The sequence below is a fragment of the Pseudomonas chlororaphis genome (genome assembly GCF_001921865.1).
Classification (GTDB): domain Bacteria; phylum Pseudomonadota; class Gammaproteobacteria; order Pseudomonadales; family Pseudomonadaceae; genus Aquipseudomonas; species Aquipseudomonas chlororaphis_D.
Genome location: NZ_MSCT01000009.1, coordinates 396,703 through 508,807 on the forward strand (window position 1 = coordinate 396,703; position 112,105 = coordinate 508,807).

At 66.5% G+C, this 112,105-nt stretch carries 101 protein-coding genes and 4 pseudogenes (2 of these 105 running past the window's edge); 63 read left to right on the top strand and 42 right to left on the bottom strand.

Features of this window, described 5'->3' with window-relative positions; genetic code table 11:
• Both BTN82_RS11810 and BTN82_RS11815 read left to right on the top strand, forming a co-directional pair.
• A protein-coding gene (locus tag BTN82_RS11810; RefSeq protein WP_410002807.1) for a methyl-accepting chemotaxis protein crosses the window boundary here: on the top strand, positions 1-825 show its 3' portion. Its footprint begins 282 nt before the window's first position; only the last 825 of its 1,107 coding nucleotides appear in the window; its start codon lies off the left edge, out of view; it ends in the stop codon at positions 823-825.
• Between the two features lie 159 nt (positions 826-984).
• Positions 985-1,203, top strand: a complete 219-nt coding sequence (locus BTN82_RS11815; protein ID WP_075119297.1) for a hypothetical protein — start codon at positions 985-987, stop codon at positions 1,201-1,203.
• Positions 1,204-1,228: 25 nt separating this feature from the next.
• On the opposite strand, the gene BTN82_RS11820 is transcribed toward BTN82_RS11815, so the two are convergent.
• Both BTN82_RS11820 and BTN82_RS11825 read right to left on the bottom strand, forming a co-directional pair.
• A complete protein-coding gene (locus BTN82_RS11820) occupies positions 1,229-1,624 on the bottom strand; it encodes a hypothetical protein (RefSeq protein ID WP_081375446.1) in 396 nt (131 codons plus the stop codon).
• Positions 1,625-1,690: 66 nt separating this feature from the next.
• Positions 1,691-1,921, bottom strand: a complete 231-nt coding sequence (locus tag BTN82_RS11825; RefSeq protein WP_075119299.1) for a hypothetical protein — start codon at positions 1,919-1,921, stop codon at positions 1,691-1,693.
• A 554-nt stretch (positions 1,922-2,475) separates the two neighbouring features.
• Here BTN82_RS11825 and BTN82_RS11830 point away from each other — a divergent pair.
• The 3 genes from BTN82_RS11830 (at position 2,476) to BTN82_RS11840 (ending at position 4,254) form a co-directional block, all read left to right on the top strand.
• Complete coding sequence (locus BTN82_RS11830) at positions 2,476-2,925, top strand: hypothetical protein (protein WP_075119300.1); 450 nt, start codon at positions 2,476-2,478, stop codon at positions 2,923-2,925.
• Positions 2,922-3,119, top strand: a complete 198-nt coding sequence (locus BTN82_RS11835) for a hypothetical protein (RefSeq protein WP_075119301.1) — start codon at positions 2,922-2,924, stop codon at positions 3,117-3,119. The genes BTN82_RS11830 and BTN82_RS11835 overlap by 4 nt, the downstream gene beginning before the upstream one ends.
• Before the next feature lie 118 nt (positions 3,120-3,237).
• The gene (locus tag BTN82_RS11840) at positions 3,238-4,254 is read left to right on the top strand and encodes an ABC transporter substrate-binding protein (protein ID WP_075119302.1); all 1,017 of its coding nucleotides are present in this window, start codon (positions 3,238-3,240) and stop codon (positions 4,252-4,254) included.
• 168 nt (positions 4,255-4,422) lie between these two features.
• Here BTN82_RS11840 and BTN82_RS11845 read toward each other — a convergent pair whose 3' ends face one another.
• Entirely contained in the window at positions 4,423-6,558 is a 2,136-nt protein-coding gene (locus tag BTN82_RS11845) for a TonB-dependent receptor (RefSeq protein ID WP_075119303.1), read from the bottom strand.
• A 229-nt stretch (positions 6,559-6,787) separates the two neighbouring features.
• Positions 6,788-7,174, bottom strand: a complete 387-nt coding sequence (locus BTN82_RS11850; protein ID WP_075119304.1) for a DUF2946 domain-containing protein — start codon at positions 7,172-7,174, stop codon at positions 6,788-6,790.
• 97 nt (positions 7,175-7,271) lie between these two features.
• Between BTN82_RS11850 and BTN82_RS11855 the strand changes: the two genes are divergently transcribed.
• Positions 7,272-7,709, top strand: coding sequence for a DUF3995 domain-containing protein (locus BTN82_RS11855; RefSeq protein ID WP_075119412.1), 438 nt, complete (start codon positions 7,272-7,274; stop codon positions 7,707-7,709).
• Between the two features lie 127 nt (positions 7,710-7,836).
• On the opposite strand, the gene BTN82_RS11860 is transcribed toward BTN82_RS11855, so the two are convergent.
• Genes BTN82_RS11860 through BTN82_RS11885 form a run of 6 tightly spaced genes read right to left on the bottom strand, consistent with a single transcriptional unit; the run spans position 7,837 to position 13,891 of the window.
• Complete coding sequence (locus BTN82_RS11860; protein WP_075119305.1) at positions 7,837-8,205, bottom strand: Na+/H+ antiporter subunit G; 369 nt, start codon at positions 8,203-8,205, stop codon at positions 7,837-7,839.
• Positions 8,202-8,480 carry a K+/H+ antiporter subunit F gene (locus BTN82_RS11865; RefSeq protein WP_075119306.1) on the bottom strand — a complete coding sequence of 93 codons (279 nt, stop codon included), beginning with the start codon at positions 8,478-8,480 and terminating at the stop codon, positions 8,202-8,204. The genes BTN82_RS11860 and BTN82_RS11865 overlap by 4 nt, the downstream gene beginning before the upstream one ends.
• On the bottom strand, positions 8,477-8,965 hold the full coding sequence (locus BTN82_RS11870; protein WP_075119307.1) for a Na+/H+ antiporter subunit E: 489 nt from the start codon (positions 8,963-8,965) through the stop codon (positions 8,477-8,479). The genes BTN82_RS11865 and BTN82_RS11870 overlap by 4 nt, the downstream gene beginning before the upstream one ends.
• Positions 8,962-10,647: a monovalent cation/H+ antiporter subunit D gene (locus BTN82_RS11875; RefSeq protein ID WP_075119308.1), complete on the bottom strand. Its 1,686-nt coding sequence runs from the start codon at positions 10,645-10,647 to the stop codon at positions 8,962-8,964. Before BTN82_RS11875 ends, BTN82_RS11870 begins: the two co-directional genes overlap by 4 nt.
• Positions 10,644-10,988: a Na+/H+ antiporter subunit C gene (locus BTN82_RS11880; protein WP_075119309.1), complete on the bottom strand. Its 345-nt coding sequence runs from the start codon at positions 10,986-10,988 to the stop codon at positions 10,644-10,646. The genes BTN82_RS11875 and BTN82_RS11880 overlap by 4 nt, the downstream gene beginning before the upstream one ends.
• On the bottom strand, positions 10,988-13,891 hold the full coding sequence (locus BTN82_RS11885) for a monovalent cation/H+ antiporter subunit A (protein ID WP_075119310.1): 2,904 nt from the start codon (positions 13,889-13,891) through the stop codon (positions 10,988-10,990). Before BTN82_RS11885 ends, BTN82_RS11880 begins: the two co-directional genes overlap by 1 nt.
• 128 nt (positions 13,892-14,019) lie before the next feature.
• Here BTN82_RS11885 and BTN82_RS11890 point away from each other — a divergent pair, with 128 nt between their 5' ends.
• The gene (locus BTN82_RS11890; RefSeq protein ID WP_261792953.1) at positions 14,020-14,589 is read left to right on the top strand and encodes a hypothetical protein; all 570 of its coding nucleotides are present in this window, start codon (positions 14,020-14,022) and stop codon (positions 14,587-14,589) included.
• A gap of 56 nt (positions 14,590-14,645) precedes the next feature.
• On the opposite strand, the pseudogene BTN82_RS11895 reads toward BTN82_RS11890, so the two are convergent.
• Positions 14,646-15,684: pseudogene (locus tag BTN82_RS11895) on the bottom strand (DMT family transporter).
• Between BTN82_RS11895 and BTN82_RS11900 the strand changes: the two are divergent.
• From BTN82_RS11900 to BTN82_RS11950, 11 genes and pseudogenes are all read left to right on the top strand, one after another.
• The gene (locus BTN82_RS11900; protein ID WP_075119414.1) at positions 15,679-16,242 is read left to right on the top strand and encodes a helix-turn-helix domain-containing protein; all 564 of its coding nucleotides are present in this window, start codon (positions 15,679-15,681) and stop codon (positions 16,240-16,242) included. The pseudogene BTN82_RS11895 and the gene BTN82_RS11900 sit on opposite strands and share 6 nt — an antisense overlap.
• Before the next feature lie 172 nt (positions 16,243-16,414).
• A pseudogene (locus BTN82_RS11905) lies at positions 16,415-17,303 on the top strand (acyl-CoA dehydrogenase family protein).
• 10 nt (positions 17,304-17,313) lie between these two features.
• Entirely contained in the window at positions 17,314-17,817 is a 504-nt protein-coding gene (locus BTN82_RS11910; RefSeq protein ID WP_075119311.1) for an acyl-CoA dehydrogenase, read from the top strand.
• Complete coding sequence (locus BTN82_RS11915; protein WP_075119312.1) at positions 17,817-19,235, top strand: LLM class flavin-dependent oxidoreductase; 1,419 nt, start codon at positions 17,817-17,819, stop codon at positions 19,233-19,235. The genes BTN82_RS11910 and BTN82_RS11915 overlap by 1 nt, the downstream gene beginning before the upstream one ends.
• A gap of 172 nt (positions 19,236-19,407) precedes the next feature.
• Positions 19,408-20,394, top strand: coding sequence for an AMP-binding protein (locus BTN82_RS11920; RefSeq protein ID WP_075119313.1), 987 nt, complete (start codon positions 19,408-19,410; stop codon positions 20,392-20,394).
• Positions 20,391-21,170, top strand: a complete 780-nt coding sequence (locus tag BTN82_RS11925; RefSeq protein ID WP_075119314.1) for an ABC transporter ATP-binding protein — start codon at positions 20,391-20,393, stop codon at positions 21,168-21,170. Before BTN82_RS11920 ends, BTN82_RS11925 begins: the two co-directional genes overlap by 4 nt.
• Positions 21,167-22,048 carry a branched-chain amino acid ABC transporter permease gene (locus tag BTN82_RS11930; RefSeq protein WP_075119315.1) on the top strand — a complete coding sequence of 294 codons (882 nt, stop codon included), beginning with the start codon at positions 21,167-21,169 and terminating at the stop codon, positions 22,046-22,048. Before BTN82_RS11925 ends, BTN82_RS11930 begins: the two co-directional genes overlap by 4 nt.
• A 4-nt stretch (positions 22,049-22,052) precedes the next feature.
• Complete coding sequence (locus BTN82_RS11935; protein WP_075119316.1) at positions 22,053-23,102, top strand: branched-chain amino acid ABC transporter permease; 1,050 nt, start codon at positions 22,053-22,055, stop codon at positions 23,100-23,102.
• A gap of 26 nt (positions 23,103-23,128) precedes the next feature.
• A complete protein-coding gene (locus BTN82_RS11940; RefSeq protein ID WP_075119317.1) occupies positions 23,129-24,469 on the top strand; it encodes an ABC transporter substrate-binding protein in 1,341 nt (446 codons plus the stop codon).
• Positions 24,470-24,472: 3 nt separating this feature from the next.
• Positions 24,473-25,237, top strand: a complete 765-nt coding sequence (locus BTN82_RS11945; protein ID WP_075119318.1) for an ABC transporter ATP-binding protein — start codon at positions 24,473-24,475, stop codon at positions 25,235-25,237.
• A gap of 14 nt (positions 25,238-25,251) precedes the next feature.
• Positions 25,252-26,685, top strand: coding sequence for an FAD/NAD(P)-binding protein (locus tag BTN82_RS11950; protein ID WP_075119319.1), 1,434 nt, complete (start codon positions 25,252-25,254; stop codon positions 26,683-26,685).
• A 91-nt stretch (positions 26,686-26,776) separates the two neighbouring features.
• Here the strand turns inward: BTN82_RS11950 and BTN82_RS11955 are convergent, their stop codons facing one another.
• From BTN82_RS11955 to BTN82_RS11980, 6 genes are all read right to left on the bottom strand, one after another.
• Positions 26,777-27,892, bottom strand: a complete 1,116-nt coding sequence (locus tag BTN82_RS11955) for a Gfo/Idh/MocA family protein (protein WP_075119320.1) — start codon at positions 27,890-27,892, stop codon at positions 26,777-26,779.
• 176 nt (positions 27,893-28,068) lie between these two features.
• Complete coding sequence (locus tag BTN82_RS11960; RefSeq protein ID WP_075119321.1) at positions 28,069-31,803, bottom strand: autotransporter domain-containing protein; 3,735 nt, start codon at positions 31,801-31,803, stop codon at positions 28,069-28,071.
• Positions 31,804-32,285: 482 nt separating this feature from the next.
• Positions 32,286-33,053 carry an SDR family oxidoreductase gene (locus BTN82_RS11965; RefSeq protein WP_075119322.1) on the bottom strand — a complete coding sequence of 256 codons (768 nt, stop codon included), beginning with the start codon at positions 33,051-33,053 and terminating at the stop codon, positions 32,286-32,288.
• 26 nt (positions 33,054-33,079) lie between these two features.
• Positions 33,080-34,147 (bottom strand): phosphotransferase family protein, encoded by a 1,068-nt coding sequence (locus BTN82_RS11970; protein ID WP_075119323.1) that lies wholly within the window; start codon positions 34,145-34,147, stop codon positions 33,080-33,082.
• Between the two features lie 302 nt (positions 34,148-34,449).
• Complete coding sequence (locus BTN82_RS11975) at positions 34,450-35,400, bottom strand: 2-hydroxyacid dehydrogenase (RefSeq protein WP_075119324.1); 951 nt, start codon at positions 35,398-35,400, stop codon at positions 34,450-34,452.
• Positions 35,401-35,711: 311 nt separating this feature from the next.
• A complete protein-coding gene (locus BTN82_RS11980; RefSeq protein WP_075119325.1) occupies positions 35,712-36,251 on the bottom strand; it encodes a cysteine hydrolase family protein in 540 nt (179 codons plus the stop codon).
• Positions 36,252-36,731: 480 nt separating this feature from the next.
• Between BTN82_RS11980 and BTN82_RS11985 the strand changes: the two genes are divergently transcribed.
• A complete protein-coding gene (locus BTN82_RS11985) occupies positions 36,732-38,012 on the top strand; it encodes a serine/threonine transporter (protein WP_075119326.1) in 1,281 nt (426 codons plus the stop codon).
• A gap of 414 nt (positions 38,013-38,426) precedes the next feature.
• Here the strand turns inward: BTN82_RS11985 and acnB are convergent, their stop codons facing one another.
• Entirely contained in the window at positions 38,427-41,036 is a 2,610-nt protein-coding gene (gene acnB / locus BTN82_RS11990; protein ID WP_075119327.1) for a bifunctional aconitate hydratase 2/2-methylisocitrate dehydratase, read from the bottom strand.
• A 510-nt stretch (positions 41,037-41,546) separates the two neighbouring features.
• On the opposite strand from acnB, the gene BTN82_RS11995 reads away from it, so the two are divergent.
• On the top strand, positions 41,547-42,017 hold the full coding sequence (locus BTN82_RS11995) for a DUF1289 domain-containing protein (protein WP_075119328.1): 471 nt from the start codon (positions 41,547-41,549) through the stop codon (positions 42,015-42,017).
• Between the two features lie 100 nt (positions 42,018-42,117).
• On the opposite strand, the gene BTN82_RS12000 is transcribed toward BTN82_RS11995, so the two are convergent.
• Entirely contained in the window at positions 42,118-42,981 is an 864-nt protein-coding gene (locus BTN82_RS12000; protein WP_075119329.1) for a universal stress protein, read from the bottom strand.
• 227 nt (positions 42,982-43,208) lie between these two features.
• On the opposite strand from BTN82_RS12000, the gene BTN82_RS12005 reads away from it, so the two are divergent.
• The 3 genes from BTN82_RS12005 to BTN82_RS12015 all read left to right on the top strand — a co-directional run bounded on the left by BTN82_RS12005 (position 43,209) and on the right by BTN82_RS12015 (position 45,977).
• Positions 43,209-43,814 carry a tRNA-(ms[2]io[6]A)-hydroxylase gene (locus tag BTN82_RS12005; protein WP_075119330.1) on the top strand — a complete coding sequence of 202 codons (606 nt, stop codon included), beginning with the start codon at positions 43,209-43,211 and terminating at the stop codon, positions 43,812-43,814.
• Between the two features lie 171 nt (positions 43,815-43,985).
• Positions 43,986-44,693, top strand: coding sequence for a winged helix-turn-helix domain-containing protein (locus BTN82_RS12010; protein WP_075119331.1), 708 nt, complete (start codon positions 43,986-43,988; stop codon positions 44,691-44,693).
• A complete protein-coding gene (locus BTN82_RS12015; protein ID WP_075119332.1) occupies positions 44,694-45,977 on the top strand; it encodes an ATP-binding protein in 1,284 nt (427 codons plus the stop codon). It begins immediately after the preceding gene.
• 393 nt (positions 45,978-46,370) lie between these two features.
• Here the strand turns inward: BTN82_RS12015 and BTN82_RS12025 are convergent, their stop codons facing one another.
• Positions 46,371-46,856, bottom strand: a complete 486-nt coding sequence (locus tag BTN82_RS12025; protein WP_075119333.1) for a GFA family protein — start codon at positions 46,854-46,856, stop codon at positions 46,371-46,373.
• A gap of 249 nt (positions 46,857-47,105) precedes the next feature.
• On the opposite strand from BTN82_RS12025, the gene BTN82_RS12030 reads away from it, so the two are divergent.
• Positions 47,106-47,681, top strand: a complete 576-nt coding sequence (locus BTN82_RS12030) for a manganese efflux pump MntP family protein (RefSeq protein ID WP_075119334.1) — start codon at positions 47,106-47,108, stop codon at positions 47,679-47,681.
• Between the two features lie 56 nt (positions 47,682-47,737).
• Complete coding sequence (locus tag BTN82_RS12035; RefSeq protein WP_075119335.1) at positions 47,738-48,058, top strand: double zinc ribbon domain-containing protein; 321 nt, start codon at positions 47,738-47,740, stop codon at positions 48,056-48,058.
• Positions 48,059-48,063: 5 nt separating this feature from the next.
• Here BTN82_RS12035 and BTN82_RS12040 read toward each other — a convergent pair whose 3' ends face one another.
• Entirely contained in the window at positions 48,064-48,624 is a 561-nt protein-coding gene (locus tag BTN82_RS12040; RefSeq protein ID WP_075119336.1) for a GNAT family N-acetyltransferase, read from the bottom strand.
• Positions 48,625-48,750: 126 nt separating this feature from the next.
• On the bottom strand, positions 48,751-49,635 hold the full coding sequence (locus tag BTN82_RS12045; RefSeq protein ID WP_075119337.1) for a LysR family transcriptional regulator: 885 nt from the start codon (positions 49,633-49,635) through the stop codon (positions 48,751-48,753).
• A 162-nt stretch (positions 49,636-49,797) separates the two neighbouring features.
• Between BTN82_RS12045 and BTN82_RS12050 the strand changes: the two genes are divergently transcribed.
• The 11 genes from BTN82_RS12050 (at position 49,798) to BTN82_RS12100 (ending at position 61,978) form a co-directional block, all read left to right on the top strand.
• Positions 49,798-50,637, top strand: a complete 840-nt coding sequence (locus tag BTN82_RS12050; RefSeq protein ID WP_075119338.1) for a MaoC family dehydratase N-terminal domain-containing protein — start codon at positions 49,798-49,800, stop codon at positions 50,635-50,637.
• Positions 50,638-50,658: 21 nt separating this feature from the next.
• On the top strand, positions 50,659-51,822 hold the full coding sequence (locus BTN82_RS12055) for an acyl-CoA dehydrogenase family protein (protein ID WP_075119339.1): 1,164 nt from the start codon (positions 50,659-50,661) through the stop codon (positions 51,820-51,822).
• A 10-nt stretch (positions 51,823-51,832) separates the two neighbouring features.
• Positions 51,833-53,182, top strand: a complete 1,350-nt coding sequence (locus BTN82_RS12060; protein WP_075119340.1) for an MmgE/PrpD family protein — start codon at positions 51,833-51,835, stop codon at positions 53,180-53,182.
• Between the two features lie 19 nt (positions 53,183-53,201).
• Positions 53,202-54,407, top strand: a complete 1,206-nt coding sequence (locus BTN82_RS12065) for a CaiB/BaiF CoA transferase family protein (RefSeq protein ID WP_075119341.1) — start codon at positions 53,202-53,204, stop codon at positions 54,405-54,407.
• Between the two features lie 175 nt (positions 54,408-54,582).
• Positions 54,583-55,398, top strand: coding sequence for an HpcH/HpaI aldolase/citrate lyase family protein (locus tag BTN82_RS12070; RefSeq protein WP_075119342.1), 816 nt, complete (start codon positions 54,583-54,585; stop codon positions 55,396-55,398).
• A 210-nt stretch (positions 55,399-55,608) separates the two neighbouring features.
• Positions 55,609-56,598: a C4-dicarboxylate TRAP substrate-binding protein DctP gene (gene dctP, locus BTN82_RS12075; protein ID WP_075119416.1), complete on the top strand. Its 990-nt coding sequence runs from the start codon at positions 55,609-55,611 to the stop codon at positions 56,596-56,598.
• Between the two features lie 90 nt (positions 56,599-56,688).
• Positions 56,689-57,321, top strand: coding sequence for a TRAP transporter small permease (locus BTN82_RS12080; RefSeq protein ID WP_075119343.1), 633 nt, complete (start codon positions 56,689-56,691; stop codon positions 57,319-57,321).
• Positions 57,321-58,604 carry a C4-dicarboxylate TRAP transporter large permease protein DctM gene (gene dctM, locus BTN82_RS12085; RefSeq protein WP_075119344.1) on the top strand — a complete coding sequence of 428 codons (1,284 nt, stop codon included), beginning with the start codon at positions 57,321-57,323 and terminating at the stop codon, positions 58,602-58,604. Before BTN82_RS12080 ends, dctM begins: the two co-directional genes overlap by 1 nt.
• A gap of 160 nt (positions 58,605-58,764) precedes the next feature.
• Complete coding sequence (locus tag BTN82_RS12090; protein WP_075119417.1) at positions 58,765-59,655, top strand: LysR substrate-binding domain-containing protein; 891 nt, start codon at positions 58,765-58,767, stop codon at positions 59,653-59,655.
• Positions 59,656-59,752: 97 nt separating this feature from the next.
• Positions 59,753-60,877 (top strand): agmatine deiminase, encoded by a 1,125-nt coding sequence (gene aguA, locus BTN82_RS12095; protein WP_075119345.1) that lies wholly within the window; start codon positions 59,753-59,755, stop codon positions 60,875-60,877.
• Between the two features lie 3 nt (positions 60,878-60,880).
• Positions 60,881-61,978, top strand: a complete 1,098-nt coding sequence (locus BTN82_RS12100; RefSeq protein ID WP_075119346.1) for an extracellular solute-binding protein — start codon at positions 60,881-60,883, stop codon at positions 61,976-61,978.
• Here the strand turns inward: BTN82_RS12100 and BTN82_RS12105 are convergent.
• The 7 genes from BTN82_RS12105 to BTN82_RS12135 all read right to left on the bottom strand — a co-directional run bounded on the left by BTN82_RS12105 (position 61,962) and on the right by BTN82_RS12135 (position 68,765).
• A complete protein-coding gene (locus BTN82_RS12105; RefSeq protein WP_075119347.1) occupies positions 61,962-62,234 on the bottom strand; it encodes an Ada metal-binding domain-containing protein in 273 nt (90 codons plus the stop codon). The two genes, BTN82_RS12100 and BTN82_RS12105, sit on opposite strands and share 17 nt — an antisense overlap.
• Positions 62,235-62,683: 449 nt before the next feature.
• Positions 62,684-63,301 (bottom strand): DNA-3-methyladenine glycosylase family protein, encoded by a 618-nt coding sequence (locus tag BTN82_RS12110; protein ID WP_075119348.1) that lies wholly within the window; start codon positions 63,299-63,301, stop codon positions 62,684-62,686.
• Between the two features lie 149 nt (positions 63,302-63,450).
• On the bottom strand, positions 63,451-63,786 hold the full coding sequence (locus tag BTN82_RS12115; RefSeq protein WP_075119349.1) for a hypothetical protein: 336 nt from the start codon (positions 63,784-63,786) through the stop codon (positions 63,451-63,453).
• A gap of 58 nt (positions 63,787-63,844) precedes the next feature.
• Positions 63,845-65,944 carry a hypothetical protein gene (locus BTN82_RS12120; RefSeq protein ID WP_075119350.1) on the bottom strand — a complete coding sequence of 700 codons (2,100 nt, stop codon included), beginning with the start codon at positions 65,942-65,944 and terminating at the stop codon, positions 63,845-63,847.
• Positions 65,937-66,710, bottom strand: a complete 774-nt coding sequence (locus tag BTN82_RS12125) for a DUF2182 domain-containing protein (RefSeq protein WP_075119351.1) — start codon at positions 66,708-66,710, stop codon at positions 65,937-65,939. The genes BTN82_RS12120 and BTN82_RS12125 overlap by 8 nt, the downstream gene beginning before the upstream one ends.
• A 10-nt stretch (positions 66,711-66,720) precedes the next feature.
• Positions 66,721-68,199, bottom strand: coding sequence for a tyrosinase family protein (locus BTN82_RS12130; protein WP_075119352.1), 1,479 nt, complete (start codon positions 68,197-68,199; stop codon positions 66,721-66,723).
• A 248-nt stretch (positions 68,200-68,447) separates the two neighbouring features.
• Entirely contained in the window at positions 68,448-68,765 is a 318-nt protein-coding gene (locus BTN82_RS12135; RefSeq protein WP_075119353.1) for a hypothetical protein, read from the bottom strand.
• 172 nt (positions 68,766-68,937) lie between these two features.
• Between BTN82_RS12135 and BTN82_RS12140 the strand changes: the two genes are divergently transcribed.
• The 3 genes from BTN82_RS12140 (at position 68,938) to BTN82_RS12150 (ending at position 72,904) form a co-directional block, all read left to right on the top strand.
• Entirely contained in the window at positions 68,938-69,435 is a 498-nt protein-coding gene (locus tag BTN82_RS12140) for an RNA polymerase sigma factor (RefSeq protein ID WP_081375455.1), read from the top strand.
• 5 nt (positions 69,436-69,440) lie between these two features.
• Entirely contained in the window at positions 69,441-70,370 is a 930-nt protein-coding gene (locus BTN82_RS12145; RefSeq protein WP_081375456.1) for a FecR family protein, read from the top strand.
• A gap of 83 nt (positions 70,371-70,453) precedes the next feature.
• Positions 70,454-72,904 (top strand): TonB-dependent siderophore receptor, encoded by a 2,451-nt coding sequence (locus tag BTN82_RS12150; protein WP_075119356.1) that lies wholly within the window; start codon positions 70,454-70,456, stop codon positions 72,902-72,904.
• Between the two features lie 102 nt (positions 72,905-73,006).
• On the opposite strand, the gene BTN82_RS31500 is transcribed toward BTN82_RS12150, so the two are convergent.
• The 3 genes from BTN82_RS31500 to BTN82_RS12160 form a co-directional block, all read right to left on the bottom strand.
• A complete protein-coding gene (locus BTN82_RS31500) occupies positions 73,007-73,141 on the bottom strand; it encodes a hypothetical protein (RefSeq protein WP_261792955.1) in 135 nt (44 codons plus the stop codon).
• A gap of 147 nt (positions 73,142-73,288) precedes the next feature.
• On the bottom strand, positions 73,289-74,230 hold the full coding sequence (locus BTN82_RS12155; protein ID WP_075119357.1) for an alpha/beta hydrolase: 942 nt from the start codon (positions 74,228-74,230) through the stop codon (positions 73,289-73,291).
• Positions 74,231-74,343: 113 nt separating this feature from the next.
• Positions 74,344-75,240 (bottom strand): LysR family transcriptional regulator, encoded by an 897-nt coding sequence (locus tag BTN82_RS12160; RefSeq protein WP_075119358.1) that lies wholly within the window; start codon positions 75,238-75,240, stop codon positions 74,344-74,346.
• Positions 75,241-75,348: 108 nt separating this feature from the next.
• Here BTN82_RS12160 and mdlC point away from each other — a divergent pair, with 108 nt between their 5' ends.
• The 4 genes from mdlC (at position 75,349) to BTN82_RS12180 (ending at position 80,970) form a co-directional block, all read left to right on the top strand.
• The gene (gene mdlC / locus BTN82_RS12165) at positions 75,349-76,935 is read left to right on the top strand and encodes a benzoylformate decarboxylase (protein WP_075119359.1); all 1,587 of its coding nucleotides are present in this window, start codon (positions 75,349-75,351) and stop codon (positions 76,933-76,935) included.
• A gap of 78 nt (positions 76,936-77,013) precedes the next feature.
• Positions 77,014-78,405, top strand: a complete 1,392-nt coding sequence (locus BTN82_RS12170) for an MFS transporter (protein WP_075119360.1) — start codon at positions 77,014-77,016, stop codon at positions 78,403-78,405.
• Positions 78,406-78,431: 26 nt separating this feature from the next.
• Entirely contained in the window at positions 78,432-79,367 is a 936-nt protein-coding gene (locus tag BTN82_RS12175; RefSeq protein ID WP_075119361.1) for a ketopantoate reductase family protein, read from the top strand.
• 127 nt (positions 79,368-79,494) lie between these two features.
• On the top strand, positions 79,495-80,970 hold the full coding sequence (locus BTN82_RS12180; RefSeq protein WP_075119362.1) for an aldehyde dehydrogenase family protein: 1,476 nt from the start codon (positions 79,495-79,497) through the stop codon (positions 80,968-80,970).
• An 829-nt stretch (positions 80,971-81,799) separates the two neighbouring features.
• On the opposite strand, the gene BTN82_RS12190 is transcribed toward BTN82_RS12180, so the two are convergent.
• Positions 81,800-82,099, bottom strand: coding sequence for a hypothetical protein (locus BTN82_RS12190; RefSeq protein ID WP_075119363.1), 300 nt, complete (start codon positions 82,097-82,099; stop codon positions 81,800-81,802).
• A 94-nt stretch (positions 82,100-82,193) separates the two neighbouring features.
• Entirely contained in the window at positions 82,194-82,586 is a 393-nt protein-coding gene (locus BTN82_RS12195) for a GFA family protein (RefSeq protein ID WP_075119364.1), read from the bottom strand.
• A gap of 169 nt (positions 82,587-82,755) precedes the next feature.
• On the opposite strand from BTN82_RS12195, the gene BTN82_RS12200 reads away from it, so the two are divergent.
• The 7 genes from BTN82_RS12200 to BTN82_RS12230 all read left to right on the top strand — a co-directional run bounded on the left by BTN82_RS12200 (position 82,756) and on the right by BTN82_RS12230 (position 90,335).
• Positions 82,756-83,172 carry a VOC family protein gene (locus BTN82_RS12200; protein ID WP_075119365.1) on the top strand — a complete coding sequence of 139 codons (417 nt, stop codon included), beginning with the start codon at positions 82,756-82,758 and terminating at the stop codon, positions 83,170-83,172.
• A gap of 143 nt (positions 83,173-83,315) precedes the next feature.
• The gene (locus BTN82_RS12205) at positions 83,316-83,657 is read left to right on the top strand and encodes a hypothetical protein (RefSeq protein WP_075119366.1); all 342 of its coding nucleotides are present in this window, start codon (positions 83,316-83,318) and stop codon (positions 83,655-83,657) included.
• A gap of 100 nt (positions 83,658-83,757) precedes the next feature.
• On the top strand, positions 83,758-85,014 hold the full coding sequence (locus tag BTN82_RS12210; protein ID WP_075119367.1) for a TolC family protein: 1,257 nt from the start codon (positions 83,758-83,760) through the stop codon (positions 85,012-85,014).
• Positions 85,011-86,252: an efflux RND transporter periplasmic adaptor subunit gene (locus tag BTN82_RS12215; protein WP_081375447.1), complete on the top strand. Its 1,242-nt coding sequence runs from the start codon at positions 85,011-85,013 to the stop codon at positions 86,250-86,252. Before BTN82_RS12210 ends, BTN82_RS12215 begins: the two co-directional genes overlap by 4 nt.
• A complete protein-coding gene (locus tag BTN82_RS12220; protein WP_075119368.1) occupies positions 86,249-89,404 on the top strand; it encodes an efflux RND transporter permease subunit in 3,156 nt (1,051 codons plus the stop codon). The genes BTN82_RS12215 and BTN82_RS12220 overlap by 4 nt, the downstream gene beginning before the upstream one ends.
• A complete protein-coding gene (locus BTN82_RS12225) occupies positions 89,401-89,766 on the top strand; it encodes a copper-binding protein (RefSeq protein ID WP_075119369.1) in 366 nt (121 codons plus the stop codon). Before BTN82_RS12220 ends, BTN82_RS12225 begins: the two co-directional genes overlap by 4 nt.
• Positions 89,767-89,882: 116 nt before the next feature.
• The gene (locus BTN82_RS12230; protein ID WP_075119370.1) at positions 89,883-90,335 is read left to right on the top strand and encodes a hypothetical protein; all 453 of its coding nucleotides are present in this window, start codon (positions 89,883-89,885) and stop codon (positions 90,333-90,335) included.
• Positions 90,336-90,400: 65 nt separating this feature from the next.
• Here BTN82_RS12230 and BTN82_RS12235 read toward each other — a convergent pair whose 3' ends face one another.
• Positions 90,401-92,152, bottom strand: coding sequence for a phospholipase D-like domain-containing protein (locus BTN82_RS12235; protein ID WP_075119371.1), 1,752 nt, complete (start codon positions 92,150-92,152; stop codon positions 90,401-90,403).
• Between the two features lie 129 nt (positions 92,153-92,281).
• Between BTN82_RS12235 and BTN82_RS12240 the strand changes: the two are divergent.
• Positions 92,282-92,440: pseudogene (locus BTN82_RS12240) on the top strand (LysE family translocator); the annotation flags it as partial.
• Between the two features lie 94 nt (positions 92,441-92,534).
• Here BTN82_RS12240 and BTN82_RS12245 read toward each other — a convergent pair.
• The gene (locus BTN82_RS12245) at positions 92,535-93,575 is read right to left on the bottom strand and encodes an alpha/beta fold hydrolase (protein ID WP_075119372.1); all 1,041 of its coding nucleotides are present in this window, start codon (positions 93,573-93,575) and stop codon (positions 92,535-92,537) included.
• A gap of 329 nt (positions 93,576-93,904) precedes the next feature.
• Here BTN82_RS12245 and BTN82_RS12250 point away from each other — a divergent pair, with 329 nt between their 5' ends.
• From BTN82_RS12250 to BTN82_RS12260, 3 genes are all read left to right on the top strand, one after another.
• A complete protein-coding gene (locus BTN82_RS12250) occupies positions 93,905-95,917 on the top strand; it encodes a TonB-dependent siderophore receptor (protein ID WP_081375448.1) in 2,013 nt (670 codons plus the stop codon).
• A gap of 15 nt (positions 95,918-95,932) precedes the next feature.
• Positions 95,933-96,655, top strand: coding sequence for a DUF4198 domain-containing protein (locus BTN82_RS12255; protein WP_075119373.1), 723 nt, complete (start codon positions 95,933-95,935; stop codon positions 96,653-96,655).
• A 238-nt stretch (positions 96,656-96,893) separates the two neighbouring features.
• A complete protein-coding gene (locus tag BTN82_RS12260; protein WP_075119374.1) occupies positions 96,894-97,358 on the top strand; it encodes a GNAT family N-acetyltransferase in 465 nt (154 codons plus the stop codon).
• An 18-nt stretch (positions 97,359-97,376) separates the two neighbouring features.
• Here the strand turns inward: BTN82_RS12260 and BTN82_RS12265 are convergent, their stop codons facing one another.
• Positions 97,377-98,603 (bottom strand): MFS transporter, encoded by a 1,227-nt coding sequence (locus tag BTN82_RS12265; protein ID WP_075119375.1) that lies wholly within the window; start codon positions 98,601-98,603, stop codon positions 97,377-97,379.
• A 255-nt stretch (positions 98,604-98,858) separates the two neighbouring features.
• A complete protein-coding gene (locus BTN82_RS12270) occupies positions 98,859-100,979 on the bottom strand; it encodes a TonB-dependent receptor family protein (protein ID WP_075119376.1) in 2,121 nt (706 codons plus the stop codon).
• Positions 100,980-101,258: 279 nt separating this feature from the next.
• Between BTN82_RS12270 and BTN82_RS12275 the strand changes: the two genes are divergently transcribed.
• The 4 genes and pseudogenes from BTN82_RS12275 (at position 101,259) to BTN82_RS12290 (ending at position 105,474) form a co-directional block, all read left to right on the top strand.
• Positions 101,259-102,992 carry a SulP family inorganic anion transporter gene (locus BTN82_RS12275; protein ID WP_075119377.1) on the top strand — a complete coding sequence of 578 codons (1,734 nt, stop codon included), beginning with the start codon at positions 101,259-101,261 and terminating at the stop codon, positions 102,990-102,992.
• A gap of 36 nt (positions 102,993-103,028) precedes the next feature.
• A complete protein-coding gene (locus tag BTN82_RS12280) occupies positions 103,029-103,421 on the top strand; it encodes a GFA family protein (RefSeq protein WP_075119378.1) in 393 nt (130 codons plus the stop codon).
• 115 nt (positions 103,422-103,536) lie between these two features.
• Complete coding sequence (locus BTN82_RS12285) at positions 103,537-104,157, top strand: LysE family translocator (RefSeq protein ID WP_075119379.1); 621 nt, start codon at positions 103,537-103,539, stop codon at positions 104,155-104,157.
• A 115-nt stretch (positions 104,158-104,272) separates the two neighbouring features.
• Positions 104,273-105,474, top strand: a pseudogene (locus BTN82_RS12290) (PrpF domain-containing protein).
• Between the two features lie 13 nt (positions 105,475-105,487).
• Here the strand turns inward: BTN82_RS12290 and BTN82_RS12295 are convergent.
• Positions 105,488-106,432: a helix-turn-helix transcriptional regulator gene (locus BTN82_RS12295; protein WP_075119380.1), complete on the bottom strand. Its 945-nt coding sequence runs from the start codon at positions 106,430-106,432 to the stop codon at positions 105,488-105,490.
• Positions 106,433-106,597: 165 nt separating this feature from the next.
• On the opposite strand from BTN82_RS12295, the gene BTN82_RS12300 reads away from it, so the two are divergent.
• Entirely contained in the window at positions 106,598-107,296 is a 699-nt protein-coding gene (locus BTN82_RS12300; RefSeq protein ID WP_075119381.1) for an alpha/beta hydrolase, read from the top strand.
• A gap of 42 nt (positions 107,297-107,338) precedes the next feature.
• On the opposite strand, the gene BTN82_RS12305 is transcribed toward BTN82_RS12300, so the two are convergent.
• The gene (locus tag BTN82_RS12305) at positions 107,339-108,451 is read right to left on the bottom strand and encodes an endonuclease/exonuclease/phosphatase family protein (RefSeq protein ID WP_075119382.1); all 1,113 of its coding nucleotides are present in this window, start codon (positions 108,449-108,451) and stop codon (positions 107,339-107,341) included.
• A 176-nt stretch (positions 108,452-108,627) separates the two neighbouring features.
• On the opposite strand from BTN82_RS12305, the gene BTN82_RS12310 reads away from it, so the two are divergent.
• From BTN82_RS12310 to BTN82_RS12325, 4 genes are all read left to right on the top strand, one after another.
• Complete coding sequence (locus BTN82_RS12310; RefSeq protein WP_075119383.1) at positions 108,628-109,206, top strand: helix-turn-helix domain-containing protein; 579 nt, start codon at positions 108,628-108,630, stop codon at positions 109,204-109,206.
• A gap of 114 nt (positions 109,207-109,320) precedes the next feature.
• On the top strand, positions 109,321-109,902 hold the full coding sequence (locus tag BTN82_RS12315) for an HD domain-containing protein (RefSeq protein ID WP_075119384.1): 582 nt from the start codon (positions 109,321-109,323) through the stop codon (positions 109,900-109,902).
• Between the two features lie 42 nt (positions 109,903-109,944).
• The gene (locus BTN82_RS12320) at positions 109,945-110,451 is read left to right on the top strand and encodes a GNAT family N-acetyltransferase (RefSeq protein ID WP_075119385.1); all 507 of its coding nucleotides are present in this window, start codon (positions 109,945-109,947) and stop codon (positions 110,449-110,451) included.
• A gap of 126 nt (positions 110,452-110,577) precedes the next feature.
• Complete coding sequence (locus BTN82_RS12325) at positions 110,578-110,772, top strand: hypothetical protein (RefSeq protein WP_075119386.1); 195 nt, start codon at positions 110,578-110,580, stop codon at positions 110,770-110,772.
• 10 nt (positions 110,773-110,782) lie between these two features.
• Here BTN82_RS12325 and BTN82_RS12330 read toward each other — a convergent pair whose 3' ends face one another.
• Both BTN82_RS12330 and BTN82_RS12335 read right to left on the bottom strand, forming a co-directional pair.
• Entirely contained in the window at positions 110,783-111,400 is a 618-nt protein-coding gene (locus BTN82_RS12330) for a cupin domain-containing protein (RefSeq protein ID WP_075119387.1), read from the bottom strand.
• Between the two features lie 76 nt (positions 111,401-111,476).
• Positions 111,477-112,105 carry the 3' portion of an FAD-dependent oxidoreductase gene (locus BTN82_RS12335; RefSeq protein ID WP_075119388.1) on the bottom strand. Its footprint extends 1,333 nt past the window's final position, so the window shows 629 of its 1,962 coding nt (coding positions 1,334-1,962); its start codon lies beyond the right edge, outside the window; it ends in the stop codon at positions 111,477-111,479.

Consider the following 112,105-nt stretch of genomic DNA (forward strand, 5'->3'; position numbering starts at 1 on the left):
GTGGTGGAGCAGATCCGCCAGCTGTCCGACGAGCTGGGCACCGGGGTGGAGCAGGTCGAGCACACCGGCGAGCATTTGCAGAACATTGCCCGGCTGGCGGCCGGCGTCGAAAGCCAGGTCGGCGAGATCGCCCGCGGCGCCGAGACCAATCGCCAGCAACTGGACAGCCTGTTCCACGCCGTGGAGCAGGTACGCGGCGACCTGGCGGTCAGCGAGCAGCAGACCCGCCGTCTGGCCGAGGCGGCGGTGCAGATGGAAGGGCAGGCGGAAATCATCAGCGAACGCCTGGCCGAGGTTGGCCTGGACGACTATCACCAGCGCATCTACGAACTGGCCCAGGACGGCGCGCGGCGTATCGCCGAGCAGTTCGAGGCGGACCTGGATGCCAACCGCGTCAGCCCCGACGATCTGTTCGACCGCAGCTACCAGCCGATCGCCAATACCCATCCGGTGAAATACCAGACCCGCTTCGACCGTTACGCCGATCAGGTGCTGCCGGCAATCCAGGAGCCCCTGCTGGCGCGCCACGAAGGCCTGGTGTTCGCCATCGCCTGCACGCCCCAGGGCTATGTGCCGACCCACAACAAGGCGTTCTCGCAGCCGCTGACCGGCGATCCGCAGGTGGACACCCTGCACAACCGCACCAAGCGCAAGTTCGAGGACCGCACCGGAATCCGCTGCGGCAGCCATCAGCAGGCGCTGTTGCTGCAGACCTACACCCGCGATACCGGCGAGCTGATGCACGACCTGTCGGTGCCGATCATCGTCAAGGGCCGGCATTGGGGCGGCCTGCGCCTGGGCTACAAGCCGCAGCAGGCCTCGTGATAACCCGCGCTTAACCTTGGGGTCGCTAAGTTATGGCCGGTGGCCATTGTTACCGACCCTGCAATTGAGCTGTGCAAGGGATGGCTTTTTCCCAGCAAGGGAACTGATTAACATGGCCAACATTGTTAGCTAGCTAACTAGTTTTCTGGAGAAGTCCTCATGCAAAGCAAAGTCGATGTCGCAGTGATGATTGGCAGCGGTGTACCGGCCACCTTTCGCGCGGTCGGGCTGAATGTGTGCTGGGTGGTGCTGGTCAACGGCGAGTGCCGCGGCGCGCCGTTCGCCAGCCGCGACGAAGCCCTGGAATGCCAGGCGTCGTGGGTCGCGCAACTGGAGCGGGACAAGGTCGGCCACCCGGTTTTCAGCCGTTCGGCCTGAGGCGTTCTTGTCGCTGGCCGAGCCGTCAGACGGCGCTGCCGATCAGGGCGCTTTCCGCCTGGAACAACGCCACCTGGGCCATCGACAGCGCGCTGCTGGCGGCCTGGGCCTGGGCCCTGGCGGCGGACAGCGCTTGCTGGTGGGCCTGTGTGCCGCGGTGCCGGGCGGCGCTTTGCACCATGCCCAGGCGCTCGTTGGCCTTGCGCACCCGTTGTTGCAGTTGCTCGATCTGTTTGCGCAGCATTTTGACGCGTTTCTTTTTCGCTTCCAGCACGCCGTCGGGAGCGGCGTTGGTCGCGCGGGTGATGGCCGTGGGCAGGTCGAACGGGTCGCTCACGGTACTGTCGCTGCCCGCCGCGCCCGGCAGGGCGAACTCGGCCAGGGAAGACAGGCGGGCAGGGGGATTGAGGTCGATCATCATGGCGCTCTTTAAATGAAGGCTCGCCAATATGTCGGTCGGGCGCGGCAATCCTTTACCGTCCGCTTGTCAGGCGTTCAGGGCGCCCTGGTCGACGGCCTGCTTGAGGGCGCGAGCGGCCTCCCGGGCGGCGGTTTCGGCCTGCTCCACGGTCTTGAACCAGCGGTCTTTTTCCACTTGGTGGCAGCTCACGCTGCGCAGCGGCGGCTTGGCGCGCATCACGATCACGGCCTGGAACTCGCCTTCGACGTCCCGGGCTTCGCCATAAATGAAAAACTCGCCGATATCGAATTCCGTCACGTCGGGCCGTCCTCTGCAGGTGCTGGGTGGTTGAAGCATCGGCCGCCGGCCGGGGCTTCGAGGGTCGCGGCAGTATGGCAGCAATCGCTTGTCGACGGCTGAGCCAGGTCATATTGGCGGCCGATTGGGCCCACGGCGCGGTTTTTTTCCGCAATTTGCCCGTGCATGGGTTGGTCTGAATACATAAAGTTGCTCTAGAATTGCCCCGGCAGTCAGAGATTGATGTTTACCTGTAGCACTCCCGTCCCATGAAAGGTGACGACAGGATCGCGCAATGTCCCGATCGACAGAGAGTGCGCAGCGTTCTCGGCGGCTTGGAACCACTTTCTTCAGCGCTTGATGCGGGCCAAACGGTCCGGTAGCTCTTCCCGTCTTCATGGGGGAGGCACACCGGTGTTTGCGTCTACGTGTCGGCGGGTGGGGCTTTTTTCGAATGGTTTTTATGTGGAGTGACGGCGCCGTTGTCCGGCCGCCTTTTTCTGCTGTCCGTCGTTTATGCGGGCAGAGTCATTTTCAGCTTCGGGGACTTTTCCTTGGCAGTAAGTAATCTTGATATGCATGCTTTGTTCGTCCTGGGCGATTTGCGCGCAAAGCTGGTGAAACAGTTTCAGTCCCGTTTCGTCTATATCGCCGAACAGTCGCCGGAAGGCATCTACATCGCTGAAATCGATACCGAGACGGCGCTGGTCGTCGACGACAAGCCGCGCCTGGAACTCAAGGTCGGCGATCATTTCCGCGCGGCGGTGCTGCCCAGCCGCGAAGGCGGCAAGTTCGAAATCCGTTTTCGCGAGATCAAGCTGACGGTCTACGGCCTGGGGGAATACGCCTTCGTCACGACCGCCGACGGCCACGCCATCCTGTTCAAGGAAGGCCATAGCGTGGTGACGGTGTTCGCCGCCCACCAACAGTTGCAGGAAGGCCTGACCAAGACCCTGAAATCAGTGACCGGCAAGGCCGCCAAATGGCGCAAGGGCGAGCTGGTGAGCTTCAAGGCCAGCGAGTGAGCCGCGCCGCATTCCATCGGCAGCATCTCGAGCGCGCCCGCGCCGAGGCCCAGCGCCTGTTCGCGCGCAAGGCCGTGCTGCAAGGGGCCTGGCTGGCCTGGGTGGCTTCGCAGTTGTATGAGTTGAAGCCGGCGGAATTCGCCAGCATGGTGCGCCGCGAGTTGCAGCACCTGCAGGAGCAGGGCGAAAACTGAAGTCCCCGTCGAAAGCAGGAACCTCTACTACAGTCAGATGACTTAAATAGACAGAGGCTTGCGGTCCCAGGCCGCGAGACCATCCTGCAACGCTGTGAACAGCCAGAGGGGCACAGGCATGAAAGGACTGCGGACACTGCTGGGCGGCGCGCTGCTCGGCCTGGGTATTGTGCTGGCGCCCGCCGGCGCTTCGGCGGCGCAGGCGCCGATCCACTTCGCCGACCTGAACTGGGAAAGCGGCAGCCTGATCACCGATATCCTGCGGATCATCGTCGAGCAGGGTTACGGCCTGCCGACCGACACCTTGCCCGGCACCACCATCACCCTGGAAACCGCCCTGGCCAACAACGACATCCAGGTCATCGGCGAAGAGTGGGCCGGGCGCAGCCCGGTGTGGATCAAGGCCGAAGCCGAAGGCAAGGTCGTGGCCCTGGGCGATACGGTCAAGGGCGCCACCGAAGGCTGGTGGGTGCCGGAATACGTGATCAAGGGCGACCCGGCCAAGGGCATCGAGCCGCTGGCGCCGGGCCTGCGCAGCGTCACCGACCTGGCGCGTTACAAGAACGTGTTCAAGGACCCAGAAAGCCCGGGCAAGGGGCGCTTTCTCAACAGCCCCATCGGCTGGACCTCGGAAGTGGTGAACAAGCAGAAGCTCAAGGCCTACGGCCTGAGCGACAGCTACGTGAATTTTCGCAGCGGTTCCGGCGCGGCGCTGGACGCGGAGATCACTTCGGCGATCCGTCGCGGCCAGCCGATCCTCTTCTACTACTGGTCGCCGACCCCGTTGCTCGGCCGCTTCAAGCTGATCCAGCTGCAAGAGCCACCGTTCGACGCCGACGCCTGGAAGACCCTGACCGACGCCGACAACCCCAACCCGCGGCCCACGCGCTCGCTGGCTTCGAAGCTGTCCATCGGCGTGTCCGCGCCGTTCCAGCAGCAGTACCCGCAGATCGCCGGGTTCTTCGCCAAGGTGGATTTGCCGATCGAGCCGCTGAACCAGGCGCTGGCCGAGATGAGCGAGAAGCACACGCCGCCGCGGCAGGCGGCGCAGGCGTTCCTCAAGGCCTATCCGCAGGTGTGGCGGGCGTGGCTGCCCGAGGATGTGGCCGACAAGGTGAGCGCCGGCCTGGAGTGAGGTTGTGTGTGGTCGGGAGGACGTCATCGCGGGCAAGCCTCGCTCCTACAGGCCCGTGTCGTTTCGCCCATTTCTGTAGGAGCGAGCTTGCTCGCGATGGCGGTGCATCTGTCACACCCTGGTGTCCGGATCGCCAGCAAGCTGGCTCCTACAGGTTTTGTGGCGTTTTCAGAAGCGGCTCTGCACCGCCAGCTCGAAGGTCCGCGGCGTGCCCAGGTAGTAGGCCGGGGACACATGGGCGAACTCGGCGTAGACCTCGTTGGTCAGGTTGCGCACCCGTCCGGTGATTGAGGTGTGGCTGTCGAGCTTGTAGGTCAGGAAGCTGCCGTACAGGGTGTAGGAGGGCACGGTCATGGTGTTGGCCGTGTCGGCGTACACCGAGGCCACATAACGCGCGTCCACCCCGGCCTGCCACTGCGGCGCCAGGTCATAGGTCAGCCACAGGTTGCCGACCCGGTCCGGCACGTTGGTCGGGGTGTTGCCCTTGCGCGACACCACCACGCCCGCCGCATTCTTCTCGGTGAACTCGTCGTACTGCGCATCGACCCAGGCGAAGTTGCCCTCGAGCAGCAGCTTGGGCGTGACCCGCAAGGAGCTCGCCACTTCGATGCCCTTGGAGGTCTGCTGGCCCACCGGGATGCTCAGGGTCGGGTCCAGCGGGTCGGTCACCGCGAAGTCCTTGCGCTCGATACGGTAGGCCGCGAGGGTCGCCGAGCCGCGACCGTCCAGGTAGTCGAACTTGCTGCCCACTTCCCATTGCTTGCCCGTGGAAACGTCGAAGTCCTGGGTGGTGCTGCCGGGCTGCTCGGCGGCCGTGCTGTATTGCACGTAGACATTGGCGCTGGGCAGGAACTGGTAGGTCAGGCCGACCCGCCCGGTCACCGGCTCCCAGCTGCGCTTGACGTGGCGTGGGTTGCTTGCCGTCACCTCGCGGTGGTTGGTCACGTCCAGGTCGATGTCGTCGTAGCGCAGGCCGGTGAGCAGCGCCAATTGGTCGGTCAGGGCCAGGCGGTTTTCGACGAACAGCGCCTTGGTGGTGACCTCGTTGGTCTTGTCGGCGACGAAGCCCTGGCGCGTGCCGGGCAGGTCGTAGAAGTGACCCGGCCGGTAGTCGTTCGGGTCGACGCTGTTGGCCGCCTTGACGTTGAGCGGCGAGTTGGTGGTGCGGTTGACCTTGTACTCGAAACCGCCGGACCAGGTGGTGTCGAGGCCGAAGATCGAGCTGTCGTGGCGCAGTTCGAACTGGTTGCCGTTCTGCTCGCCCTGATGCCGTACCTGATAGGCCGTGGAGCGGTTCACCAGGCTGTTGTCGGCGTTGTACTGGTAGGTTTCCAGGTTGCGGTAGTCGCGCTGGCTGTCCAGGTGGTAGAGGGTGTTGCGCAGGCTGGTGCTGTCGTTGATCCGGTAGTCGACGATCGAGCGCACCCAGACCGTGCGCTGCTCGTAGCGGCCGTCCTCGACGTTGTAGTTGTTGAAGCGGTTGTGCTTGTCGATCTTCAACTCGCCGGCCTTGGGGTTGAGCACCGGGGTGCCCCAGTACGGGCTGTCCTCGTGCTCGTCCTGGTATTCCACGGCCAGGGTGTGGGACAGGTCCGGGGTCAGGTCGCTGAGCAGGGAAAACGCCAGGCTCCAGGCGTCGCGTTCCTGGCGGTCGATGTAGCCGTTGCTGGTGTTGTGGCTGACGTCGAGGCGGGCGTAGTGCTGCACGTCGTCGCCGGCCTCGCTGAGGGCGTGGTTGAGGCCGAAGGCGGTTTCGGTGGTGTCGTAGGTGCCGTAGCTGACGCGGCCCTCGATCGCTCGTTCCTGGCGGTCGGCGAGCTTGGTCACGTAGTTCAGCGAGCCGCCCACGGAGCCGGCGCCGTTGACCAGCGACGAAGGGCCGCCGAGCAGTTCGACACGGTCGTAGATCCATGCATCCACCGGCCGCGCCAGGCCGCTGGAGACGTTGATGCCGTTGAACATCTGGGTGATCTGGCTGCTGGTGAAGCCACGGTACGAGACAAAGCCGCCGAACCCCGGCGGGGCGCTGGCGTTGACCCCGGGCAGGGCGTTGGCCGCGTCCTGGAAGTTCTGCGCGCCGCGCCGCTCGATATCGTTGCGGTTGGCCACGGCCACCGAGGCCGGGGTCTCGCGCACGCTCAAGCCCAGGCGCGAGGCCATGCCGCTGGACTGGTCGAGGGCCAGGCCAGGATCGGTCGGCTGGTCGCCGTCGATGGTGATCGGCGCCAGGTCGACGCTCGATTGCGCCCAGGCGGAAACGGACAGGCAGCCGCACAGGCTGGCCAGCAGGGGGATGTGTTTCATCGGTACGTCCTGAATTCTTGGCTAGGAAGCAGCCCACGGCAGGGTCTGTACGACAAGTGGCTGCGCTCGGCCATGCTGCGTTAAAAACAGGCTCGGAATGCTCATGTAGGCCCCTACACTCCGCTTCCTCGCCTGTTTTTGCCTTGCCTGACCTTCGCTCGCCGACTTTTCGTACAGACCCTGATGCCGTGCATGGGCACGGGGTGGGCTGATGACAAGGGCAAAAGACTCAGGCGAAAGGCGGCGCGCGCGGATGGGCCGCGGGCCAGATGAAGCGGGCGGGAATGTCGGCGTTGGAGCGCGGCGCCAGCGGCGGGCCGTGGTGCTGCGGCAGCACCGCCAGGGTCAGGCTGGAGTTGAACGCCGGGCCCATGCCGCCGGTGGAGCACAGCGGGCAGCCGAAGGCCTTGGACAGGGTCGGCAGCGATTCGTCGACAGGGTTGGAGGAGACCGGTGCCTGGGTGCGCGGGTCCACCGTACAGAACTGGCCGCCGATGCCGTTGAGCTGCTGGCCGACCATCTGCCCGTGCCCGATGCTGCAGGCGAACACGTTGAACAGGACGCAGCAATAGAGCATCCAGGCAACGAGCGAGCGGTCGGTTCGGGCGAATTTCATGGGGCGGCACTTTAGCATTGCAGGCGACGAACGTACTTACAAAAACGCGCGAGTGGGTCCATTCTTCAGCAACATTTTTTGCCAGGGACGTTTGCAGATGAATGTCTTGATCGCGCAAGGGATGGCGGGAGCCTTCCTGTTGATCAGCCTGATGCACCTGTACTGGGCCGCCGGCGGCAAGCGCGGCAGCGAGGCGGTGATTCCCCAGGTGCCGGGCAGGACGCCGGGCGAACTGCAACCGGCCTTCACGCCTTCGGGCTTCGTCACCCTGCTGGTGGCGGTGGGCTTGCTGTTGATCGCCATGCTGGTGTGCCTGCGGGTCGGGCTGTACCTGCCGACGGTCAGCCACCCGTCGCTGCAATGGGCGATCAGCGCAATCGCCGTGCTGATGTTCGCCCGGGCCATCGGCGACTCCAACCTGGTGGGGTTCTTCAAGGAAGTCAGCAGCTCACAGTTCGCCCGCCTGGACACCTTGTTCTATTCGCCGCTGTGCGTGGTGCTGGGGGCGGGTTTGCTGGTAGTGGCCTGGAACTGAGCGAAGCGGCGCCTGCGGCTCCCTGTAGGCGCGAGCTTGCTCGCGATGGTGTCCAGCCTGACCCACGGCGAGATCCGCATCGCCAGCAAGCTGGCTCCTACAGGTTTTGCGGTGTGTGCGGGATGCCTCAGCTGCCGCTTTCGCTGCGCCGGCTGCTGACTTCCGCCGGCACATCGTCGCCGTTCATGCGCTTGCGGAACAGCGCCGCCCGCGCCAGCAGCAGGGTGGTCACCGGCACGGTGATCGACAGCAGGATCGGGATCAGCCAAGCGTGCAGCACCGGCGTCGATTTCAGCCCCGAGAAATACAGGATCGAGGCCAGGGCCACGCACCACGCGCCCAGGGTCGAGGCCAGGGCCGGCGGGTGCATGCGCTGGAAGTAGTCCTTCATGCGCAGCAGGCCCAGGGCGCCGATCAGCGCGAAGGCGCTGCTGAGCACCAGCAGGATCGCCACCGGTATCTCGACCCACAACGACAGTTCGCTGACGGCATTCATTCGATCACCTCGCCACGCAGGAGGAATTTGGCCAGGGCGAAGGAGCCGACGAAGCCGAACAGGGCGATCAGCAGCGCCGCCTCGAAGTAGGTGTCGCTGGCGTAGCGGATGCCCAGCACCAGCATCATCAACATCGCCAGGATGTACAGGTAGTCCAGCGCCAGGACCCGGTCCTGGGCCGAAGGACCCTTGAACAGCCGGACCAGGGTCAGGACCATGGCCACGGAAAACAGGAACAGGCTGAGCAGGATCGCATTGGCGAGCAGGGGACTCATTCGAAGATCTCCATCAACGGACGCTCGTAGGTCGCCTTGAAGTGCTGGATGAAGGCGGCCTCGTCGTCCAGGTCGAATACGTGCAGCAAGAGGATGCTGCGGTCCAGGGCCAGCTCGGACCACACCGTGCCTGGCACCACCGTGGTGATGGTCGAGAGTGCGGCCAGGCCGTTGGCGTCGCGCAGGTCCAGGGGGATCTTGACGAAGCCCGAGCGCGGCGGCCGGCGCTTGGCGTTGAGCACGCCCCAGGCCACGGCGAGGTTCGACAGCAGCACGTCGCGGCCCACCACCAGCAACAGGCGCAGGATGGTCGCCGGGCGGCGGATGCGGATCGGCAGCGGGCGCAGCGGCCGCATCATCAGCGGCGCGCAGAAGCCCAGGAGCGCACCGAGCAGCAGGTTGCCGGGGCTCACGGAGAGGTTCAGCACCAGCCACAGCAACCACAGCGCCAGCGACAGCCAGGGGGCGGGGAACAGACGTTTCATGGCTGCACCTCCTGCAACGCGGCCTGGGCCTCGGGGTTCGGTATCGCCCGGGTGCCGAGCACGGCCATCACATACTGTTGCGGGTCGTTGAGGCTGTCGGCGGCGGCCTGGGTGAAGCGCAGCAGCGGCTCGGCCTTGAGGGTCAGCAGCAGGCACAGGCCCAGCAGGGCGATGATCGGCACGCACTCGAAGCGCCGCAGCAGCGGCGACGGCCGCTCTTCCGGGCTCCAGAAACGCTGGATGCCCAGGCGCGAGAAGGCGATCAGCGACGCCAGGCCGGAGAGGATCAGCAGCGCCAGCAGGCCCCAGGCCGCGCCGGACAACGGCGCATCGTTGGCCTGGCCCAGGCCGTCGGGGTTGAGCAGGGCGCCGATCAGGCTCAGCTTGCCGATGAAGCCCGATAATGGCGGCATGCCGATGATCAGCAGCGCGCAGGCGATGAAACTCAGGCCGAGGAAGGCCATGGTCCAGGGAATCACCTGGCCGACCACGACTTTCTGTTCGTCGTCGAGGTTGCTGCCCCGCGGCGGTTGCAGCGGCTCCATGGGCCGGGGCAGGGCCTCGGCCTCATCGTCCAGGGGGATTTCGTTGACCGAGCGCGAGCGCTCGATCAGTTCCGCCAGGAGGAACAGCGCGCTCATCGCCAGGGTCGAGCTGACCAGGTAGAACAGCGCGCCGGCGATCAGCTTGGGCTGGGCGAAACCGATCGCCGCCAGGAGGATCCCGGCCGAGACCAGGATGCTCAGGCTGGCCATGCGCTCCAGGCGCTGCGCGGCGAGGATCGCCAGGGCCGCGCAGACGATGGTCGCCATGCCGCCGTAGATCAGCCAGTCGCCGCCGAAGTAGGTCGAGGCCCCGGCCTGGCCGGAGAACAGCAGGGTCCACAGGCGCAGCAGGGTATAGATGCCGACCTTGGTCATGATCGCGAAGATCGCCGCCACCGGCGCGCTGGCCGAGGAGTAGGCCGGCACCAGCCAGAAGTTCAGCGGCCAGATGCCGGCCTTGGCCAGGAACGCGGTGGCCAGGATCGCCGCGCCGGCGTGCAGCAGGCCGCGGTCGGCCTCCGGCACCAGCGGGATCTTCAGCGCCAGGTCGGCCATGTTCAAGGTGCCGGTGACGCCGTAGATCATCGCCGCGCCGATCAGGAACAGCGAGGACGCCAGCAGGTTGATCGCCACGTAGTGCAGCCCGGCGGACACCCGCGCCCGCCCCGAGCCGTGGAGCAGCAGGCCGTAGGAGGCGGCCAGCAGCACCTCGAAGAACACGAACAGGTTGAACAGGTCGGCGGTCAGGAAGGCGCCGTACAGGCCCATCAGCTGAATCTGGAACAGCGCGTGGAAGCTGGCGCCGGCACGGTCCCAGCGGGCCATGGCGAACAGCAGGGCGCTGACGCCGATGATCCCGGTGAGTACCAGCATCAGCGCCGACAGGCGATCGACCACCAGCACGATGCCGAACGGCACCTGCCAGTTGCCCGGCAGGTACACGCCGACGGAGCCGGGCACGCCGCTCTGCTGGGTCCAGTACAGCAACAGCGAGGAGATGCCCAGGCCGAGCAGGCTGGAGAACAGGTTGATCCGGGCCTTGAGCGGGCGGTGTTTCTCGCCGAGCATCAGCATCGTCGCGGCGGTCAGCAGCGGCAGCAGGATGGGCGCGACGATCAGGTGCGGCATCAGGCTCATTCTCTAGGCTCCCGGCCGTCCACATGGTCGGTGCCGGTCAGGCCCCGGGAGGCCAGCAGCACCACCAGGAACAGCGCGGTCATGGCAAAGCTGATGACGATGGCGGTGAGCACCAGTGCCTGGGGCAGCGGGTCGGTGTAGTTCAGCAGGTCCTGGGGCACGCCGTCCTTGATGATCGGTTCCTTGCCGATGAACAGGCTGCCCATGCTGAAGATGAACAGGTTGACCCCGTAGGACAGCAGGCACAGGCCCATCACCACCTGGAAGGTCCGCGGGCGCAGCACCAGCCAGACGCCGGAGGCTGCCAGTACACCAATGGCGATTGCAATGACTTCTTCCATCAGGCGGCTCCTGGCTTGGCTTGGGGTTTGACTTGGGCCCGCACCGACTGGTGCGCCAGCGCGGTGAGGATCAACAGGGTCGAGCCGACCACCACGGCATACACGCCGACGTCGAAGAACAGCGCGCTGGCGATATGGATATCACCGAGCAGCGGCAGCTCCAGGTGCAGGGTATGGGTGGTCAGGAACGGATAGCCGAACGCCAGGGCGCCGAGCCCGGTCAGGGTGGCGCACAGCAGGCCGGTGCCCATCCAGCGCAACGGCCGCAGGCTCATCTGGGCCTCGACCCACTGGGTGCCGGCGACCATGTACTGGAGGATGAACGCCACCGACATCACCAGCCCGGCGACGAAACCGCCGCCCGGCTGGTTGTGGCCGCGCATGAACAGGTAGAACGACACCACCAGGGCGATCGGCAGCAGCAGGCGCACCAGCACCGCCGGCACCATCATGAAGCCCAGGGCGGTGTCGCTGGCCTGGCGCGGGTTGACCAGGTCGGTGACCACGTCGGGGGCCAGCAGGCGCTGCTGGGCCGGCAACTGCATGCTTTCCTTGGGCGGGCGGAAGCGGCGCAGCAGGGCGAACACGGTCAGGGCCACGGCGGCCAGCACGGTGATCTCGCCCAGGGTGTCGAAGCCGCGGAAGTCCACCAGCATCACGTTCACCACGTTGCTGCCGCCGCCTTCGGGCAGGGCGCGGCTCAGGTAGAACGAGGAAATATCGTTGGGGGTCTGGCGGGTCAGCATGGCGTAGGACAGCACGGCCATGCCCAGGCCGACCGCGACCGACAGCAACAGGTCGCGCAAACGGCGGATGCGCGCCTTGGGCACGCTGCTCGGCAGCGGCGAGACGTCTTCGATCCGCCGCGGCAGCCAGCGCAGGCCGAGGAGGATCAGCACCGTGGTCACCACCTCGACCACCAGCTGGGTCAGGGCCAGGTCCGGCGCGGAGAACCAGACGAAGGTCACGCAGGTCATCAGGCCGCAGACGCTGACCATGGTCAGGGCCGCCAGGCGGTGGTACTTGGCTTGCCAGGCGGCGCCCAGGGCGCAGACGATGGCCAGCAGCCAGAGGGTGACGAAGACGATGGAGCCGGGGATCTTCGGCCGGTCGCCCCAGCTCAGGCTGCTGTAGAGCATCGGGATCAGGCCGGTCAGCACGGCCACCAGCACCAGCAGGAACAGCTGGGTCTGCAGGCGCTTGGTACTGATCCGCCGCTCCAGGCGCCGGGCCAGGCGCATCATGCTCACCAGGCTGCGCTCGAACAGGCGCTTGCCGTTGAAACGGCCAATGAGCGGCGGATAGGCAAAGCGGCCGGCCACCAGCGGCTTGCGCAGCAGCAGGTAGAGCACGATGCCGGCGGACATGGCGATCAGGCTCATGATCATCGGTGCGTTGAGGCCGTGCCAGATCGCCAGGCTGTATTCGGGCAGGGTGCCGCCGACCACCGGCAACGCCGCGGCGGCCAGCAGCGGGCCGACCATCTGCGCGGGGAAGATCCCCACCAGCAGGCAGGTGAACACCAGCAGCTCCACCGGCGCGCGCATCCAGCGCGGCGGCTCGTGGGGCGTATGCGGCAGGTCGGTGGCCGGTTCGCCGAAGAACACGTCCACGGTGAAACGCAGGGCATAGGCGACGCTGAAGGTCCCGGCGACGGTGGCGATCACCGGCAGGGCGGCCTCGACCCAGGCGGTGGAATTGATGAACACCGTTTCGGCGAAGAACATTTCCTTGGACAGGAAGCCGTTGAGCAGCGGCACGCCGGCCATGGAGGCGCTGGCGACCATGGCCAGGGTGGCGGTGAACGGCATGAGCTTGACCAGGCCGTTGAGCTTGCGGATGTCGCGGGTGCCGCTTTCGTGGTCGATGATGCCGGCGGCCATGAACAGCGAGGCCTTGAAGGTGGCGTGGTTGAGAATGTGGAACACCGCGGCCACCGCGGCCAGCGGGCTGTTCAGGCCCAGCAGCAGGGTGATCAGGCCCAGGTGGCTGATGGTCGAGTAGGCCAGCAGGCCCTTGAGGTCGTTCTGGAACATCGCGCAGTAGGCGCCGAGCACCAGGGTTGCGGCCCCGGCGCCGCCGACGATCCAGAACCATTCTTCGCTGCCGGACAGCGACGGCCAGAGGCGGGCGAGCAGGAAGACTCCGGCCTTGACCATGGTCGCCGAGTGCAGGTAGGCCGAGACCGGCGTCGGCGCGGCCATGGCGTGGGGCAGCCAGAAATGGAAGGGGAACTGAGCGCTTTTACTGAGGGCGCCGATCAGGATCAGCGGGAGCAGGATGGGGTAGAGGGCGTGGGCGCGGATGGTCTCTCCGGCAGCCAGGACCTGATCCAGGTCGTAGCTGCCGACCACATGGCCGAGCAGCATGACCCCCGCCAGCAGGCATAAGCCGCCGGCGCCCGTGACCATCAGCGCCATGTAGGCGCCGCGCCGGGCGTCGGAGCGGTGGTGCCAGTAACCGATCAGCAGGAAGGAGAACAGGCTGGTCAGTTCCCAGAAGAACACGATCTGGATCAGGTTGCCGGAAATCACCAGGCCGAGCATGGCGCCCATGAACGCCAGGAAAAACGCGAAGAAGCGCGGTACCGGGTCTTGCGGCGACATGTAGTAGCGCGCGTACAGCGACACCAGGGTGCCGATGCCCAGCACCAGGATCGAGAACAGCCAGGCGAAACCGTCCATGCGCAGGACGAAGTTCAACCCCAGGCTGGGCAACCAGTTGAATTCTTCACGAATGACCCCGCCATGGGCGATCTGCGGGTACATCAGGGCCACGGCCACGGTGCCGGCCAAAGCGACCAGGCCTGCCAGCAGGGACTCGGTATTACGTGCGTTGTGCGGCAGCAATGCCGCCAGACAGCTGCCGATGAAAGGCAGAAGCAGTAGAACTATCAGGGACATAGGCTTCTAATCTGCGGGAATTTGTGATGCATCATACGTGCCGACTCGGTGATCACCAACCTTGAAGCTGTGGCAGGATCCTACAAAATTTCCTCGACCCGCATTCAAGGTAGGGGAAAAAACCGAGCTTGCCCGACAGTCTTTGCTATTCGCCGGGTACGCAGGAGCGCAAACAGGCAGGAGCAATGTTATCGTCGCGCCCGATCTGGAATGGCCTGCTCGAAGAGGATGCAGACAGGTTGGTTATGACGCTCGGAACATTTGTCTATAAAACTGCCCGCAAAACCCTGATCGGCCTGTTGCTGATGGCGCTGGGCGGCTGGATGGCCTGGCTGTGGCTGACGCTTGCCGGGCCTGCTGCCTGGATGCCGAGCTTCAAGATCCTGGAGCCTTTGTCCATCGAGGGGCAGGGGACGGGGTTGCCCGCCGGGGCGGTGCTTTTTTACGACACGAGCTTTGCCGAGGGGCACAGCCGCTACCTGGCCTACTTCTATCACAAGGGCCGGATCGCCCAGGAAGCGCTGCCCAATGCGTTGTGGCCGGGGCAAGCGCGGATCAGCCCGCTGTGGCTGGAGAATATTGATCCCGGAAATGCCCCAGGTTCTTCCGTGACACGGGAGGACGTCATTGCCGCGGTGCAGGCCGGCCAGCTCTCGCGGCAGGAGCTGGCGGCCATTGTCGAATCCTTGCCACGCTAGCTCCCTTTGTCGGGGCAACCGGTCGCTCGCGATCCACCGCGCAGTGCCGGCTGCGCTTATTTCCCCGAGTCGACGGCTTCTGACTCAACCTCGGCGTCGAGCGCTTCGCCGCCCTTGCCCTTGGTTTTCAGCTCGCTGACGATCACCGCCGCGACGATCAGCGCGCCGCCCAGCAGGGCCAGGGCTGGCAGGCGTTCGCCGGCGATGCGTCCGACCAGCCCGGCCCACACCGGTTCGCCGGCGTAGATCAGGGTGGCGCGGGTTGGCGAGACGCTTTTCTGCGCCCAGTTCATCGCCACCTGGATAGCCGCGCTGGCGGCGCCCAGGCCCAGGGCGCTGGCCAGCAGCAGCCAGGAAAAGTCCGGGATGGCTTCCTGGGTCGGCACCACCATCAGGAACGACAGCACCGAGGTTGCGGCCAGTTGCACCACGGTGACCCGGCGCACGTCGACCTGGCCGGCGTAAGTGCTGATCAGGATGATTTCCGCGGCGATGGCCACGGTGCTGATCAGGGTGGCGATTTCGCCCGGGCTGAAATCCAGCGCGGCGCCGCTGGGCCCGGAGAGCAGCATCAGCCCGGTGAAGGCCAGCATGATGCCGATGCTCGGCATCAGCCCCGGGCGCTTGCCCATGAACAGCCATTGCAGCAGCGGCACGAAGGGCACGTAGAGCGCGGTGATAAAGGCCGACTGGCTGCTCGGAATGGTTTGCAGGCCCACGGTTTGCAAGCCGTAGCCGAGCATGATGGCGGTGCCGATAAAGACCCCGGCCTTGAGTTCGAACAGGGTCAGCCCGCGCAGGCTGCGCAGGGAGAACAGGCCGACGATGCACGCCGCGGCGGCAAAGCGCAGGCCGACGAAGAACATCGGGCCACTGACGGTCATGGCGTGTTGCACGGTGAGGAAGGTGCCGCCCCAGACCATGGTGATCAGCACCAGCACGCACTCGGCTTTGCTCAGTTTGAGGAAGAAGGGGGAGGATTTGCTGGAGTTCACCGACGTCATACCCTTGCGTGCGACTTGAGGCGGACGCACAATGCGCCGCGAAGTTGGGCAGTATACTGCGCAAACCTACACAGTGAGCAATATAGTGCACAAAGATTCCGGGCAGCGCGCTTCCGTGCTGCAGCATGTCAGTCAGAACGTCCGCCGCCTGCGCCACGCCGCCGAACTGAGCCAGAGCGCCCTGGCGGAAAAGTCCGGGGTCAGCCGGCGCATGCTGGTGGCCATCGAGGCCGGCGAGAAGAATGTCAGCCTCAGCACCCTGGACCGGGTGGCCGAGGCCCTGGACGTGGCCTTCAGCGACCTGATCCAGGCCCCCGATGCCCGCGACCCGAGCCGCATCAACGAATTGGCCTGGGCCGGGCTGTTCCCCGGGAGCAAGGCGATGTTGCTGGCCAAGACCAGCGCCAGCCGCGAAGTGGAGTTGTGGGAGTGGCGCCTGGAGCCAGGCGAGCAGTACCTGGCCGAGCCGGACGCCGAAGGCTGGAGCGAGCAGCTGTATGTCTGCGAGGGGTGCCTGACCCTGGTCCTGGGCGACCGGGAGCGGCGCCTGGACCCCGGCGAGTTCTTCGCGTTCGCCAGCAACCTGCCGCACGCCTATCGCAACGACGGCACCACGGCGCTGCGCTTCGTGCGCAATGTGGTGATCTGAGCACTGTTGCCTGGGCAACAGCGCTTGAACATTTTGTCGCTTTGAAATTGAAGCGGTTTATCGATAAATAATCGTATCTGGTTGATTTTTATAGATTATTTATTTCGGCATGACTCCTGCAATCTTCCTGTCATAGCGGACCTTCCGCATTCGACAGGACCTGGAGTCGGCCATGACAGCCTCTGCCCAACCCACCCGTACCGCCCACATCATCCGTTCCGACGCCGAGGCGATCGCCGTCGCCAGGGCCCTGGCCGAACGTTTCGCCGTCGAGGCCAGCGTGCGCGACCGCGAGCGGCGTTTGCCGGTGGCCGAGCTGGACGAGTTCTCCGCCAGCGGCCTGTGGGGCATCACCATTCCCAAGGCCTACGGCGGTGGCGGTCGACGAAGAGAACCGCGCGTTCATCGCCTTTATCGAGCGCGACAACCCGGGCCTGACGGTGATCGACAGCTGGGACGGTTTCGGTCAGCGCACCACCGCCAGCGGCGGGGTCACCCTGGAGGCGGTGCAGGTGCCGCACAGCGCAGTGATCCCGGCCCATCGCGCGTTCGACGAGCCCACCGCCGACGGGCCGATTTCGCAGATCATCCAGGCCGCGGTGGACACCGGCCTGGCCGTGGGCGCCCTGGAAGAGGCCAAGCGCCACGCCCGGCAGTCGCGGCCGTGGATCGACAGCGGCCAGGACCACGGCTGGCAGGACCCGTTCACTATCGCCGCTATCGGCGACCTGGAATGGCGGGTGCACGGCACCGAGGCGATCCTGGAAAAAGCCGGCCATGCCGTCGACCGCGCCCTGCGCGAACCCAACGAAGACACGGTGGCCCAGGCCTCGGTGGTGGTGGCGCAGGCCAAGGTGCTCTCAGCGGAAAGCGCCTTGCTCGCCAGCAGCAAGCTGTTCGAGCTGGCCGGCACCCGCTCGGTGCTGGGCAAGCACAACCTCGACCGCTACTGGCGCAATGCGCGAACCCACACCCTGCATGACCCGGCGCGCTGGAAATACCACCTGGTCGGCAACTTCCTGCTCAACGGCGTCAAGCCGGCTCGCCACGCCTGGAACTGAGGAATCGCCCATGAACGCATTGACCCATCCCGCCCAGTCGACCGCGGCGCATAGCGCTGATGAGCAGGGCACTGATGAACATAGCCCTGAAAAATCCAGCGCCGAAGACCTGCGCCGCGCCCGCGAACTGCTGCAGACGACCCTGGCATTCGTCCGCGAGCAGGCCCGACCCTGGCCCGCCAGCGGGCTGGCCAGGGCTGTCGACGACCCTTATGTGATCAGCCGCTTCGGCGACCTGCTGATCCGTGTCGAGGTCGCCGCGGCCTTGCAGGAACGTGCCCACGCCCTGCGCGCCGGCACGCACGATATCGCCGAAATCGGCGTGGCCCGGGCCGAGGCGGCCATCGCCAGCCGCGAAGCCTTGCTGGCGGTGAGCACCGCCGAATTCGAATTGACCGGCCAGCGCAGCCCGCTGCCCGCCGCGCTGGGCGAACCGTTGCGCTGGACATACCAGGTGATCGGCAACTACCGCCTCAACGGCGTGGTGCCGCCCCGTTTCAGGAGTGCTGTCTGATGTCCCGTGAAATCCGTCTCAACGCGTTCGACATGAACTGTGTCGGCCACCAGTCGCCGGGCCTGTGGGCCCACCCGCGGGACCGTTCCTGGCAGTACAAGGACCTCGAGTACTGGACCGACCTGGCGCGCATCCTCGAGCGCGGCAAGTTCGACGGCCTGTTTATCGCCGACGTGCTGGGCATCTACGACGTCTACCAGGGCAACGGCGAAGCGGCGATCCGCCAGGCGGCGCAGGTGCCGGTCAACGACCCGCTGCAACTGATCCCGCCGATGGCCCTGGTCACCGAACACCTGGGCTTCGGCCTGACCGCCTCGCTGTCGTTCGAGCATCCCTATCCCTTCGCTCGGCGGCTGTCGACCCTCGATCACCTGACCCGCGGTCGGGCCGGTTGGAACATCGTTACCTCCTACCTCGAAAGCGGGGCGAAGAATATCGGCCAGAAGACCCAGACCGAGCATGACGCCCGCTACGACTACGCCGAGGAGTACCTGGAGGTTTGCTACAAGCTCTGGGAGGGCAGTTGGGAGGACGGCGCGATCCTGCGCGACCGCGAGCGGCGGATCTTCAGCGACCCGAGCAAGATCCACGAGATCCGGCACTTCGGCCAACACTTCCAGGTGCCGGGCATTCACCTGTGCGAGCCGTCGCCGCAGCGCACCCCGGTGCTCTACCAGGCCGGCGCGTCGAGCCGCGGCAAGCAGTTCGCCGCCGAGCAGGCCGAGTGCGTGTTCGTCGCCGCGCCGTCCAAGGTGCTGCTGAAAAAGACCGTGGCCGATATCCGCCGCCGGGCGGCCGAGGCCGGGCGCGACCCGGCGACGATCCTGATCTTCAATTTGCAGACGGTGATCCTCGGCGAGGCCGACGCCAAGGCCAAGGCCAAGTTCGAGGAGTACAAGTCCTGGGTCAGCTACGAGGGCGCCATGGCGCTGATTTCCGGCTGGACCGGCATCGACTTCAGCCAGTTCCGGCCCGACGAGCCGCTCAAGCATGTGCACACCAACGCCATCCAGTCGGCGGTGGAAGCCTTCTCCACGGCCGACCCGAACAAGGTCTGGACGCCCCATGAGCTGGCCGACTGGGTCGGCATCGGCGGCTTCGGCCCGCTGTTCGTCGGCAGCCCGGAAACCGTTGCCGACCTGCTTCAGGAATGGGTCGAGGACACCGACGTGGATGGCTTCAACCTGGCCTATGCGCTGACCCACGAAACCTTCGTCGACGCCGTGGAACTGCTGGTGCCGGAGTTGCAGAAGCGCGGCGTGTACAAGACCGAATACGCCCCCGGCACCCTGCGCGAAAAACTCTTCGGCGCCGGGCCGCGCCTGCCGGCGAATCACCCGGGCAGCGCCTATCGCGACCTGGCGGCCTTGCAGCGGCAGGAGAAGAAAGTCGCGTCCGTGCGGGTGCCGTCCCTGTAGCCGCTGCCGCAGGCTGCGTTCGGCCCGCAGGGTCGTTGCGGTCTGCCGGACGCTGAAGGCCTTCGGCCTTATCGCAGCCTGCGGCTGCGGCTACAAGGACCGCGTTTCGATCAAACACCCCCCCAGCCAGCGGACCACCGCACGCTTTTGCCCAAGGAACCGAGGACGATCCATGAGCGTGCATGAACTCAAACGTCCGGCGGCGGATGCCCGATCGCCGGAACAGACTCCGCTGCTGCCCGATGTCCTGGCGCGGCTACAGCACTGGGCCCAGGTAAGCCCGTTGCGCAACGCCTTGCGCCACAAGCGTCACGGCCATTGGTACAACTGGCGCTGGATCGACGCCTTGCGCGCGGTCGAACGCCTGGCCGACGGCCTGCGCCTGCAAGGTTTCGACGAGCATTCGCGACTGGTCGTCAGCGGTCCGTTCGAGCCCGACCTGTTGCTGCTGGCCCTGGCGGCCCACAGCATCGGCGCCCAGGTCGTGGCGGTCGACGACGAACTCGACGCCGAGGCGCTGCGCCAGGCGCTGTGGCGCCTGCAACCGAGCCATGCCTTCGTGCACTCGCGCCAGCAGTTGCTGCGCTGGGTCGCGGCCGGGGAAAACAGCGTGGCGCCGCAGCTGTTGATCGCCCATCAGCCGCTGCCGCGTTTGCCCCAGGGCGCGCGCCAGCCGGTGCAGGCCTTCGGCGAACTGCTGGGCGCCGGCGAAACGCCGCGCCGCCAGAGCTACTGGCGCCATCCGGCCCACGAGTCGCAGCTGTGGAGCGAGGAGGGCACGGAGTGGCCGGAGGGTCTGGGCGTGCTGCTCGCCCAATGGCTGGGCAGCGGCCACAGCCTGGCGTTCCCGGAACACCGCGGCTCGGCCAGCCGCGACCGGCGCGAAGCCGTGCCCAGCGGCCTGTTGCTGTCCGCCGCGCGCCTGCAACGCCTGGCCGACGAGATCGAAAGCCGCCTGGCGCCCCCGGGCAGTTGGCGGCGCCGGCTCTGCGAATGGGCGCTCGCCCAGCCGCAGCGGCCGCTGCAACGCCTGATCAAGCAGCGCGTGCGCCGGCTCCTGGGCTTCCAGCGCCTGGATTACATCTGGCAGGCCCCGAGCGCCCCGGCGAAAGCCGCGGCGCCGGTGTGGCTGACCGAATTCAAGCGGAACATCGCATGAGCGCCGCCGAAGCCATCCTCCATGTCCAGGATATTTGCCTGTCGTTCAAGGGGGTGAAGGCCATCGACCGGCTGTCCTTCGCCGTGCGCCGCGGCGAGATCTGCGCGCTGATCGGGCCTAACGGCGCCGGCAAGAGCTCGCTGCTCAACATCCTCAACGGGGTCTATCGCTTCGAGGCCGGGGCGATCGTTTTCGAGGGCGAGGCGTTGGTGCATATCGACCCGTTGCAGGCCGCGCGCCGGGGCATCGGCCGCACGTTCCAGAACAATGCGCTGTTCAAGAAGATGAGCGTGATCGACAACATTCTGACCGGGCTGTCGCGGCACACCCGCGCCGGTTTTCTCGAACAGGCCCTGGGGCTGCCGCGGGCACGGCGCGAGGCCCAGGCCTATCGGCGGCGCGCCGAGGGCATCTTGCAGTTCCTCGACTTGCAGGCCCAGCGCGAGGTGCCGGTGGGCAACCTGTCCTACGGCCTGCAAAAACGCGTCGAGCTGGGCCGCGCGCTGATCGCCGGGCCGAGCCTGTTGCTCTTGGACGAGCCCATGGCCGGGATGAACGCCGAGGAAAAACAGGACATGGCGCGTTTCATCGCTGACATCAACCGCGACCTCGGCACCACCGTGGTGTTGATCGAACACGACATGGGCGTGGTCATGGACCTGTCCGACCATGTGGTGGTGCTCGACTACGGGCGCAAGATCGGCGACGGCAGCCCGGCCCAGGTGCAGGCCGACCCCGAGGTGATCGCCGCCTACCTGGGAGTGCCGCAGCCATGAGTTTCTTCTTCGAGACCCTGCTCGGCGGCTTGCTGGCCGGCACCCTGTATTCCCTGGTGGCCATCGGTTTCGTGCTGATCTACAAGGCCAGCGGAGTGTTCAACTTCGCCCAGGGCGCGATGCTGCTGTTCGCCGCGCTGACTTTCGTCAGCCTGCACGAACAGGGCTGGCCGTTCGCCCTGGCGCTGCTGGCGACGGTGCTGGTGATGGTCGCCGGCGCCTGGCTGATCGAGCGGCTGGTGCTGCGCCCGCTGGTCAACCGCTCGCAGATCACCCTGTTCATGGCCACCCTCGGCCTGTCGTTCGTCATCGAGGGCCTGGCCCAGGGCCTGATGGGCTCCCAGGTGCGCGCGCTGGACCTGGGCATCGCCGACGTGCCGCTGTTCCTCGGACCGTTGATGGTCAGCCAGTTCGACCTGGTCGCCGCGGCCGCTGCCATCGTCCTGGTGACGGTGCTGGCGCTGCTGTTCAACAAGACCCGCATCGGCATTTCGCTGCGCGCGGTGGCCGACGACACCACGGCGGCGTTGTCGATCGGCATCGACCTCAACCGCATCTGGCAGATCGTCTGGGCCGTGGCCGGGGTGGTCGGGCTGGTGGCCGGGCTGCTTTGGGGCGCGCGCCAGGGCGTGCAGTTCTCGCTGTCGCTGGTGGTGCTCAAGGCCTTGCCGGTGCTGATCATCGGCGGCTTCACCTCGATCGGCGGGGCGATTGCCGGCGGCTTGATCGTCGGCGCGGCGGAGAACCTGGCCGAGGTCTATGTCGGCCCGCTGATCGGCGGCGGCATCACCCCATGGTTCGCCTATGCGCTGGCCCTGGCTTTCCTTTACATCCGTCCCGCCGGCCTGTTCGGCGAGCGCGCCATCGAGCGAGTCTGAGCCCATGTCCATTCCCCTGACCCAAGAAACGGCGCCGCTGCTGCAGGTCCGGCGACACCTGCCCTGGGGCCTGGCCGGCCTGTCGCTGCTGGCCTTCGTCGGCGTGCCCCTGGTGGGCAACGACTATTGGCTCAATGCGATCCTGATCCCGTTCCTGGTGCTGTCCCTGGCCGGGCTCGGCCTCAACCTGCTGACCGGCTACACCGGCCAGACCTCGGTCGGCGCCGCCGGCTTCATGGCGGTCGGGGCGTTTGCCACCTACGGCTTCCTGCTGCGCCTGCCGGAGCTGGGCCTGCCTGTGGCGCTGCTCGGCGGCGGGCTGATCAGCGCCGCGGTGGGCTGGCTGTTCGGCCTGCCCAGTTCGCGGATCAAGGGCTTCTACCTGATGGTCACCACCCTGGCGGCGCAGTTCTTCCTGGAGTGGCTGTTCGTCAAGTTTCCCTGGTTCTACAACTACGGCTCCTCGGGCACCATCTCGGCGCCGCGCCTGAGCCTGTTCGGCCATGACCTGAACACCCCGGTCGGGCGTTACCTGCTGACCCTGGCCTGCGTGTGGCTGCTGACCTGGGTGGCGCTGAACCTGGTGCGCAGCCAGGTCGGGCGCAACTGGATGGCGATCCGCGACATGGACACCGCCGCCGCGGTGATCGGCATCCCCGTGGCGGGCTACAAGCGCCTGGCGTTCGCCGTCAGCTCCTTCTACCTGGGCATCGCCGGGGCGTTGTGGGCCTTCGCCTACCTGGGCACCGCCAGCGCCGGCAGCTTCGATATCAATCGTTCGTTCCAGATCCTGTTCATCATCATTATCGGCGGCATGGGCAGCGTGGCCGGCAACTTCGTCGGCGCGGCCTTTATCAGCCTGCTGCCGATTTTCCTCAGTCACGCCGGGCAAGCGCTGTTCGGCGGCGCGGTGGATGCCGGGCAGTTGCAGAACCTGCAGAAAATCATCTTCGGCGTGCTGATCATCCTGTTCCTGATCAAGGAACCCGAAGGGCTGATCCGCCTCTTGCACAACCTGCGGCAACGGCTGGGCTACTGGCCGCTGCGCTTCTGAATCCCACCCCTGACTAGAGAGACGACATGCGTGCATCCCTGAAACGTTCCCTGGCCGGCGCCGCGGCGGCGCTGGCGCTCCTCGGCGGCGCGGCGCCCGCGCTACAGGCCGCGCCGGACCAGCAGTTCTTCCCCCTGGCCACCTACCGGGTCGGCGCCTACGCTTCCAGCGGCGTACAGGTGTGGGCCGGGATGATCGACTACCTGAACTACATCAACCAGGTCGAAGGCGGGATCAACGGGGTCAAGCTGGTGTGGCAGGAATGCGAGACCGAGTGGACGGCGGAGAAGGGCATCGAGTGCTACGAGCGCTTCAAGAACGGCCTGGACGGCGCGCCCGTGGCGATCTACTCGCCCAACGGCGCCCCGGCGGCCTACGCCCTGAGCGAGCGCGCCGAAGTCGACAAGATCCCCTTGATCACCCTCGGCTACGGCCGCACCGAAGCCACCGACGGCACGGTGTTTCCCTATAACTTCCCGGTGATGCTGACCTTCTACAGCGAGGCCTCGACCCTGGTGAACTACATCGCCGAGCGCGAGGGCGGCTTCGACAAGCTCAAGGGCAAGAAGATCGCCACGGTCTACCACGACTCGGCCTATGGCCGCGAAACCCTCGGCCCGCTGAAGCTGCTGGCAGAGAAATACGGCTTCGAGAATATCCAGATCCCGGTGGCCGACCCGGGCAACGAGCAGTCGGCGCAGTGGCGCCAGGTGCGCCAGCAGAACCCGGACTGGGTGTTCCTGCGCACCTGGGGCGTGTCGACCCCGGTGGCGGTGAAGACCGCCGCGCGCTTTGGCTTCCCGGTGGAGCGGATCATCGGCGATATCTGGGCCAGTTCCAGCGAGGACGTGTTGCCGGCGGGCGCGGCGGCCAAGGGCTACCTGGCGCTGACGCCGTACCCGGCGGGCAGCGACTTCGAGATCCACAAGCGCCTCAAGCAGTACATCCTCGATACGGGCAAGAGCGACCTTGCGGACCTGAAGAATTTCGGCAGCGTCTACTACAACTCCGGGTTGGTGAACGCGGCGGTGGCGGTCGAGGCGATCCGCACCGCCCAGGGCAAGTTCGGCAAGCGCCCGCTCAACGGCGAGGAAGGGCGCTGGGGCCTGGAACACCTGAACATCGACGACGCGCGGCTCAAGGACATCGGCTACCTGGGCCTGATGCAGAACCTCAAGCTGTCGTGCCGCGACCACGAAGGCGGCGGTTCGGCGCGGGTGCAGCAGTGGGACGGGGCCAACTGGACCCTGATCAGCGACTGGATCGCCGCCGACCGGGCCACGCTGCGGCCGTTGATCGACGCGAAGTCGGCGGCCTTCGCCAAGGAGAAAAACCTCACGCCGCGCACCTGCGCCGGACAGGAGTGAGTCATGGGCCAGACCGCCACGGCCGCCGCCGAACCGCTGTTGCAGGTGCGCGATATCGAAGTGATCTACGACGGCGCGATCCTCGCGGTGGCCGGGGTGTCGCTGGAGGTGCCCAAGGGCGCGATCGTCGCCTTGCTCGGCGCCAACGGCGCCGGCAAGAGCACCACGCTCAAGGCGATTTCCGGGTTGCTGCGGGCCGAGCGCGCGGAGGTCAGCCGCGGCTCGATCGCCTTTCTCGGCCAGGACACGGCCGGCGTCGACCCCAGCCAGCGAGTGCGCCAGGGCATGGTCCACGTGCTGGAGGGGCGCCATGTGTTCCCCCAATTGAGCGTGGAAGACAACCTGCGCAGCGGCGGTTTCGTCCGCGGCCTGGGCCGTCGCGAGCTGGCCGCCGACCTGGAGCGGATCTACGCCTGGTTTCCGCGTTTGCAGGCCAAGCGCAAGACCCGCGCCGGGCTGACCTCGGGCGGCGAACAGCAGATGGTCGCCATCGGCCGGGCGCTGATGACCCGGCCCGGCCTGGTGCTGCTCGACGAGCCGTCCATGGGGCTGGCGCCGATCATCGTCCAGGAGATCTTCGAGATCGTCGCGCAACTGAACCGCGAGGCGCAGGTGAGCTTCCTGATCGCCGAACAAAATATTAATGTGGCGCTCAAGTACGCGACCCGCGCCTACGTGCTCGACACCGGACGCGTGGCCTTGTCCGGAACGGCCGAGAGCCTGCTGGCCCGTGGCGACCTGCATGACTTCTACCTAGGCAAACACTGACCCGTGAGAACCCCATGAACCAACCCTCCAACGGACAGGCGACCCGCGCCACCCGTGACGCCGATGTGCTGATCGTCGGCGGCGGCCTCAGTGGCGCCTTGCTCGCCGCGCAACTGCTGCGCCTGCCGGGCCGGCGCCGGCTGCTGGTGATCGAGCCGCGCAGCGAGCTGGGCCGCGGCGAGGCCTACAGCGCGGTCGAACTGGGCCACACCCTGAACGGCAACGCCGCGCGCATGAGCGTCGACCCGGACCATGCCGACGACCTGAGCCGCTGGCTGGGCGACTATATTGCCGCGGGCGGCTGGCCCGAGTCGGACCAGCAGCACGTGCCGGTCAGCGAACTGTTTCCACCGCGCGGGATCTTCGGCCTGTACGTGCAGCAGCGGCTGGCCGAGGCCCAGGCGCTCGGTGCCGTGCAGGGTTCGACGGTGGACCATGTGCGCGCCGAGGCGGTGGATCTGCAGACGAACGCCGACGCCGCCGTGCTGACCCTCGACGACGGCCGCCAACTGCGTGGCGCCCGGGCCGTGCTGGCCACCGGCATGTTCCCCGCGGCGCGCACCCCGCAGACCGAATCCAGCGGCCTCAACGCCGCCGCCCTCGACCCCTGGGACGTCGCGGCCATGGCCCGGCTCGACCCGCGGGCGACGGTGCTGATCATCGGTTCCGGGCTGACCATGGTCGATGCCGTGGTGTCCCTGGAGCAGGCCGGGCATCGCGGGCCGATCGAGGTGTTCTCACGCCACGGCCTGTTGCCCCATGTGCGCCGCCAGCCGCCGACCTGGGCGGATTTCCTGGCCGAAGATCACAGCCTGCGCAGCCCGCGCCAGTTGCTGCGCGAGTTGCGGCGTCAGTGCCACGAGGCGTTGGCGGCCGGGGTCGACTGGCAGGCGCCGCTGGACACCGTGCGCGCCCATATCGGCCGCTTGTGGAGCCAGGCCACGGACGCGCAGCGTCGGCAGTTCGTGCGCCATGTGCGGCCGTGGTGGGAGAGCCATCACCACCGTTCGCCGCCGTTGAGCGCCGAGCTGGTGGCGCGCCTGCATGCAGAGGGCCGGCTGCGGATTCACGCGGCGTCGTTCAAGGGCCTGGAGCCGGCGGCGGACGGGGGGCTGGCGATCAGCATCCGCCGTCGCGGCGAGACGCAGGCGACGCAGGTCGCGGGGGCCGCGCTGATCAATTCCAGCGGCATCGAATACGACTGGCGCCGGGTCGCCCGGCCGTTGCCGCGACAACTGCTGGCCCGCGGGCTGATCCAGCCGGGGCCGCTGGCCCTGGGCATCCGCGCCGACGCCGGCGGCGCCGTGCTCGACGCCCAGGGGCGGGTCGCCGAGCGGTTGTTCGCCATGGGCCCGCCGCTGCGCGGCATGTGGTGGGAAAGCACCGCCGTCACCGACGTGGCCAGCCAGGCCAAGGCGCTGGCCGCGCGCTTGGCGGCGCTGGGGTAAATCGCCGCTTTGCGGCTTTCGCGGGCAAGCCTCGCTCCTACAGGAACGCCTTGAACTGTAGGAGCGAGGCTTGCCCGCGATGCTCTTGGGGTCAAACCGCGTTGACGCTGACCCAGCGCTGTTCGGCGGCCGCCAGGCGGATCGCCGCCGCCAGCCGTTCCACCTGCAGGGCCTCCTGGAAGTCGGTGCCGCCTTGCCCCTGGCCGTTCAGGGCCAGGATCAGTTCGTGCACCTCCAGGGTCTTCAATTCGTTGTAGCCCAGCTGATGCCCCGGCGCCGGGCTGAAGGCGGCGTAGCCGGGCAGGGCGGGGCCGGCCAGCAGGCGCTGGAAGCCCGAGTCGCCGGCCCGGTACAGGCGCAGCTCGTTGAGGCGTTCCTGGTCGAAGGCCAGGGTGCCGCGGGTGCCGCTGATCTCGAAGCTCAGGTGGTTCTTGTAACCGTGCTTGAGCCAACTGCTGCTGAAGGTGCCGCGGGCGCCGCTGGCGAAGCGCAGCAGGGCATGGGCCTGGTCGTCGATGGCGATGGGGCGGCGTTCTTGGCTGCCGGCGCTGGCCGGACGCTGGCGGTGCACGGTCTGGGTGTCGGCGCAGACCGCCTCGACCTCGCCCAGCAGGTAGCGGGCCATGGCCAGCAGGTGACTGCCCAGGTCGGCCAGGGCACCGCCCGCGTGCTGCGGCTCGCAGCGCCAGGAGAAGGGCGAGTCCGGGTCGGCCATGAAGTCTTCGCTGAACTCGCCCTGGAAGCTGACGATGTCCCCCAGTTCGCCGCTGTCGATCAAGGCCTTGGCCTGCACGATCATCGGGTTGTGCTGGTAGTTGTAGCCGACCCGGGTCACCACCCCGGCAGCCTGGGCCGCGCGTTGCATCTGCTGCGCCTGTTCGACGCTGACCGCCAGCGGCTTTTCGCAGTACACCGCCTTGCCGGCCTGCAAGGCGGCCATGGCCATGGGGAAGTGCAGGTGGTTGGGGGTGGTGATCGCCACCAGATCGACCTTGGGATCGTCGATCAGCTGTTGCCAGTCGCCGTGGGCCCGGGCAAAACCCCAGGCCGCGGCGCACTGTTCGGCGCGCTGGCGGTCGGCATCCGCCAGGGCCGCCAGGCGCAGGCGCACCGGCAACTCGAACACCGCGCTGACATTGCGGAACGCCAACGCATGGGCCCGCCCCATGAAGCCGGTGCCGATCAAACCTATTCCAAGTTCACCCATAACCGGACCTTTCAGAATTGTTGTTGTAAGGAGGGGTATTTATGGAATAAATATTCTCTAATTTCAATCTGTAGAATAATTTTTCTTTCGTGCGCCTCCGATGGGTGAACCAAGCGCAAAAAAATGGGTGCAATGACTGTTCATTGCACCCATCCGTCTACCACGCGCCGTCGGGGTCAGAAGCGGAAGCTGAACCCCAGGTTGACCGCGCTGCCGCCACCCTGGCTGGACACCAGCCCGGTGTAGTTCAGCGACACCAGGGTGTCGCGGGTCATGGCCATTTCCGCGCCGGCCTTGACCACGGCGCCGTCACGCGACACCGGGGCACTGTTCACGGCAAAGGCCGCCTCGCTGCCGGCGAACCGCAGCGAGCTCTCGCGATCCAGTTCGCCGTACTGGTGCTCCCAGCCCAGCTCGCCACGCAGGGTCAGCGAACGGGTGGCGCTGACTGGCAGTTGCGTATGGCCGCGCAGGCCGAGGGTCGAGAGCGTCGCGTCCTGGCTTTGCTTGCTGGCGTGCAGGGCCGCCGCGCTGCCGTGTTCCTTGAACGAGTCGCTCTGGAAGTTGATGTAGGCGAGGTTGGCGAACGGCTCGAAGGCTGCCCAGCCGGCGTAGCCGATCTCGCCGAACAGCTGGTCGGTGCGCGCGTTGTAGCTGGCCTTTTCATGGGCCGACTGGTTGCCGTACACCAGGTCGCGGGACGTGTCGAAGCGGTGCCAGGTCGTTCCTCCTCCCAGGCGCAAGGCGATGCTGTCGAAGCGTTTGCCGCCATAGAGCGACAGGTGATAGTTGTCGCTGTCCGCCGAGGTTCTCGATGAGCCGTTCAGATCGGTCTTGGTATAACCGGTAGCGGCCCCGACGCGCCAGCCGTCGCCGACCTCGGTGTCCAGGCCCAGCAGCACGCCACTGGTGGAGGTGCTGTAGCGGCTGGCGTTGTGATCGGCGTCGACCTGCTGGTGGCCGCCGAGCAATTGCACCCAGCCGCCGTTGCTGCTGGCCTGGATAGCCTTGGCGGTGTCCAGGGCCTGGGCCTGTTGCAGCCGACCGTTGACCGCGTCCCGCAGGTAACGGCTGTCGGCAATCTGCGCGGCCGCGAGGTCGGCGTGCACCTGGCCGTCGAGCTGGTCGAAGGCCTGGCGGGCCTGTTCCGCCGAGTCGGAGGCCAGGATGCTCTCATACACCGGATTGCCGGCGGCCAGGGTATCGGCCGCGGTGGCCACGGCCCGCTGGTTGCGGGTCAGGGCGACGCTGGCGAAGCGCGTCTGATTGCGCTCGATGCCCAGGCTCAGCTGGTTCGGCTGGTAGTCCAGGCCGAGGTCGAGGAACAGAAAGCCGGGTGCGACCGAGGCGAACCGCCCGTTGATCCCCTGGCTGGCGCTGAGGATGTTGAACTGCTGGCCCAGGAAGCTGCTGGCCTGGGCCGCGGACAACAGATTGGGGCTGTTCTCCAGGGACAGGGTGACCTGCCCGCCGTTGAGGGTGGCGACCCCGGTGCTCTGGATCATGTCGGTCTGTCCGTTGGGCGCCACTTCGACCGCGTAGACCGAGCCTGGATTGAAGGTCACATCGCCGGTGTGCAAGGTGCCGACCGAATGCCCGGGCGCCACGCTACCGCCGTTGTTCACCACCAGGGTGCCTATGCTGCCGTTGCCGGCCAGGGTGCCGCCGGTGCGGGTGAGCACCCGATTGTTGGGGTCGACGGTGCCCACCGCGCTGCCGTCGACGGTCACGGTCGAGGTCAGCGAGCCGTCCACCGAGAGCTTGCCGCCGCGCAGCCAGGTGCTGCCCGAATAGCTGCTCTGGCCGTCGAGTACCAGCTCGCCGTCCCCCGACTTGGTCAGGCTGCCGACATAGGTCTGGCCGGTGAGCGGGTCCAGGCCGCGGGTCAGCGCCGCCTGCTCGCGGGCCGTGCCGATTGCATACTGGAAGCGATCGTCCGCCGAGGCGTCGGCCGGCAGGCCGTTGACCCAGCCTTTCTGCTGCTTGATCGCGCTCCAGGCGGCCTGCTCGCTGGCGTCTTCGGCGCGGCGGGCGCGGATGGCCTGGTCGGAGATGTCGTTGGCCCAGATATCCCGGGTGCCGCCGGGCAACGCCACGGACAGCGCGCCGACGAACTGCCCCGGGCCCTGCATGGCTTTCTTCAGGTTGGGCAGGCCCCAGCCGTTGACTGCACCCGGAACCTGCGGGGTTCCCGGGGCGGCGTCATGCACCGGTTGCAGGTTGTCGTAGGTGCGTCCGCCGGTACGCTCGCCGACCGGGGTGTCCGGGCTGTCCGGTGCCTGCAGGGTGGCGGTGGTCAGCAAGACGTCGCGGGCCTGGCTCGCCGTCAGGTAGGGGAAGCGCTGGATCACCAGGGCCAGGGCCCCGGAAACGCTTGGCGCGGCGGCCGAGGTGCCGTTGGCGTTGGGGATGATCTCGCCTTCCGGACCGGCGGACGGAGTCCCGGAAACGCCCATCACGCACCACCATTTCGAGGTGCCGCAGCGGTTGTAGACCTGGGCGCTGGTTTCGTCGTAGCCGGTGATGGACAGCCACTTGGACTCCAGGTCCGGCTTGAAGTAGGGCAGGTTGGCGTTGGTGTCCGGGTTGGCGCCGTGGCTGTCGTTGCCGGCGGAAATGATCTGGATGAACGAGTACCGCCGGCCGGCGTCGGCCATGGCGTCCATCCAGGTCTTCTGGCCGGCCTGGGCCTTGTCCCAGAAGGGGCGGTAGGCGGCGCTCATGTCCCGGAGGATGTCAGCCGGGCTGTCGCCGACAGTGCCGAAGTGATTCTCCACGTCGTTGCGCGAGTTCTGTCCCCAGCTCTGGTTGACGATCGACACCTGCTTCTGCGCCAGCGCGTCGTAGCTGGCCATGAAGGCGTTGTAGTCGAGGTCGTTGGAGCCCTGGTAACGGTCGTTGTCGCTGCCGCCGGTGTTGGCGATGAACAGGTTCGCGTCAAACGCGATACCGTGCATGCCGGTGCCGTTGCGACTGGCTCCCAGCACACCGGACATTTCCGTGCCGTGGCCGTCGTTGAAGCTTGGGTCGTATTCACCGGAAATGCTGAAATGCTCGCCTTTCTGGAACTCGCCGGCCGGTACTTCGAGCCGGTAGCGCGGGTGGGTGGCGTAGTACTCGCCGCTGGAGGTGACCGCCTGTACGCGCCTCTCGCCCTGGGCATTCTGGCCCTGGAATTCCGAGTGCGCGCTGAGAATGCCCGAGTCCAGCACCCCGACGTTCACGCCCTTGCCGGTAATGCCCAGGGCATAGGCGTAATACGCGTTGGTGCGGTCGAGGCCGGCATTGACCTGGGCCTCCGGGGTCTTCCAGGTTTGGGCGTTGTCGCTCCAGTTGCGGGTCGCCGTGGACCATGACTGACCGGCGTTCAATTGTGGGTGCAAGTCTGTCGCCACGCCCGGTTCTATATAGGTATAGGGCTGGGCACTGGGCAGGTTGGCAATAATGGCGTTGGCGAACTCGAAGATGTTTTCGGTGTAGCGACCCGAGTTGCTGAACAGGCGGCTTTTATAGCGATCCAGATTGTTGCTGTAATCCAGCGGCTTGCTGGTATCGCCAAGCATTGCACTGATCGACAGGTTCTCGGCCTGAAGTTCGTAATGCTGCTTAAGCAATGAATCGAACTTTGCAGACTGTGCGGCAAACTCTTTGGCTGCGAGGTCCAGGGTATTACCGACGCCGAAACGCAAGTTGGTGTAAACCGCCGTGCCAGGGGCAAATGAGGCCGCGGCGTTTCTGAAGGCCGCCTCCAGGACTTGTGGCGTGTAAGGCGTATTGGGCGCCGAGGTGTCGGCCAACGCCACCTGGCCCTGGCCCAGCCACAGGCCGATCGCCAGGGCGATCGGGGCCGGGGAGGGTGATTTGAAGCGCTTGCCTGCGGTGTTGCCTGAATCAATACCTGCTACGTCCATTTCCTTTCCCTTTGAGGATGTCCTTGGTTGAAACTGCTGTTTCGGTTTTTGTAATAGGCAGGGTTTTACAGCGGACAGAAACAGTGGCGCTGTTTCCGACCGAGGGGGTGTTCTTATTGTTTGTGCGGGGCAGTTGTCCTTACTGGCCGCTTGATACTCACTAGGTGGTACATATAAAGAAATCGATAATCGGCGAATCGTTCTTTATGGCGTGGCGTGGTTGTTTTTCTTTAGGGCACTCCTATACAGCCACTTGTTTTTAAACAAGGGTCTTTCAAGTGAGTGGTGTTTGAAAGTTACAGCGAGAAGGGTTATAGCATGGTGAAAGGCGATGTAACAAAATATTTATAAATTGCTACACACTCGATACCTGAACTGTGACGGACTTGGTTTTCCATTTAAACGGGCCAGGGGGCGATGTCCTGGCGCGCTAATGAAAAAGGCAGCCCGCAGGCTGCCTGGGGGGGGACGGCGAGGGTCGGTCAGGAAAGGAAACCGCCGTCCACGTTCAGCGACACGCCGGTGGTGTAGCTGGACGCGTCGCTGGCCAGGTAGAGCACGGCGCCGGCCATTTCGCTCGGGTCGGCCACGCGCTTGAGCGGGATCTGCGCCAGGGCGGTCTTGAGGATGGCGTCGTTCTTCACCAGCGCCGAGGCGAACTTGGTGTCGGTCAGGCCCGGCAGCAGGGCGTTGCAGCGGATGCCGAACGGCGCGCATTCCTTGGCGAAGACCTTGGTCATGTTGATCACCGCGGCCTTGGTCACCGAGTAGATGCCCTGGAAGACCCCCGGCGACACGCCGTTGATCGAGGCCACGTTGATGATGCTGCCGCCGCCGTTGTCGCGCATCAGCTTGCCGGCTTCCACCGACATGAAGAAGTAGCCGCGGATGTTCACGTCGACGGTTTTCTGGAAGGCGCCCAGGTCAGTGTCCAGCACGTTGCAGAACTGCGGGTTGGTGGCGGCGTTGTTGACCAGGATGTCCAGGCGCCCGAACTGTTCGCGGATGCCGGCGAACACCTGGCTGATCTGCTCCATCTCGCCGATGTGGCAGGCGATGGCGGTGGCCTTGCCGCCGGCGGCGACGATGGCGTCGGCCACATGCTGGCAGCCGTCGAGCTTGCGGCTCGAGACGATCACATGGGCGCCTTGCTGGGCCAGCAGCTTGGCGATGGCTTCACCGATACCGCGGCTGGCGCCGGAGACGAAAGCGATCTTGCCGTCGAGGTCGAACAACTGAGTCTTGGACATGGGGTTTCCTTGTTATGGAGCCGCGATCAGAGGCTGGATTTATCGATGACTTGCAGGCTCATGTGCTCCAGCAGCTTGTTCATGTGGATGAACTGCGCGAAGCGCTTGTCCTGGGTCTGGCCATGGAAGAAGCGGTAGTAGATCTGCTGCACGATGCCGGCCAGGCGGAACAGGCCGTAGGTGTAGTAGAAGTCGAAATTGTCGATCTTGATCCCCGAGCGTTCGGCGTAATAGTCGACGAACTGCTGGCGGGTCAGCATGCCCGGGGCGTGGCTCGGCTGGCGGCGCATCAGTTGCACCGGGGCCGGGTCGCCGGCTTCGATCCAGTAGGCCAGGGTGTTGCCCAGGTCCATCAGCGGGTCGCCCAGGGTGGTCAGCTCCCAGTCCAGCACGCCGATGATCTGCATCGGGTTGTCCGGGTCGAGGATCACGTTGTCGAAGCGGTAGTCGTTGTGCACGATGCTCGAGGTCGGGTGGTCGGCCGGCATCTTGTCGTTGAGCCAGGCCTTGACCGCTTCCCACTTGGGCGCGTCGGGGGTCAGGGCTTTTTCGTAGCGGTCGCTCCAGCCGCCGATCTGGCGCTTCACGTAGCCTTCGGGCTTGCCCAGGTCGCTGAGGCCGCAGGCCTGGTAGTCGACGCGGTGCAGTTCGACCAGTTTGTCGATGAAGCTCTTGCACAGGGTTTCGGTGCGGGCGGCGTCGAAACCCAGTTCCGGCGGCAGGTCGGAGCGCAGGATGATGCCCTTGACCCGTTCCATCACATAGAACTCGGCGCCGATCACCGACTCGTCGGTGCAGTGCACATAGGCTTTCGGGCAATACGGAAAGCCGTCCTTGAGCTGGTTGAGGATGCGGTACTCGCGACCCATGTCGTGGGCCGACTTGGCCTTGTGGCCGAAGGGCGGGCGGCGCAGGACGAATTCCTGGCCCGGGTATTCCAGCAGGTAGGTCAGGTTCGACGCGCCGCCCGGAAACTGGCTGATCTGCGGGGTGCCGGTCAGGCCCGGAATATGTGCCTTGAGGTACGGATCGATCAGGTTGGCATCGAGTTCCTCGCCGGAGCGAGTACGGGTGGACTGGTCAGTAAGCGTCATGCTTATCCCTTCTGCTTATTCTGGAGGCCAGAGATTATTGGCTAATCTAATGCGCCCACCGGAGCGTCACAATCGCCGGGGCCCTTTATAGGTGAGCGTGTTGCCGGGCAATCATTGCTTTTGATACAAGCGTTTGAAAGTCCCCGGCTTCACTCTAGGCTCTAGTGCGAAAAGTCGGCGAGCGAAAGTCAGGCAAGGCAAAAACAGGCGAGGAAGCGGAGTGTAGGAGCCTACATGAGCATTCCGAGCCTGTTTTTAACGCAGCATGGCTGAGCGTAGCCACTTTTCGGACAGAGCCCGGTTCAGTTGGCTTCGGGCAGCGCGACGGGGGTCAGCAGCGGCTGGCCGGCGAAGTGCGCCAGCAGGTTCTTGCCCACCAGTTCCACCGTGTCTCGGGTGGCTTCCGGCGACAGCCCGGCGACATGGGGTGTCAGCACTACGTTGTTCAGGGTCTTCAAGGCATCCGGCACGCGCGGCTCGTCGTCGAACACGTCCAGGGCCGCGCCGGCGATGCTGCGCTGTTCCAGGGCCTGCAACAGATCGGCGCTGTCGACCACGCTGGCGCGCGCGATATTCACCAGGAAACCCTCCGGGCCCAGGGCCTGCAACACGGCCTGGTCGATCAGTTGGCGGGTGCCGACGCCGCCGGGCGTGGCGACCACCAGGAAGTCCGAGTGCCGCGCCAGTTCGGTCGGGGTCGAACAGAAGCAGTAGGGCACGTCGTTACGGATCTGCCGGTTGTGGTAGCTCACGCTCATGTCGAAACCGTTGGCGCAGCGCTTGGCGATGGCCAGGCCGACCGCGCCCAGGCCGAGAATGCCCAGGCGCTTGCCGGCCAGGGACGGGCGCATGACTTTCGGCCACTCGCCGCGGCGCACGGCGGCATCGGCCCGGGGAATGTCGCGCACCAGTGACAACAGCAGCGCCAGGGCATGGTCGGCCACCGACGAGGCGTTGACCCCGGCGCCGTTGGTCACCGGGATCCCGCGGTTACTCGCGGCTTGCAGGTCGACCTGTTCGTAGCCGGCGCCGATTACGCAGATGATCTGCAAGCGCGGCAGGGCGGCGATTTCTTCGGCGGTCAGGCCCAGGGGGCCGCGGGTGAGCACCACGTCGATCTGCCCGGCATGGGCCTTGATGGCCGCCGCCCGTTCGCCGGGGGTTGGCGCGAGGATCAGGTGGAACCCCTGGTGTTCGAGAATCGGCAGGTAGTCGTTGATGGTTTCGACCAGGACCAGAACGGTGGCGGGCATGCGTGACTCCTGAAGGACTGAAGAGGGAGGGGCAGCGTACGGCGCATCGCCAGCACCCGATGCGTTGCGCAAGGGCTCAAGATTGCGGGTTGCAGAGGGCTTTTGGCAAGGCGCCGCCAGCGCCGTCCGACACCCGATGATGACCGCAAGATGACTGGTGCCTTCAAGGGTCCATCGCCAGCAAGCTGGCTCCTACAGGAGTGCGCTCGGTCGCGACATTGCGCCTGCTCCGATTCTATAGGCGCGAGCTTGCTGGCGATGAAGGCCGAGAGAGCAGCGATGCTTTCAAAGGCCAATCGCCAGCAAGGACCTCAGAAGCGGATATCGGCGCTCTTGAGGCATTGGGCGAAAGCACCGTTGAGGGTCGCATTGTGGTGGTCGATGATCGCCCGAGCCGGGAGCAGGGGCGTGTCCATGCAGGTATGGGCGTCTTCCGCCAGCACGGCGGCGAAGCCCAGGTCCATGGCAGCGCGGCAGGTGGCGTCGATGCAGTACTGGGTTTTCATGCCCACGATCACCAGCCCGTCGATCCCCTGGGCCCTCAGGTGTTCGGCCAGCTCAGTGCCGGCAAAGCAATTGGGCCGGGTCTTGTCCAGCCGGCGGTCGTCGCGATCGAGCCGCAGTTCCGGCACCAACTGCCATGGCGCGCTGCCGGCGGCGATGGGCGAGCCTTGCGGACCGGTATGGCGCACGGCGATGACCGGCGCACCCGCTTGCCGGGCACGCTGGATCAACTGGTTGATGTTATCGAGTACGCGCTGTGCCTCGAAGGGCTGCTCCGGTCCGTGAAACAGGCCGACCTGCATATCGATAATCAACAGGGCAGGGCGCTGGGCGAGGGATGAGGACATGGTGTTTCTCCTTGTGAGCCGCAAGGACGGAGAAACAAAAGGCCCCGTCCATCGCTGGCGGGGCCTTGGGTTTTACTGCGCTGTTGTCAGCTCATGCAGCGACCCCACGACCCGCCGGAAGCAGTCGTGGTGGTAGTGCGGGCGAGGCGGCGCGGGAAAAGAGTCATGGCGCCGATCATGAGGCCCGGGTTCAGGCGCTGTCAATGCGCGCCATGAGCCTTGTCTGTGCTGGGCAGCACGTATGTTCGCAGGGCCGGCGAGCCTGCCGCGGGCCCGGTTTACGGACGCCGGCGGCGGTGCAGGGGCCGCAAAGTACCGGTCCAGGCACCTGCACCGCTAAACCGTTCCTCAGCTAAGTCTTTGCTTCTGCTGAGTAATCCCGGACAATCGCGCCCCTGTTTCGGCGAGGGCTCTGTCTGTCGGGTATTCCGACGCGTCCTGGCCGGGTGGCAAATGACCGGAATGTGGAGATCCCACCGGATGAATGATCAGGCCAACAGCGTTGATCAACGCTTTGAAGCGGCAGCACCAGCGACCCTCGCCAGCTGGAACCGCCATGACACTACTTGGATGCTGGGCCTGTTCGGCACCGCCATCGGTGCGGGAACCCTGTTCTTGCCGATCAACGCGGGCCTTGGCGGTTTCTGGCCGCTGCTGGTGCTGGCGCTGCTGGCCTTCCCGATGACCTTCTTCGCCCACCGCGGCCTGACCCGTTTCGTGCTCTCCGGACGCGAAGGCGCGGACATCACCGACGTGGTGGAAGAACACTTCGGGATCAAGGCCGGGGCCCTGATCACCTTGCTGTACTTCTTCGCCATCTTCCCGATCCTGCTGATCTACAGCGTGGCCCTGACCAACACCGTGGGCAGCTTCATGGAGCACCAACTGCACATCATGCCGCCGCCGCGCGCCGTGCTGTCGCTGGTGCTGATCCTCGGCCTGCTGGCCGTGGTGCGCTGCGGCGAGCAGGTGATCGTCAAGGCCATGAGCCTGATGGTCTATCCGTTCATCGTCGCCCTGGCGTTCCTCGCGGTGTTCCTGATCCCGCACTGGAACGGCGGTATCCTCGCCACCGCGAGCGACGTCCCCGCGCCTTCGGCGTTCCTGCACACCCTGTGGCTGGCGATCCCGGTCATGGTGTTCTCGTTCAACCATTCGCCGATCATCTCGGCCTTTGCCGTGGACCAGAAGCGTCGTTACGGCCAGCACGCCGAGGAACGCAGTTCGCAGATCCTGTCCCGCGCCCACCTGCTGATGGTGGCGATGGTGCTGTTCTTCGTCTTCAGCTGTGTGCTGACCTTGTCGCCGGCGCAACTGGCCGAAGCCAAGGCGCAGAACCTGTCGATCCTGTCGTACCTGGCCAACCACTTCAGCAACCCGACCATCGCCTTCGCCGCGCCGCTGATCGCTTTCGTGGCCATCGCCAAGTCGTTCCTGGGGCACTACATCGGCGCCAGCGAAGGCCTCAAGGGGCTGATCGTGAAGAGCGGCCGCCGTCCGGGCGCCAAGGCCCTGGACCGCATGACCGCGGCCTTCATGTTGGTGGTGTGCTGGATCGTCGCCACGCTCAACCCGAGCATCCTCGGCATGATCGAGACCCTGGGCGGCCCGGTCATCGCGGCCATCCTGTTCCTGATGCCGATGTACGCCATCCGCAAGGTGCCGGCCATGGCCCGCTACCGCGGCCAGGCGTCCAACGTGTTCGTCACCCTGGTAGGCCTGGTGGCGATCTCGGCGCTGGTCTATTCCCTGAGCGCTTGACCCGCCGGCGGCTCGTCGCCCCTCGGCGGCGGGCCAATGCTTGAGCGAACCCAAGCACGGCCATGACTGCGCATCGAGCGCGGCATGGCCGTTTTTTTGCCTGGAAGAAAGCGTCGGGCGGGGGCACGCCGTTACGGAGCGCAGGCTTCGATCGGGCAATGACGTATTGGCCAGGACGAAACAGGCCGTGGCAGCCTGGCGGGCGCAGGGGGCTTTAGCGTTGGATGTCGGGTCGCCATTGTCGTGGCGGGAGAGGCTGTTCCACCGCCGTGGGGCAGGGCGCCAGCCAGGGGATCAGGCCGGTGATGGGGCCTGGCATTTGGCACCCGGGCGGCCGGCGGCAACAAACACCGGGCATAAAAAAACGCCGCGTATCGTCGTGGGATACGCGGCGTTCTTCAGTGCCTTGCAGCCTTAGGCTTGAACCACCGGAATCTTGGCGTTCGCAGCAGCCTCACGGAACTCGGCGATCTGGTCGAAGCTCAGGTAGCGGTACACGTCCGCTGCCATGCTGTCGATCTTGCCGGCGTATTCCATGTACTCCTCGACGGTCGGCAGGCGACCCAGGATGGACGCCACGGACGCCAGCTCGGCCGAGGCCAGGTAGACGTTCGCGCCGTCGCCCAGACGGTTCGGGAAGTTACGGGTCGACGTCGACACCACGGTGGAGTTCGGTTCGACGCGTGCCTGGTTACCCATGCACAGCGAGCAGCCCGGCATTTCCATGCGCGCGCCAGCCTTGCCGTAGATGCCGTAGTAGCCTTCTTCGGTCAGCTGGTGAGCGTCCATCTTGGTCGGCGGCGACAGCCACAGGCGAGTCGGCAGTTGGCCCTTGACCTGGTCCAGCAGTTTGCCGGCCGCGCGGAAGTGACCGATGTTGGTCATGCAGGAACCGATGAACACTTCGTCGATCTTCTCGCCAGCGACGCTGGAGAGCAGGCGAGCGTCGTCCGGGTCGTTCGGCGCGCAGAGCACAGGCTCGCTGATGTCGGCCAGATCGATTTCGATGACTTCGGCGTATTCGGCGTCGGCATCGGCTTCCATCAGCTCAGGGTTGGCGATCCAGGCTTCCATCGCGCGTGCACGACGTTCCAGGGTCCGGGCATCGCCGTAACCTTCGCCGATCATCCAGCGCAGCAGGGTGATGTTGGACTGCAGGTACTCGGTGATCGACTCTTTCGACAGCTTGATGGTGCAACCGGCAGCCGAACGTTCGGCCGAGGCGTCGGACAGCTCGAAAGCCTGTTCCAGCGTCAGGCCTTCCAGGCCTTCGATTTCCAGGATGCGGCCGGAGAAGGCGTTTTTCTTGCCTTTCTTCTCGACGGTCAGCAGGCCGTTCTGGATGGCGAAGTAAGGAATGGCATGAACCAGGTCACGCAGGGTGATGCCAGGTTTCATTTCGCCTTTGAAGCGCACCAGGATCGATTCCGGCATGTCCAGCGGCATGACGCCAGTGGCAGCGGCGAACGCGACCAGGCCGGAACCGGCCGGGAACGAGATGCCCATCGGGAAGCGGGTGTGCGAGTCGCCGCCGGTACCCACGGTGTCTGGCAGCAGCATGCGGTTCAGCCACGAGTGGATGATGCCGTCGCCCGGACGCAGGGACACGCCGCCGCGGGTCATGATGAAGTCAGGCAGGGTGTGGTGGGTGGTCACGTCGATCGGCTTTGGATAGGCCGCGGTGTGGCAGAACGACTGCATCACCAGATCAGCGGAGAAGCCCAGGCACGCCAGGTCTTTCAGCTCGTCACGGGTCATGGGACCGGTGGTGTCCTGAGAACCCACGGTGGTCATTTTCGGTTCGCAGTAGGTGCCAGGACGGATGCCTTTGCCTTTTGCCAGGCCGCAGGCCTTGCCGACCATTTTCTGCGCCAGGGTGTAACCCTTGGTGCTTTCAGCGGGGGCTTCCGGCTTCTTGAACAGGTCGAACGCTGGCAGGCCCAGCTCGGCACGAGCCTTCTCGGTCAGGCCACGGCCGATGATCAGCGGGATACGGCCGCCTGCGCGGACTTCGTCCAACAGGACCGGGGTCTTCAGTTCGAAGGTGGTGATGACCTCGTCGGTACCGTGCTTGCAGACCTTGCCGGCGTGCGGGTACAGGTCGATCACGTCGCCCATGTTCATGTTCGAAACGTCGAACTCGATCGGCAGGGCGCCGGCATCTTCCATGGTGTTGTAGAAGATCGGAGCGATTTTGCTGCCGAAGCAGAAACCGCCGCCGCGCTTGTTCGGCACGTAAGGGATGTCGTCGCCGAAGAACCACAGCACCGAGTTGGTCGCGGATTTACGCGAGGAGCCGGTACCGACCACGTCGCCGACGTAAGCGATCGGGAAGCCTTGGCCGCGCATCTCTTCGATCTGCTTCATCGGGCCGGTCTTGCCTTGCTCGTCCGGAACGATGCCGTCACGGGCCATTTTCAGCATGGCCAGGGCGTGCAGCGGGATGTCGGGACGGGACCAGGCATCTGGAGCAGGGGACAGGTCGTCGGTGTTGGTTTCGCCGGTGACCTTGAACACGCGCAGGCTGATCTTGTCGTCCAGCACCGGGCGCTTCTTGAACCACTCGCCTTCAGCCCAGGATTGCAGCACGGCTTTGGCGTGAACGTTGCCGTTCTTGGCTTTTTCAGCCACGTCGTGGAAGGCATCGAACATCAGCAGGGTGTGCTTGAGTTCTTCGGCGGCGACTGGCGCCAGCTCGGCGTCGTCCAGCAGCTCGACCAGGGTCACGATGTTGTAGCCGCCCTGCATGGTGCCCAGCAGTTCAACGGCGCGCTTCTTGTCCAGCAGAGGGGAGGTGACTTCGCCCTTGGCCAGAGCGGAGAGGAAACCGGCCTTGACGTAAGCGGCTTCGTCGACGCCTGGTGGAATGCGGTTGGTGATCAGGTCAACGAGGACGGCTTCTTCGCCAGCGGGGGGATTCTTCAGCAGCTCGACCAGGCCTGCAGTTTGTTCGGCGTTTAGCGGCTGGGGAACGATACCCAGTGCTGCGCGCTCTTCGATATGTTTGCGGTAGGCTTCAAGCACAGTATTACCCTCATCAGTGGTCCCAAATGGGTGTCCGGGACGCTCATCCCGAAATTGCCGTACTCATGCGCTGCGTGACGTTGTGGGTCACTTAGCCAGAATTACCGACAATTCCTTACAGAAGCTGCTTTCAAAGTTTTACGCCTGCAGAACGGGAGCTGATGAGGGTTGGCGCTGGGCTTTCCCCGCTGGAAAGACCCATCGCCAACACCGCTCTGAAGGAACGACTGTGCTCGTGACGCTTTGAAAACAGCTTCTAACGGACATTGGCGCCTAAAAAGGCTGGCTGATTCTACGGCAAAAAAAAATTAAAGGTAAGACAGGCTGTATTGGACTTTGGTGGCGAATCGCGGTGCCGGGCCAAGGTGCGCGCGGCAAGGCGCGGGCCTGCCTCGCGGTCGCCGTCCACGCCCGACAGACCCTGAACCCCTGAAGTTTGAGGGGTGATCAATGTTGGACAAAGGGCTAACATGCGGGCCTGTTTCGATTTTTTCCGCGTATTGCCTACTTATGCCCAATCAGACGATCAAGACCCCCTGCGTCGGCCTCTGCTCCACGGTCTACGGTGACCTGGTGTGCCGTGGCTGCAAGCGTTTCCACCATGAAGTGATCCACTGGAACGGCTACAACGAGGAAGAAAAGCACGCGGTGTGGCTGCGCCTGGAGCAATTGCTGGTGCAGGTGATGGCGGCCAAGCTGGAGGTGTTCGACCCCCGGCGGCTGCGCGAGCAACTGGAGCAGCGCAAGATCCGCTTCGTGCCGCATCAGTCGGAGTATTGCTGGGCCTACCAGTTGATCGCCCGGGGCGCGCGGGTCATCAACCAGCTGGACGCCTACGGGATGGTGCTGCTGCCGGAGTTCCGCGACTGGGAACTGCCGGAATTGCGCGATGCCATCGATCGGGAGTTTTTCCTCCTGTCGGAAGCCCACTACCAGCGCTATATCGCGCCGGGGTTTCTCAAGGATGCCTTTGGCGCCTGAGCCTCAAAAGCATCGCGAGCAAGCTCGCTCCTACAAGTGATTGAGTGAACGACGCAAATTCTGTAGGAGCGAGGCTTGCCCGCGATGGCGTCGGCCTCGATCAAGGCTTGGCCGCCAGCTCCTCCAGGTGGTCCATGATCTCGTCCGTCTTGAGCACCAGCACGTCGCTTTCCAGGGCATCGAGCACCACTTCGGCGGTGTTGCCGATCAGCGCCCCGGAAATCCCGGTGCGCGCCACGGTGCCGATGATGGTCACCGCCGCTTGCAGCTCATGGGCGATGTGCGGGATCAGCACGTCCGCCGGGCCTTCCTCGATGTGCAAATGGTGGTCGTCGACATCGAATTCGGCCTGGAACGCCTTGCACTGCTCGCGGTAGCGCGCCTCGATGGTTTCCTTGAGCTGGAACACCGGGTCGGCCGCCGACAGCATCGGCGACGGGTGGGCGCTGATCACATGCAACTGCGCCTTGGCCAGGCTGGCGATATCGAAACCGTGGTCGACGATGCTGGCATGCAGGCTGCGGTGTTCGCCGTCGGCGTTGCCGACGTCGATAGCCGCCAGGATCACCCCGCCGGTCCAGGGCTTGGCGGTCTTCACCAGCAGCACCGGGGTCGGGCAGTAACGCAAGAGCTTCCAGTCGGCGGGGGTGAGCAGGGCCTTTTTCAGCGGGTTGTCGGCAACGTGCTGCTTGATCACCAGGCCGCAGCCTTCGGCCTGCTGCACGTCGATGATGGTGCTGTGCAGGCTGTCGTTCCAGGCCTGCTCGGTGGTCACACTGTAGCCTTCGCCGAGCAGGCTGCTCTTGAGCACGCTCAACAGCGCCGAATGCTCGTGCTTCTTGTCGCACACCAGCAAATGCAGGTGAGCCTGGGTCACCCCGGCAATCAGCTTGGCGCGCTTGAGCGCGAGGCTTTCGCCAAGCGAGGGCTCGATGACCACCAGGATGCTGCGGATGGCTTGCATGGTCGGGATCTCCAGAGGGGGAAGAAGGCTGCGTTGCACAACTATAGTTGCTGCGCGTCGCCGTGGATGTTGATGCACATCAAGCGCCGCGGCTGGTGGTCTGCGGCGCGGCCGGTATAATCGGCGCCCTTCGCCGTGAACCCCTATGCCGTGAGCCCCATGTTATCGATCCCTGAAGTCGCCTGTGCCCTGTCTTGCGCGTCCGCCACCGTCGCGGGTGGGCAGCCATGAACCTGCCGGAAATCCACGAGTTCCTCGGTTGCCGCACGCCGGATGCCTGGGTCGAAGCGGCCCTGGCGGATCAGGAAACCCTGTTGATCGACCACAAGAACTGCGAGTTCAAGGCGGCCAGCACGGCCCTGAGCCTGATCGCCAAGTACCACTCCCATGTCGATCTGATCAACATGATGTCGCGCCTGGCCCGGGAAGAGCTGGTGCACCACGAGCAGGTCATGCGCCTGATGAAGCGGCGCAAGATCGAGCTGCGCCAGTTGTCGGCCGGGCGCTATGCCTCGGGCCTGCGCAAGGTGGTGCGCAGCCACGAGCCGGTGAAGCTGGTGGACACCCTGGTGGTCGGCGCCTTTATCGAGGCCCGCAGCTGCGAGCGTTTCGAGGCGCTGGTGCCGCACCTGGACGAAGAACTGGGCAAATTCTACTTCGGCCTGCTGAAAAGCGAGGCCCGGCATTTCCAGGGCTACCTGAAGCTGGCCTATCAGTACGGCGACGCCAAGGACATCGCCCAGGTAATCGACAAGGTGCGCGCCGCCGAGCGCGAACTGATCGAATCGCCGGACGTCGAGTTCCGTTTCCACAGCGGCGTGCCTGGCGCGTAAGGCGCCTGTCTGTCGAAAAATGCGGGCAAATTGTAAAAAACTCTTAAAAGTATGAAAGATTGCTGAAAACCGGCCGTTCGAGCCGGTTTTTGCGGGGTGCCCTGCGTTCAGATTTATCCGATGCCGCTTATACTGCGCGCACTCAAATTGTGCGTTCTCAGACTGGTATGTATGGATAACCCGGGTCTTGGCAAAGTATTGCTGGTGGAAGATGACGAGAAGCTCGCCGGGTTGATCGCGCACTTCCTCTCCCAACACGGTTTCGAAGTCCTGGCGGTGCATCGTGGCGATGTGGCGCTGGCGGCCTTTCTCGAATTCAAGCCGAAAATCGTCGTGCTCGACCTGATGCTGCCGGGCCAGAGCGGCCTGCACGTGTGCCGGGAAATTCGCAGCCTGGCGGACACGCCCATCGTCATCCTGACCGCCAAGGAAGACGACCTGGACCATATCCTGGGGCTGGAGTCTGGCGCCGACGATTACGTGATCAAGCCGATCAAGCCGGCGGTGCTGCTGGCCCGCCTGCGAGCCCTGCAACGTCGCCAGGTGCCGGAGCCGGTGGTGCGCGGCGCGCTGGCGTTCGGCAGCCTGGCCATCGACCGCAGTTGCCGGGAAGTGCGCCTGGCCGGCGAGCTGATCGAGTTGACCACCATGGAATTCGAGCTGCTGTGGCTGCTGGCCAACTCGGCGGGCAAGATCCTCTCTCGCGACGACATCCTCAACCGCATGCGCGGCATCGCCTTCGACGGCCTCAACCGCAGCGTCGACGTCTACATCAGCAAGCTGCGCGGCAAGCTCCACGACAACCCCCGCGAGCCGGTGTGCATCAAGACCATCTGGGGCAAGGGGTACCTGTTCAATCCGTTCGCGTGGGAGCTGTAGATGCTGCGTCTGTTCCTGGGGCTGTACATCGTCCTGGCCATCGGTTTCGCCGGCGCGATCACCGCGGTCGACCATATTTTCACGGCGATTCTCGAGGACCCGCTGGAGACCTACAACCGCAACGCGGTGCGCGGCCCGGCCTATAGCCTGGTGGAGCAACTGCGGCCGCTCGACGGTGCCGAACGCGAGCAGCAATTGCAGGCGCTGCGGCCGCATTACGGCTTGCAATTGAGCCTGGTCGACCGCGCCGCGTTGCACCTCGACGCGCGCGAGCAGGCCTTGCTCACCGCCAACCAGCTGGTGGTGCGGGAAAAGTTCACCCACTACATCGCGCGCATCGACCAGGGCTCGCAGCTGTTGAGCATCAAGCTGCCGGAAGAACCCTCGCTGACCTGGCTCTATACCATCGCCGCCTATGCCTTGCTGGGCGCGCTGGTGGGCATCGTCTTGTATTTCTGGGTGCGTCCGCACTGGCGCGACCTGGAGCAACTGCGCCTGGCCGCCCAGCGTTTCGGCGACAACGACTTGAGCGCGCGCCTGCACCTGTCGCGGCGCTCGAACATTCGCGAGCTGGCCGAGCACTTCAACCGCATGGCCAGCCGCATCGAAGGCCTGATCGCCAATCAGCGCGAGCTGACCAACGCGGTGTCCCACGAGTTGCGTACGCCCATCGCACGGCTGTCGTTCGAGCTCGACCAGCTCAAGCAGTCGGACCCGAAACACAACGGCGAGCTGATCGCTGACATGTACGCCGACCTCGGTGAACTGGAGGAAATGGTCTCCGAACTCTTGACCTACGCCAGCCTGGAGCGCGGCGCCACGGTGATCAGCCGGGAGAATATCCAGGCCCGCAACTGGCTCGACAGCGTGGTCGGCAGCGTGGCCCTGGAGGCGGAAGCGGCGGGGGTGCAGATGTCGATCCGCGCCTGCGAGGTCGAGTGCATCAGCATCGAGCCGCGCTTCATGGCGCGGGCGCTGATCAACCTGCTGCGCAACGCCATCCGCTACGCCGACCGCCGTGTCGAGATATCCCTGAGGCTGGTCGGGCAGGGCTACGAGGTCCAGGTCAACGATGACGGCCCGGGCGTGCCGGTGGACGGACGGAAGAAAATCTTCGAGCCGTTCTCGCGCCTCGACGCCAGCCGCGACCGTCGTACCGGCGGCTTCGGCCTCGGCCTGGCGCTGGTGCGCCGGGTGTCGCAATCCCACGGCGGCCAGGTCGAGGTGACGGATTCGCAATGGGGCGGGGCGTCGTTTCGCATGACTTGGGCGCACTCCGAGTAAGCGGCGCCTGGTGGATCCTTTCGCGAGCAAGCTCGCTCCTGCCAGAAGTCGGCAATCCTGTAGGAGCGAGCTTGCTCGCGATGGCGTCATCGCACTCAGAAACTCAAGGTACGCGAGCGCTGGTGGTCCCTGGAATAGGAACTGCCGGGGCCGCCACCGGCTGCGCCTGAAGGACGAAGCGCGGCGGTGGCGGGCTCGCGGGGGGCGGTGGCGCGGGCGGCGGCGGACCCTGGAGGCTGATGCCGCCCAGCAGCGCGCCGAGCAAGAGAGGGGATAAGCGGCCAGGCATGCGGCCTCCGTGGGGCAGGGGGTGCGCTTATGCTAGGGCCGCGGCCGCGGGCAATCTTTGCCAGCTTTGTCGTAAAACTGTCAAAGACTGTGAAAACCCTTCACTTAGCGTTGCAGGTCCAGGCGCGCATGCCATTGGGCGATGGATTCCTGCGGGTAGTGCTCGAACTGCACGTCATGGGGATGCCAGTCGATTTCCACCCAGGGCGCCCTGGAGTCGAGCATCAGGTGGGTGTGTTCCGGCGGCACCGGCAACGGCGTGTCGATGGCCGAGGCGAACGGGTGGATCAGCTCCGGCCACTCGGGGCTGAACAGCCACAGCCCGGAACTGCAGAGGCTGCAGAAATGCCGTTCGGCGCTGCTGCGCCGGGCGCGTTTGCCGGGTTCCTCGAGCCGCGCGTGGTAGATCGTGATGTGTTGGCGGCCGCGGACTTTCAGGCTCGCCGCGTCGCCGCCAAGGTTGATCGCATAACCGCCGCCGCCCTGGGTCTTGCGGCAGATCGAGCAGTAGCAGCGCTGATAAGGGTAGGGGTGGGCGCTGTCCAGGCTGAAATGGACGGCGCCGCAATGGCAGGAACCTTCGAGTCGCATGATGACCTCCGACACGTCGCGGGCAGGGAACCACAGCCTAGTTGATGAAACTTTCACAACCGCTGCCGTAAGCTGCGCGCCTCTTTGGGGAGTAACCTGCTGCCGGGTCGTCCGGTAGCGCCCGTATCAACATTCTCGGCAACCTGCCGTGGTACGGGCACCTTCTGGTTGGTGAGACCATCGACATACCTGCGCTGAAGTCGGGCGCGTGGGCATGTCGTGGACTCAAGCCCGACCGGAAAACCCAACATGAACCCAGTCTCGATTCTCTTCCTTGCCCTCGCCATGTCCACCGATGCCTTCGCGGCCGCGGTCGGCAAAGGCTCCAGCCTGCATAAACCGCGTTTGCTCGAAGCCCTGCGCATCGGCCTGATTTTCGGCGTGATCGAAGCCATCACTCCGGTGGTCGGCTGGTTCATCGGCCAGGCGGCGGCGCAATGGGTGGCCAGTTGGGACCACTGGATCGCCTTCGGCCTGTTGCTGGCGCTCGGCCTGCACATGATCCACAACGGCCTGCAACTGGAGCAGGCGGCGCAGGAGCAGGACGCGCCGAAGCAGCACGGGTTCTGGCTGCTGGCGGTCACCGGTTTCGCCACCAGTATCGATGCCCTGGCGGTGGGCGTGGGGCTGGCCTTCGTCAACGTCAACATCTGGGTCGCGGCCACCGCCATCGGCCTGGCGACCATGACCATGGTCACCCTCGGGGTCATGCTCGGTCGCGCCATCGGCACGGTCATGGGCCAACGGGCGGAGATCCTCGGCGGCATCGTGCTGATCATTGTCGGCTCGAGCATTCTCTACGAGCACTTGTCGGCCCTGGGTTGACTCTATAGTTACTTCAGGGTTTTTACTGTCGACTCTCTCAATCAGGAGTGATCGACATGAGCTTTCTCGAACGTTTGCTGGGCGGCCACCGCAGCCGTGGGCATGGCGGTTATCAAGGCGGGCATCACGGTGGCGGGCATGGTGGCGATGGATATGGTGGTGATGGATATGGCGGTGGCCATGGCCCGCGTTCCGGCGGCGCCGCGCCGCCCGTGGGCGGCCCGCCTTGCCCGGGCTGCGGGGCGAACAATGCGCCCAAGGCACGGTTTTGCCAGCAGTGCGGCACTTCGTTGGCGCCCGGGGCCTGCGCTCAATGCGCCGCGCCCCTGGCGGCGGGGGCGCGGTTCTGCGGGCAGTGCGGCAACGCCTCCGGCTGAGGGCGCTACAGGGTCAGGGTGTGCAGCACCTGAGTGGCGTCGTCGGGGTCGGTCTTGCTGCGAAAACCCAGGGCCCGGGCCAGTTCGCGCATGCTGCGGTTGGCCGCCGAATCCACCGAGTACATCTGCCGCATGCCGTTGGCCCGGGCTTCGTCGATCAGGTGCTGGAGCAGCAGCGCGCCCAGGCCCTTGTGCTTGAAGTCGTCGGCCACGGTGACCGCGCATTCGCAGATATCCGCCGAGCCGGGGATTTTCGCGTAGCGGCTGATGCCGACTTCGCGCAGCTCGCCGTTATCGTGCACCAGGGCGACGAACGCCACGCGCTGCTTGCCGTCGATGTCCATCAACTGGTCGAGCAGGGCTTCGCCGACTTCCTTGATCTCGCCGAGAAAACGGTTGTGCCGGGTGAGCGGCGAGAGGTTCTCGATAAAGGCCTTTTCCCGCCCCCGGTCCTCGGCGCGCAACGGGCGGATCAGCACATGGCTGCCGTCGCTGAGGCTGTCGATCCAGTGCTGGCCCTGGGGCGTCGGCAAGGCGGTGGACGTATCGAGCGCGGAATGGGGCATGGGGGCGTCTCCAAAGAGCCTGAGGGATGCCCATGGTGTACGCCTGTGGCGCAGCCAGCCGTTGATCGAAGTCAAGGATGGGTGCGCCGCGGCCGCGCGGTCGATCAACGGTATTGCGCGCGGCGCTCAGTCGGGCATCAAGGTGGCGATCAGCGCCCGCACGCTGCCGGGCAGGGCGTCCAGTTCGCGGACGATGATGCTGCGTTCGCGCACGGCCCAGGTTTCGTCGAGTTTCACCGTCGCCAGTTGCATGGTGCGGCTGTGCCGGATGGCGGCCGACTCGGGAATGATGCCGATGCCGACGCCGGCCTCGACCATGCGGCAGATGGCCTCGAAGCTCGAGACCTGGATCCGTAGCGACAGCTGTCGGCCGATCCGTTCCACGTGTTCGCGCAAGAAACTCAGCAAGGTGCTGCCTTCGTGCAGGCCGATGTGCTGGTAGGCCAGGGTCTGTTCCAGGGTCACTGCCGGCTGCGCCGCCAACGGGTGGTTGACCGGCAGGATCAGCACCAGGTGGTCGGTGCTGAAATGCAACACCTGCAAGCCGCTGGCTTCCACCGGGCCCGCGATGATGCCCATGTCGGTGGTGCCGTCGAGCACCCCGCGCACGATGTCCCGGGACAGCCGCTCTTGCAGGTCCACCGTGACCCCCGGGCGTTTCGACAGAAAGCCGGCCAGCACCTCGGGGAGGAATTCGGTGACCGCCGTGGTGTTGGCGAAGATGCGGATATGCCCGGTGGAATCGCCGCCGTATTGGGTGAACTCGCTTTTCAGGTAGTCCACCTGGCGCATGATCAGCCGCGCGTGCTGCAGCAGCCGTTCGCCGGCCGGGGTGACTTCGACGCCGCGGCTGTCGCGGTACAGCAGGCGGGTCTCGAGCTGGCCTTCCAGGGCCTTGATCCGCGCGCTGGCCGCCGCCGGCGAGAGGAAGGCGCGCTTGGCGCCCTGGGTCAGGCTCGGCGATTCGGCGATATGGATAAACAGGCGCAGGTCGGCCAGATCGAAATGCATGGGCGCTCTCCGGGGGCGTGCGGGTGAAGAAGGTGGCGGGACAGGCGGCGTCGGGGCAACGGCGTTCAGCATAACCGAACGCCGGCTTATTGAAATGCAAATTCTCGGAACGCGCCGCCGCTTGCATGATCGGTTCCACCACCACACGACAGGACCCGACCGATGAGCGTGACCGATCCCCGCGCCTGGACAGGCCGTAGCCAGCAAGCCCGAGACCTGCTCAGCCACAACCTGCTCAAGCGCATCGCCGCGACCTTCGGCGAACCCGTGCCGGCCCATGGCGAAGCCTTGCCGCCGCTGTGGCAGTGGTGCTTCTTCCAGGAGCCCCTGGCCGCAAGCGCCCTGGGCGAAGACGGCCACCCGGCCCGCGGCGGTTTCCTGCCGCCGGCGGCCAAGCGCAACCGCATGTGGGCCGGTGGCCGCCTGGAATTCTTCGAGCCGCTGCGCGCGGGCCTCGAGGCCGACTGCGTGTCGACCATCGTCCAGGTCGAGGAAAAGACCGGGCGCAGCGGCGCGCTGCTGTTCGTCACGGTGCGCCATGAGTATTCCCAGGACGGGCGCCTGGCGATTCGCGAAGAACAGGACATCGTCTACCGCGAGCCGACCCCGCCCCGGGCGGGCAGCGGCGAGGCGCTGCCCACGGGCGACTGGCGCGAAACCGTCGAGCCCAATCCGACCCTGCTGTTTCGCTACAGCGCGGTGACCTTCAACGGCCATCGCATCCATTACGACTTTCCCTACGTCACCGCGACCGAAGGCTATTCGGGGCTGGTGGTGCACGGCCCGCTGATCGCCACCCTCAGCCTGCGTGCCTTCTGCCGCGCCCACCCCGAGGCGCGGCTGCGCAGCTTTTCCTACCGCGGCGTGCGGCCGTTGATCGCACCGCAAGCGTTCGAGGTCGGTGGGCGCATCGTCCGCCCCGGCGTCGCCGAACTCTGGGCCGGCAACGACGCCGGCCTGGCCCAGCAGGGCGAAGTGTCGTTCGACCTCATTCCACACTAACCACCGGCGGAGAGCTGTTCGATGAACCCCGACAACAACGAAGAATTGAATGCCATCCGCGAAGGCGTGCGTGCCCTGTGCGCCGAATTCGACGCCGCCTACTGGCGCCAGATCGATGAAGAAAAAGGTTTCCCGGAACGCTTCGTCAAGGCCCTGACCGACGCCGGCTGGCTGTCGGCGATGATCCCCGAGGAGTACGGCGGTTCCGGCCTGGGCCTGGCCGAAGCCTCGGTGATCCTCGAGGAAGTGAACCGCTGCGGCGGCAACTCCGGCACCGTGCACGGGCAGATGTACAACATGTTCACCCTGCTGCGGCACGGCAGCGAAGCGCAGAAACGCTTCTACCTGCCCAAGCTGGCCAGCGGCGAGCTGCGCCTGCAATCAATGGGCGTGACCGAGCCCACCACGGGCACCGACACCACCAAGATCAAGACCACCGCCGTCCGGCGCGGTGACAAATATGTGATCAACGGGCAGAAGGTGTGGATCTCGCGCATCCAGCATTCCGACCTGATGATCCTGCTGGCGCGCACCACGCCGCTGGCCGAGGTCAAGAAGAAGTCCGAAGGCATGTCGATCTTCCTGGTCGATTTGCGCGAGGCCATCGGCAACGGCCTGACCGTGCAGCCGATCGCCAACATGGTCAACCATGAGACCAACGAGCTGTTCTTCGACCAGCTGGAGATCCCCGCCGACAGCCTGATCGGCGAGGAGGGCAAGGGCTTCAAGTACATCCTCGACGGCCTCAACGCCGAGCGCACGCTGATTGCCGCCGAGTGCATCGGCGACGGCCGCTGGTTTATCGAGAAGGCCAGCCAGTACGCCCGCGACCGCGTGGTGTTCGGCCGGCCCATCGGGCAGAACCAGGGCGTGCAGTTCCCCATCGCCGAGGCCCATGTCGAGATCGAGGCCGCCGATCTGATGCGCTGGCGCGCCTGCGAGGAATACGACAGCGGCCGCAACGCCGGGGCCAGCGCCAACATGGCCAAGTACCTGGCGGCCAAGGCCTCGTGGGAGGCGGCCAACGCCTGCCTGCAAACCCATGGCGGCTTCGGTTTCGCCTGCGAATACGACGTCGAGCGCAAGTTCCGCGAGACCCGCCTGTACCAGGTGGCGCCGATTTCCACCAACCTGATCCTGTCCTACGTCGCCGAGCATTTGCTCGAACTGCCGCGCAGCTTCTGAGGAACCGAGCATGAACCATACCCAAGCCCTGGCCGGGTTCCTTGCCGGCCTGACTTACCCGCAGCTGCCCGACAGCGTGCTGGCGCGCACCGAAGAGTTGTTCCTCGACTGGCTCGGCTCGGCGCTGGCCAGCCAGGGCGCGCACCCGATTCCATTGTTCGAGCGCTACGCACAGCGGATGGGCCCGGCCGACGGCCCGGCGCGGATCCTGGTCAACGGGCGCGGCAGCTCGGCGTATTTCGCCGCGCTGGTGAACGCCGCGTCGTCCCATCTGGTGGAGCAGGACGACCTGCACAACAGCTCGGTGCTGCACCCGGCGACCGTGGTGTTCCCGGCCGCCCTGGCTGCCGCCCAGGACCTGGGCAAGTCCGGCCGCGAGCTGCTGCTGGCCGCGGTGGCCGGCTACGAGGCGGGGATTCGCATCGGCGAGTTCATGGGCCGGTCCCACTACCGGATCTTCCACACCACGGCCACCGTCGGCACCCTCGCCGCGGCCGTGGCGGTGGGCAAGCTGATGGACTTCGACCAGGAACAGTTCATCAACCTGCTGGGCAGCGCCGGGACCCAGGCCGCCGGGCTCTGGGAGTTCCTGCGCGACGCCGCGGATTCCAAGCAACTGCACACCGCCAAGGCCGCCGCCGACGGCTTGCTCGCCGCCTACCTGACCCGCGACGGCCTGACCGGCGCGCGCAATATTCTCGAAGGCGAGCAGGGCCTGGCCGCGGGCATGTCCTGGGACGCCGAGCCGGGCAAGCTGTCCGATCGCCTAGGCAGTCGCTGGGCGCTGCTGGAAACCTCGTTCAAGTTCCACGCCTCCTGCCGCCATACCCATCCGGCCGCCGATGCCTTGCTGGCGCTGATGCAGCGCGAAGGGCTCGACCACCGGCAGATCGTCAGCGTCGAGACCCGCGTGCACCAGGGCGCCATCGATGTGCTGGGGCGGGTGGCCGTGCCGCGCACGGTGCACCAGGCCAAATTCTCCATGGGCACCGTGCTTGGCCTGATTGCCGTGCACGGCCGGGCCGGCTTGCCGGAGTTCCATGAACGGGCGCTGACCGATCCGGCGGTGGCGGCGTTTCGCGACAAGGTGTCGATGCTGCTTGACCCCGAGGTGGATCGGGCCTACCCGCAGCGCTGGCTGGGCCGGGTGACAGTCGCCACCGACGACGGCCGTACCTTGCACGGCGCCATCGACGAGCCCAAGGGCGACCCGGGCAACGGCCTGTCGCGGGTGGAGCTGGCGGACAAGTTCCAGCGCCTGCTGCGCTTCTCTGGCGCGCGTACCCCGGAGCAGGGCACGGCCCTGATCGACCGGGTGTGGAGCCTGCGCGACGCCGAACACGTGAACGAATGGCCCTGAGCCCGCCCGAGGACGTCTTATGACACTTACTACCGCACACCCCCGGCCGCTGGACGGCATCACCGTGGTCAGCCTGGAACACGCCATCGCCGCGCCGTTCTGCACCCGCCAACTGGCCGACCTCGGCGCCCGGGTGATCAAGGTCGAACGCCCCGGCAGCGGCGATTTCGCCCGCGGCTACGACGAGCGCGTGCGCGGCCTGGCCTCGCATTTCGTGTGGACCAACCGCTCCAAGGAAAGCCTGGCCCTGGACCTCAAGCAGGACGCCGCCGGCGACATTCTCGAGCGCCTGCTGGCCGAGGCCGACGTGCTGGTGCAGAACCTCGCGCCGGGCGCGGCGGCGCGCATGGGCCTGTCGTTCGAGGCGCTGCATGAGCGTTTCCCGCGGCTGATCGTCTGCGACATTTCCGGCTACGGCGAGGGCGGCCCCTACGAGAAGAAAAAGGCCTACGACCTGTTGATCCAGAGCGAAGGCGGGTTTCTGTCGGTGACCGGCGGCCCGGGCGAGGAGCAACTGGCCAAGGCCGGCTGCTCGATCGCCGACATCGCCGCCGGCATGTACGCCTACAGCGGCATCCTCTCGGCGCTGCTGCTGCGCGGCAGGACCGGGCAGGGCAGCCGCATCGACATCAGCATGCTGGAAAGCCTGGTGGAGTGGATGGGCTACCCGATGTACTACGCCTTCGACGGCGCGCCGCCTCCGCCCCGGGCCGGCGCGGCGCACTCGACCATCTACCCCTACGGGCCGTTTCCGGCGGGGGACGGCGGCACGGTGATGCTCGGCCTGCAGAACGAGCGCGAATGGGCGGCGTTCTGCGACAAGGTGCTGCTGATGCCCGAGCTGGCCGGCGATGAGCGTTTCGCGGCCAACTTCAAACGCTCGGCCAACCGCCAGGCGCTGCGGCAGATCATCGTCGACAGTTTTGCCCGGCTGACGGTCGAGGAGGTGATCGCCCGGCTGGAACAGGCGCAGATCGCCAGCGCCCGGGTCAACGACATGCAGGGCGTGTGGCAGCACCCGCAATTGCAGGCCCGAGACGGCTGGCGCGAGGTCGACAGCCCGGCCGGCAAGCTGCCGGCGTTGCTGCCGCCGGCGCGCAACGCGGCGTTCACGCCGCGCATGGACGGCGTCCCGGCGCTGGGCCAGCACAGCGCCGCGATCCTCGCCGGGCTGGGCCTCTCCGCCGAAGCCATCGAACGACTGCGGGCCGACGGCGTGATCTGAAGCCGGTCATCGGCTTGCCGGTTTGTACGCCCCTGTAGGAGCGAGCTTGCTCGCGATAGGCCCAAAAGGCCGCTGCGCATCTTGAGGGCCTATCGCGAGCAAGCTGGCTCCTACAGGGGAATTGGGGAAGCACCACAGAGGCCGCAGAGCCTGCATCATTCACAAGGAATCCAACATGCCTGACCCTATTGCCCGTTCCGCCCTGTTTGTGCCGGGCAGCCGTCCCGAGCGTTTTGCCAAGGCCCTGGCCAGCGGCGCCGATGCGGTGATCGTCGATTTCGAGGACGCCGTCGAAGAGCCGCTCAAGCGCCAGGCCCGGGACAACCTCGGCCAGTTCCTCGACAGCCAGCCCCAGGTGCGGCTGTGGGTGCGGGTCAATGCCCCGGAACATGCCGAACACGCGGCCGACCTGGAGTTCTGCAAAGGCCAGGCCGGGGTGCTCGGCATTCTCCTGCCCAAGGTCGAAAGCGCCGCCCAGGTGGCCAGCGTGGCCGCCACCGGCAAAGCGCTCTGGCCGATCATCGAGAGCGCGCGCGGGCTCCTGGCCTTGGCGCAAATCGCCCGGGCGCCGGCGGTGCAGCGTTTGTCCTTCGGCGGCCTGGACCTGGCGCTGGACCTGAACCTGAGCAGCGGTTCGGCGGCGGCGCAGTTCGCTCTCGACCAGGCGCGGCTGGCGCTGATCCTGCACTCGCGCGCCGCCGGCCTGGTGCCGCCGCTGGACGGCGTGCACCCGGCCATCGACGACCCCGAAGGGCTGCGCCGTTCCATCCGCCATGCCTACGAAATGGGCTTTGCCGGCGCCCTGTGCATCCACCCGAAACAGGTGCCGGTGATCCACCAGGCCCTGGCCCCCAGCGCCGAAGACCTGGCCTGGGCGCAACGGGTGGTGGACGCCGGCCGCCACGGCGCCGGCGCCTACCAGATCGACGGCCAGATGGTCGACGCCCCGGTGCTGCTGCGCGCCCAGCGCCTGCTGGCCCTGGCCTCCTGACCCGATCCTGCCCCCTGTAGGAGCGCAGCTTGCTCGCGATGAGGCCCTTGAGGATTGCATCGAGCTTGAAGTCGCTATCGCGAGCAAGCTCGCTCCTACACAGTCATGGTGTTCGTCTGGGCCGAACGCAGGTATCAAAATTTCGAAATTCTCAATACGGGTGCCCTTAGGCACTCTGCGATCAACCACAACAATAAGAAGGTGATGTCCATGTTCAAGCTCTCCCGGGCGTTGTTCTGCGCCGCCGCAGTGCTGGCCGCCGGTGTTGCGCAGGCCGCCGACCCCATCGTCATCAAGTTCGCCCACGTGGTGGCGGAAAACACCCCCAAGGGCCAGGGCGCCCTGTTGTTCAAGCAGCTCGCCGAGGAACGCCTGCCGGGCCGGGTCAAGGTCGAGGTGTACCCGAACTCCTCGCTGTTCGGCGACGGCAAGGAAATGGAGGCGCTGCTGCTGGGCGACGTGCAGTTGCTGGCGCCGTCCCTGGCCAAGTTCGAGCAGTACACCAAACAGATCCAGATCTACGACCTGCCGTTCCTGTTCGACGACCTCGCCGCCGTCGACCGCTTCCAGCAGGCCCAGGGCAAGCAGCTGCTGACCGCCATGCAGGACAAGGGCATCCTCGGCCTGGCCTACTGGCACAACGGCCTCAAGCAGCTGTCGGCCAACAAGAAACTGCTGGAACCCAAGGACGCCCGCGGCCTGAAGTTCCGCGTGCAGGCCTCCAGCGTGCTGGAAGAGCAGTTCAAGGCGGTGCGCGCCAATCCGCGCAAGATGAGCTTCGCCGAGGTCTACCAGGGCCTGCAGACCGGCGTGGTCAACGGCACCGAGAACACCTGGTCGAACTATGAAAGCCAGAAGGTCCATGAGGTGCAGAAGTACTTCACCGAGACCGACCATGGCCTGATCGACTACATGGTGATCACCAACGCCAAGTTCTGGAGCGGCCTGCCGCCGGACGTGCGCGGCGAGCTGGAAAAAATCATGGCCGAGGTCTCGGTGGAAGTGAACAAGCAGGCCGAAGCCCTGAACCAGACCTCCCGGCAGAAGATCATCGACGCCAAGACCAGCGAGATCGTCGCCCTGACCCCCGAGCAACGCAACGAATGGCGCGAGGCCATGCGCCCGGTGTGGAAGCAGTTCGAGGGCGATATCGGCGCCGACCTGATCCAGGCCGCCGAAGCCGCCAACCACCCGCAGTAATGCCGTACGCCCCGGCCGCGGCGCTCGCCGCGGCCGTCCTCGGCAGCCGCTACCGGCTGCACTCCACTGGTCTTTTCGCGGAGAACCTCAATGCACACGCTGAGGCGGTTCTGGGAACATTTTGAAGAAGCGTTCATCGCCTTCCTGTTGGCGGCCATGACGCTGGTGACGTTCGTCTACGTGGTGCTCAACAACCTCTATCCGCTGTTCTACGCCATCGGCGACGCCTGGGCCGGCGGCAGCGCGCTGTTCCTGGCCATCGGCGACTTCCTCATGGAACTGGCCCAGGACATGGGCTGGAGCGTGGCGTTGACCAAGATGCTGTTCGGCTGGCTGATCTTCTTCGGCATCTCCTACGGCGTACGCACCGCCGGGCACCTGGGGGTGGACGCGCTGGTCAAGCTCACCTCGCGACCGACCCAGCGCCTGCTGGCGGTCGTCGCCTGCCTGTGCTGCATGGTCTACGCCGGGCTGTTCATGGTCGCCAGCTTCAAGTGGCTGATGGCGCTGATCCACGCCGGCATCGAAGCCGAGGACCTGGACCAGTTCGGCATTCACCTGTCGCATATCGCGATGATCGTGCCGTTCGGTTTTGCCCTGGTGCTGATCCGTTACCTGGAAATCATGTGGCGCATCCTCATGCGCGGCCAGGTCAACCTGGGCCTGGCCGATGAGGCGGCCGAGGCCAGCAAGCTTGCCAGCCACCACGAGGAGCAGCGCTGATGGCCATTCTCTGCCTGTTCCTGATGCTGTTCGTGTTCATGTTCCTCGGCGTGCCGATTGCCATTTCCCTAGGGCTGGCCGGCGCCACCTCGATCCTGCTGTTCAGCCCGGACTCCCTGAGCTCCCTGGCGATCAAGCTGTTCGAGACGTCCGAGGCCTACACCTTGCTGGCGATCCCGTTCTTCCTGTTGTCCGGGGCGTTCATGACCACCGGCGGCGTGGCCCAGCGCCTGATCGATTTCGCCAACGCCTGCGTCGGGCATATCCGCGGCGGCCTGGCGATTGCCGCGGTGCTGGCGTGCATGCTGTTCGCCGCGCTGTCCGGTTCGTCGCCGGCCACCGTGGCGGCGGTGGGCTCGATCGCCGTGGCCGGCATGGTGCGCTCCGGCTACCCGCGGGAGTTCGGCGCCGGGATCATCTGCAACGCCGGGACCCTGGGCATCCTGATCCCGCCGTCGATCGTCATGGTGGTGTACTCGGCGGCCACCGAGACCTCGGTCGGCAAGCTGTTCATGGCCGGGGTGGTGCCGGGGCTGCTGCTGGGCGTGATCCTGATGGTGGTGATCTACATCATCGCGCGGATCAAGAAGCTGCCGGCGCAACCGCGGGTGTCCTTACGCGAATGGCTGAGCACCGCGCGCCGGGCGTTCTGGGGCTTGTTGCTGCTGGTGATCATCCTCGGCGGCATCTACAGCGGCCTGTTCACCCCGACCGAAGCGGCGGCGGTGGCGGCGGTGTATTCGGCCTTCGTCGCGCTGTTCGTGTACAAGGACATGCGCCTGCGCGACTGCCCGAAAGTGCTGCTGGAGTCGGGCCGGCTGTCGATCATGCTGATGTTCATCATCGCCAACGCCATGCTCTTCGCCCATGTGCTGACCACCGAGCAGATCCCGCAGCAGATCACCACTTTCGTCATGGACGCCGGGCTGTCGCCCATCGGCTTCCTGTTGATGGTCAACGTGGTGCTGCTGGTGGCGGGCAGCTTCATGGAGCCTTCGGCCATCGTGCTGATCCTGGCGCCGATCTTCTTCCCGATCGCCATGAAGCTGGGCATCGACCCGATCCATCTGGGGATCGTCATGGTGGTCAACATGGAGATCGGCCTGGTGCATCCGCCGGTGGGCCTGAACCTGTTCGTGACCTCGGCGGTGACCGGCCTGAGCCTCGGCCAGACCATCCGCGCGGCGCTGCCGTGGCTGATGATCCTGCTGGCGTTCCTGATCCTGGTGACCTACGTGCCGTTCATTTCCCTGGCGCTGCCGAACTGGCTGGGCATGAACTGACCTAACACGGTCGATGTAGGAGCGAGCTTGCTCGCGATAAGGCCCTCGAATGCTCCAGTGTTCTTGAGGCTCTATCGCGAGCAAGCTCGCTTCTACAGGGTGCTGGACGCCTGCGCTGCGTCGCGGCAGCATGGGCGCCTTCATTTCGAGGGCCTGGATTATGCGACGTTTGCCTTCCCTGGCGGCCTTGCGGACGTTCGAGTGCGCGGCGCGCCACGCGCATTTCGGTCGGGCGGCGGCCGAGCTGTGTGTCACCGACAGCGCGGTAAGCCATCAGATCCGTCAGCTTGAAGAACAACTGGGCGTGTCGCTGTTCGTCCGCGAAGGCCGGCAGATCCGCCCGACCCTGGCCGCAGGCCGGTTGATGCAGAGCCTGCAGCAGGCCTTCGAGCTGATCGGCGAAGCCTGCGACGAGCTGCGCGACCCGTCCTCCCTGGCGGTGCTGCGCCTGGCGGTCACCGCCGAGCTGGCGCAGAAATGGCTGATGAGCCGGCTGGCGGACTTTGCCGCGCGTTACCCGCATATCACCCTGCATTTGTACGAGCAGCCGATCGACGCCAGCGTGCCGGGCGAAGACATCGACCTGGCAATCACCTACGGCAGCGGCCCGCAGGACAGCAGCGCCTACTTCGTGCGACCGTTGCCGACCCTGCAATTTTTCCCCGTGTGCAGCCCCGGGCTGTTCAACCAGGGCAGCCTGAAAAGCCCGCGGGACCTGGCGCGCCACTGCCTGTTGCACGACGACCAGGACGGCAAGACCTGGACCGCCTGGCTGACGGGCCACGCCGGCGACCTGCGGCCGGCGCGCCAGTTGTATTTCGCCCACGCCGGGCTGGCGCTGGAGGCCGCGGCGCAAGGGCAGGGGGTGGCCATGGGCGATAACCTCACGGCCCAGGAAGACCTGCTCAGCGGCCGTCTGGTGCGGCCTTTCAATACCGCCGGCATGACCGCCCTGGGGCAGTACGCCCTGGTCTGCGAGCGGGTGCGCCTGGAGCGGCCGGCGGTGGTGCAGTTGCTGGAGTGGTTCAGCGATCAGTTGAGCGATCGATGAGTTGAATTCAACTGTCGCGCAATATTCATCGTTGGTGCGCGGACCCGGCGTGGCGCTAGTTTGAGGGCCATTCCCCCACACCGACGAGGTTTGCCCCATGGCCCGCTTGCTCGACACTACCCCCAAACACGACGGTTTCCGTTTGCCCGGCGAATTCGAAACCAAGGCCGGTTGCTGGCTTGGCTGGCCGGAGCGCACCGATGTCTGGCGCAACGGCGCCAAGCCGGCGCAGAAGGTCTGGGTGCAGATCGTCAGCGCGATTGCCCAGAGCGAACCGGTCACCGTCTGCGCGTCCGCCGCGCAGTTCGCCAATGCCCGGCGCCTGTTGCCGGCCCAGGTGCGGGTGGTGGAGATGACCTGCAACGACACTTGGTTCCGCGACAGCGGCCCGTGTTTCGTGGTCAACGACTACAGCGGCGAAGTGCGCGGTGTGGACTTCGAGTTCAATGCCTACGGCGGCCTTGACGGCGGCCTGTATTACCCCTGGGACAAGGACGACCAGATCGCTGCGAAGATCCTCGAGATCGAAAACCTGGACCGCTATCGTGCGCCGCTGATCGCCGAGCTGGGGGGCATCCAGAGCGACGGCCAGGGCAGCCTCCTGACCACCGAGCAATGCCTGCTCAACCGCAATCGCAACCAGCACCTGGGCAAGGCCGAGGTCACTCGCCGGCTCACTGACTACCTGGGCGCGGAGCAGGTGATCTGGCTGCCGCGGGGCTGCAAGTTCGACGAGACCGACGGCCATGTCGACGACCTGGCGTGTTTCGTGCGTCCCGGCGAGGTGGTGCTGCAATGGACCGACAACCGCGACGACCCGCAGTGGGAAATCTACCAGGAGGCCTACGACATCCTGCGCAGCACCCGCGACAGCCGCGGCCGCGAGCTGATCGTGCACAAGCTGCCGCAGCCGGATGTGCTGGAATGGACCGCCGCCGAGGCCGAAGGCCTCGACCAGCTGGACAGCACCCACGAACGCCGGGCCGGTACGCGGATCTGCGCCTCGTACATCAACTACTACGCCGGCAACCGCTCGATCGTGGTGCCGCTGTTCGGCGACCGCAACGACCAGACGGCGCTGGCGACCCTGGCCGAACTCTTCCCTCGGCACCGCATCGTCGGCATCGACAACTCGCGGGAAATTCTTCTCGGCGGCGGCAACGTCGCCTGCATCACCATGCCGCAATACGCGGCTCCCCGGCGCAACGGCGCAGAGGGCTGAGCCATGAACCTGCACAGGCTGGGCCGCGCGTGGCTGCTGGTGCTGGCGCCGTGGTGCGCCCAGGCGGCCGACGAGGCTAAACCCACAGTCAATCTGTACATCTGGGGCGAGTACCTGGCCCCGGACACTCTCAGCAACTTCGAGCGCCAGAGCGGCATCCGTGTGGTGGTCGATCACTTCGATTCCCTGGAAACCGTGGAGACCAAGCTGCTCACCGGGCGCAGCGGCTACGACCTGGTGCTGACCGCCGGCCAGCATTTGTCGCGGGCCATCGCCAGCGGGGCGATCCAGCCGCTGGACAAGCAGCGCCTGCCGCACCTGGCCGGGGTCGGCGAGGCGTTCCGTCAGCACATGGCGGTGTTCGATCCTGGCAACCGCTATGCCGGGATCTATGCCTGGGGCACCACCGGGGTGGGGTATCAGGAGGAGGCGGTCAAACAGCGCCTGGCCGATGCGCCGCGCGACAGCTGGGCGATGCTGTTCGACCCGGCGGTGGTGGCTCGATTCGCCGACTGCGGGGTCAGCCTGCTCAACGATCCCAACGAGGTGTTCGCCGCGGTGATGAAGTACCTGGGTCTGGACATCAACCGGCAGAGCCTCGACGACCTGAAGCTCGCCGAGCAGCAACTGGCGAAGATCCGGCCCTATATCCGCTACTTCGACAACGACCTGAACATCAGCGACCTGGCGAACGGTAACACCTGCGTGGCCATGTCATGGAACGGCAACGTGGCGATCGCCGCCGGGCAGGCCGCGGCGGCGCGCAAGCCGTTCACCCTGAGCTATCGCATTCCCCGCGAAGGCACGCTGATCTGGTTCGACGCCATGGTCATCCCCAGGGACGCCCCGCACCCGGAGGCCGGGCTGGCGCTGATGGATTACCTGATGACCCCGCAGGTGATCGCGCCGATCACCGACACCATCCATTACGCCAATGCCATCAGCGCGGCGGACGCGCTGGTCGACCCGGCGATCCGCAACGACCCGGGGACTTACCCGCCGCCTGAGGTGCGCGCTTCGCTGTACAGCAAGAACGACAACGGCAAGGCCTTCAACCGCGCCCTGGTCCGCGCCTTCAGCCGCCTCAAGTCGGGGTTGTGAGCATGCGCCAGGCGGCGTACTCCCGCGGCAGGCAGCGCGCGCAGGGCCGATAGCCGGCGCTGCGCGCGCTGGCTTCGTCGGCAAAGAACACCCGCTGGCGCACATAACCGCCGCGGGCGATGGCGCCCAGGGCGGCCGGGCAATCCAGCCGGCCGTAGATCCGGCTGCCGCGATGCCCGCCGAAGGTGCCCAGCTGCTCGCTGAGAAAACGCCTGCCCTGGGCATCGAGCAAGACCCAGCGCCTTTCACCGTTCATCCAGACCTCCCGTCACCTTCTGCCACCGCAGCCCCTGTAGCCGCTGCCGAGCCACGGCGAGGCTGCGTTCGAGCGCGCAGCGCTCGCCAGCCCGGCACCGCCGAGCATCAGGCCCACCGCGTCGCCAGGGTTTACGGGGCTGCGCCCCGTACGCAGCCTCGCGGGCTCGGCAGCGGCTACAGGGCCGCGGCCCCCTCAACATCCCCGCCATGCCCGCTATGTAGCCGCTGCCGAAGGCTGCGTACGAGCGGTACGCTCGCAGCGATCTTGCCGACGCCAGAGACCCTGCGGGTCTTGCGCAGCCTCGCGGGCTCGGCAGCGGCTACAGGGACCGCGGCCACCTCAACATCCCCGCCATGCTCGCTATGTAGCCGCTGCCGAAGGCTGCGTACGAGCGGTACGCTCGCAGCGATCTCGCCGGCGCCGGAGAGGCTACGGGGACGACGCGATCAGCGGGTCGGGACGCGCCACAGGTACCAGGCCGCGACGGTGCGGTGCGGGCTCAAGGCCTGGCCGATTTCGATCATTTGCTTGCGGGTCGGCTGTTGCTCCAGGCCTTTGAGGCGGCGGTAGCCTTCGCGCACGCCGAAGTCGTCGGCGGGCAGGATGTCCAGGCGCGCCAGGCTGTAGATCAGCAGCATCTCCACGGTCCAGCGGCCGACCCCGCGCAGGGTGGTCAGGCGCTGGACCAGGGTTTCGTCGTCCATCTCCAGGGCCGCCGCGTAGCCGGGCACCACGCCGTTCAGGGCGGCCTCGGCGATGCCGCGAATGGTCGCGATCTTGCCGGCGGAAAAACCGCAGGCGCGCAACGGCTCGACCTCGCTGGCGAGGATCTGTTCGGGGGAGGGGAAGGCCGCCTGCCCGTACAGGCCGAGAAAGCGCCCGAGAATCGCATCGCCGGCGCGGGCATGCAGTTGCTGGTAGGCAATCGCCCGCACCAGCGCCTCGTAGGGTTCGCGGGTCGGCTTGGGCTGGTGCAGGCAAGGGCCGACGGCCTCGACATGCCGCGCCCAGTCGGCGTCGAGCCCGGCGAGAAAGGCGCGGGCCTGAAAAAACGGATCGGGCATACAAAGTCCTGGAGCAAGGGCGTTGCCCGAGAATAGCCAGCAATGCCTGGCGCCGCACTCGGCATCTTGCGCTGGAACTGCACGGCCCGCCGGTTGCGCACACCGGGCCGGACCCTGGCGTCGAGGAGCGCCCCGGCGGCGCGGTGTCGCTACAGCAACTGATCGATCAACACCGCGTTGCTGTAGATCAGGCTGCCGTCGCCGGCGCGATGCCCCACCAGGTGGAACTGGCCGCGGCCGTGTTGCAAATAGACGCGCATCCGGCAGTCGGACAAGGGGGCGTACCCTTCGGGCAGGATCAATTGCAGGGTCTCCAGGTCGACGTCGACCATGGCCTCCTGTTCCTGGGTTTCCTGCAGGCGTTCCTCGGCGGCTTCCAGGCGCAGGTGCAGGGGGCCGTCGACGTAGAAATGGATCTCCCCCAGCGGGGCGGATTTTTGAGCATGGCCAGTCTTGCACCAGCCATCGATCGTCAGGGCGCTCATGATGAGACCTCCAGTGTGAATGGCGGGACCCTGTGACGCGGTCCCATTTTCGCTGCCATCACTTTTCCGACCGCTGCAAAGCCAGGTTCGTTTCGTCGAGGGGCGCCTGGGCGACAGCCGTGGCGAGCAGAGGTCGCGCAGGAGGGGTGAAGGTCAAGGGGTGCAACTTCCAGGCTTTTGCCAGCTTGCGGGCCACCTTGCCCGACAACACCGTGGACCCGCTGCGCCGGATCGCCCTGGCATGGGCGCCCAGCCCTGCGACGAGGGGCGCCCATTCCGGCCGCGGGTCGTTGACATAGTCCCAGCCCTGACCCAGCCAGGGGCAGCGCCCGCCGATCCAGGCCTGGATGGCCGGGGTTTCGCGCCTGACATAGTCCGCGGCCTTGGCGGCCTTTGGCCGGGGTGCCCGCGCCTTGACTGCCGGTACCTGCAAGCGCGGGGTGCCGTCTGCCTCCAGGGTCACCCGCATCGCCCCGAGCAGAGCGATGTCGAACGGCACCGGCTGGCCCTGGGCGGCATAGAAATACGCCAGGCGCCGGATGCTGTCGTAGTCGGCAACGGCACGGTACAGGTAGGCGCAAATCACCCCCCGCATGGGGTCGGCGTGTTTTTCATGGCGCAGGTCGGCGGCCAGTCGGTCGATGTTTTCGGGTTGCAACCGGCCCGCGGCGAAATCGCCGATCGCGTCAAGCATCGATAGATAGCTGTCGGGCGCCTCGGGTACTCCATAGGCCTGGAAAAGATCGCCGAGGGAACTGGGCATCACCACGGTGTACAGGCCGCTGTAAGGCACAACCGGAGTGAAGGTGCCATCGGCCAGTTCCACCAGCACTGGCATCCCCAGAGGATCGCTGTGGGCGCGGTACATCTCGAAAACGAAGGTGGAATCCAGGTGCTCGATCGGGGCATGGGACAGCAGCTGCGCGGGATTGCCGTAAACCAGCAGGTTCGCCTCGCCCCGGCCGCCGATCAACTCCATCTCGCGGCGAATCTCGGCGGCGGCGGACTGGCGCATATCCGCCGCGGTATCCGCCTCCAGCCGCTGGACCAGCGCCTTGACCTTTTGCGTCTTGCCGGGAGAACGCGGGCCCTGATGGCGCAACACCACCAGGTCCTGCAGCACGTCCTTGCTGGCGTCGGGGATGATCGCGACCTGGCCGGTTGCAAGCTTCAGGTCGTGCTGCTTGAGCCCGAAGTGGTTGCCGAGCATGCGCTGGCGGAACGCCGGGTCGCTGTGCAGCCGCTCGATACTTTCCTCGGCGGAGCCCGGCGGGCCACCGGGCTCCGGGTCCGGCCCGGGGCCCATGCTGGTGCCGTCTCCCGAGGGCGGCCAGGGCTGCAAGCCGGAGGGGCCCGGCAATGGGGTGGCGGTGTTGTAGAGCAGGGCGGATTCGGGGTCGACCAGGCATTGCGGGTTGAGCTTGAGGCGATATTCCTTGGCGCGCTCGGTGGTGCGCGCGCGCACGCAGACGCCGAGGCTCGCGGTGGTGATCAGGCCGTTGCTGATGGCGCTCGGTTCGATGCCCCACAGCGCATCGGCGATCACCCCGCTGAACACACATTTGCCCGGCGCGCTGGACATCGGCTCGGACACCATGTAGCCCAGTTGCCCGTCCTGGCAGGCGGCCAGGCGATCGAACCTGGGGTTTTCCACTTGCGCGCCTTCCACCAGTATCCCGCGCACGGGGTCCAGGCGCGCCAGGTCGATACTCTTGGGGATTTCGCGGCAGGCATCGCTGATCAGGGTGATGCGTTGAATGCCGTGCAGCAGCAGCTCGGTATAGAACGAGTCGGCCAGCACGCGGTACTTCTGGCGCAGCGAGTCGCTGAACAGCCAGGAGATCGAGCCGATATTGGCGTCGGTCAGGCCGTGGCCGCAAAACGCCAGGATCAATTGCTCGGCCACCTCGGCGCCCGGGGGGAACAGCTCGTCCACCGCTTGTTGCACTCGCTGCCGGGTGACCGGGTTGTCGGCGCCGTCGATGGAGCCGTCGTCGACGGTCTTCACGTTGTCGGCGCCGAAGCCCGAGCTCAGGGCCCAGTTGCCGATCGCGCGGGCGGCGAGCACGGCGCCGTCCAGGTAGGCAAAGCGCAGTGTCTGGTTGGGCAGCGGGGTCAGCGTGCTGACGCCGATGGCCAGGCAGGTCCGTCTAGTCATGGAAGTGCGCCGCCTTGCGCAGGGTAAGGAGCCAGGGCTCAGGTCGGGGGAAGATCGCCGGCCAGTGCCAGCGCGGCCGATCGCCTGGGGCCAGGCGCTCGATCAGCATGACGGCCCCGGCAACCGGCATCAGCACAAGGTGCCAGGTCCCGCCCAGCAGCGGCACCAGCATCCAGGCCCAGCACGAAGCGACGCACCAGGCGCCGTGGGCCGCGCCGAAGGCCAGGCAATCGCGGTCGGCGGCCCAGCCGAAAAGACCGATGCGGCGCAGGCGATGGCCACGGTTGAGCGCCGCGCGCTGCCACGGGCTGGCGCTCCACAACAGGGCAACCAGCAGCGCAGCGGCCAGCGCCGCTTCGGCCACGCTCAGTTGCAGGAGCAGGGCGAGCACCATCAGGAGCGGCCCGGCGGCCAGCCACAAGGCGGTGTAGCCCAGCAGGAACACCAGCGCCGCGCGGATGCGCCGGCGCGGCAGGCTGGACTGCCAGACATGCATGAGCGGCATCGCCAGCAACGGCGGCATCATCGCCAGCAGCATCAAGGCCCAGTCCGCCAGCCTGTGCTGCGCCGGGTTCAGGGCGAGCTCCGCCTCCAGCGCGGTGGGCCAGCGGGTGAGCAGGGACAGCCCCTCCACGGCGCCGCAGAAGGCGGGCAGGCTGCTGTGCCCAGCGGTGTAGAGGCACAGGGCCAGACCCAGCCCGGCCGTCGCGAACAGCAACGGCCAGGGCGCCCGGGTGAAGCCGAGCAGGATCGTTCCGAATGGCATGAACCGCGACTCAGCTGACGGTGCCGCTGCGCTTGAGCACGCTGATGCGCTCCACGGTCACTGGCTTGTCCGCCGAGATCTGCTCGCCCGGGACCAGGGTCACCCGCAGCGCGTCCGGATCGAAATCGCCGGCATCCGTCAGGCGCTGGGCCAGGTCGGTGATGTCGATCGTATAGCCGAGCCCGTTGCCGCCGTGGCCGCCGTCGGGCCGCGAGGCGACGTTCAGTCCGAACAGGGTCAGGCTGCCGGCGTGGTACTCGGGGTGCTGCTGCGGATCGCTGTCCTTGGGCAGGTTGATGTACACCTCGAGCTGAGGCGACGGGGCGGAGCCGCGCACCGATTCCAGTGCCAGGTAGAGGCGGGTTACCGGTTCGCCCGGGGCCGTCGCGCCCATTGCGGCGATACCGGTATGGGTGGCGTCGCGGGCGAGGTCGACCTGGGTGCGCACGGGCGCGCCGCCGACGGTGACGACCGAGCGGTTGGCGCCGATCGGTTCGATGCTCTGGTGTTCCGGCGCACCCATCTTGACCCGTGTCACGGTCTCTACTCCTGGTTTCACCCCGGTACCGATGTTCAAGTCAGCATAGCTGGGGTGCAGTTTGCCCCCCTTCAAGGTGTCGCGGCCGGAGAACTTCATGCCCGTGGCGCTGCCCGGCACCGGCATGATGAAGCGCCGGTCGGACGGGCCGTCGAGCCAGCGCGGATCGCGGACCATGGTCTTGCCCGCGGTGTTCATCCAGGCTTCCCAGAGCCGGTCGACGTTGCAATGGTGCAACCAGAAGATCGGGTCCAGGGCGGCGAGGTAGGGGTCGGCCATAAAGCCTTCGCCACCGCCAATCAGGCGATGCACGGTGTTGTGCGGGTTGTTCTCCAGGTCGCCGGTCCAGCGCGCGAACTGAGCGAACTTGCCGGTGACGCCGCCACCGAAACCGATGCTGCCATCGTTGCCGACCTGGAAATCGTTCTCTTGCATCGCCGCCAGGCTGAACGCATCGAGGGAGCTCGGCTGCAGCTTGCTGAAGCCCTGCCGGCGCGGGTATTTCTTCAGCGGGTTGGGGCCGCCGTCGAACGTGTCCAGCAGGAACGCCTCCGGGGCCCGCCGGGCATTGGGGTCCTTGCTGTTGAGGTAGTTCCAGTACGGCAGCGCCCAGGCGTCGCCCGTCAGTTCCTTCACCTTGGCCGCGACAATCGCCTCGAAGGCCGCCAGGTAACCGCGGTGCCAGGAAAGGAAGTACCAGCTGCCGTGCTGGCACTGGCTGCCGTAGGTGAAGTTGGTCAGGTCCTTGGGTACCGGGTCGGCGTCGCCGAGCACCTTCATCTCGACCCAGAGCTGGCGGTCGAAGCCGTGCATGGCGCCGAGGAATTTCCAGCTGTTGTGGTCGGTGATCGGCAGCTTGTCCAGTTCGCGCATGGCCAGCGCGTAGTTGTACAAGACCTTGTTGTCCCATCCGGAGCCGAGTGTCGCTACATCCTGTCTAACCGTGGTCATGAATGCACCCTCCCTTGCGGCATCAGGTCGGGGCGGTGCCTGTCGCGCCGCCCCCTTCGCAATCCTTTGCCGCTGGCGACTGCATGTTCACGGCGCAACTGCGTTCGTAAGGCCTGCCGTGCCGAAGCAGGCCTATTGGAAATTGAGTATAGAGGCCCGGAAAAAAGCTAATGGCGAATTCCCATTATCCCGATGAACGACATAGGCCCTGTGGTTTCCCGGCCTGGAGGGACGGCTGATTCGCCCGCTCACAAGGCCCGCAGCAGCCGCTGCAATTGCTCATGTTCCCAGATGCTCAAAAGCTTGACCGGGTCGGTGCCGTAGCGCTGCCAGGCGTCGAGCGTTTCACTTCGGCCGTCGGGCGCGCGGCAGGCTTCGCAGTGGCTCAGGGTCTGGCCATGGTTGACCAGGGTCAGCGTCCAGCCGTCGGTCTCGAACAGCACCTGGTCGCTGTGGTCGGCCCGCTGCACGCGGTGGCTCGACGGGCCCGGGGTGCGCGTACCCAGGGCCAGATCCCTGAGGACCTGGCAGACCTCGCGGGCGGTGAGGGCGGCGGTGCTTGGCATGAGGACGGTCTCGGCTGGGCGGGGGCAGGGTGCTTATTTTGCCAGGGGGCGCGCGCGCGAAGCGCGGGTTTTTCGCGGGTGCAAATATATGACGCGGCGCATTGTAAATGCGAACGGTTATCTTTAGAGTCTGCGGCCTTTCCGTCGCATGACACCGCAGCGAATGTCGAGCATGACCACCGAAGAGTTGGAACTGGCCTTCAAGACCCATGCGGGAGAGTTGCGCTCGTTTCTGTATCGGCATTTGCGCAATACCGAGACCGCCGCCGACCTTGCCCAGGAAACCTACTTGCGCATGCTGCGCCAGCCGCCGCGCAAACCGGTGCTGAACCTGCGCGGGTTCATCTTCCGCGTGGCCCACAACCTGGCCATCGACCACGCCCGCAGCCGGGGCACGCGGGACCAGCATGACCAGGGCATGGCCTATCTCTACGAGGTCACGGGGGAGAGCCCCGAGCTGTTCGACGTGGTCGCTTCCCAGCGCGAGCTGGCGGCGATGGACGCGGCGCTGCTGCGGCTGCCGGCACAGTGCCAGCAGATTTTCCTGCTGTGCCGCCTGCAAGGTCTGCCGCACAAGGAGGTGGCCCGGCAACTGGGCGTTTCGGTCAGCACCGTGGAAAAACAATTGGCCACGGCCCTCGACTTTCTCCGCCAATGCCTGCACCGTTGACCGCCATGCACGATCAGCCTCTCTCCCACGCCCCCGAACCCGAGGTTCACCGCGTTGCCCATGCCTGGGTGATTCGCCTGACTTCGGGCGATGCGCAGCCCGCCGACATCGCCGCGGCCCGCGCCTGGTGCGAGCAGGCCCCGGCCCATCAACAGGCCTTCGTCGAGGCCCGGCGGCTGTGGCAACTGGGCGGGCAACTGGCCGCGCCGCAAGCCCGGCGTCCGTCGCGCCGGCACTGGGCGCTGGCCAGCGCCGCGGTATTGCTGCTGGGCCTGGGCGTGTTGCTGGTCCGCCAGAATGCCTGGGATGCCGACTACCGCACCGCGCAAGGCGAGCAGCAACAGATCCAGCTGGCCGACGGTTCGCGCATCACCCTCGACGCGGACTCCGCGCTGGATGTGCAATTGACGCCGAACGCGCGGCAGATCGTCCTGCGCAAGGGCGAAGCGCTGTTCGACGTGGCCCACGACCCGGCGCGGCCGTTCAGCGTGCAAGCGGGGGAGGTGCGGGCCACGGCGCTGGGGACGGTGTACGCGGTGCGCCGCGAGGGGCCGCAGGCGCAGGTCATCGTCGCCCGTGGCCGGGTCGCGGTCAGCGACGCCGCTTCCCAGGTGGTGTTGCAGGCCGGCGAGGCGGTGGCGCGGCAAGCCGCGGGCCTGGGTGCGAAACACCCGGTCGATACCGACAACGCCCTGGCCTGGCGGCACGGGCGGCTGGTATTCGACCAGGCGCCCCTGGCCCAGGTGCTCGAACAGCTCGAACGCTATCGCCCGGGCTTCATGCTGATCGGCGACGACCGGTTGCGCGAACTCAAGGTCAGCGGCACTTTCCAGCTCGATCGTCTCGACGAAGGCCTGGCCACGCTGGAGCAGGTGTTCCCGCTGAAAATCCAGCACTACACCGGCTACCTGACGGTGTTCCGCAGCCGCGGCTGAATTATTTTTACGGGTCCGCGCGGCTCGCCCGTCTTTCTTCTCTAAAAACGATAATGCTTCGTATTCATTAGAGAGGAACCCCGATGCAGCGTCCGCTATTCCCAGGTTTTCAGGGCCGATCCCTGGCACCGGCCCTGAGCCGGATCTCCTTGCTGTGCGCCCTGGCCCCGGGGCTGGTCCTGGCCGAGCCGGTGCCATTGGAGATCGGCGTCCAGCCCTTGGGCAGCGCGCTCAATCGCCTGGCGGCGCAGAGCGGCTTGCAGGTGATCTACGACGGCAACATGGTGCAGGGCAAGTCGAGCCATGCGGTCAGCGGCCGCCAGGAACCACGCGACGCCCTCGGGCAGATGCTCCAGGGCAGCGGCCTGACCTGGCGCGCGACCGGCAGCGCCAGCGTGATGCTGGAAAAACTGCCGGAGCGCGACGGGCCCCTGCAACTGGACGCGACCACCATCGGCGGCCAGCAGTTGGGCGAAACCACCGAAGGCACGGGTTCCTACACCACGGGCGTGACGCAGACGGCGACCAAGCTGCCGCTGTCGATTCGCGAGACCCCGCAATCGGTGACGGTGGTCACCCGCCAGCAGATGGACGACCACGGCGCGCAGGCGGTCGGTGATGTTCTGCGCAATACCCCGGGCATCACCCAGCAGGCCTACGACAGCGACCGCATGGAGTTCTCCACCCGCGGCTTCGCCATCACCAACTACCAGTACGACGGCGTCAACCGTATCTACGATGGGGTCTACGGCGAAGCGGCGACCTACGTCGACACGGCGACCTTCGACCGCATCGAAATCGTCAAGGGCTCCACTGGCCTGATGACTGGTTCGGGCGATCCGTCCGCCACCGTCAACCTGATACGCAAGAAGCCGACCAAGGCATTCAAGGCCTCGATCAGCGGCACCGCCGGTTCCTGGGACAACTACCGCAGCGAGGGCGATATTTCCGGCCCGTTGAACGAGTCTGGCAGCGTGCGCGGGCGTGTGGTCGGCGCCTATCAGGACCGCAATTCCTACCTGGACCACTACAGCCAGAAGAAGGACCTGTTCTACGGCATCCTCGAGGCCGACCTGACGCCGGACACCCTGCTGACCCTGGGGATCGACCAGCAGAGCGTGACGCCGCGCGGCACGTCCTGGACCGGTAACCCGACCTACTTCGCCGACGGCGGCCGCACCGATTTCTCCCGCAGCTTCAACCCGGGGGCGGACTGGAGCCGCCGCGATTTCGATTCCGTGACCTATTTCGCCGCCCTGGAACAGGCGCTGGCCAACGACTGGAAACTCAAGGTCAGCCTCGACCAGAAGACCACCGACCACGATACCCGCCTGGCCTCGGCCAGCGGCGGCAACCCGGACCGGACCACCGGCGAAGGCATGTTCCTGTATTGGGGCCGTTGGGAAGGCCACCGCGTACAGAACACCGCCGATGTGAATGTCTCCGGGCCATTTACTTTGGGCGGCCGCGAGCATGACCTGGTGGCCGGCGTCATGGCTTCCCATTCGCGGCAGACCGGCGCCACCTACGACACCAGCGCGTTCGGCCTGGTGCCGGGGAGCATCTACGACTGGAACGGCAAGCTGCCGGAACAGGAATTCCCGAAAAACGGCAAGTACCAGCGCACCCAGAGCCAGAACGCGGTGTACCTGGCGACCCGCCTGCGCCCGACCGACGATCTGTCGTTTATCCTCGGCAGCCGCCTGAGCACCTTCAAGTACGACGAGGACTACCGCTACAACGCCGGCGCCGGGCTGGACGACACCCACGCCAGCTACAAGGAACATGGAGTGGTCACGCCGTACGCCGGGGTGGTCTACGACCTGGACGATGTCTACTCGGTCTATGCCAGCTACACCTCGATCTACCAGCCGCAGATCTACAAGGACGATGCCGGCACGACCCTGGCGCCGGTCGAGGGCAAGAGCTACGAAACCGGCCTCAAGGCGGCTTACCTGGACGGCGCGCTGAACGCCAGCCTGGCGCTGTTCCGTATCGAACAGGACAACGTCGCCGAGTCCATCGGCACCAACCCGATCACCAACGAAGGCATCTACAAGGCCATCGACGGCACCACCACCAAGGGCGTGGAGCTGGAACTGGCCGGCGAGCTGCGCAAGGGCTGGAACCTGTCCGCTGGCTACACCTACGCCCGTACACGCGATGCCGACGAACAGCGGATCTTCGGCTATCCGCTGTCCACCACCCGACCGGAGCACGCGGCGCGGGTCTTCACCACCTACCGCCTGCCCGGCGTGCTGGACCAGGTCACGGTCGGCGGCGGCATCAGCTGGCAGAGCGGCTACTACGGCAAGATCTACAGCGCCACCGTCGGCGACTACACGCGGATCCGCCAGGGCGGCTACAGCCTGGTCGACCTGATGTCGCGCTACCAGTACAACGAGCACCTGAGTTTCACCGTCAACGCCAACAACGTCTTCGACAAAAAGTACCTGACGGGCCTGGGCAACTTCGACACCACCTACTACGGCGAGCCGCGCAACCTGATGCTCACCACCAAGTGGGATTTCTGATGCTTCGAGGGGTAAACCCGCGCTGAAAAAAAATGCCCGTATCGCAAGATACGGGCATTTTTCATGGGGTCCGGCTAACGGTATTCGGGGCAGGGGCAAGGCTTACTTGGCGGCTTTGCGCGCCTCTGGCGAGCGCCAGGCCTTTTCTTCCCCTGGACGCTGCACGGTGAGGTAGGCCCTCACGCCCAGGCCCGCCAGACAAAAGACCATGCCTGCGATGAATTGAAATGTAGTCATGACATACCTCCAAAACAATCAACCGCGGACCATCTCATACAAGCCGCCGGCGAGGCCAGCCGAGGTTGTTACAGGTTGTCTAAGGAATGCCCGGGCATCGCCTGTTCGAGGGGGCAAAAGGCCGTGGCACAGCGCCAGCGCTCCGGCTTAGCCGGTGGGGCCATGGGGCGCTTGCGCGGCCGCGACGTTCGGTGGCAGCGGGGCATGCAGCAGGGCGTCCAGGGCCTTGCGGTAACGCTCGCCGGCCAGGCGCATGCTGTTGTTGTGGGTGGCTCCGGGCACCAGCAACAGTTGCTTGGGCTGGCGCGCGGCGTTGAACAATTGCTCGCTGAAGCGTGCGGGCACGTAGCGGTCGTCCAGGCCGTGGACGAGCAACAGCGGCATGCCGACGTGGGCGATCTTGTCCAGGGAGTCGAACTTCTGCGACAGCAGCCAGCGCACCGGCAGCGAGGTGTTGCCCAGCGCGGCGGCGACATCGGCCAGGGAGGTGAACGAGGATTCGACGATCAGCCCGCGGGCCGCAATCGGCGTGCCGTCGCTGGCCGCCTGTTGCGCCACTCGCGCGGCCAGCTCCACGGCCACCGCGCCGCCCAGGGAATGGCCGTAGATCAGGCGTTTGCGCGCGTCGGGTTGCAGGCGTTGCAACTGCTCCCAGGCGATCTGCGCGTCCTGGTAGACGCTGGTTTCCGAAGGCGGCTCGCCCAGGCTCTGGCCAAACCCGCGGTAGTCGATGGCCAGCACCGAGAACCCCAGGGCATGCAGTTGCTCGATGCGAAACAGTTGCCCGGTCAGGTTCCAGCGCACCCCGTGCAGGTACAGGATGGCCGGGGCGTCGGCGCGTTTGGCCGGCCACCACCAGGCATGGATGTTCTGCTCGGGTTTGAGGCTTGCGCCCTTGAACTCCAGCTCGCGAACCCCGGCCGGTAGGCCGCGATACCAACTGGCGTTGCCTGGCTCGACACGGAACACCAGCTCGCGCTCCTTGTGTTCCAGGACCTGGCAGCCCACGGGCAGCCCCACCAGCAGGGCGGCCATGGCGAGCAGCGGCCAGCGGCGAAGGCGCCAACGCGAAAGGAAGGACAACGACATGGGCTGCGGCACCGCGCGGATAAAAACGCGTTTTAACAGATACGCGCGCCGCCATCGTCATCTTTTCGCCGGGGCCGGGCCGGGGAAGCTTTACAAGATGTGGCGGCCGGCGCCTAGCCTTGCCCGCTGATGATCGCGTCGGCCACCGTGGCGCAGAACCAGCGCAGCGCGGCGGAGCTGTCGCTGTTGGGGTGCCAGTTCAGGGAAACGTCGAACTCGGCAACCTGGAACGGCAGTTCGAGCATCTTCAGGCCGCCTTCATGGATGAACAGCCGGGCGATCTGCGCCGGCAGCACGGCCAGCAGGTCGGTGCCGGGAATGATCTTCGGCAGCACCGAGAAGTGCGGCACGTGCAGGCTGATGCGGCGTTCCACGTTCATGCCTTTGAGCACGTCTTCGACGCTGCCGTGGCCGGTGGTGCGGGTCACGGTGACGTGGCGCTCGGCAAGGAACTGTTCAAGGCTCAGCCGCGGGCCGATGCGCGGGTGGGCGGCGCTGAGCAGGCACACATAACGCTCGTGCATCAGCGCCTGGCTGCGGGTGCCGGGGACCGGGTGGCGGCAGATCGCGGCGTCGATCTTGCCGCTGGCGAGCCACTCGCCGACCTGGTCCACCTGCAGCGGCAGGACCTCGACTTCGGCCCGCGGCGCGTCGCGGTTCAGGCGCGCGAGGATCAGCGGCAGGAAGCCCATTTCGCCGAGGTCGGAGAGGGCGATGCGAAAGCGTCGCTCGGTATGCGCCGGGTCGAACTGGCGGCAGCTCTGCACCGCGCCTTCGATGCGCGTCAGGGATTCGCGCAGGGTTGGGTACAGCTGGTCGGCGACGAACGTCGGCTGGATGCCCTCGCGGGTGCGGCTGAACAGCACGTCGTCGAACAGCTCGCGCAGGCGCGCCAGGCCGTAGCTGACCGAGGGCTGGGTGACGAACAGGCGCTCGGCGGCGAGGGTCACGCTGCGGGCTTCGTAGAGGGTGACGAAGGTGCGGACCAGGTTCAGGTCGATGTGGCTCATGCCGGGCCTCGGATATAGACGGATTTTATTCTTGATAGAAATAGTATCGATTTGATCAATTTTAAAGCGGCTGCAAGAGTACCCCGAAATCCACCAGCAAGGGTCCTTATGAAAACCGTTCACAGCGTGTCCTACGAGATTCTCCGCGAGCAAGGCCTGACCACCATTTTTGGTAATCCGGGCTCCAACGAGTTGCCGTTTCTCAAGGGTTTTCCCGAGGACTTCCGCTACATCCTCGGCCTGCATGAAGGCGCCGTGGTGAGCATGGCCGACGGTTATGCGCTGGCCACCGGCCAACCGACCTTCGTCAACCTGCATGCCGCCGCCGGCACCGGCAACGGCATGGGCGCGCTGACCAATGCCTGGTATTCCCACAGCCCGCTGGTGATCACCGCCGGCCAGCAAGTGCGCTCGATGATCGGGGTGGAAGCGATGCTGGCCAACGTCGACGCCGCGCAACTGCCCAAGCCGCTGGTGAAATGGAGCCACGAACCGGCCTCGGCCCAGGACGTGCCGCGCACCCTGAGCCAGGCGATCCACATGGCCAGCCTGGCGCCGCGCGGGCCGGTGTATGTGTCGATTCCCTATGACGACTGGGCCAGCGCGGCGCCGGCCGGGGTCGAGCATCTGGCGCGGCGCCAGGTGGCCGTCGCCGGCCTGCCTTCGGCGGCGCAGTTGCAGGGGTTGGCGGCGCGGCTGGCGGCGGCGCGCAATCCGGTGCTGGTGCTCGGGCCGGATGTCGACGGCAGCCGCGGCAACGGCCTGGCGGTGCGGCTGGCGGAAAAACTGCGCATGCCGGCCTGGGTCGCGCCGTCCGCGTCGCGCTGTCCGTTCCCCACCCGCCACCCGTGTTTTCGCGGCGTGCTGCCGGCGGCCATCGCCGGGATCAGCCGCTGCCTGGCCGACCATGACCTGATCCTGGTGGTCGGCGCCCCGGTGTTCCGCTACCACCAATACGCCCCGGGCGATTACCTGCCGGCCGAGTGCCAACTGGTGCACCTGACCTGTGACCCCGGCGAGGCGGCACGGGCGCCCATGGGCGACGCGCTGGTGGGCGATATCGCCCAGACCCTCGAGGCCCTGGTCGGCGCCGTGGAGCAGAGCGCGCGGCCGTTGCCGAGCGCCTTGCCGCGGCCGGAACCGGTGCGCGAGGCGGGCGGCCTGCTGCGCCCGGAAACCGTGTTCGACCTGATCGACCAACTGGCGCCGAAGGACGCGATCTACGTCAAGGAGTCCACCTCCACCGTGGGCGCGTTCTGGCAACGGGTGGAGATGCGCGAACCCGGCAGCTACTTCTTCCCGGCCGCCGGCGGCCTCGGTTTCGGTTTGCCGGCCGCGGTCGGCGTGCAACTGGCGACCCCGCAGCGGCGGGTGGTGGCGATCATCGGCGACGGCTCGGCCAACTACGGCATCACCGGCTTGTGGACGGCCGCGCAGTACGGCATCCCGGTGGTGTTCATCATCCTCAAGAACGGCACCTACGGCGCCCTGCGCTGGTTTGCCGACGTGCTGCAGGTCAGCGACGCCCCGGGGCTGGACGTGCCGGGCCTGGATTTCTGCGCCATCGGCCGCGGCTACGGCGTGCACGCGGTGCAGGCCGCGACCGGCGCCGAGTTCGCCACGGCCTTCAGCGCGGCGCTGGCGGGCAACCGCCCGGTCTTGATCGAGGTGCCGACGCTCACCATCGAACCTTGAAGCGTTTGCCGCCGGGCCTCGTGCCCGGTGTTACCCAGCGCATTTGCGCACACCCCACAAGAATAAAAAGAGGTGGTTATGAACACGACTTCACTCAGTGAAGGGCTGGATGCCGTGCCCGTTCAACCGCGCCCCGGTGCCGGCCATGCCGATATCGGCACCTTGCTGGATGACGGTCCCTATACCGGGATGCAAAAGATCGTGGTGTTGCTGGCCGCGCTCTCCATCGTGATGGACGGTTTCGACGGCCAGCTCATCGGCTTCGCCATCCCGCTGATGATCAAGGAATGGGGGATCACCCGCGAGGCGTTTGCCCCGGCGGTGGCGGCCGGGCTGATTGGCATGGGCATCGGCAGCGCCTGCGCCGGGCTGTTCGCCGACCGTTTCGGGCGGCGCATGGCGGTGATCGCCAGCGTGCTGGTGTTCGGCACGGCCACCTGCGCCATCGGCCTGGCGCCGGACGCGTTGACCGTGGCGGCGCTGCGTTTCGTCGCCGGGCTGGGGATCGGCGGCGCGCTGCCCAGCGCCACCACCATGACCGCCGAATTCACCCCGGCGCGCCGGCGCACCCTGGCGGTGACGGCGACCATCGTCTGCGTCCCCCTGGGCGGCATGCTCGCGGGGCTGTTCGCTTCCCACGTCTTGCCGCTGTACGGCTGGCGCACGTTGTTTTTCGTCGGCGGCAGCCTGCCCATCGTCCTGAGCCTGTTGCTGCTGGCGACGTTGCCGGAGTCGCCGCGGTTTCTCGCCCGTCGGCCGCAACGCTGGGCCGAGTTGAGCGCGTTGCTGGCGCGCATGGGCCGGCCCATGCCCGAGGGCATGCGCTACACCGATGCGCTGGAGCAGAAGAACGAGCGGCAAGGTGGCGTTCGGGGCTTGTTTGCCCCCGGTTACGGGCGCGATACCCTGGCTATCTGGGTGGCGTTCTTCATGTGCCTGACCGCCGTCTACAGCGCCTTCAGCTGGCTGCCGACCATGCTCCTGGCCGAAGGCTTGCCGTTGACGATGGCCGGCTCCGGGCTGACGGCCTACAACCTCGGCGGGGTGATCGGCGCCTTGCTGTGCGCGGTCGCGATGACGCGCTGGGGTTCGTTCTGGCCGCTGCTGATCTGTTGCGCGGGCGGCGCGGCCAGTGCCTTCGCCATGCAGGCGGTGGACGTGGAGCGCAACGCCAGCCTGCTGATCTTCGGGTTCGGCGTGCACGGCCTGTTCGTCAACGCGGTGCAGTCGACCCTGTATGCGCTGTGCGCCTTTATCTACCCCACCGGGGTGCGCGCCACGGGCACTGCGTCGGCCCTGGCGTTCGGCCGCCTGGGGGCGATCCTCAGTGCGTTCGCCGGCGCCACGGTCATCACCCAGGGCGGCGCCCAGGGCTACCTGACGCTGTTGGGCTCGGTCATGGTCCTGGCGCTGATCGCCCTGGTGCTGGTGCGGCGGCACATTCCCCGGCGCGCGCCGGGCAAGCCATGATCCTTCACCACTGATAAGGAGCTTCGATGAACATCACGATTCTGGGGGCGGGCGCCATGGGCTCGCTGTTCGGCGGGCTGCTGGCGGAAAGCGGGCAGAACGTCACGCTGCTGGACATCAACGACGCGCACCTGGAGGCCATCGGGCGCCAGGGCCTGCGCCTGGAGACCGACCGCGGCGACCGCCGTGTCGGCGGCTTGACGGCCTGCCGTCCGGAGCAGGCGCAGGGGCAACCCGACCTGTTGCTGGTCTTCACCAAGGCCCAGCACACCGACCGCGCGCTGAGTGCGATTGCCGGGCATATCGCCGGACACACCCGGGTGCTGACCCTGCAGAACGGCCTGGGCAACGCCGAAACCCTGTGCCGCCACGTCGCCCGGGAGCAGGTGCTGGTCGGCATGACCAACTGGCCCGCCGACATGGCGGGGCCGGCGCACGTGCGCTCCCACGGCCAGGGCGCGGTGCGGATTCTGGCGCTGGACGGTCGCGAACGGCAGGACACCGCCCAGGTCGCCGCGGCGTTGGACGCGGCGGGGCTGAACTGCAGCGTGGACCGCGAAGTGTGGGTCGCCATCTGGGAGAAGGTGGCGTTCAACGCCGCCCTGAACACCTTGTGCGCCGTCACCGGCTGCACGGTAGGGCAACTGGACGGCGCGCCCGAAGGCCTGGCGCTGGCGCGGGCGATTGTCCTGGAAGTGGTGAGCGTCGCGCGGGCACAGGGGATTGCCGCCGATGCGCAACACTGCCTGGACAGCGTGGCCTTCGCCGTTGCCGAACACCGGACGCACAAACCGTCGATGTTGCAAGACATCCTGGCCGGGCGTTCCACGGAGATCACCTCGATCAACGGCGAGGTGCTGGCCAGGGCCCGTGAGGCCGGGATCGCGGTGCCGCACACCGAGACGCTGCTCGGCTTGCTGCGCCTGATCGAAGCGCGGGCCGCGGCGGGCATTGCGCCCTAGGCACGTCTACCCCGGCCGCGGGCGAAACCCGCTAGGGTGTGGCGGCGCGCGGCCAACTGTCCAGGGCTGGAGCGGCTGACGCGGCCAGCCCGTCCTCTGTTTACATCCTGTCCACAAGGAGTTTTTCATGAGTGATTGCAAAGCGTTGTACACCGACCTGCACCTGCAACCCATCGCCGGGGAGTGGCGCGCCGGCGCCGCCGGAAAAGCCCTGGTGGTGAGTAACCCGTTCGACGGCGCGCGGCTGCTGGAGGTGGCCCAGGCCAACCGGGCGGACCTGGACGCCGCCTACGCCAAGGCCGCCGAGGCGCAGCCGCACTGGGCGGCCATGGGGCCGTCGGCGCGGGCCCAGGTGTTGCATCGGGTGGTGGCGGTGTTCGACCAGCGCCGCGAGGAAATCGTCGACTGGCTGATTCGCGAGTCCGGCAGCACACGGCTCAAGGCACAGCTGGAGTGGGGCGCAGCGCGGGCCATCGCCCTGGAGTCGGCGTCGTTTCCGGCGCGGGTCCACGGGCGCATCCTCGAGTCCGACGTGCCGGGCAAGGAGAGCCGGGTCTATCGCGGCGCCCTGGGGGTGGTCGGGGTCATCAGCCCGTGGAACTTCCCGCTGCACCTGACCCAGCGTTCCATCGCCCCGGCGCTGGCCCTGGGCAACGCCGTGGTGGTCAAGCCGGCCAGCGACACCCCGGTGTGCGGCGGCCTGCTGCTGGCGAAGATCTTCGAGGAGGCCGGCTTGCCGGCGGGCGTGCTCAGCGTGGTGGTGGGCGCGGGCAGCGAGATCGGCGACGCCTTTGTCGAGCACCCGGTGCCTGCGCTGATCACCTTCACCGGCTCGACCCCGGTGGGCCGCGGCATCGGCCGGATTGCCAGCGGCGGCGCGCACCTCAAGCACGTGGCCCTGGAACTGGGCGGCAACAGCCCGTTCGTGGTCCTGGCCGACGCCGACCTGGAACAGGCGGTGAACGCGGCGGTGTTCGGCAAGTTCCTGCACCAGGGGCAGATCTGCATGGCGGTCAACCGGATCATCGTCGACGAGCGCCTCTACGACGCGTTTGCCCAGCGCTTCGTCGAGCGGGTCAAGGGTCTCAAGGTCGGCGATCCGCACTTGATCGAGACGGTCATCGGCCCGGTGATCAACGAGCGGCAGTTGCAGGGCCTGCGGGACAAGATCGAGCTGGCCCGCCGCGAGGGCGCCGAACCGCTGTATGAGGGCGGCCTTGAGGGCAATCTGCTGGCGCCCCATGTCTATGGCGAGGTCACGGCCGAGATGGACCTGGCGCGCAACGAGATCTTCGGCCCGCTGGTGGGGCTGCTGCGCGCCCGCGACGAAGCCCATGCCCTGGAACTGGCCAATGCCAGCGAGTTCGGCCTGTCCAGCGCGGTGTTCACGGGCAATCTGGAGCGCGGGGTGAACTTCGCCCGGCAGATCCGCGCCGGCATGACCCATATCAACGACATCCCGGTGAACGACGAGGCCAACGCGCCCTTCGGCGGGGAGAAGAACTCCGGGCTCGGGCGCTTCAACGGCGACTGGGCGATCGACGAGTTCACCCGCGACCACTGGATCAGCGTGCAGCATTCGGCGCGTCGCTATCCCTTCTGACGCGTTGACCTGAGGTTTTCCGCCCGGCGCCTCATGAAAAAAGGCCGGGCACTTTTCGCAGCCGACTGCGAGGCAGATCGATGGCCTGCCGGTCGGCTACAGGCGTCGGGTCATTGTTGGCATGCCTTGTAGGAGCGAGGCTTGCCCGCGATGGCGTCGGTGCTGGCGCTGCGTTTTTTGGATTGGGTGCGTATCCGTTGCTGCGGGTGTGGCGGCTGGCGGTTCCGCCCTTACGGCGGGTCACTTTTGATAGAGCGCAAAAGTAACCAAAACGCTCTTGCCCCTCCATTCGGTGCCTCGCTGGTGCTCGGCATGCCCTCGCTCCGGTCTTGCTCCGGGGGCCGCCGCGAGGGGCCATCCCTGGCCCCGCGCGGCTACCTCGGCATCCCTGCCGAGGTGCCCCCTGCGCAAGACCTGCGCTCGGCCTCTGGGAACGGGGCAGGGTGGATCAAGATCAAGAGCCAAACGCGACCTGCCGGTCGGCGTCCTGTAGCCGCTGTCGAGCCCGCGAGGCTGCGTACGGCTGCGCAGCAGTCGCAAAACCAGGCACTGCGTTTTTCCTGATAAACCGCGTGGGCAGTTTTGGCGAGTCCTTCGGCCTCGTACGCAGCCTCGCGGGCTCGGCAGCGGCTACAGGAATTGCGTTCAACCTCAGGCTGGCTGAATGGGCGAGTGGCTCAAGATCAAAAACGCGGCCTATCGGTCTGTGCGGAACGGTGTAGCCGCTGCCGAGCCTGCGAGGCTGCGTACGGCTGCGCAGCGGCCGCCAAACCAGGCGTTGCGTATTGTCAGGCTTGTGGCAACTGCTACAGGGCGTGCGGTCGTGCGCTTATTTTTTGCATTTGGCCACCACCACTTTGCAGGTGCTGGGTGTGCCGCCGGAGCGGCCGGCGTAGCGGATGCAGCTGTCCAGGGATTTGCGGCTGGCGGTGTTCAGGGTGGGGCCCCAGGCGAGGCCGCCTTCGCCGGCGGTGGGCAGGGCCTTGGCGTAGCAGTTCGAGCCGGCGTTCGCTGCCGCATAGCGGGCGTTGGAGGCTTTGCTCGAGCAACCCGCGGTCAGCGCCAGGCCGATGGCGAGGAGGGTGGGCAAGACCCATGACCAGTAGTGCCGCGCTGGTGTTCTGCTCATCCCGGTTCCCCTGTCTGGATCGGTTCAAGGTGCGTGTTGGAGGGTGTTCTATACAGAGTAGAGGTTGCTGTAGTGGGCATCGGGTTCATGGGCATTACGGCCAGGCATCTTCGATCCGGTACCACGGCGCCTTGGCGTCCACCTGGATGTGCCTCTGTTTCTGCGCGGTGAACGGTGTGTCCAGGGTGCCCAGGGCGACCGAGATCCAGTCGGCGTATTCGCCTCGGTTGCGGGACCAGAACAGCGATGAACCGCACTGCCCGCAAAATTGTCGGAGCACGGATTCGGAAGAGGGGTAGGCCTTGAGGCTGTCGGCGCCGCGGAGCAGGCGCAGGTCGTCGCGCGGCACGCTGGCGTAGCTGGCGAAGGCCGCGCCGTGGCTTTTGCGGCATTGGCTGCAATGGCAGTGGGCAAGCGCCCTGGGGCGGGACGACAGCTGGTAGGCAACGGCGCCGCACAGGCAACTGCCCAGGAAGGCGTCAGTCATTGAAGGGGTACCTTGAAACGCAAGGCGCTCATTTAAACAGCCGGGGTGGTGGATGTCGAACGTCGCTGCGCAGCGGCAATCTCCAGCCATTCGGGCCGGGCTTGACGGTCCGGCCCTTGGTCTAAGCTATGCGGACCCCGCTCCCGCCATCCCTTCAGGAGAACCGCCGATGCCAGCCTTTACCGTCACCCGCCTCGACCATGTCGTGCTGCGCGTCCAGGACCTGCAGCGCAGCCTGGACTTCTACACCCAGGTGCTGGGGTGCGAAGTGAAAAAGCGCCGCGACGACCTGGGCATGATCCACCTCGGGGCGGGCGCCTCGATGATCGATCTGGTGGACGTCGACGGCGTGCTTGGTCGCCAGGGCGGCGCGGCGGCCGGGGCCGAGGGGCACAATGTCGACCATATCTGCCTGCGCATCGAACCCTTCGACGAACCGGCGCTGCTCGCTCACCTGCGGGGTTTCGGGCTGCGCGCCGAACCGGCCATGGCCCGCTACGGCGCCGAGGGCGAAGGCTGGTCGATCTACTGCTTCGACCCGGACGGCAACCAGGTCGAGCTGAAAGGCCCGCCGACCTTGGCGTGAATGTGCGGCCCGGAATATTTGCGCAGCGGCGACGTTTTTTTCCGGTCGATTAATACTGGCTTAATTCGGCTCCGCTGATATCGCCGTCGCCGTGGCGATGGGTGTCGCGGCTCGAACGGTTTTCCGGCACTACACTCCAGCCCATGAAACGTTATCTGCGGTTTTGCCTGATCTGCTTGCTCAGCCTGGCGCTTCCCCTCAGCGGGATGGCGGGCGTGCCGGCGCCGACCGAACCCTGCCCAATGAAAACCATGGGCATGGCGATGATGGACGGCATGGGCATGGACTGCTGCAACGACCTGCACGCCCCGGCCGAACACGGCAAACCCTGCAAGCCGGGCCAGGAGTGCAAGACCGGCGGCCTGTTGCAGGTGTCGATCGTCAAGCCGGCCGTCAGTTTGCCCGGCCCCGCGCTCCTGTCCTTCTCCAGCGATTTCCTGCCCACCCAAAGCCCATCCGGGGTGTGGCGACCGCCCCGCGCCTGATTCCTGTATTGCCCTGAACCCCATTGCGCTTCGGCGCAGTGGCGTGGCCGTGCGCCTGCCTTAGAAGGGCGCGCGGCGGATCATCACAGGAATTTTCAAGATGAACTCCAAGTGCTATTGCCCAGGACGGTCCCTCGTGGCCGGCCTGGTGGCAGGCGTGCTGGCGTGGCCGAGCCTGGCTGGCGCCTTGACGCTCGACGAAGCCTTGCGCCTGGCGCAAACCGGCGCGCCGTCGCTGGCCGCCCAGGACGCGAAAATCCAGGCCGCCAGCAGCGCGGCCATTCCGGCCGGCGAACTGCCCGACCCCAAATTGTTGCTGGGGGTGCAGAACTACCCCATTGGCGGCCCGGACCGCGGGACCCTCGACCAGGACTTCATGACCATGCAGATGGTCGGCGTCCGCCAGGAAATGCCCAACAGCGCCAAGCGCAAGGCCCGGGTCGAGGTCGCCGCGGCGGCCGTCGAACGCGCGGCCGCCGAGCGCCAGGTCGAGCAGTTGAATGTGCGCCAGGCCACCGCGCTGGCGTGGATCGGCAGCTACTCGGTGGAGCGCAAGGATGCGTTGTTCCAGGGCTTCTACCAGGAAAACCGCCTGCTGGACGAGGTGGTGCGGGCGCAGGTCGCCGGAGGCCGCGCGCAGCCGGCCGATGCGCTGACGCCACGCCAGGAAGCGGCGCAGTTGGAAGAGCGCGAGGACGAGCTGACGCGCCAGCGGGCCCAGGCGCAGGCCGCGCTCAAGCGCTGGATCGGCGTCGCCGCCAATCAGCCGCCGACGGGCCGTCTGCCCGAATGGCCGGTGGACCCTGCCGGTTATGCCCATCGGTTGCAGCACCACCCCGAGCTGGCGGCCTTTGCGCCCATGACCCGCGAGGCGCAGGCCAGGGTCCATGAAGCCGAGGCGCAGAAACACTCGGACTGGAGCTGGGAGCTGGACTACCAGCGCCGTGGCCGTGAGTTCGGCGACATGGTCAGCGTGCAGTTTTCCTGGGATTTGCCGCTGTTCCCCGGTTCGCGGCAGAACCCGACGATTGCCGCCCGGCAGGCCGAGCTGAGCCAACTGGAAGCCGAGCGCGAGGCACTGTCCCGCGAGCACGCCCAGCAGTTGCAAGACCAGTTGGCCGACTATCGACGCCTGGATCGCGCCGTGCGCCGCAACCAGGACAGCCTGCTGCCGCTGGCCGGGGAAAAGGTCCGCCTGAGCCTGGCCAGTTACCGCGCCGGCAAGGGCGAGCTGACGGCCCTGGTGGCCGCCCGCCGCGAACTGATCGACGCCCGCCTCAAACAAATCGACCTCGAAGAACAGCGCGCCCTGACCGGTGCCCGCCTGTATTTCGCTTATGGGGAGTCCGCGCAATGAACCCGCATACCTGGAAAATCACCGCGCTGGCCGGCCTCTGCATCGGCCTGGGGCTGGCGACGGGCTACTGGCTGGCCCAGCCGCGTCTCGGCGCCACGGCGGTGCCCGTTGTCGAGCAAGCTGCGGCCGCCGATGCCAAGGCGTTGTATTGGTATGACCCGATGTACCCGCAACAGCGGTTCGACAAACCGGGCAAATCGCCCTTTATGGACATGCAACTGGTGCCTCGCTATGCCGATGCCCAGGGCGAAACGGCGGCGGTGCGGATCGACCCGGGCCTGGCGCAGAACCTCGGCGTACGCCTGGCCACAGTGACCCGCGGAGTCTTTGCCGCCGAGGTCGAGGCGGTCGGGGTGCTGGCCCTCAACGAGCGCGACGTCGCGCTGGTGCAGTCGCGCGCCGCGGGTTTCGTCGAGCGGGTCTATGCCCGGGCGCCGGGCGATGTGCTCGAGGCCAACGCGGCCCTGGCGGATGTGCTGGTGCCGGAATGGACGGCGGCCCAGGAAGAGTTCCTCGCTCTCAGGGGCCACGGCGATGCCGGCCTGATCGCGGCGGGGCGCCAGCGGCTGCGCCTGAGCGGCATGCCGGCGGCGCTGATCGCGCAGCTCGAACGCAGCGGCAAGGTGCAACCGAGCCTGACCCTGAGCAGCCCCATCGGTGGGGTCCTGCAAGCGCTGAACGTGCGCCAAGGCATGACCCTGGGCGCCGGCCAGACCCTGGCCCGGATCAATGGCCTGGACCCGGTCTGGCTGGTGGTGGCGGTGCCGGAGGCGCAGGCCGGATCGATTGGCGTGGGACAGGCGGCCGAGGCACGGCTGCCGGCTTTTCCGGGGGCGGCGATCCAGGGCCGGGTCGGCACGATCCTGCCGGAGACCGATGCCCAGAGCCGCACCTTGCGCGTGCGCATCGAGCTGCCTAACCCGGACGGCCGGCTCCGGCCGGGCATGACCGCCCAGGTCAACCTGACGCGGGCCACCCCGCAAGAGGTGCTGTGGGTGCCCAGCGAGGCGGTGATCCGCACCGGGCGCCGGGCGCTGGTGATGCTCGCCGAGGATGCCGGCCGCTACCGTCCGGTGGAGGTCCGCCCGGGGCCGGACAACGCCGGCAAGACCGCGATCCTGCAAGGCCTGGAGGAGGGGCAGCAGGTGGTGGCGTCCGGGCAGTTCCTGCTGGATTCGGAGGCCAGCCTCAAGGGGCTGGTCGCCGAGCCCCTGGAGCAGATGGAGGGCCGGCCATGATCGCCGCAGTGATTCGTTGGTCGGTGGCCAACCGTTTCCTGGTGCTGCTGGCGACCCTGTTTGTCAGCGCCTGGGGCATCTGGTCGGTGCAGAGCACGCCGGTCGACGCTTTGCCCGACCTGTCGGACGTGCAGGTGATCATCCGCACGCCGTATCCCGGGCAGGCGCCGCAGATTGTCGAGAACCAGGTGACCTACCCGTTGGCGACCACCATGCTCTCGGTGCCCGGGGCCAAGACCGTGCGCGGTTATTCGTTCTTCGGCGACAGCTTCGTCTACGTGCTGTTCGAGGACGGCACCGACCTGTACTGGGCGCGCTCGCGGGTCCTGGAGTACCTGAGCCAGATCCAGGGCCGCCTGCCGGCCAGCGCCAAGCCGGCGCTGGGGCCGGATGCCACCGGGGTCGGCTGGGTTTTCCAGTACGCCCTGGTGGACCGCACGGGCGGGCATGACCTGGGGCAACTGCGCGCCTTGCAGGACTGGTTCCTCAAGTTCGAGCTCAAGACCCTTCCCAACGTCGCCGAAGTGGCCACCGTGGGCGGCATGGTCAGGCAGTACCAGGTGCAGCTCGACCCGTTGAAACTGGCCAGCCAGGGCATCACCCAGGCCCAGGTGCGCGAGGCGATCGGCAAGGCCAACCAGGAAACCGGCGGTGGGGTGCTGGAGCTGGCGGAAACCGAATTCATGGTGCGCGCCTCCGGCTACCTGAAGAGCCTCGACGACTTTCGCGCGATTCCGCTCAAGCTGGGGGCGGACGGGGTGCCGGTGACCCTGGGCGATGTCGCCAGCCTGCAACTCGGCCCGGAGATGCGCCGCGGTATCGGCGAACTCGACGGCGAGGGCGAGGCGGTGGGCGGCGTGGTGATCCTGCGCAGCGGCAAGAACGCCCGCGAGACCATCGCCGCGGTCAAGACCAAGCTCGACGAGCTGAAACACAGCCTGCCGGCGGGGGTGGAGATCGTCACCACCTACGATCGCAGCAAGCTGATCGACCGCGCGGTGGAAAACCTCGGGCACAAGCTGCTGGAAGAGTTCCTCGTCGTCGCCCTGGTCTGCGGGGTCTTCCTCTGGCACCTGCGCTCCTCCCTGGTGGCGATCATCTCGCTGCCGGTCGGGGTGCTGCTGGCCTTTATCGTCATGCGCCACCAGGGGCTCAACGCCAACATCATGTCCCTGGGCGGGATCGCCATCGCCATCGGCGCCATGGTCGATGCCGCGGTGGTGATGATCGAGAACGCCCACAAGAAGCTCGAAGCCTGGCATCACGCCCATCCCGGGCAGACCCTGCAAGGCGAGGCGCGCTGGCAGGTGATGACCGAGGCGGCGACCGAGGTCGGGCCGGCGCTGTTCTTCTGCCTGTTGATCATCACCTTGTCGTTCATTCCGGTGTTTACCCTCGAGGCCCAGGAAGGGCGGCTGTTCGGCCCGCTGGCGTTCACCAAGACCTACGCCATGGCCGCAGCGGCGGGGCTGTCGGTGACCCTGGTGCCGGTGTTGATGGGCTACTGGATTCGCGGGCGGATCCCCAGCGAGCGACAGAACCCGCTGAACCGCTGGTTGATCCGTGTCTACCAACCGGCCCTCGACGGGGTATTGCGCCGACCGCGGACGACCTTGCTGGTGGCGCTGCTGGTGTTCCTCAGCGCGCTGTGGCCGATCTCGCGCCTGGGCGGCGAGTTTCTGCCGCCGCTGGACGAAGGCGACCTGCTGTACATGCCCTCGGCCTTGCCCGGGCTGTCGGCGCAGAAGGCCGCGCAACTGCTGCAACAGACCGACCGGCTGATCAAGACCGTGCCGGAGGTCGAGCATGTGTTCGGCAAGGCCGGGCGCGCGGAAACCGCCACCGACCCGGCGCCGCTGGAGATGTTCGAAACCACCATTGAGTTCAAGCCCCATGAGCAATGGCGCCCGGGCATGACCGCGGAAAAACTGGTGGCGGAGCTGGACCGGGTGGTGCGGGTCCCGGGCTTGACCAATATCTGGATCCCGCCGATCCGCAACCGCGTCGACATGCTCGCCACCGGGATCAAGAGCCCGATCGGGGTCAAGGTGAGCGGCAGCGACCTGCAGCAGATCGACGTGGCGACCCAGGCCGTCGAACGGGTGGCCAGGACGGTGCCCGGGGTCAGTTCGGCGCTGGCCGAGCGGCTGACCGGCGGGCGTTACATCGACGTCGATATCCAACGCGCGGCGGCCGCGCGCTACGGCTTGAACATCGCCGACGTGCAGGCGATCGTCGCCGGCGCCATCGGCGGCGAGAACATCGGCGAGACGGTCGAGGGCCTGGCGCGGTTCCCGATCAACCTGCGTTACCCCCGCGAGTGGCGCGACTCCCTGGACGGCCTGGAACAGTTGCCGATCTACACCCCGCAGGGTTTGCAGATCACCCTCGGCACCGTGGCGCGGATCAAGGTCAGCGACGGCCCGCCGATGCTCAAGAGCGAAAACGCGCGGCCTTCGGGCTGGGTCTATGTCGATGTGCGCGAGCGGGATATCGCCTCGGTGGTCGCCGACCTGCGCCGCGCGGTCGGCGAGCAGGTGCGGTTACAGCCGGGCATGAGCCTGAGTTATTCCGGGCAGTTCGAGTTTCTCGAACGGGCCAACGCCCGGCTCAAGCTGCTGGTGCCGGCCACCTTGCTGATCATCTTCGTGCTGCTGTACCTGACCTTCGCCCGCGTCGACGAGGCCGTGCTGATCATGGCCACGCTGCCGTTCGCCCTCACGGGCGGGGCGTGGTTCCTCTACTGGCTGGGGTTCAACCTGTCGGTGGCCACCGGCGTCGGCTTTATCGCCCTGGCCGGGGTGTCCGCCGAGTTCGGCGTGATCATGCTGCTGTACCTGAAAAACGCCTGGGCCGAACGCCAGGAAAGCGGCGAGGACCACGAACCCGGGTTGCTCGCGGCGATCCGCGAAGGTGCGGTGCAGCGCGTGCGCCCCAAGGCCATGACCGTGGCGGTGATCATCGCCGGCCTGCTGCCGATCTTGCTGGGCGGCGGCACTGGCAGCGAAGTGATGAGCCGCATCGCCGCGCCCATGGTCGGCGGCATGCTCACCGCGCCCTTGCTGTCCCTGTTCGTCATCCCGGCGGCCTATCGCCTGATGCGCCGCCGGCCTCTCCCCGTTGCCTCCATCACCGAAGGAAAAGACCTATGAAACCGATACGCATCGTTATGGCCGCTACCCTGGCGGCGCTGTCTCTTGCAGCCTGGGCAGAAGAAATGCCCGGCATGAACATGAACGACATGCAGGGCATGAGCATGGATGGCATGCCGATGAAACAGGCAACCGCGAAGGCGCCAGAGGCCACTGCCGAAGGCACGATCAAGGCCATCGATCCGCAGAAGCGGCGGGTGACCATCGCCCACGGCGCCGTTCCCGCCGTGCAATGGCCGCCGATGACCATGGCCTTCGCCGCGACCGCGGAGCAGTTGGCAGGGCTGGAGGTGGGCGAGCGGGTGACCTTTACCTTCCGCCTGGAGGGTGGCGCGGCCAGCCTCGTGTCTATCGAAAAATAAAACCGTGAGGCTGACAGCAGCCGGCAGGCCGGCTGCTGCGCATTCTTCGCGCTCGGCATTCACAGCGGCGCCGTCGGTGCGTTCCTCTCTCTACCAACTCACAGAGGGAACGCCCGATGAACAACACCGAACTCAGCCACATTATCTTGAGCGACCACTCGCGCATCGAGGCCGCCATCAGCACGGGCGCGGCCTGGGAAGTCTGGTTCCAGGTCGAATTCCTCATGCTGCTGCGCGCGGCCCACCTGGGCGTGGCCCGCGAAGTGCCGTACCCGCCGCCGAACCAGGCCCTGCACCTGGACGTCCTGGCCAGCCAGGGCGTCGAGACCTATGCCATCGAGGTGAAAGTCGAGAGCGCCACCAACGCCGGCAACAAACTGCTGGCGGAAACCCGCAAGGACATCGAGAAGATCACTAAATACACCGAGCCCGTCGAGGCCCGCTGGGTGGTGGCCCTGGCCTACAGCGACGAGGCCAAGCGCACGCTGCGCGGGTTCACGGTGGAGAATAGCGGCCACGCGATCTACCACGAGGCCGGTGCGATCGGCTGCATGATCTACTCGGTTTGACGCGCCCGGGCGCCGGCGGGGCCTGAGCGCCTCCCGGCGCCTGGCGGCGTTCGACAGTGCGCCTCTCAATGAGAGAACAACTGCCGGTCGCCCTGTTTTTGCGAACCCTCGACGTAGTAAGCCGCGAACCAGGCGGGCTGACCCGAGATCACCGTGGGTTTTTTCAGCAACAGTGGCGCTGGCTGCTTCCCCTGGGTCCCATCGGCGGTCGTGAAGGCCTGTTGCATCACACTGCGAAAGTGCAGGTGGTCGAACACCAGCAGGGCCTCGATGGCATAGACCACGGCGATTTTCTGGTCCTCGATCAGGATCAGGTGATCGCCGTTTTTTTCTTCCCCCGAGACCGACAGGTTCGAGGAACCGGTGAAGACCTTGGCGCTCGGCAGGTTGAAATCGGTGACGACAAACTTGTTGTGCACGGAAATCCCGCTGCCGCCCGACCACTCGCTGCGAAACGGTTCCGGCGCGTATTTGGCGAGGTAGGCGAAGTCCACTTCGGCCGAGGTGCCGTCCGGCTTGATGACATCCATGCCCGAGGGCTTGTCGCTCACGCCGTAGTTGAAGACCGGGCGCTTGTACAGGCGGCGGATCGATTCGTACAGGGGCCCGCTGGTGATCTGGTTGAGGAAGGCGATGTTGAACAGCACGCTGCTGTTTGCCTGGTCGATCGCGCCGCCGATCGGGCTGAGCGACAGGTCGCTGTGGTCGTGCGGCGAGAAGCAGAAATGCAGGCGCGGGCCCGGAGCCGTCGCGGTGGCGGTTTCGATAACGTGCCATTTCTGCGCCAGGTCGCTGGCCGCGAAGTGCTTCGGGTCGTTGAAGCCGGCCTCGAAGACTCGACCGAACAGGTCGGCCACCTCGGGGTGCTTGAACAACAGCGCATTGTTGTTCTGCACATAACAGCCGCGGAAACTGAAGTTGGTGGAGCCGCACAGCACCTGGTAGGGCGTGCCGTTGCGCCGGGCGATCAGCACCTTGTGATGCTGCAGGCCGTTGAAATGGCTGCGCCGCACCCGGTCGGCGCCGGCCGAGACCGTCAGGCGGTTGGCGGCCCGGGTCTCGCAACTGTCGGCGGCGGCGTGGTCGCCGGCGTCGTCGATAACGATGCGCAGGCGTTTGTCCAGCTTCTCCAGCCTGGCGAGGATGTCCGGTTCGTTGAGGTCGTAGGCGAAGACATCGAGGGTGGTGTCCGGCTGCTGCAGAACTTCGTCCAGCACCGCGAATATCATCGACACCGCCTCGAAGCCCAGCCATTGGTACATGGCCGTCTCGGTTTTCGGGTGGTCGAGCCCGTCCTTGCTCTTCGACGGAATCAGGCGCTTGCCGTAGACATCGGCCTTGACCCCCGCAGGCACCCGGTCGAGAAAGGCCTGGGAAGAGGTAAAACCGCGGGTGAAGCCGATATCGAGGATGCCCTCGTAGCTGGTGGGGTCGAGGTCGATCGCCAGTTCGATGGTCGTACCGGGCGCCAGCTGGCCGTCGTCGGCCATGTGCATCATCCGCCCCCGGTAGACGAACGTGCCTGGCTCGGCCTCATGGGGGACATGCACCCAGCGAAATTTCTGGAAGGGCGCTTGCAGCGAGGAAAACTTGCGCTGGCCATCGACCGCGTCGTGCGCGGGTGCGTCGTACTCGAAGGCGATGCGGTTGGGCAGGGGCGTGAAGTCTTCGGCGCCGGGAGGCTTGTACTCGAGGGCGAATCCCACCAGGTCCGCGGGCGGTTTCTCCACGTCGAAGCCGATCAGGCACATCCGTTCTCCGCGCCAGAGCTTCATGGTGAAACCGTCGAGCGTCTGGGTGTTGTAGAAGTCGGCCATGGGGGCGCTCCTTGCGCGGGTGGACGAGTCAAGCAGGGGCTGGATGTGTGCAGCGTAGAACAGTGCGGCGGGCGGTGGCGGTTTTAGCCGAGGCCGGGTCGCGGACGCGGGTTGCAATGCGCCCCGAGGCTCTTACTGGAGTGGATCGCCATCGGTGCCTACGCCTGCATGGGCCTGCACATGCGCCACTGGTTCGCCGAACCGCGGGGCAAGAAGATCTTCAACCGCAGCTGCGCGGCGTTGTTGTCGACGGCAGCTTCGGTGTTGCTGCTGGCGCGGCGGGCTTGAGGCGTTCATCGGTGTGTCTGCGCTTGAAGGGATGACAGGCGTGCCTGCCGATTTCAGCAGGCACGCGCACAGGGTCTGATAAGGCAGCGCTCGTTCACAACCGATTCGCGTCGATCACCGCCTGGGCGAACGCTTGCGGATCTTCCTGCGGCAGGTTGTGGCCGATGCCGCCGCTGACCAGGCGGAACTGGTATTGGCCGGTAAAGCGCTGGGCGTAATCCTCGGGGGCGGGGTGAGGGGCGCCGTTGGCGTCGCCTTCCAGGGTGATGGTCGGCACCTTGATGGGCGGCGCCGTGGCCAGTTTGCGTTCCAATGCGGCGTAGCGGCTTTCACCCTGCACCAGCCCCAGGCGCCAGCGGTAGTTGAACACCGTAATGTCCACATGGTCGGGGTTGTCCAGGGCCTTGGCGCTGCGCTCGAAGGTGGCGTCGTCGAATTGCCATTGCGGCGAGGCCAGTTGCCAGATCAGCCTGGCGAAGTCGTGGGTGTTTTTGGCATAGCCGGCGCGGCCGCGCTCGGTAGCGAAATAGAACTGGTACCACCACTGCAACTCGGCCTTGGGCGGCAGTGGGTTCTGCCCGGCCGCCTGGTTGCCGATCAGGTAGCCGCTGACCGCGACCAGCGCCTTGACCCGTTCCGGCCACAGCGCCGCGACGATATCCGCCGAGCGCGCGCCCCAGTCGTAACCGCCGAGCACCGCCTGCTTGATCCGCAAGGCATCCATGAAATCGATGACATCGCTGGCCAGCGCGGCGGGCTGGCCGTTGCGCGGAGTCTTCGCCGAGAGGAAGCGCGTGTCGCCGTAACCCCGCGCGTAGGGCATCAGCACCCGGTAGCCCTTGGCTGCCAGCAGGGGCGCGACCTCGTCATAACTGTGGATGTCGTACGGCCAGCCGTGCAGCAGGATCACCACTGACCCGTTGGCGGGACCGGTCTCGGCGTAGGCCACGTCCAGCAGCCCGGCCTTGACATGCTTCAGCGGGCCGAACGGCGAGGGCGCCGCATGCGTGGTGGCCGCGCTGCTTGCTTCCGGCTGCGCCGCCACGGGCGTTTGCGCCTGGGCTACGCCGAGGACGCCGAACAGAGCGAACGCCAGGATTTTGCCGGTGGCGGGGTTGCGCAATGTGGTCTTCATGCTGATCTCTCCATTGGATGCAGGGCAGGGGACCTGGGTGGCCCGCTGCAATCGTGGGAGCATTTGAAGGCCGTGAAGTATCTGGGGTGTGTCGAAGAGCGGGGCGGGCGCAAGCGCATGTACCGGGCATTCACGTAGATACATGGCGATACAGGGTCGGGACGCGATGCGCTTGGTCGTGCGGGGACGACAGGTGGTACGTCTTTAATATTAAGTGTTATGTTATTACGTTTAATAAAGGAGGCCCCATCTTGAGACACCATTCACCGTTGCTGGCAGGACTTACGCTCGGATTGTTCGGACAACCGCTTTCAGCTACGGAAACGTTGATGCTGGATGAACTCTCGATCACCGACTCCTACGTCGAGGAGCGCGCCGAAGGCCCGGTGCGCGGCTACCGTGCGACTCGTTCGGCCACGGCCACGCGCACCGACACGGATATCCGCGACACCCCGCAGAGCATCGATGTGGTGCCCGCCCAGGTGATCAAGGATCTGAATGCCACGCGCATCGATCGCGCCCTGGACTTCGCCGGTGGCGTCTTGCGACAGAACAATTTCGGCGGCCTGACCTTCCTCAATTACAGCGTGCGCGGCTTCACCACCGGCGAGCTGTACAAGAACGGCTTCGCCATCAACCGCGGCAGCTACAGCGCGCCGGATACGTCCAGCATCGAACGTATCGAAGTGCTCAAGGGGCCTGCCGCCAGTCTTTACGGTCGCGGCGATCCGGGGGGGCTGGTCAATATCGTCACTAAACGCCCCCAGGCCGAAGCCTTCACCCACCTGAACCTCAGCGCCGGGACCTGGGACCGCTATCGCGGCAGTCTGGACGCCAACGCCCCGCTCGACAGCGAGGGCAACCTGCTGTCGCGGATCAACCTGGCGGTCGAGGACAACGGCAGCTTTCGCGACCATGTCGACAGCGAACGGCGTATCGTCAGTCCATCGTTGGCCTGGCAGATTTCGCCGGACAGCCGGCTACTGCTGGACGCCGAGTTTTCTCGCACCGAATCGGTGTTCGACCGCGGCATTCCAGCGGTCAATGGCGAGATGGGCGCGGTCAAGCGCTCGACGTTCATCGGCGAGCCTGATGACGGCAGGATCCGCAACGACAACCAGACGCTGGACCTGGCGTTCGAGCACTACCTGAACGACGACTGGAAACTGCGGCTGGCCAACCATTACACCCAGGGCACGCTCAAGGGCGCGAGTTCTGAGCCCCAGGTGCTGACCGGGTCGGTCATCAGCCGTTTTTACCGGGAACGGAATTTCGAGTGGAACGACTCGATCAGCCAGGCCGAGTTGCACGGGAACTTCCAGTGGGCGGGCTGGCGGCATCAGACGCTGATAGGGATGGAGTACGAGAATTATCGCAACAGCCAGAAGTATCCGCAGAGCGCCACGCTGACCCGCTATGGCCTGGACATCTACCAGCCCGTATACGGCCAGGCCAAGCCGGCCCTGACCCGGGCCAACGATTTCCACGAGCACACCGAGAGCTACGCGCTCAACCTGCAGGACCAGATTGCCTTCACCGACCGTCTGCGGGGGCTGGTCGGGGTGCGCCTGGAACGCGTGGAGCAAACCTCGCAAAACCGCGGCGCGGGGCTCAGCGACCGCCAGGAAAAGGACGTCGCCACTCCACGCATCGGCGTGCTTTATCAGTTGACCCCGCAGGTCGGCGTATTCGCCAATGCCTCCACCTCGTTCAAGCCCAACACCATGGGTACCCAGGGCCAGGTGTACAAGCCGGAAAAGGGCCTGGGCTACGAGAGCGGCCTGAAACTCGATCTGTTGGACAGCCGCATCGGCGCTACTGTTGCCTTGTTCCACATCGACAAGGAAAACGTCATCACCACCGATGCCTTCGGTGACAGCGTCGCCGCCGGCAAGGCCCGTAGCCAGGGGCTGGACCTGCAGTTCAGCGGTCAGGTCAGCGACGCCCTGCGCGTGATCGGTGCCTATGCCTACATCGACGCCGAGGTGACCAAGGGCGACGCCGCGCTCCCCAAGGGTAGCGACCTGTTGGGCATTCCTCGCAACAGTGGCAGCCTGATGGCCGTATACGAATTCCAGAACGGCGCGCTCAAGGGCTCGGACGTGGGGGCGGCGGTGAGCTATATCGGCGAGCGCTCGGGCCAGGCCGGCAGCGATTTCACCTTGCCTTCTTACAGCACCGTCGACCTGCTGGCCCATTACAAGGCCAGCGAGCAGGTCACGGTCGGGCTGAACTTCAACAACGTCTTCGACCGCAAGTACTACGAACGCTCCTACAACAAGGCCTGGGTCATGCCCGGCGAGCCGCGCAACCTCAGCGTCAGCCTGTCCCTCAACCTCTGAACGAAAGGATTCACCATGCATTCGTCATCGACAATCGCCAGCCTGCTGGCGCTGTTCATTTGTACCCAGGCCGGCGCCCATGGCCTGTGGACCGAAGAACGCCGCGGCAACATCGAGGTGGTGTACGGCCATGGCGCCGAGGACAGCGCCTTCGCGGCCGAGAAGGTCAAGCGTGCCTGGGCCTATGACGCGGCGGGCAAGATGATCCCCGTGACCCTCCAGCGCCTGGCCGACCATGCCCGCTTGCAACCGCTCAAGCCGCCGGCGGTGGTGGCGGTGGTGCTGGACAACGGCCCCTGGTCGCAGACGCCGGACCAGCGCTGGGTCAATCAGGACCGCACCCAGGTCAAGAACGCCGTCGCCTCGACCCACAGCTTCAAATACAGCCTGGCGATCTACCAGGCGGGCGCGCGCCTGCCGAAGCTGGATCAGCTGCGCCTGGCGATCATCCCGCAGAGCGACCCGCTCAAGGTCGGCCCCGGCAAGGAACTGGAAGTGCAGGTGCTGGTGGACGGCAAGCCCGCCGCCGATATCGAACTCTGCGGTGACTACCGGGGCGCGCCCCATGAAGTGAGCGGCAAGACCGACAAGGACGGCCGCGCCCGTATCCGGGTACGCAACGAGGGCCTTAACGTCATCAGCGCCCAGGCCACCCTGCCCATGCCCAAGGATGCGCCGGTGGAGCGCCAGAGTCTGTTCGGCTCGCTGACGTTCCTTGGCGAACCGCACCACGAGTGAGGCCTGGCGCCGAGCGCGGTGCCCTTGGGATTGGGGCCTCGCGCCGCTTCGGCGGCGCAGCCGCCCGTGCGCGCCGTCGAAGCTCGGTGGTCCAGGCAACGTGGCACTCGCACGCAAAAAATCGCCGCGATAACCGCCGCTTTGTAGGGAAATCGTAAGGCCGGTCACGCGCGTCTGGATCGGTTTTGGCGGAATGCCTTATGGTCGGCCGATCATTTTTTCCCAGAGAGCTGCCCGGATGATCGCCATACGCGAGATCGACGCAACCAACTGCCTGGATGTCTGCGAGCTGACGTCCAACAAGGATGGCGTCGGCACTGTTTTCGAGGCGTTTGTGTGCTGCAACGCGACCTCCCTGGTCGAGTCGAGGTTTTTCCCGGGGTTTGAGCCGCGGGCCCTGTATCGGGACGCCGAGCTGATCGGTTTTTTCATGTACCAGGCGCTGCCCTCGGCGCCGGGGGAAGTCGAGTTGTGCCGCTACATGCTCGACCACAAGTTCCTCGGCCAGGGGTTGGGCAGGTTGTCGTTCGAGGCCATGCTCGCCTACTTCAAGGGGCAGGGGGCGAAGGGGGTGACCCTGATGATCGAAGAGGCCAACGCCGTGGCGAAAAACCTGTACCTCTCCTTTGGCTTCGCCTTCACCGGGAAAATTCTCAAGGACGAGCATTACTACCATCTCGACCTGGATCGTTATCCGGGCTAGCCCCCCTGCGCCAGCCTGTCAGCCGGGTTGGGCCGCCAGGCTGTTACTGACGTTGCGTCCCAGCACCAGTACGGTGACAAAACCGCAGCCCACCAACGCCGTGGCCAGGCTCAGCAGTACCGAGCTGCCCAGCTGGTCGACGATCCGCCCGCCGAAGAACGAGCCCAACGCAATGATCACCTGGAACAAGGCGACGAACAGCGGCATGCCGCGCTCGACGTCCTTGGGCGCCACGACGAACATCCAGATACTGGCGCAGGCCGGGAAGGCGCCGAAGGCGAAGCCCCAGAGCGCGATCAGCATCGCCGCGCCCGTCATGCCGGTGGCGAAGTAGGGGAACAGGGCCGTGCTGGTGCCGATCAGCAGCGCGACCAGCAACAGGGTGTGGCGCACGCTGCGGTTGGCGGCGAAACCGGCGAAGATATTGCCCACGACCCCGGCCACGCCGTACAGCAGCAGGAATGAGCCAATGGTCGGCCCGTCGAAGCCGGCGCTCTGTTTGAAGAAGGGGGCGACATAGGTGTACGCGGCAAAGTGCGCCAGGCCGATCAGCAACACGGCGATCAGGCCCACCCGGGCTTGTGGGTTGATGAACAAGGCCGGCAGGTCACTGATGCGAATGGCCTTGTCCGGGGCAAGCCGCGGCAGCAGGAAAATCTGCGCCAGCAGCACCGGTATGCCCAGCAGCGCGGTGACCAGGAAGGTCATGCGCCAGCCCATCAGGCCGCTCAGCCACGTGCCGACGGGCACGCCGAGGACGGTGGCCAGTGTCACGCCCATCATGATGATTGAGGTGGCCTTCGCCACGCCGACCCCTTTGGGGGCCAGGCGGCCGCTCAGGGCAATCGCGGTCGCCCAGAAACCGCCGATGCTGATGCCCAGCAGCACGCGGCCGAACAGCAGCAGGCTGAAGTCGCTGGCGTAGGCCACGACCGAGTTGGCGATGATCATGATCAGCGTCAGGCCGATCAGCAGATAGCGCCGGTCCAGGGCGCCGATGCCCACGGACAGCAAGGGCGCGGCGAGGGCGGCCATGATGCCGGGCAGGGTCACCATCAGGCCGGCGTGGCCTGCGGTGATGCCCAGGTCGCTGGCGACATCGTTGAGCACGCCCACCGGGAGAAACTCACTGGTCACCAGGGCGAAGGCACCCACGGCGACCGAGAGAATGGCCAGCCACTGTTGCTTGACGCTCTGTTGACTGTGTTCGAGGAGGCCGCGGGGGGCCTGGCTTGCGCTTGACATGGTGGTGGATTCCAGGGGGGATGTCGCCCGAGGCAGACGGGGGAGCGGGGGAAAATTCGAGGCGATTATAGAAGTCGGTTTTGCCCAGCCGACAGGCGAGCCGCTCGATAATAATCATCAATGCCATCGATTGAACGCTCTAGACAGGCTATCGGCGATGGGGCGGCCGTAGCCGGTTCGGCAAGGGGCATGCCTGTCCCTCCGATCGGAGCGAGAGGCGTGGACGCGCCGTCCCGGGCGCGCCCTTCGAGCTCCTCAGCGCACACTCCACGACACCCCGACATACATCGCCATGCCTTCCCCGGGCGTGGAACGCGCCGCGTCCAGGCCTTTGTCGTCGTAGCCCGGGGTGACGGTGGCGGCGTAGCGCTTGTCGGTCAGGTTGCGCAGGTCCAGCCAGGTTTGCCAGTCGCCCTTGGGGGGGTTGTAGCCCAGGGTGGCGCCGAACAGCGCGTAGGGATCGGCGTAGTAGCTGTTGGCGTAGTCCACCGCGACCTTGGACACCAACTGGGTGTTGAGCGCGGCGAAGAAACCCTGGGGCCAGTCGTAGCGCAGCTCGCCCTGGTAGTAGTGCATGGGCAGGCCCGACAGGCGGTTGTCGCCGAAGCGCTCGTCGTCGCGGTAGTGGAAGTCGCTGAAGGTGTAGCTCTGGCGCAGGCTCAGGCGGCCGCCGTCGGGCCGCGTCCAGAGGTCGCTGTGCAGGCTGGCTTCCACGCCCTGGTGCACGGTGGGGCTGGCGTTGAGCTCGTAGGGCGTGGTGGCGCTGGCGTCGGGCAAGACCGAGAGCAGTTCGTGGCGCACCTGGGCGTAGTACCAGGCCAAGCTCCATTGCCCCAGCGCGCTGTCGCCGCGGCCGCCGAGTTCCAGGGTGGTGGCGGTCTGGTTGCGCAGTTCGATCGGCTCGCGCTGGGCGCCGGTGGCGACGCCGCTGCCGGCCGGAAAGCGAAGGTTGGAGCTGTAGATCAGCGACCAGGGGTGCGGTGCCTCGACCGAGCGGCTGAGGTTGGCGAACAGTTGCAGATCGGGTGTCAGCTGGTAGCGCAGGCCCAGGCGCGGGGCGTAGTCCCAGTCGCCGAGGCTGGTCTTGCCGCCGCCTTCGGGGTAGGTCACGGCGCTTTCGCGGCGGGTGTAGAGGGCGGCCAGGCCCGTGGTCAGCCACAGGTCGTCGGCGATCTCCAGGTCGTTGCCCAGGTGCAGCACCGTGTCCGAGCCCTGGTAGGTGAAATCGCGGATCCGCGTGCCCGGCGCGTAGCCGGCGGTATTGCCGGTGGGAATTCGCACGAACTCGCTGGCGCCGGCGTTGGGCAGGTGCCGGGTGGTCCGCAGGCCCAGGGTGCTGCGGCTTTCCAGGCCCCAGAGGGTGTCGCGGCGCTTGTAGTCGAAGGTGGCGCTGACGTCGCTGTAGGCCACCTTCAGGCGGTTGGGGCCTTCGCGCAGGTCCATGGGGTAGTCGTGGTAGGCCAGGCCGGTCTGGATGCTCGAATCGTCGTCGAGGTACCAGGTGGTCTTGTTGCCGATAAAGGTGCTGCCCGGCTGGTCGCGGCGGTCGTCCCGCGTCACGTAGGCGGGGTTGGCCGCCCGTGGGTCGTGTTCGATGGCGCCTTTGGTCACGCGCCCGGCGAGGTCGTTGTCGGTCTGCCGGTGGCGAATGTAGAAGCGGGTTTCCAGGTTGGGGTTGAAGCGATAACCGAAGTTGGCGATCACCCCCTGGCTCTCACTGGCGCTGTGATCCTGGTAGCCATCGGAGCGGGCGTCGGTCAGCGCCAGGTAGTAGTCGAAGTCGCCCAGCACCTGGCCGGAGCTGACCTGGCGTTGCTGGTAGCCGTGGCTGCCGGTGGCGTAGCGCACCTGCAACTTTGCCGCGTCGTAGCCGGTGTGGCTGATGTAGTCGACGGCGCCGCCCAGGGCCAGGGCGCCGCGGTCGAAACCGTTGGCGCCGCGCAGCACTTCCACGCGGTCGAGCCACAGCGGCTCCAGCAACTCATAGGGCGTGCCGCCCGGGCCGGTCAGCGGCAGGCCGTCGAGCATGGCGTACAGCCCTGAGGCGTGGGCCCCCGGCGCGCGGTTGAGGCCCGAGCCGCGGATCGAAATCTTCACCCCTTCGTTGCCCGCCGACTGGGCATAGACCCCCGGCTGATAGGCCAGCACATCCTGGTTGCTGGCCACGCGGCCCTGCAACGGGCGGCGCAGGTCGACCACGTTGGTGCCGCCGGGCACCTGGGCCAGCCGCGCCTCGGCGTCCGCGATCGCGGCGTCTTCGCCGCTGCGTTCCTCGGCGCCGATCAGCACCTGCCCCAGTTCCAGGCCCTGGGCCATGGCCGGACAGACAAGGGCCAGGCCCAGCAGCGCGCGGGGCAGGGATGGGGGCGAGGGCATCGGGGCAACTCCAGACAGAAGGAAACGGGCGGTAAGGGACAGGCGGCGAGAACTGCGACGTATGAAAGAACGAAGGAAACACATGGCGATTTGGATCTTTTTTGCCCGGCGGTCCGCGCAAGCCAGGGAGGCGCCGCGCTGTGGGCGGGAGACGAGCGATCCGCCGATATTGTGTTGCAAAGCAGGCAAAGAAAACTGACTCTGCTTAGCTCTCGTCCAGGGCCCGAGGTTGCGCACCCGGTCGCTCTTTTCGTCAACACCCTTCATTAAGGTGCTTTCATGCTGCTTGCCCGCTGGCTGCCCGGCCTGGCCAATCTCCTGCACTACCGCCGCGAATGGTTCAGGTACGACCTGCAGGCGGGGTTGTCGGTGGCGGCCGTGCAGATCCCGATCGCCATCGCCTACGCGCAGATCGTCGGCCTGCCGCCCCAGTACGGCCTGTATGCCTGTGTCTTGCCGATGATGGTCTATGCGCTGGTGGGCAGCTCCCGGCAGTTGATGGTCGGGCCGGACGCGGCCACCTGCGCCATGGTCGCCGGGGCGATCGCGCCGCTGGCCCTGGGCGACCCCGAGCGCCTGGCGCAGTTGGCCGTGATCGTCACGGTGCTGGTCGGCCTGATGCTGATCGGCGCCGGCATCGCCCGGGCGGGGTTCATTGCCAGCTTCTTCTCGCGGCCGATCCTGATCGGCTACTTGAACGGCATCGGCCTGAGCCTGTTGGCCGGGCAACTGGGCAAGGTGCTGGGCTACACGATCGAAGGCGACGGCTTCATTCTCAGCCTGCTGAACATGCTGCGACGGCTGGGCGAAACCCATCTGCCGACCCTGGCCATCGGGGCGGGCTCCCTGGCGCTGCTGATCTGGCTCTCGCGGCGTTTCCAGCGGCTGCCCGCGGCACTGGTCACGGTGGTGGTCGCGACCCTGTGCGTCGCCGTGTTCGGCCTGGATCGTTTCGGGGTCTCGGTGCTGGGCCCGATCCCGTCGGGCATACCGCGCCTGAGCTGGCCCGAGACCAACCTGGGCGAACTGAAAAGCCTGCTGCGCGATGCGCTGGGTATCGCCACCGTGAGCTTTTGCAGCGCGATGCTGACCGCCCGCAGCTTCGCCGCGCGCAACGGTTACACGATCAACGCCAACCATGAGTTCCTGGCGCTGGGGGTGTCGAATATCGCCGCCGGGGTCTCCAGCGGGTTCGCCATCAGCGGCGCCGATTCGCGCACCGCGGTCAACAGCATGGTGGGCGGCAAGAGCCAGCTGGTGGGGATTATCGCCGCCCTGGTGATCGCCCTGATCCTGCTGTTCTTCACCGCGCCCATGGCCTGGATTCCCCAGGCGGCGCTGGGCGCGGTGCTGTTGATGGCCGGCTGGGGCCTGATCGACTTCAAGTCGCTGAAGGTCATCCGCACGCTCAGCCGCTTCGAGTTCTGGCTGTGCGTGCTGACCACCCTCGGCGTGCTCGGCGTAGGGGTGCTGCCGGGCATCATCATCGCCGTGCTGCTGGCGATCCTGCGGTTGCTCAAGAGCATCTACCAGCCCACCGACGCGGTGCTGGGCTGGGTGCGCGGGATCGAAGGCCAGGTGGATATCAGCCAATACCCCGAGGCCCGCACCTTGTCGGGGCTGGTGGTGTACCGCTTCGACGATGCGATCCTGTTTTTCAACGCCGACTACTTCAAGGCGCGCCTGCTGGAAGCGGTGGACCGCGATCCCGAACCCCGTGCCGTCTTGTTCGTCGCCGAGGCGGTGACGTCGATCGACGTCAGCGGCATCGTGGCCCTGCGGGAAGTGCGCGACACCCTGCTGGCCCGCGGGATAACGCTGAGCATTGCCCGGGCCCACGGCACCTTCCTGCGGATGCTGGTGCGCTCGGGCCTGGCCCGCGAGCTGGAGCAGAAGCTGTTGTTTTCCTCGGTGCGCGCCGGCATCCGCGCGTACCGGATCTGGCGCAATCAGGTACAGCGCGAGGCGCTGAAAACCCAGGGCCGGGACGCCGCCAGCACGCCGCAAGGCTGAGCGCGGCCCCCGGTTCGACTGACGAGGAGGTACACGATGGAGCGATTCACCGGCGGTTGCCTGTGTGGCAAGGTGCGTTTCGTGGCGACGGGGCGGCCGTACCGGGTCGGCCTGTGCCATTGCCTCGATTGCCGCAAGCACCATGGCGCGCTGTTCCACGCCTCGGCGATCTTTCCCCGGGACGCGGTGACGGTCGAGGGCGAAACCCGCGACTACGCCGGGCGGTTTTTCTGCCCGGAGTGCGGCTCGTCGGTGTTCGGCCGCAGCGGCGACGAAGTCGAGGTCAACCTGGGTTCCCTGGATGCGCCGGACCAGTTGCGGCCGACCTACGAACTCTGGACGGTGCGCCGCGAGTCCTGGCTGCCGGCATTGCCCCTGCTCAAGCACTACGCGCGCGATCGCGAGGGGCCGGGGCGTTTCGAGGAGTAGGCGCGCCTCGACAAAAAACTCGACGGCCTCCAGCGGATTGGGCAGTCTGGTGGGCCAGCGCCAGTCGTGCGATCCGTGCCCTGGCCCTATCGACCTGCAGCAGACGGACCCCTCCATGAACCTTGCCACCCTGGTGCTGTTTCTCCCGGCCTGCTTCGCCCTGAACATGGCGCCCGGGCCGAACAATCTGCTGTCGGTCAGGAACGCCACGACCTATGGCTTTCGCGCCTCCTGCCTGGCGGGCAGCGGGCGGCTGGTAGCGTTTGCGCTGATGATCGCCCTGGCCGCGACCGGGCTGGCGGTGGTGCTGCAAGCCTCGGCGTTGCTGTTCTACGGGATCAAGCTGCTGGGCGCCGGCTACCTGCTGTACCTGGCGTACCAGCTGTGGACCGCGGCCCCCCAGGTCGCGACCGACAAACAGAGCGCCCCGCTGGGCCCGCTTGCCCTGGCCCGACAGGAGTTCCTGGTGGCCATCGGCAACCCCAAAGCCATCCTGATCTTCACCGCCTTCCTGCCGCAGTTCGTCGATCCTCAGGCGCCGGTTCCCCCGCAGTTCCTGGTGCTCGGCGCGCTGTTCCTGGCCCTGGAGTGGATCGCCATCAGCGCCTACGCCTACATGGGCCTGCACATGCGCCGCTGGTTCGCCGAGCCGCGGGGCAAGCAGCTGTTCAACCGCTGCTGCGCGGCGTTGCTGGCGGCGGCCGCTTCGGTGTTGTTGCTGGCGCGGCGGGCCTGACCCCGGGGCGCCAGGCGGCCCGGGCATTGTCCGGGGCAAACGGGCCTCGACAGCTGCGCTAGCCCGAACGGCGGTTTATGATCGCGAACTGTCGTCCATCACTGCGAGCACGCTCATGCCTTCTGCCCTGGACCTTCCCGAAATCCGCGCCGGCGTCGTTGAATTCCCTGTCTGGCACGCACGCGGTGGTACGTCCACCGGCCTGATCCTGGCGCGCGAAACCCTGCCTGAGGACCCGGCGCTGGTCGAGGAGTTGCTGCGCCACCTGATGGGCGTGCCGCTTGCCGGGAGTTGCCGGGCAATAACCAGATCACCGGGCTGGGGCGCGGCGGGCCCACCAGCAACAAGGTGTTTATCGTCGAGCGGCGCCCCAGCGAGTCGCGCATGGTCAGCACCCTGGCGCAACTGGCGGCGGGCAAGAGCGCGATCGACTGGAGCGTGAACTGCGGCAACATGTCGGCGGCCTTGCCTTTGTATGCCCTGGAGCGCGGCTGGCTGGACCCGCTCGAGGACCACCCGCAGATCGAAATCTTCAACAGCAATACCCAGACCACGATGCACGCGCGCCTGGGCGTGCAGGGCGGTCGCTTGCTGAGCGACACGCGCATTCCCGGGGTCAACGGCGTGTTTCCCGGGGTCGACCTGTTTCTCAGCGATCCGGTGGGGGCCAAGACCGGCCAGCTGTTTCCCACCGGGCAGCGCATCGACCTGCTGCACGGCGTGCGCGCCACGTGCCTCGATGTGGCGGTGCCGATGGTCATCGTCCAGGCCGCGGACCTGGGCAAGACCGGCCAGGAAACCCCGGCGCAACTGGACGCCGACCCCGTGTTCAAGGCACGCCTGCTGGGCCTGATGGTCGAGGGCGGGTTGCGCATGCAACTGCGCGACCGCAGCGGCGCCTTGATGAGCGTGGAGCAATTGCAGCGCAGCGAAACCGTGCCGAAGATCTGCATCGTCAGCCCGGCCCAGGGCGCGGGCGATATCAGTACCCGTTATTTCACCCCGCAGAACGCCCACCCTTCGCTGGCGGTGTCCGGCGGTTGCTGCCTGGCCGCCGCCTGCCTGGCGCAAGGCACGGTGGCCCACGAACTGCTCAAGGCGCCGAGGCCCCTGAGCGCCGCGACCACGGAATACCCGGTGTCGATCGAAAACCCCGCGGGCCTGTTGGACACCCTGATCACCGCGCGCGAGGAGGGCGCCTCGATCCGCATCGACGCGGCGGCCTACCGGCGCAGCGCGCAGATCCTGCTCAAGGGCGTGGTGCCGCTGTACAACGCCTCGGCGGCCTTGTTCGAGGCGCTGCAAGGGCGGGCCTGAGCCCGCGCCTTCGTCAGCCCTGTTGCGCGCGGTATTCGCTGGGGGCGACCCCGAACTCGCGGCGAAAGGCGCGGCTGAAGGCCGCCTCGGACGCGTACCCCAGTTGCTCGGCGATCTGCGAGATGCGCAGGCTTGAGGAGCGCAGGCGCTGCCCCGCCAGTTGCATGCGCCAGTGCATCAGGTAGCGCATCGGCGATTGGCCCACCAGGCGGGTGAAGCGTTGCGCCAGGTTCGAGCGCGAATGCTTGACCAGGGCGGCCAGGCGCTCGACGCTCCAGGCCGCGCCCGGGTCGGCATGCAGCAGCGCCAGGGCCTGGCCGATCGACGGGTCGCGCAGGGCCGCGATCCAGCCGCTGATCCCTTGCGGGGCGTGGGCCAGCCAGTGGCGCACGGCCCAGATGAACATCAGGTCGATGATCCGCGACAGCATGATCGCACTGCCGATCGAGGGGTTGTGCATCTCCTTGCCCATGGCCGCCACGGTCAGCGCCAGCCATTCGCGGGAGCCGATCGGATCGGGCCCGCGCTCTTCCCCGCAACTGACATGCAGCCGTTGCGGCAGGCCCTGGATCAACGCCTGGCCGCCCATGCCCGCGAAGCGGAAGAGGCCGCTGGTGATGCGCGGCGGGGTGTCGGGGTGGGCGTCGACGGGGCTTTCCAACTGGTGGCCCTGGCCGTGGGGGATGAACAGAATGTCTCCCGGCGCCAGGGCCAGGGTTTCGCTGTCGCCGTTGAACCTGAACCGGCAGCCGGCGTCGCGAATCACATGGAAGCAGGCGCTGCCGCCGGCCCGCTGCAAACGCTGGCCAGGTTGCAGCAGCGTCTCGCCCAGCAGCTCGCCATGCATCCGCGCGATGCTGAACACTTCGAAAAACACATCGGCGGCCGGGTGCCGGAGGTCGGCGGGCGAGGGCGGGAGGCTCAGGTGTCTGGGCACAGTCTTCGGATGTTCGGTCATGGTCGGTCGGTACCGTCCCTTCGATAATGAGCGCACCCGAGCATAATCCAGCACGGCGCAAGGCGTCTCCTGCCTTGTCGAAGAGCCACCTGCGCCGCATGCCAGGGCCCGACAGCACCGCCGCCGACGGCGCGCGGTCTTTATCCAAGCAGAGGATCCAAGGTCATGAGTGAGCAACCTACGATTGTGTTGGTGCACGGTTTCTGGGGCGGCGCGGCGCATTGGAGCAAGGTGATCGTCGAGCTGACCCGCAAGGGCTACGGCGCCATCCGCGCGGTGGAAATGCCGCTGACGTCGCTGGCCGACGACGCCGAACGTACCCGCAAGATGATTGCCCAGGTCGATGGCCCGGTGTTGCTGGTGGGGCATTCCTATGGCGGCGCGGTGATTACCGAGGCGGGCGACCAGCCCAATGTCGTCGGGCTGGTGTACATCGCGGCCTTCGCCCCGGACGCCGGCGAAAGCCCGGGCGGCATCACCCAGCAGCAACTGCCCGCGGCCGCGGCCAACCTCGAGCCGGACAGCGACGGTTACCTGTGGGTCAAGCCGCAGGCGTTCCATGAGAGCTTCTGCCAGGACTTGAGCGTCGACGAAGCGCTGGTCATGGCGGTGACCCAGAAGGCCCCGCTGGCCAGCACCTTCGGCGACAACATCAGTGCCCCGGCCTGGAAAAAGAAGCCGTCCTGGTACCAGATCTCCAGCGAAGACCACATGATCCACCCGAGCAACCAGCAGAAGATGGCTGCCCGGCTCCAGCCGCAAAAGACCATCACCCTGGCCTGTTCCCATGCCTCGCTGGCCTCGCGGGCGGCGGAAGTCGCGGCCTTTATCGACGAAGCCGCGAGCGCGGCGCTCAAGGGCTGACAGCGTCGTACCCCGGGCGCCGCCTGCCGGCGGGGCCCGGTTTCACAGGTTCAGGTCGACCCAGACCGCCGCGTGGTCGGACCCTGCGTTTTCCTTCTTGTCCAGCTCCGGGTAGACGTCCCAGCGCTTGGGCTTGCTGCCCGGCCACATGCCCTTGCGCCAGACCCCGCCGGCGGTGACGGTCGCGAACAGCGCGGGCGACAGCAACAGGTAGTCGATCTTGTTCGCCGCCTTGCACGAATCGAAGGTGCCGGGAAAACCGCCGTCGTCGAACGCCGCGTGGGTAAAGGCGTCCTTGAGGTCGGTGCCTTGCAGCAGCGGCGCCAGCGGCGCGCTGTCGGGGGTGTCGTTGAAGTCGCCGACCACCGCGATATAGGCCTCGCCCTGGGCCACCAGCGCTTGATAGATGGCCTTGATCCGTTCGGCCTGGGCCTGGCGTTTTTGCGCCGAGGCCGCGAGGCTGCCGAAGCCTTTGCTCTTGAGGTGGTTGACCAGCACCAGCAGCTGCTTGCCGCTGGGCAAGGGGATCTGGAACTGCGCGCAATCGCGGGAAAAGATCAGCTCGCCATTGGCCCCGGCGTCGTCGACATGGCTGCGCATCTGGCCGATGGGGTAACCCTCGGCGGTCATCAGGCCGACATCGATGCCCCGCGCATCGTTGCCGTCGATCAGCATCACGTGCTTGAACAGCGGCCCGCCCAGGCCGCCGACGATTTCATCGTTGAAGTCGCGCAGGGCCGGACGGCTTTCCGCCTCGACCACCGCGAGCACGTCGGCTTTGAGGTCGATCATCACCCGCGCGGTATTGCGCATGGCTTCCAGGTCCACCGGCGCTTCGATCAGGTCCAGCGAGCCGACCCATTCGGTGCGGCCGTTGGCGACGACCTCCAGGCCGCCGGCCTTGGGCCGCTTGACCAGGCTGCCCTTGTTCTGGCGCAAGATCACAAAGGGGGCGCGATCGGATTTTTCCAGCCCCAGGTCAATCAGCAGCTTGACCATCTGGACCTTGTCCTGGGCCGTGTAGAGAGGCTCGCCCAGCAGTTGGTTGAGCCGGGCGAAGCTTTCCAGCACCGGCTTGCCCTCGGCCCAGCCCTCCAGGTTCATGGCCTTGGCGCGGTTGAACAGGTTTTCGACGTTATAGGTGGCAAGTCTCATCGTTCTCTTCCTTTGAGTGGGGTGGACGTCACCCCTGATTACAGCCGATAAAAATGACCGAATGCCGACAGGCCCAAACCTCGCCGACCATTGGCAGGTGCGTCGGTCGCCGGGGTTTGCCTGCGCCGCGGGACAGCTGCCAGACTGGCCGTCCTTGCACCTTTCGCGGAGTTTTCATGGCGGGTTCCTTCTTGCCGCTGTCGCCGCCGTCCCTGTCGACGCCGCATCTGGGCGTCGCCCTGCGGCGCTGGCGCCTGTTGCATCGGGTCAAGCAGCAGCACGCGGCGCAGTTGTTCAATGTCGCCCAGTCGACCATTTCCCGTTGGGAAAGCGGCGCCCAGGCCATGGAGCCGCCCGAGCAGGCGCGGCTCGAACAATTGCTGGCGGCGCGTTTGCACGCCGGCGCCGATCAGGCCCTGGCCCGGCTGGTCAATGACAGCCCGCGAGCGGTGCACCTGGTGTGCGACCTGACCCATCGCCTGCTGGCGTGCTCGCCCGCGCGGGCGGCGCAGTTCAGCGTGCCCCTCGGCGACTTGCTCGGCACCTCGCTGTGGGGCTTTTCCACGGCCGAGATCGTCAGCCAGGAAGCGCTGCTGGACACGATCGGCTGGCGCAGCGTGCTGGCGCCGCCGTCCCTGGAGTTCGTCAGCGGCGCCAACGATTCGACCCTGGTGCCGATCCGCCAGAGCGTCTGCCGCTGGACCCGCCTGACCCTGTCCGACGGCACCGCGGCGCGCCTGGTGGAAACCCTCTGAGGCGCGGCGCGCATATTTTATCCGTGGACCGCTGGCGAGCCGCTGCTAACCTAGACCCTCCACAGGCTGCCGGCTGCACGGTCGCGCCGGTGCCGGGCAATGGGAAACAGCGTAATGACTGACGAAATCCTCAAGGGCAAACTGGCGTTCCTGCGCGAAGCGGAACAACTCAAGGACGTGCTGCGCAGCGCCCACACCTCCAGCGGCCGCCAGGAAAGCACCGCCGAACACAGCTGGCGCCTGTGCCTGATGGTGCTGGTCTTCGAGCAGGAACTGGCCGGGCTGGACCTGCAAAAGCTGCTCAAGCTCTGCGTCATCCATGACCTGGGCGAGGCGATCCACGGCGATATCCCCGCGGTCAGCCAGGCGGCCCATCCGCACAAGAGCGAGCAGGAGCGCGCGGACCTGCTGCAACTGACCCGCTCCCTGGAACCCTCGTTGCGCGACAGCCTGCTCGGGCTGTGGGAGGAGTATGAAGCGGCCGCCACGCCGGAGGCCCGCGCGGTCAAGGCGCTGGACAAGCTGGAAACCCTGCTGCAACACAACCAGGGGCGGAACCCGGAAAACTTCGACTACGGTTTCAACTTGGGTTACGGTCGCCGCTACACCAGCGCCACGCCGTTGTTCCAGACACTGCGCGAGCTGGTCGACGAAGACACCCGGCGCCATCTCGGGCAGCAGGCGACAGAGGCCTGAACCCGGCGAGGACCGGTGCTCCACCCATTGCAATGAGGCCTTATGACTATTCACATCCGCAGCGAACGCCCCGACGACATCCCCGCCATCGAAGCCGTGACCCGCGAAGCGTTCCTTACCGAGGTCCACTCGAGCCACACCGAGCATTACATCGTCAACGCCCTGCGCGAGGCTGGCGCGCTCAGCCTGTCGTTGGTCGCCGAGCGCGACGGCGCGGTGGTCGGCCATGCCTCTGTCTCTCCGGTCACCCTGAGCCAGGGCGAAAGCGGCTGGTATGGCCTGGCGCCGGTCTCGGTGCTGCCGGCCTTTCAGGGGCAAGGCATCGGCTCGCGGCTGATCCGCCAACTGCTGGCGCAGCTCCAGGCCCTGGGCGCGGCGGGGTGCGTGGTACTGGGCGAACCGGGTTATTACGCTCGTTTCGGTTTCCAGGTCCGCGACGGGCTGACCCTGCCCGAGGTGCCGGCGGAGTACTTCCAGGCGCTGTCGTTCGGCGGCGCCTGGCCTCGGGGCGAGGTCAGCTTCCATCAAGGGTTTGCCGCCCAGGGCTGAACGGTCGGCCGACCCAGGGCGAATGCCTCGCGGCAGGTCGCCGATCGGCCGAACCGGGGGGCCTTCGTGCCCACACGCTTGGGGCCCGCACTATAGTGGAGGGGGTCGAACCAACGGGAGGCGGCCATGCGCCAGATCGTGAGCAAAGAACCGTGGTGGGCCGCGCCGCCGCAACCGGGCCAGGATGAGTTCGAGCTGGAGTGGGGCTGGCTGGTCACCTACAACGAGGGCGAGCCGCGCTTCGAATTCGTCAAGGAACGCCCCTCGGACCAGGAGATCCGCCAGCGCAAGGGCTGCCGGACCGCGCCGGCGTCCGAGTAGGTCGCCGGCGCTAGAACGTCGGCGGAGTAATCACCCAGATCACCACCGCGTCGACCTCGCCGGGGTTGCCGTAGCGGTGGGGTTCCTGGCTGGAGAAGCTGAAGCTGTCGCCTTCGTTGAGCTGGAAATAACGCTCGCCGACCCACAACTCGAAACGGCCGGACAGCAGGTAGCCGGCTTCCTCGCCCTCGTGGCTGTAGCTTTCCTGGCTGTAGGTGCCGGGGGGAAAACGCGAGTGGAGGATTTCCAGCTGGCGGTTGGGTTGCGGGGTCAGCAACTGGTCGACGATGCCGTCTTCGTAATGCACGCTCAGGCGGGTGTTCTTGCGCACCACGTAGCCGCTGTCCTGGGCGTCGGTGGCGGCTTCGCTGGCGAAGAACCACTGGATGGTCACGCCCAGGCTGCGGGCGATATTGAACAGCGCGGGAATCGACGGGTAGGCGAGGTTGCGTTCCAGCTGGCTGATGTAGCCGGCGGTGAGTTCGCTCATCTGCGCCAGGGCGGCCAGGGTCATGCCCCGGCGTTTGCGCAGGCCGCGGATCCGCGTGCCGAGAAAGTGCGGCGCCGCCGCGCCGTTCGCTGGGGCGGGCGCGTTGCTGGCGGGCGGCGTCGTGCTGCGGTTGCTCATGGCGTGCTCCGAACCGGGAAGGGGCCGACGCCTTGTCGCGCCGGCCGGACCTGAAGGCCCCGGAGTATAAACAGGCTCAAAGCCGCCAGGCGACTTTCAATCCCTCGTAAATCGCTTCTTCGGCGGTGCGCGGCGCCAGGCAGTCGCCGATGCGCTGGAATTCCACCTGGCCGTGCAGCTCGGCGCCGAGCGTGTCCAGCGGCTGATGGCCCTGGCACAGCACCAGGGTATCGACGTTCTCCAGCAGCATCGGCTCGCCGCTGGCGGTGTGTTGCAAATACACGGTGTTGTCGTCGCAGCCGTAGAGGCGGGCGTAGGGGGTGATGGCGATGCCCAGCTTGTGCAGCTCGCCGGCCAGTTGGTCGCGCACGTAGAGCGGCAGGTTTTCCCCGCAGTGGGTGCCGTTGACCGCCAGGTGCACCTGGTGCCCGGCGCGGGTCAGCTGTTCGGCGATGCCGGGGCCGATCCAGTCGCAACGCCAGTCGACCACCACCACCGAGCGCCCGGGCGTGACCTCGCCGCGCAGCACCTGCCAGGCGTCCACCACCTGCAACTCGCCACCGCGCTCGAAGGGCGGCCAGTAAGGCTCGGCGCCGGTTGCGACGATCACCACGTCGGGGCGTTCGCGCTGCACCAGGGCGAGGTCGACCCGTGTGTTGCGCACCACGCGCACGCCGGCCAGTTCCATCTCCCGTTGCAGGTTGG

Excerpts from the sequence above, each read along its gene's own strand:
- BTN82_RS11815 (WP_075119297.1), top strand. The coding sequence starts at position 985 with ATGCAAAGCAAAGTCGATGTCGCAGTGATGATTGGCAGCGGTGTACCG.
- BTN82_RS11820 (WP_081375446.1), bottom strand. The coding sequence starts at position 1,624 with ATGATGATCGACCTCAATCCCCCTGCCCGCCTGTCTTCCCTGGCCGAG.
- BTN82_RS11830 (WP_075119300.1), top strand. The coding sequence starts at position 2,476 with ATGCATGCTTTGTTCGTCCTGGGCGATTTGCGCGCAAAGCTGGTGAAA.
- BTN82_RS11840 (WP_075119302.1), top strand. The coding sequence starts at position 3,238 with ATGAAAGGACTGCGGACACTGCTGGGCGGCGCGCTGCTCGGCCTGGGT.
- BTN82_RS11845 (WP_075119303.1), bottom strand. The coding sequence starts at position 6,558 with ATGAAACACATCCCCCTGCTGGCCAGCCTGTGCGGCTGCCTGTCCGTT.
- BTN82_RS11850 (WP_075119304.1), bottom strand. The coding sequence starts at position 7,174 with ATGAAATTCGCCCGAACCGACCGCTCGCTCGTTGCCTGGATGCTCTAT.
- BTN82_RS11855 (WP_075119412.1), top strand. The coding sequence starts at position 7,272 with ATGAATGTCTTGATCGCGCAAGGGATGGCGGGAGCCTTCCTGTTGATC.
- BTN82_RS11860 (WP_075119305.1), bottom strand. The coding sequence starts at position 8,205 with ATGAATGCCGTCAGCGAACTGTCGTTGTGGGTCGAGATACCGGTGGCG.
- BTN82_RS11865 (WP_075119306.1), bottom strand. The coding sequence starts at position 8,480 with ATGAGTCCCCTGCTCGCCAATGCGATCCTGCTCAGCCTGTTCCTGTTT.
- BTN82_RS11870 (WP_075119307.1), bottom strand. The coding sequence starts at position 8,965 with ATGAAACGTCTGTTCCCCGCCCCCTGGCTGTCGCTGGCGCTGTGGTTG.
- BTN82_RS11875 (WP_075119308.1), bottom strand. The coding sequence starts at position 10,647 with ATGAGCCTGATGCCGCACCTGATCGTCGCGCCCATCCTGCTGCCGCTG.
- BTN82_RS11880 (WP_075119309.1), bottom strand. The coding sequence starts at position 10,988 with ATGGAAGAAGTCATTGCAATCGCCATTGGTGTACTGGCAGCCTCCGGC.
- BTN82_RS11885 (WP_075119310.1), bottom strand. The coding sequence starts at position 13,891 with ATGTCCCTGATAGTTCTACTGCTTCTGCCTTTCATCGGCAGCTGTCTG.
- BTN82_RS11910 (WP_075119311.1), top strand. The coding sequence starts at position 17,314 with ATGAACGCATTGACCCATCCCGCCCAGTCGACCGCGGCGCATAGCGCT.
- BTN82_RS11915 (WP_075119312.1), top strand. The coding sequence starts at position 17,817 with ATGTCCCGTGAAATCCGTCTCAACGCGTTCGACATGAACTGTGTCGGC.
- BTN82_RS11920 (WP_075119313.1), top strand. The coding sequence starts at position 19,408 with ATGAGCGTGCATGAACTCAAACGTCCGGCGGCGGATGCCCGATCGCCG.
- BTN82_RS11925 (WP_075119314.1), top strand. The coding sequence starts at position 20,391 with ATGAGCGCCGCCGAAGCCATCCTCCATGTCCAGGATATTTGCCTGTCG.
- BTN82_RS11930 (WP_075119315.1), top strand. The coding sequence starts at position 21,167 with ATGAGTTTCTTCTTCGAGACCCTGCTCGGCGGCTTGCTGGCCGGCACC.
- BTN82_RS11935 (WP_075119316.1), top strand. The coding sequence starts at position 22,053 with ATGTCCATTCCCCTGACCCAAGAAACGGCGCCGCTGCTGCAGGTCCGG.
- BTN82_RS11940 (WP_075119317.1), top strand. The coding sequence starts at position 23,129 with ATGCGTGCATCCCTGAAACGTTCCCTGGCCGGCGCCGCGGCGGCGCTG.
- BTN82_RS11945 (WP_075119318.1), top strand. The coding sequence starts at position 24,473 with ATGGGCCAGACCGCCACGGCCGCCGCCGAACCGCTGTTGCAGGTGCGC.
- BTN82_RS11950 (WP_075119319.1), top strand. The coding sequence starts at position 25,252 with ATGAACCAACCCTCCAACGGACAGGCGACCCGCGCCACCCGTGACGCC.
- BTN82_RS11955 (WP_075119320.1), bottom strand. The coding sequence starts at position 27,892 with ATGGGTGAACTTGGAATAGGTTTGATCGGCACCGGCTTCATGGGGCGG.
- BTN82_RS11960 (WP_075119321.1), bottom strand. The coding sequence starts at position 31,803 with ATGGACGTAGCAGGTATTGATTCAGGCAACACCGCAGGCAAGCGCTTC.
- BTN82_RS11965 (WP_075119322.1), bottom strand. The coding sequence starts at position 33,053 with ATGTCCAAGACTCAGTTGTTCGACCTCGACGGCAAGATCGCTTTCGTC.
- BTN82_RS11970 (WP_075119323.1), bottom strand. The coding sequence starts at position 34,147 with ATGACGCTTACTGACCAGTCCACCCGTACTCGCTCCGGCGAGGAACTC.
- BTN82_RS11975 (WP_075119324.1), bottom strand. The coding sequence starts at position 35,400 with ATGCCCGCCACCGTTCTGGTCCTGGTCGAAACCATCAACGACTACCTG.
- BTN82_RS11980 (WP_075119325.1), bottom strand. The coding sequence starts at position 36,251 with ATGTCCTCATCCCTCGCCCAGCGCCCTGCCCTGTTGATTATCGATATG.
- BTN82_RS11985 (WP_075119326.1), top strand. The coding sequence starts at position 36,732 with ATGAATGATCAGGCCAACAGCGTTGATCAACGCTTTGAAGCGGCAGCA.
- BTN82_RS11995 (WP_075119328.1), top strand. The coding sequence starts at position 41,547 with ATGCCCAATCAGACGATCAAGACCCCCTGCGTCGGCCTCTGCTCCACG.
- BTN82_RS12000 (WP_075119329.1), bottom strand. The coding sequence starts at position 42,981 with ATGCAAGCCATCCGCAGCATCCTGGTGGTCATCGAGCCCTCGCTTGGC.
- BTN82_RS12005 (WP_075119330.1), top strand. The coding sequence starts at position 43,209 with ATGAACCTGCCGGAAATCCACGAGTTCCTCGGTTGCCGCACGCCGGAT.
- BTN82_RS12010 (WP_075119331.1), top strand. The coding sequence starts at position 43,986 with ATGGATAACCCGGGTCTTGGCAAAGTATTGCTGGTGGAAGATGACGAG.
- BTN82_RS12015 (WP_075119332.1), top strand. The coding sequence starts at position 44,694 with ATGCTGCGTCTGTTCCTGGGGCTGTACATCGTCCTGGCCATCGGTTTC.
- BTN82_RS12025 (WP_075119333.1), bottom strand. The coding sequence starts at position 46,856 with ATGCGACTCGAAGGTTCCTGCCATTGCGGCGCCGTCCATTTCAGCCTG.
- BTN82_RS12030 (WP_075119334.1), top strand. The coding sequence starts at position 47,106 with ATGAACCCAGTCTCGATTCTCTTCCTTGCCCTCGCCATGTCCACCGAT.
- BTN82_RS12035 (WP_075119335.1), top strand. The coding sequence starts at position 47,738 with ATGAGCTTTCTCGAACGTTTGCTGGGCGGCCACCGCAGCCGTGGGCAT.
- BTN82_RS12040 (WP_075119336.1), bottom strand. The coding sequence starts at position 48,624 with ATGCCCCATTCCGCGCTCGATACGTCCACCGCCTTGCCGACGCCCCAG.
- BTN82_RS12045 (WP_075119337.1), bottom strand. The coding sequence starts at position 49,635 with ATGCATTTCGATCTGGCCGACCTGCGCCTGTTTATCCATATCGCCGAA.
- BTN82_RS12050 (WP_075119338.1), top strand. The coding sequence starts at position 49,798 with ATGAGCGTGACCGATCCCCGCGCCTGGACAGGCCGTAGCCAGCAAGCC.
- BTN82_RS12055 (WP_075119339.1), top strand. The coding sequence starts at position 50,659 with ATGAACCCCGACAACAACGAAGAATTGAATGCCATCCGCGAAGGCGTG.
- BTN82_RS12060 (WP_075119340.1), top strand. The coding sequence starts at position 51,833 with ATGAACCATACCCAAGCCCTGGCCGGGTTCCTTGCCGGCCTGACTTAC.
- BTN82_RS12065 (WP_075119341.1), top strand. The coding sequence starts at position 53,202 with ATGACACTTACTACCGCACACCCCCGGCCGCTGGACGGCATCACCGTG.
- BTN82_RS12070 (WP_075119342.1), top strand. The coding sequence starts at position 54,583 with ATGCCTGACCCTATTGCCCGTTCCGCCCTGTTTGTGCCGGGCAGCCGT.
- dctP (WP_075119416.1), top strand. The coding sequence starts at position 55,609 with ATGTTCAAGCTCTCCCGGGCGTTGTTCTGCGCCGCCGCAGTGCTGGCC.
- BTN82_RS12080 (WP_075119343.1), top strand. The coding sequence starts at position 56,689 with ATGCACACGCTGAGGCGGTTCTGGGAACATTTTGAAGAAGCGTTCATC.
- dctM (WP_075119344.1), top strand. The coding sequence starts at position 57,321 with ATGGCCATTCTCTGCCTGTTCCTGATGCTGTTCGTGTTCATGTTCCTC.
- BTN82_RS12090 (WP_075119417.1), top strand. The coding sequence starts at position 58,765 with ATGCGACGTTTGCCTTCCCTGGCGGCCTTGCGGACGTTCGAGTGCGCG.
- aguA (WP_075119345.1), top strand. The coding sequence starts at position 59,753 with ATGGCCCGCTTGCTCGACACTACCCCCAAACACGACGGTTTCCGTTTG.
- BTN82_RS12100 (WP_075119346.1), top strand. The coding sequence starts at position 60,881 with ATGAACCTGCACAGGCTGGGCCGCGCGTGGCTGCTGGTGCTGGCGCCG.
- BTN82_RS12105 (WP_075119347.1), bottom strand. The coding sequence starts at position 62,234 with ATGAACGGTGAAAGGCGCTGGGTCTTGCTCGATGCCCAGGGCAGGCGT.
- BTN82_RS12110 (WP_075119348.1), bottom strand. The coding sequence starts at position 63,301 with ATGCCCGATCCGTTTTTTCAGGCCCGCGCCTTTCTCGCCGGGCTCGAC.
- BTN82_RS12115 (WP_075119349.1), bottom strand. The coding sequence starts at position 63,786 with ATGAGCGCCCTGACGATCGATGGCTGGTGCAAGACTGGCCATGCTCAA.
- BTN82_RS12120 (WP_075119350.1), bottom strand. The coding sequence starts at position 65,944 with ATGACTAGACGGACCTGCCTGGCCATCGGCGTCAGCACGCTGACCCCG.
- BTN82_RS12125 (WP_075119351.1), bottom strand. The coding sequence starts at position 66,710 with ATGCCATTCGGAACGATCCTGCTCGGCTTCACCCGGGCGCCCTGGCCG.
- BTN82_RS12130 (WP_075119352.1), bottom strand. The coding sequence starts at position 68,199 with ATGACCACGGTTAGACAGGATGTAGCGACACTCGGCTCCGGATGGGAC.
- BTN82_RS12135 (WP_075119353.1), bottom strand. The coding sequence starts at position 68,765 with ATGCCAAGCACCGCCGCCCTCACCGCCCGCGAGGTCTGCCAGGTCCTC.
- BTN82_RS12140 (WP_081375455.1), top strand. The coding sequence starts at position 68,938 with ATGACCACCGAAGAGTTGGAACTGGCCTTCAAGACCCATGCGGGAGAG.
- BTN82_RS12145 (WP_081375456.1), top strand. The coding sequence starts at position 69,441 with ATGCACGATCAGCCTCTCTCCCACGCCCCCGAACCCGAGGTTCACCGC.
- BTN82_RS12150 (WP_075119356.1), top strand. The coding sequence starts at position 70,454 with ATGCAGCGTCCGCTATTCCCAGGTTTTCAGGGCCGATCCCTGGCACCG.
- BTN82_RS31500 (WP_261792955.1), bottom strand. The coding sequence starts at position 73,141 with ATGACTACATTTCAATTCATCGCAGGCATGGTCTTTTGTCTGGCGGGC.
- BTN82_RS12155 (WP_075119357.1), bottom strand. The coding sequence starts at position 74,230 with ATGTCGTTGTCCTTCCTTTCGCGTTGGCGCCTTCGCCGCTGGCCGCTG.
- BTN82_RS12160 (WP_075119358.1), bottom strand. The coding sequence starts at position 75,240 with ATGAGCCACATCGACCTGAACCTGGTCCGCACCTTCGTCACCCTCTAC.
- mdlC (WP_075119359.1), top strand. The coding sequence starts at position 75,349 with ATGAAAACCGTTCACAGCGTGTCCTACGAGATTCTCCGCGAGCAAGGC.
- BTN82_RS12170 (WP_075119360.1), top strand. The coding sequence starts at position 77,014 with ATGAACACGACTTCACTCAGTGAAGGGCTGGATGCCGTGCCCGTTCAA.
- BTN82_RS12175 (WP_075119361.1), top strand. The coding sequence starts at position 78,432 with ATGAACATCACGATTCTGGGGGCGGGCGCCATGGGCTCGCTGTTCGGC.
- BTN82_RS12180 (WP_075119362.1), top strand. The coding sequence starts at position 79,495 with ATGAGTGATTGCAAAGCGTTGTACACCGACCTGCACCTGCAACCCATC.
- BTN82_RS12190 (WP_075119363.1), bottom strand. The coding sequence starts at position 82,099 with ATGAGCAGAACACCAGCGCGGCACTACTGGTCATGGGTCTTGCCCACC.
- BTN82_RS12195 (WP_075119364.1), bottom strand. The coding sequence starts at position 82,586 with ATGACTGACGCCTTCCTGGGCAGTTGCCTGTGCGGCGCCGTTGCCTAC.
- BTN82_RS12200 (WP_075119365.1), top strand. The coding sequence starts at position 82,756 with ATGCCAGCCTTTACCGTCACCCGCCTCGACCATGTCGTGCTGCGCGTC.
- BTN82_RS12205 (WP_075119366.1), top strand. The coding sequence starts at position 83,316 with ATGAAACGTTATCTGCGGTTTTGCCTGATCTGCTTGCTCAGCCTGGCG.
- BTN82_RS12210 (WP_075119367.1), top strand. The coding sequence starts at position 83,758 with ATGAACTCCAAGTGCTATTGCCCAGGACGGTCCCTCGTGGCCGGCCTG.
- BTN82_RS12215 (WP_081375447.1), top strand. The coding sequence starts at position 85,011 with ATGAACCCGCATACCTGGAAAATCACCGCGCTGGCCGGCCTCTGCATC.
- BTN82_RS12220 (WP_075119368.1), top strand. The coding sequence starts at position 86,249 with ATGATCGCCGCAGTGATTCGTTGGTCGGTGGCCAACCGTTTCCTGGTG.
- BTN82_RS12225 (WP_075119369.1), top strand. The coding sequence starts at position 89,401 with ATGAAACCGATACGCATCGTTATGGCCGCTACCCTGGCGGCGCTGTCT.
- BTN82_RS12230 (WP_075119370.1), top strand. The coding sequence starts at position 89,883 with ATGAACAACACCGAACTCAGCCACATTATCTTGAGCGACCACTCGCGC.
- BTN82_RS12235 (WP_075119371.1), bottom strand. The coding sequence starts at position 92,152 with ATGGCCGACTTCTACAACACCCAGACGCTCGACGGTTTCACCATGAAG.
- BTN82_RS12245 (WP_075119372.1), bottom strand. The coding sequence starts at position 93,575 with ATGAAGACCACATTGCGCAACCCCGCCACCGGCAAAATCCTGGCGTTC.
- BTN82_RS12250 (WP_081375448.1), top strand. The coding sequence starts at position 93,905 with ATGCTGGATGAACTCTCGATCACCGACTCCTACGTCGAGGAGCGCGCC.
- BTN82_RS12255 (WP_075119373.1), top strand. The coding sequence starts at position 95,933 with ATGCATTCGTCATCGACAATCGCCAGCCTGCTGGCGCTGTTCATTTGT.
- BTN82_RS12260 (WP_075119374.1), top strand. The coding sequence starts at position 96,894 with ATGATCGCCATACGCGAGATCGACGCAACCAACTGCCTGGATGTCTGC.
- BTN82_RS12265 (WP_075119375.1), bottom strand. The coding sequence starts at position 98,603 with ATGTCAAGCGCAAGCCAGGCCCCCCGCGGCCTCCTCGAACACAGTCAA.
- BTN82_RS12270 (WP_075119376.1), bottom strand. The coding sequence starts at position 100,979 with ATGCCCTCGCCCCCATCCCTGCCCCGCGCGCTGCTGGGCCTGGCCCTT.
- BTN82_RS12275 (WP_075119377.1), top strand. The coding sequence starts at position 101,259 with ATGCTGCTTGCCCGCTGGCTGCCCGGCCTGGCCAATCTCCTGCACTAC.
- BTN82_RS12280 (WP_075119378.1), top strand. The coding sequence starts at position 103,029 with ATGGAGCGATTCACCGGCGGTTGCCTGTGTGGCAAGGTGCGTTTCGTG.
- BTN82_RS12285 (WP_075119379.1), top strand. The coding sequence starts at position 103,537 with ATGAACCTTGCCACCCTGGTGCTGTTTCTCCCGGCCTGCTTCGCCCTG.
- BTN82_RS12295 (WP_075119380.1), bottom strand. The coding sequence starts at position 106,432 with ATGACCGAACATCCGAAGACTGTGCCCAGACACCTGAGCCTCCCGCCC.
- BTN82_RS12300 (WP_075119381.1), top strand. The coding sequence starts at position 106,598 with ATGAGTGAGCAACCTACGATTGTGTTGGTGCACGGTTTCTGGGGCGGC.
- BTN82_RS12305 (WP_075119382.1), bottom strand. The coding sequence starts at position 108,451 with ATGAGACTTGCCACCTATAACGTCGAAAACCTGTTCAACCGCGCCAAG.
- BTN82_RS12310 (WP_075119383.1), top strand. The coding sequence starts at position 108,628 with ATGGCGGGTTCCTTCTTGCCGCTGTCGCCGCCGTCCCTGTCGACGCCG.
- BTN82_RS12315 (WP_075119384.1), top strand. The coding sequence starts at position 109,321 with ATGACTGACGAAATCCTCAAGGGCAAACTGGCGTTCCTGCGCGAAGCG.
- BTN82_RS12320 (WP_075119385.1), top strand. The coding sequence starts at position 109,945 with ATGACTATTCACATCCGCAGCGAACGCCCCGACGACATCCCCGCCATC.
- BTN82_RS12325 (WP_075119386.1), top strand. The coding sequence starts at position 110,578 with ATGCGCCAGATCGTGAGCAAAGAACCGTGGTGGGCCGCGCCGCCGCAA.
- BTN82_RS12330 (WP_075119387.1), bottom strand. The coding sequence starts at position 111,400 with ATGAGCAACCGCAGCACGACGCCGCCCGCCAGCAACGCGCCCGCCCCA.